The 113435-nt window shown below is 36.4% G+C and carries 105 protein-coding genes (1 of these 105 cut by a window edge); 67 read left to right on the top strand and 38 right to left on the bottom strand.

Annotation, left to right across the window (positions count from 1 at the left end; all coding sequences use genetic code 11):
- Positions 1–201 precede the first annotated feature (201 nt).
- Positions 202–618, top strand: a complete 417-nt coding sequence (locus tag CGC57_RS12815) for an acyl-CoA thioesterase (RefSeq protein ID WP_088594151.1) — start codon at positions 202–204, stop codon at positions 616–618.
- 67 nt (positions 619–685) lie between these two features.
- Here the strand turns inward: CGC57_RS12815 and CGC57_RS12810 are convergent, their stop codons facing one another.
- Together CGC57_RS12810 and CGC57_RS12805 are read right to left on the bottom strand one after the other, a co-directional pair.
- Complete coding sequence (locus CGC57_RS12810) at positions 686–1513, bottom strand: purine-nucleoside phosphorylase (protein ID WP_002678823.1); 828 nt, start codon at positions 1511–1513, stop codon at positions 686–688.
- A gap of 73 nt (positions 1514–1586) precedes the next feature.
- Entirely contained in the window at positions 1587–2402 is an 816-nt protein-coding gene (locus CGC57_RS12805; protein ID WP_095899428.1) for a M48 family metallopeptidase, read from the bottom strand.
- 180 nt (positions 2403–2582) lie between these two features.
- On the opposite strand from CGC57_RS12805, the gene pyrG reads away from it, so the two are divergent.
- The 17 genes from pyrG (at position 2583) to rsmA (ending at position 23656) form a co-directional block, all read left to right on the top strand.
- Positions 2583–4202: a CTP synthase gene (gene pyrG, locus CGC57_RS12800; RefSeq protein ID WP_095899427.1), complete on the top strand. Its 1620-nt coding sequence runs from the start codon at positions 2583–2585 to the stop codon at positions 4200–4202.
- A 21-nt stretch (positions 4203–4223) separates the two neighbouring features.
- Positions 4224–6053: a membrane protein insertase YidC gene (yidC, locus tag CGC57_RS12795; RefSeq protein ID WP_095899426.1), complete on the top strand. Its 1830-nt coding sequence runs from the start codon at positions 4224–4226 to the stop codon at positions 6051–6053.
- A gap of 133 nt (positions 6054–6186) precedes the next feature.
- On the top strand, positions 6187–6651 hold the full coding sequence (locus CGC57_RS12790; RefSeq protein ID WP_095899425.1) for an HYC_CC_PP family protein: 465 nt from the start codon (positions 6187–6189) through the stop codon (positions 6649–6651).
- 71 nt (positions 6652–6722) lie between these two features.
- A complete protein-coding gene (locus CGC57_RS12785; RefSeq protein ID WP_095899424.1) occupies positions 6723–8978 on the top strand; it encodes a TonB-dependent receptor in 2256 nt (751 codons plus the stop codon).
- Between the two features lies 1 nt (position 8979).
- Complete coding sequence (locus CGC57_RS12780; RefSeq protein ID WP_002678700.1) at positions 8980–9330, top strand: heavy-metal-associated domain-containing protein; 351 nt, start codon at positions 8980–8982, stop codon at positions 9328–9330.
- A 177-nt stretch (positions 9331–9507) separates the two neighbouring features.
- The gene (locus CGC57_RS12775; protein WP_095899423.1) at positions 9508–10047 is read left to right on the top strand and encodes a DUF4136 domain-containing protein; all 540 of its coding nucleotides are present in this window, start codon (positions 9508–9510) and stop codon (positions 10045–10047) included.
- A gap of 78 nt (positions 10048–10125) precedes the next feature.
- The gene (locus CGC57_RS12770; RefSeq protein ID WP_095899422.1) at positions 10126–10962 is read left to right on the top strand and encodes a leucine-rich repeat protein; all 837 of its coding nucleotides are present in this window, start codon (positions 10126–10128) and stop codon (positions 10960–10962) included.
- Between the two features lie 199 nt (positions 10963–11161).
- Positions 11162–12916: a 30S ribosomal protein S1 gene (rpsA, locus tag CGC57_RS12765; protein ID WP_002678834.1), complete on the top strand. Its 1755-nt coding sequence runs from the start codon at positions 11162–11164 to the stop codon at positions 12914–12916.
- 165 nt (positions 12917–13081) lie between these two features.
- Positions 13082–14011 (top strand): ABC transporter ATP-binding protein, encoded by a 930-nt coding sequence (locus CGC57_RS12760; protein ID WP_095899421.1) that lies wholly within the window; start codon positions 13082–13084, stop codon positions 14009–14011.
- 23 nt (positions 14012–14034) lie between these two features.
- Entirely contained in the window at positions 14035–15309 is a 1275-nt protein-coding gene (locus CGC57_RS12755; RefSeq protein ID WP_095899420.1) for an ABC transporter permease, read from the top strand.
- Between the two features lies 1 nt (position 15310).
- Positions 15311–17416 carry a polyphosphate kinase 1 gene (ppk1, locus tag CGC57_RS12750; protein WP_095899419.1) on the top strand — a complete coding sequence of 702 codons (2106 nt, stop codon included), beginning with the start codon at positions 15311–15313 and terminating at the stop codon, positions 17414–17416.
- A complete protein-coding gene (menD, locus tag CGC57_RS12745; protein WP_095899418.1) occupies positions 17417–19090 on the top strand; it encodes a 2-succinyl-5-enolpyruvyl-6-hydroxy-3-cyclohexene-1-carboxylic-acid synthase in 1674 nt (557 codons plus the stop codon).
- A gap of 39 nt (positions 19091–19129) precedes the next feature.
- Positions 19130–19477 carry a DUF2853 family protein gene (locus CGC57_RS12740; RefSeq protein WP_095899417.1) on the top strand — a complete coding sequence of 116 codons (348 nt, stop codon included), beginning with the start codon at positions 19130–19132 and terminating at the stop codon, positions 19475–19477.
- A 59-nt stretch (positions 19478–19536) separates the two neighbouring features.
- On the top strand, positions 19537–20571 hold the full coding sequence (locus CGC57_RS12735) for a DUF445 domain-containing protein (protein ID WP_095899416.1): 1035 nt from the start codon (positions 19537–19539) through the stop codon (positions 20569–20571).
- Between the two features lie 88 nt (positions 20572–20659).
- The gene (gene tgt, locus CGC57_RS12730) at positions 20660–21790 is read left to right on the top strand and encodes a tRNA guanosine(34) transglycosylase Tgt (RefSeq protein ID WP_095899415.1); all 1131 of its coding nucleotides are present in this window, start codon (positions 20660–20662) and stop codon (positions 21788–21790) included.
- Between the two features lie 11 nt (positions 21791–21801).
- Entirely contained in the window at positions 21802–22878 is a 1077-nt protein-coding gene (locus CGC57_RS12725; RefSeq protein WP_095899523.1) for an LptF/LptG family permease, read from the top strand.
- Between the two features lie 4 nt (positions 22879–22882).
- Positions 22883–23656: a 16S rRNA (adenine(1518)-N(6)/adenine(1519)-N(6))-dimethyltransferase RsmA gene (rsmA, locus tag CGC57_RS12720; RefSeq protein WP_095899414.1), complete on the top strand. Its 774-nt coding sequence runs from the start codon at positions 22883–22885 to the stop codon at positions 23654–23656.
- A 4-nt stretch (positions 23657–23660) separates the two neighbouring features.
- Here the strand turns inward: rsmA and CGC57_RS12715 are convergent, their stop codons facing one another.
- On the bottom strand, positions 23661–24404 hold the full coding sequence (locus tag CGC57_RS12715; RefSeq protein WP_095899413.1) for a shikimate dehydrogenase family protein: 744 nt from the start codon (positions 24402–24404) through the stop codon (positions 23661–23663).
- A 94-nt stretch (positions 24405–24498) separates the two neighbouring features.
- On the opposite strand from CGC57_RS12715, the gene CGC57_RS12710 reads away from it, so the two are divergent.
- From CGC57_RS12710 to CGC57_RS12700, 3 genes are all read left to right on the top strand, one after another.
- Positions 24499–25671 carry an AIR synthase related protein gene (locus CGC57_RS12710; RefSeq protein ID WP_095899412.1) on the top strand — a complete coding sequence of 391 codons (1173 nt, stop codon included), beginning with the start codon at positions 24499–24501 and terminating at the stop codon, positions 25669–25671.
- 58 nt (positions 25672–25729) lie between these two features.
- A complete protein-coding gene (locus CGC57_RS12705) occupies positions 25730–26818 on the top strand; it encodes a hypothetical protein (RefSeq protein ID WP_095899411.1) in 1089 nt (362 codons plus the stop codon).
- Positions 26819–26929: 111 nt separating this feature from the next.
- Complete coding sequence (locus CGC57_RS12700) at positions 26930–28285, top strand: peptidylprolyl isomerase (RefSeq protein WP_095899522.1); 1356 nt, start codon at positions 26930–26932, stop codon at positions 28283–28285.
- 105 nt (positions 28286–28390) lie between these two features.
- On the opposite strand, the gene CGC57_RS12695 is transcribed toward CGC57_RS12700, so the two are convergent.
- From CGC57_RS12695 to CGC57_RS12650, 10 genes are all read right to left on the bottom strand, one after another.
- Positions 28391–30109: an alpha-amylase family glycosyl hydrolase gene (locus CGC57_RS12695; protein WP_095899410.1), complete on the bottom strand. Its 1719-nt coding sequence runs from the start codon at positions 30107–30109 to the stop codon at positions 28391–28393.
- Positions 30106–30330, bottom strand: a complete 225-nt coding sequence (locus tag CGC57_RS12690; protein ID WP_095899521.1) for a hypothetical protein — start codon at positions 30328–30330, stop codon at positions 30106–30108. The genes CGC57_RS12695 and CGC57_RS12690 overlap by 4 nt, the downstream gene beginning before the upstream one ends.
- Positions 30331–30401: 71 nt before the next feature.
- Positions 30402–31509 (bottom strand): peptide chain release factor 2 gene (gene prfB, locus CGC57_RS12685; RefSeq protein WP_095899409.1). Its coding sequence is split into 2 segments (ribosomal slippage): positions 30402–31448 and positions 31450–31509, totalling 1107 coding nucleotides; the frame shifts between segments, so codons are not numbered across the junction.
- Positions 31510–31571: 62 nt separating this feature from the next.
- A complete protein-coding gene (frr, locus tag CGC57_RS12680) occupies positions 31572–32126 on the bottom strand; it encodes a ribosome recycling factor (RefSeq protein ID WP_002678917.1) in 555 nt (184 codons plus the stop codon).
- A gap of 11 nt (positions 32127–32137) precedes the next feature.
- Entirely contained in the window at positions 32138–32371 is a 234-nt protein-coding gene (locus tag CGC57_RS13085) for a hypothetical protein (protein ID WP_095899408.1), read from the bottom strand.
- Positions 32371–32574 carry a hypothetical protein gene (locus tag CGC57_RS12670; RefSeq protein WP_095899407.1) on the bottom strand — a complete coding sequence of 68 codons (204 nt, stop codon included), beginning with the start codon at positions 32572–32574 and terminating at the stop codon, positions 32371–32373. Before CGC57_RS12670 ends, CGC57_RS13085 begins: the two co-directional genes overlap by 1 nt.
- A 6-nt stretch (positions 32575–32580) precedes the next feature.
- Positions 32581–33288: a UMP kinase gene (gene pyrH, locus CGC57_RS12665; protein ID WP_009413604.1), complete on the bottom strand. Its 708-nt coding sequence runs from the start codon at positions 33286–33288 to the stop codon at positions 32581–32583.
- Positions 33289–33438: 150 nt separating this feature from the next.
- Positions 33439–34008, bottom strand: a complete 570-nt coding sequence (locus CGC57_RS12660; protein WP_095899406.1) for a 5-formyltetrahydrofolate cyclo-ligase — start codon at positions 34006–34008, stop codon at positions 33439–33441.
- A complete protein-coding gene (locus tag CGC57_RS12655; protein WP_095899405.1) occupies positions 34005–34862 on the bottom strand; it encodes a GH25 family lysozyme in 858 nt (285 codons plus the stop codon). The genes CGC57_RS12660 and CGC57_RS12655 overlap by 4 nt, the downstream gene beginning before the upstream one ends.
- Before the next feature lie 20 nt (positions 34863–34882).
- A complete protein-coding gene (locus tag CGC57_RS12650; protein ID WP_095899404.1) occupies positions 34883–35692 on the bottom strand; it encodes a M48 family metallopeptidase in 810 nt (269 codons plus the stop codon).
- A 124-nt stretch (positions 35693–35816) separates the two neighbouring features.
- Here CGC57_RS12650 and udk point away from each other — a divergent pair, with 124 nt between their 5' ends.
- On the top strand, positions 35817–36431 hold the full coding sequence (gene udk / locus CGC57_RS12645) for a uridine kinase (protein WP_095899403.1): 615 nt from the start codon (positions 35817–35819) through the stop codon (positions 36429–36431).
- The gene (locus tag CGC57_RS12640) at positions 36431–36739 is read left to right on the top strand and encodes a septum formation inhibitor (RefSeq protein ID WP_095899402.1); all 309 of its coding nucleotides are present in this window, start codon (positions 36431–36433) and stop codon (positions 36737–36739) included. Before udk ends, CGC57_RS12640 begins: the two co-directional genes overlap by 1 nt.
- Positions 36740–36749: 10 nt before the next feature.
- Here CGC57_RS12640 and CGC57_RS12635 read toward each other — a convergent pair whose 3' ends face one another.
- Positions 36750–37496 carry a biotin--[acetyl-CoA-carboxylase] ligase gene (locus CGC57_RS12635; RefSeq protein WP_095899401.1) on the bottom strand — a complete coding sequence of 249 codons (747 nt, stop codon included), beginning with the start codon at positions 37494–37496 and terminating at the stop codon, positions 36750–36752.
- Positions 37497–37591: 95 nt separating this feature from the next.
- Between CGC57_RS12635 and CGC57_RS12630 the strand changes: the two genes are divergently transcribed.
- From CGC57_RS12630 to CGC57_RS12605, 6 genes are all read left to right on the top strand, one after another.
- Positions 37592–38365: an alpha/beta fold hydrolase gene (locus CGC57_RS12630; RefSeq protein ID WP_095899400.1), complete on the top strand. Its 774-nt coding sequence runs from the start codon at positions 37592–37594 to the stop codon at positions 38363–38365.
- Positions 38362–39057: a peptidylprolyl isomerase gene (locus CGC57_RS12625; protein WP_095899399.1), complete on the top strand. Its 696-nt coding sequence runs from the start codon at positions 38362–38364 to the stop codon at positions 39055–39057. The genes CGC57_RS12630 and CGC57_RS12625 overlap by 4 nt, the downstream gene beginning before the upstream one ends.
- A gap of 4 nt (positions 39058–39061) precedes the next feature.
- A complete protein-coding gene (lpxB, locus tag CGC57_RS12620) occupies positions 39062–40168 on the top strand; it encodes a lipid-A-disaccharide synthase (protein ID WP_095899398.1) in 1107 nt (368 codons plus the stop codon).
- 2 nt (positions 40169–40170) lie between these two features.
- A complete protein-coding gene (locus CGC57_RS12615) occupies positions 40171–40968 on the top strand; it encodes a rhomboid family intramembrane serine protease (RefSeq protein ID WP_095899397.1) in 798 nt (265 codons plus the stop codon).
- A 138-nt stretch (positions 40969–41106) separates the two neighbouring features.
- Complete coding sequence (locus CGC57_RS12610) at positions 41107–42513, top strand: TlpA family protein disulfide reductase (protein ID WP_095899396.1); 1407 nt, start codon at positions 41107–41109, stop codon at positions 42511–42513.
- Positions 42514–42517: 4 nt separating this feature from the next.
- Positions 42518–43039, top strand: coding sequence for a DUF7935 family protein (locus tag CGC57_RS12605; RefSeq protein WP_095899395.1), 522 nt, complete (start codon positions 42518–42520; stop codon positions 43037–43039).
- A gap of 62 nt (positions 43040–43101) precedes the next feature.
- On the opposite strand, the gene miaA is transcribed toward CGC57_RS12605, so the two are convergent.
- From miaA to CGC57_RS12585, 4 genes are read right to left on the bottom strand one after another with little or no spacing between them, the layout of a single operon-like run.
- Entirely contained in the window at positions 43102–44013 is a 912-nt protein-coding gene (gene miaA / locus CGC57_RS12600; protein ID WP_095899394.1) for a tRNA (adenosine(37)-N6)-dimethylallyltransferase MiaA, read from the bottom strand.
- The gene (locus CGC57_RS12595; RefSeq protein ID WP_095899393.1) at positions 43997–44842 is read right to left on the bottom strand and encodes an ion transporter; all 846 of its coding nucleotides are present in this window, start codon (positions 44840–44842) and stop codon (positions 43997–43999) included. The genes miaA and CGC57_RS12595 overlap by 17 nt, the downstream gene beginning before the upstream one ends.
- Before the next feature lie 4 nt (positions 44843–44846).
- Positions 44847–45503 (bottom strand): alpha/beta hydrolase, encoded by a 657-nt coding sequence (locus CGC57_RS12590; protein ID WP_095899392.1) that lies wholly within the window; start codon positions 45501–45503, stop codon positions 44847–44849.
- Positions 45504–45532: 29 nt separating this feature from the next.
- A complete protein-coding gene (locus tag CGC57_RS12585; RefSeq protein ID WP_095899391.1) occupies positions 45533–46780 on the bottom strand; it encodes a dihydroorotase in 1248 nt (415 codons plus the stop codon).
- 198 nt (positions 46781–46978) lie between these two features.
- Here CGC57_RS12585 and purE point away from each other — a divergent pair, with 198 nt between their 5' ends.
- The 13 genes from purE (at position 46979) to CGC57_RS12520 (ending at position 61664) form a co-directional block, all read left to right on the top strand.
- Positions 46979–47464 (top strand): 5-(carboxyamino)imidazole ribonucleotide mutase, encoded by a 486-nt coding sequence (gene purE / locus CGC57_RS12580; RefSeq protein WP_002678800.1) that lies wholly within the window; start codon positions 46979–46981, stop codon positions 47462–47464.
- Positions 47457–49004 carry a glutamine-hydrolyzing GMP synthase gene (gene guaA / locus CGC57_RS12575; protein WP_095899390.1) on the top strand — a complete coding sequence of 516 codons (1548 nt, stop codon included), beginning with the start codon at positions 47457–47459 and terminating at the stop codon, positions 49002–49004. The genes purE and guaA overlap by 8 nt, the downstream gene beginning before the upstream one ends.
- Positions 49005–49048: 44 nt before the next feature.
- Positions 49049–50977, top strand: a complete 1929-nt coding sequence (locus tag CGC57_RS12570; RefSeq protein ID WP_095899389.1) for a LysM peptidoglycan-binding domain-containing protein — start codon at positions 49049–49051, stop codon at positions 50975–50977.
- Entirely contained in the window at positions 50977–51642 is a 666-nt protein-coding gene (gene ung / locus CGC57_RS12565) for a uracil-DNA glycosylase (RefSeq protein ID WP_095899388.1), read from the top strand. The genes CGC57_RS12570 and ung overlap by 1 nt, the downstream gene beginning before the upstream one ends.
- Before the next feature lie 55 nt (positions 51643–51697).
- Positions 51698–52147, top strand: a complete 450-nt coding sequence (locus tag CGC57_RS12560; RefSeq protein WP_095899387.1) for an SMI1/KNR4 family protein — start codon at positions 51698–51700, stop codon at positions 52145–52147.
- 44 nt (positions 52148–52191) lie between these two features.
- A complete protein-coding gene (locus tag CGC57_RS12555; RefSeq protein ID WP_095899386.1) occupies positions 52192–52803 on the top strand; it encodes a hypothetical protein in 612 nt (203 codons plus the stop codon).
- Positions 52804–52814: 11 nt separating this feature from the next.
- On the top strand, positions 52815–54425 hold the full coding sequence (locus tag CGC57_RS12550; RefSeq protein ID WP_095899385.1) for a hypothetical protein: 1611 nt from the start codon (positions 52815–52817) through the stop codon (positions 54423–54425).
- Between the two features lie 3 nt (positions 54426–54428).
- Positions 54429–54608: a serine hydroxymethyltransferase gene (locus tag CGC57_RS12545; protein WP_095899384.1), complete on the top strand. Its 180-nt coding sequence runs from the start codon at positions 54429–54431 to the stop codon at positions 54606–54608.
- A 7-nt stretch (positions 54609–54615) separates the two neighbouring features.
- A complete protein-coding gene (locus CGC57_RS12540; RefSeq protein WP_095899383.1) occupies positions 54616–55527 on the top strand; it encodes a YihY/virulence factor BrkB family protein in 912 nt (303 codons plus the stop codon).
- Positions 55527–57977 (top strand): replication restart helicase PriA, encoded by a 2451-nt coding sequence (gene priA, locus CGC57_RS12535; RefSeq protein ID WP_095899382.1) that lies wholly within the window; start codon positions 55527–55529, stop codon positions 57975–57977. The genes CGC57_RS12540 and priA overlap by 1 nt, the downstream gene beginning before the upstream one ends.
- A gap of 86 nt (positions 57978–58063) precedes the next feature.
- The gene (locus CGC57_RS12530) at positions 58064–59809 is read left to right on the top strand and encodes an ABC transporter ATP-binding protein (protein WP_095899381.1); all 1746 of its coding nucleotides are present in this window, start codon (positions 58064–58066) and stop codon (positions 59807–59809) included.
- Positions 59810–59829: 20 nt separating this feature from the next.
- Positions 59830–60897, top strand: coding sequence for a chorismate-binding protein (locus CGC57_RS12525; RefSeq protein WP_095899380.1), 1068 nt, complete (start codon positions 59830–59832; stop codon positions 60895–60897).
- Between the two features lie 35 nt (positions 60898–60932).
- Positions 60933–61664, top strand: a complete 732-nt coding sequence (locus tag CGC57_RS12520) for a DUF4369 domain-containing protein (RefSeq protein WP_095899379.1) — start codon at positions 60933–60935, stop codon at positions 61662–61664.
- On the opposite strand, the gene CGC57_RS12515 is transcribed toward CGC57_RS12520, so the two are convergent.
- Complete coding sequence (locus tag CGC57_RS12515) at positions 61661–62617, bottom strand: acyltransferase family protein (RefSeq protein ID WP_095899378.1); 957 nt, start codon at positions 62615–62617, stop codon at positions 61661–61663. The two genes, CGC57_RS12520 and CGC57_RS12515, sit on opposite strands and share 4 nt — an antisense overlap.
- 247 nt (positions 62618–62864) lie before the next feature.
- Between CGC57_RS12515 and secDF the strand changes: the two genes are divergently transcribed.
- Positions 62865–65858: a protein translocase subunit SecDF gene (gene secDF, locus CGC57_RS12510; RefSeq protein WP_095899377.1), complete on the top strand. Its 2994-nt coding sequence runs from the start codon at positions 62865–62867 to the stop codon at positions 65856–65858.
- A gap of 59 nt (positions 65859–65917) precedes the next feature.
- Here the strand turns inward: secDF and CGC57_RS12505 are convergent, their stop codons facing one another.
- From CGC57_RS12505 to CGC57_RS12495, 3 genes are read right to left on the bottom strand one after another with little or no spacing between them, the layout of a single operon-like run.
- Complete coding sequence (locus CGC57_RS12505) at positions 65918–67327, bottom strand: CCA tRNA nucleotidyltransferase (protein ID WP_002678784.1); 1410 nt, start codon at positions 67325–67327, stop codon at positions 65918–65920.
- A complete protein-coding gene (gene kdsA / locus CGC57_RS12500; RefSeq protein WP_002678840.1) occupies positions 67327–68118 on the bottom strand; it encodes a 3-deoxy-8-phosphooctulonate synthase in 792 nt (263 codons plus the stop codon). The genes CGC57_RS12505 and kdsA overlap by 1 nt, the downstream gene beginning before the upstream one ends.
- A gap of 5 nt (positions 68119–68123) precedes the next feature.
- Positions 68124–68789, bottom strand: a complete 666-nt coding sequence (locus CGC57_RS12495) for a MarC family protein (RefSeq protein WP_095899376.1) — start codon at positions 68787–68789, stop codon at positions 68124–68126.
- A 115-nt stretch (positions 68790–68904) separates the two neighbouring features.
- Between CGC57_RS12495 and CGC57_RS12490 the strand changes: the two genes are divergently transcribed.
- Positions 68905–70767 (top strand): ABC-F family ATP-binding cassette domain-containing protein, encoded by a 1863-nt coding sequence (locus CGC57_RS12490; RefSeq protein WP_095899375.1) that lies wholly within the window; start codon positions 68905–68907, stop codon positions 70765–70767.
- Here CGC57_RS12490 and CGC57_RS12485 read toward each other — a convergent pair whose 3' ends face one another.
- Positions 70768–71886 carry a formimidoylglutamase gene (locus CGC57_RS12485; protein ID WP_095899374.1) on the bottom strand — a complete coding sequence of 373 codons (1119 nt, stop codon included), beginning with the start codon at positions 71884–71886 and terminating at the stop codon, positions 70768–70770. It abuts the gene before it with no gap.
- Between the two features lie 157 nt (positions 71887–72043).
- On the opposite strand from CGC57_RS12485, the gene CGC57_RS12480 reads away from it, so the two are divergent.
- The 8 genes from CGC57_RS12480 to CGC57_RS12445 all read left to right on the top strand — a co-directional run bounded on the left by CGC57_RS12480 (position 72044) and on the right by CGC57_RS12445 (position 78206).
- Positions 72044–72769 (top strand): YqjF family protein, encoded by a 726-nt coding sequence (locus CGC57_RS12480; RefSeq protein ID WP_095899373.1) that lies wholly within the window; start codon positions 72044–72046, stop codon positions 72767–72769.
- 31 nt (positions 72770–72800) lie between these two features.
- Positions 72801–73763 carry a 2-hydroxyacid dehydrogenase gene (locus tag CGC57_RS12475; protein WP_095899372.1) on the top strand — a complete coding sequence of 321 codons (963 nt, stop codon included), beginning with the start codon at positions 72801–72803 and terminating at the stop codon, positions 73761–73763.
- A 22-nt stretch (positions 73764–73785) separates the two neighbouring features.
- The gene (locus CGC57_RS12470) at positions 73786–74601 is read left to right on the top strand and encodes a 5'-nucleotidase, lipoprotein e(P4) family (RefSeq protein WP_095899371.1); all 816 of its coding nucleotides are present in this window, start codon (positions 73786–73788) and stop codon (positions 74599–74601) included.
- Between the two features lie 24 nt (positions 74602–74625).
- Complete coding sequence (locus tag CGC57_RS12465; RefSeq protein WP_002678832.1) at positions 74626–74859, top strand: hypothetical protein; 234 nt, start codon at positions 74626–74628, stop codon at positions 74857–74859.
- Positions 74860–75070: 211 nt separating this feature from the next.
- Positions 75071–75805: a bifunctional demethylmenaquinone methyltransferase/2-methoxy-6-polyprenyl-1,4-benzoquinol methylase UbiE gene (gene ubiE / locus CGC57_RS12460; protein WP_002678659.1), complete on the top strand. Its 735-nt coding sequence runs from the start codon at positions 75071–75073 to the stop codon at positions 75803–75805.
- 16 nt (positions 75806–75821) lie between these two features.
- Positions 75822–76544: a type IX secretion/gliding motility protein PorT/SprT gene (gene porT / locus CGC57_RS12455; protein WP_095899370.1), complete on the top strand. Its 723-nt coding sequence runs from the start codon at positions 75822–75824 to the stop codon at positions 76542–76544.
- Position 76545: 1 nt separating this feature from the next.
- Entirely contained in the window at positions 76546–77151 is a 606-nt protein-coding gene (locus CGC57_RS12450) for a DUF2911 domain-containing protein (RefSeq protein ID WP_172458412.1), read from the top strand.
- Between the two features lie 2 nt (positions 77152–77153).
- Entirely contained in the window at positions 77154–78206 is a 1053-nt protein-coding gene (locus tag CGC57_RS12445) for a DUF3810 domain-containing protein (RefSeq protein ID WP_095899369.1), read from the top strand.
- 89 nt (positions 78207–78295) lie between these two features.
- Here CGC57_RS12445 and CGC57_RS12440 read toward each other — a convergent pair whose 3' ends face one another.
- On the bottom strand, positions 78296–78592 hold the full coding sequence (locus CGC57_RS12440; protein WP_095899368.1) for a thioredoxin family protein: 297 nt from the start codon (positions 78590–78592) through the stop codon (positions 78296–78298).
- A gap of 136 nt (positions 78593–78728) precedes the next feature.
- On the opposite strand from CGC57_RS12440, the gene ffh reads away from it, so the two are divergent.
- Genes ffh through CGC57_RS12395 form a run of 9 tightly spaced genes read left to right on the top strand, consistent with a single transcriptional unit; the run spans position 78729 to position 86622 of the window.
- A complete protein-coding gene (ffh, locus tag CGC57_RS12435; RefSeq protein WP_095899367.1) occupies positions 78729–80057 on the top strand; it encodes a signal recognition particle protein in 1329 nt (442 codons plus the stop codon).
- 15 nt (positions 80058–80072) lie between these two features.
- Positions 80073–80528: a DUF2750 domain-containing protein gene (locus CGC57_RS12430; protein ID WP_095899366.1), complete on the top strand. Its 456-nt coding sequence runs from the start codon at positions 80073–80075 to the stop codon at positions 80526–80528.
- A gap of 21 nt (positions 80529–80549) precedes the next feature.
- Entirely contained in the window at positions 80550–81428 is an 879-nt protein-coding gene (gene folD, locus CGC57_RS12425) for a bifunctional methylenetetrahydrofolate dehydrogenase/methenyltetrahydrofolate cyclohydrolase FolD (protein ID WP_095899365.1), read from the top strand.
- A gap of 35 nt (positions 81429–81463) precedes the next feature.
- A complete protein-coding gene (locus CGC57_RS12420; protein ID WP_002678827.1) occupies positions 81464–81790 on the top strand; it encodes a YtxH domain-containing protein in 327 nt (108 codons plus the stop codon).
- Between the two features lie 6 nt (positions 81791–81796).
- Entirely contained in the window at positions 81797–82165 is a 369-nt protein-coding gene (locus CGC57_RS12415) for a phage holin family protein (protein WP_095899364.1), read from the top strand.
- Positions 82152–82394: a DUF6327 family protein gene (locus CGC57_RS12410; RefSeq protein ID WP_095899363.1), complete on the top strand. Its 243-nt coding sequence runs from the start codon at positions 82152–82154 to the stop codon at positions 82392–82394. Before CGC57_RS12415 ends, CGC57_RS12410 begins: the two co-directional genes overlap by 14 nt.
- A 14-nt stretch (positions 82395–82408) precedes the next feature.
- Complete coding sequence (gene rodA, locus CGC57_RS12405; protein ID WP_095899362.1) at positions 82409–83698, top strand: rod shape-determining protein RodA; 1290 nt, start codon at positions 82409–82411, stop codon at positions 83696–83698.
- 19 nt (positions 83699–83717) lie between these two features.
- On the top strand, positions 83718–85451 hold the full coding sequence (locus CGC57_RS12400; protein WP_095899361.1) for a MutS-related protein: 1734 nt from the start codon (positions 83718–83720) through the stop codon (positions 85449–85451).
- 25 nt (positions 85452–85476) lie between these two features.
- Positions 85477–86622 (top strand): MFS transporter, encoded by a 1146-nt coding sequence (locus CGC57_RS12395; RefSeq protein WP_095899360.1) that lies wholly within the window; start codon positions 85477–85479, stop codon positions 86620–86622.
- Here CGC57_RS12395 and CGC57_RS12390 read toward each other — a convergent pair.
- From CGC57_RS12390 to CGC57_RS12380, 3 genes are all read right to left on the bottom strand, one after another.
- Positions 86575–87369 carry a lysophospholipid acyltransferase family protein gene (locus CGC57_RS12390; protein WP_095899359.1) on the bottom strand — a complete coding sequence of 265 codons (795 nt, stop codon included), beginning with the start codon at positions 87367–87369 and terminating at the stop codon, positions 86575–86577. The two genes, CGC57_RS12395 and CGC57_RS12390, sit on opposite strands and share 48 nt — an antisense overlap.
- A gap of 68 nt (positions 87370–87437) precedes the next feature.
- Complete coding sequence (locus CGC57_RS12385; RefSeq protein WP_095899358.1) at positions 87438–87956, bottom strand: inorganic diphosphatase; 519 nt, start codon at positions 87954–87956, stop codon at positions 87438–87440.
- 84 nt (positions 87957–88040) lie between these two features.
- Positions 88041–88961 (bottom strand): hypothetical protein, encoded by a 921-nt coding sequence (locus CGC57_RS12380; RefSeq protein WP_095899357.1) that lies wholly within the window; start codon positions 88959–88961, stop codon positions 88041–88043.
- A gap of 104 nt (positions 88962–89065) precedes the next feature.
- Here CGC57_RS12380 and CGC57_RS12375 point away from each other — a divergent pair, with 104 nt between their 5' ends.
- Positions 89066–90250, top strand: coding sequence for a glutathione binding-like protein (locus CGC57_RS12375; RefSeq protein ID WP_095899356.1), 1185 nt, complete (start codon positions 89066–89068; stop codon positions 90248–90250).
- Positions 90247–91158: a phosphatase domain-containing protein gene (locus CGC57_RS12370; protein ID WP_002678817.1), complete on the top strand. Its 912-nt coding sequence runs from the start codon at positions 90247–90249 to the stop codon at positions 91156–91158. Before CGC57_RS12375 ends, CGC57_RS12370 begins: the two co-directional genes overlap by 4 nt.
- A gap of 440 nt (positions 91159–91598) precedes the next feature.
- On the opposite strand, the gene lipB is transcribed toward CGC57_RS12370, so the two are convergent.
- From lipB to CGC57_RS12315, 10 genes are all read right to left on the bottom strand, one after another.
- On the bottom strand, positions 91599–92297 hold the full coding sequence (gene lipB, locus CGC57_RS12365; RefSeq protein ID WP_095899355.1) for a lipoyl(octanoyl) transferase LipB: 699 nt from the start codon (positions 92295–92297) through the stop codon (positions 91599–91601).
- Complete coding sequence (gene ypfJ, locus CGC57_RS12360; protein ID WP_095899354.1) at positions 92275–93150, bottom strand: KPN_02809 family neutral zinc metallopeptidase; 876 nt, start codon at positions 93148–93150, stop codon at positions 92275–92277. The genes lipB and ypfJ overlap by 23 nt, the downstream gene beginning before the upstream one ends.
- A gap of 446 nt (positions 93151–93596) precedes the next feature.
- Entirely contained in the window at positions 93597–94070 is a 474-nt protein-coding gene (gene rlmH / locus CGC57_RS12355; protein ID WP_002678660.1) for a 23S rRNA (pseudouridine(1915)-N(3))-methyltransferase RlmH, read from the bottom strand.
- A 29-nt stretch (positions 94071–94099) separates the two neighbouring features.
- A complete protein-coding gene (locus tag CGC57_RS12350) occupies positions 94100–94564 on the bottom strand; it encodes a macro domain-containing protein (protein WP_002678880.1) in 465 nt (154 codons plus the stop codon).
- 408 nt (positions 94565–94972) lie between these two features.
- On the bottom strand, positions 94973–96388 hold the full coding sequence (locus CGC57_RS12340; protein WP_095899352.1) for a trypsin-like peptidase domain-containing protein: 1416 nt from the start codon (positions 96386–96388) through the stop codon (positions 94973–94975).
- Positions 96389–96553: 165 nt separating this feature from the next.
- Complete coding sequence (gene pckA / locus CGC57_RS12335; protein ID WP_002678871.1) at positions 96554–98137, bottom strand: phosphoenolpyruvate carboxykinase (ATP); 1584 nt, start codon at positions 98135–98137, stop codon at positions 96554–96556.
- Positions 98138–98276: 139 nt separating this feature from the next.
- Complete coding sequence (locus tag CGC57_RS12330) at positions 98277–99626, bottom strand: DUF4302 domain-containing protein (protein ID WP_002678813.1); 1350 nt, start codon at positions 99624–99626, stop codon at positions 98277–98279.
- Positions 99627–99633: 7 nt separating this feature from the next.
- Positions 99634–100731, bottom strand: coding sequence for a substrate import-associated zinc metallohydrolase lipoprotein (locus CGC57_RS12325; protein ID WP_002678729.1), 1098 nt, complete (start codon positions 100729–100731; stop codon positions 99634–99636).
- A 14-nt stretch (positions 100732–100745) separates the two neighbouring features.
- Positions 100746–102362 carry a RagB/SusD family nutrient uptake outer membrane protein gene (locus CGC57_RS12320; RefSeq protein ID WP_002678803.1) on the bottom strand — a complete coding sequence of 539 codons (1617 nt, stop codon included), beginning with the start codon at positions 102360–102362 and terminating at the stop codon, positions 100746–100748.
- A gap of 18 nt (positions 102363–102380) precedes the next feature.
- Positions 102381–105311, bottom strand: a complete 2931-nt coding sequence (locus CGC57_RS12315; protein WP_095899351.1) for a SusC/RagA family TonB-linked outer membrane protein — start codon at positions 105309–105311, stop codon at positions 102381–102383.
- 298 nt (positions 105312–105609) lie between these two features.
- Here CGC57_RS12315 and CGC57_RS12310 point away from each other — a divergent pair, with 298 nt between their 5' ends.
- The gene (locus CGC57_RS12310) at positions 105610–109494 is read left to right on the top strand and encodes a response regulator (protein WP_095899350.1); all 3885 of its coding nucleotides are present in this window, start codon (positions 105610–105612) and stop codon (positions 109492–109494) included.
- Positions 109495–109585: 91 nt separating this feature from the next.
- Positions 109586–111514, top strand: coding sequence for a leucine-rich repeat protein (locus tag CGC57_RS12305; protein WP_095899349.1), 1929 nt, complete (start codon positions 109586–109588; stop codon positions 111512–111514).
- Between the two features lie 51 nt (positions 111515–111565).
- Here CGC57_RS12305 and CGC57_RS12300 read toward each other — a convergent pair whose 3' ends face one another.
- Positions 111566–112327, bottom strand: coding sequence for an ABC transporter ATP-binding protein (locus CGC57_RS12300; RefSeq protein ID WP_095899348.1), 762 nt, complete (start codon positions 112325–112327; stop codon positions 111566–111568).
- A 113-nt stretch (positions 112328–112440) separates the two neighbouring features.
- Here CGC57_RS12300 and CGC57_RS12295 point away from each other — a divergent pair, with 113 nt between their 5' ends.
- A complete protein-coding gene (locus CGC57_RS12295) occupies positions 112441–112950 on the top strand; it encodes a GNAT family N-acetyltransferase (RefSeq protein ID WP_095899347.1) in 510 nt (169 codons plus the stop codon).
- Positions 112947–113435, top strand: the 5' portion of a protein-coding gene (locus CGC57_RS12290) for a TrmH family RNA methyltransferase (RefSeq protein WP_095899346.1). 174 nt of this gene lie beyond the right edge of the window; only the first 489 of its 663 coding nucleotides appear in the window; its start codon is at positions 112947–112949; its stop codon lies beyond the right edge, outside the window. Before CGC57_RS12295 ends, CGC57_RS12290 begins: the two co-directional genes overlap by 4 nt.

Below are 113435 nucleotides of genomic sequence, written 5' to 3'. Positions count from 1 at the left end.
TTTTTAGGGTGCTACTTTTTAGCTAAAAATTTGATTATTAGATTTTTTTACTAATTTTGCCGGTGATAAAACTGTTCTTTTTTCAGTCAGCAAAATTGTGAATAATTTTTGAATAAAAAAAATATTTAACATTTGTTTTTCTGAATTTATTTTATAAGGGAACGATGTTAATCTTTTGTTAATGTTTATATCTATCTAATTATGAAAGAATTATATTTTGATTATGTACTGCGCACACGCTATGCAGAAACCGACCAAATGGGGGTGGTGTACTATGGTAATTATCCTCAATACCTCGAATTAGGAAGAGTAGAGTGGTTGCGCTCTATTGGTTTTACCTATAAAGCAATGGAAGAAGAAGGTGTTATGATGCCTGTGGTTTCTTTGCAAATTCAATATAAAAAACCAGCCCTATATGATGAGTTGATTACAATTCGCACCAAACTAAAAGAATTACCCTCTACAAAAATTGAGTTTGATTATGAGATTCTTAATGAAAGAGGAGAGTTACTTTCCACAGCTAACACTATATTAGTATTTGTAGATGCAAAAACTTTTAGACCAGTGCGCTGTCCTGAAAAGGTATTAAAACTGATTGAAGAGAAGATGAGTAATTAGTCACTAATAATGAATCGTTAGTCGTTAGTATCTCATTACTAACGACTAACGACTAAAAAGCTAAAGACTATCTGTAGTTTTTAATGAGATTTTTCACTAAAAGAATTACATTAGGCATTGCTATATTAGCTGCATTGAGTACTTCTTCGTGTGATACATCTGGTGAAATTTCTGGACCTCCTAAATCCGTGATAACTGAAAGGGCACACACCTCCATATTTTGATGACGTGCTACAATCACTTCAGGTACAGTACTCATCCCTACGGCATCACCTCCTAAAATACGCACCATACCATATTCGGCTGGCGTTTCAAACGAAGGTCCTTGCAACCCTACATACACACCTTTTTGAAGTTTGATATTGTGCTCTTTAGCTATTTTTTCTAATTCAGCTATCATAGCGTGATTATAGGGTTTGCTCATATCGGGAAAACGCACCCCAAACTGGTCTAAGTTCTTACCTCGCAAAGGGTGTTCTGGAAACATATTGATATGATCGCGAATCACCATTACATCTCCTATAGAAAAATTAGGATTCACTCCTCCCGAAGCATTAGAAACGATGAGACGTTTAATTCCTAATTGTGCAAACACACGTATCGGAAAAGTTACCTCTTGCATTGTATAGCCTTCATAGTAGTGCACACGCCCTGCCATCATCAGTACATAACGGTTTTCTATTTTACCATAGATAAGTTTGCCTTTGTGTCCGGCTACAGTCGATTTAGGAAAATTAGGAATATTGTTGTATTTAATTTCCGAAATAACTTCCACTTCATCTTCTAATTTATGAAGTCCAGACCCTAAAATAATAGCAAACTCCGGAGTGTGTTCTGTAATGTACGACTGTATGATGCGAGCCGTCTCGTTAATTTTGTCGTAAATTTGTTGCATATTTCTTTATTTTTTGTCGATTTTGTAGATTGTCTGCCTTTGGAGGAATGGGAACAATTAATAAATTTACTAATTATTGAAAATTAGTAACACCAAATTTAGCCGCTTCTGCTCTTGCTTTAGGTACTAGGGCTGTAAGATTTTTAATCCGTGAATCATCAGAAGGGTGTGTACTAAGTAACGAACTAGTTGATTTACCTCCTTTTAATGCTGCCATACGTTTCCATAACTCAGGAGCTTCAGAAGGATCATAGCCCGCAATTGCCATAATTTGAATACCTATAGCATCAGCCTCTGTTTCATTAGAACGGCTGAAAGGCAACATCACTCCTAAATTAGAACCTAAGCCATAAGCCAGCATAAACTGGTCAGTATAAGCGGCATATTTGCTGCTTTGTAAAGCTATAGAACCTGCTATAGCTCCTATCTGCTGCAAGGTACTTGCACTCATACGTTGTGCACCGTGATCAGCTAAAGCGTGTGCAACCTCGTGTCCCATAACCACAGCTAAACCTGCTTCGGTTTTTGTTACAGGTAAAATCCCTGTATAAACTACAATCTTGCCCCCTGGCATACACCAAGCGTTTACTTCAGGACTATCTACTAAGTTGTACTCCCAGCGATAATCATCTAAATAACCTTGATAACCATTGGTGTCAAGCCATAATTTGGCTGCTTTGGCTATACGTTCGCCCACTCGCTTTACCATAGCAGCATCATTAGTTCCTTTCAACACCTTATTTGAATTTAAAAAGGTAGAATATTGACTAAATGCCATTGGAAAAACTTTGCTATTAGGCATAAAGTTAAGGGTACTCTTCCCTGTAAAAGGGTTCGTTTTACAAGAAGAGATCATTAAAAGTAATGTGATTAAAATTAATTTCTTCATAAAAATTTATTTGAGGGCAAAGATAATAAATAATTAATAACTGACAATCATCAATTAACATTATTTAACAAATTATGAATTATTCAATTCTCTATCCCTATCTCCTAATCCCTAATTTTTGTCCATTGTTACTTGTTAATTGTTAATTAATTCGTACCTTTGCGCGCAAATTAAATAGAAATGGCAAATACCAAATATATATTTGTGACAGGAGGGGTAACCTCTTCTTTGGGAAAAGGCATCATTGCAGCTTCACTTGCCAAACTCTTGCAAGCTCGTGGCTATAGGGTAACCATACAAAAGTTCGACCCTTATATTAATGTTGACCCTGGTACTCTTAACCCTTATGAACACGGCGAGTGTTTTGTAACTGAAGACGGAGCCGAAACTGACCTCGACTTAGGTCATTACGAACGGTTCCTAAACGTACACACCTCTCAAGCAAACAATGTAACTACTGGACGCATTTACCAAAGTGTAATTGAAAAAGAACGCCGTGGTGAGTTCTTAGGCAAAACAGTACAAGTAATTCCTCACATTACCAACGAAATTAAAGAACGTATCCAGATACTTGGCAAAACGGGTGAGTATGATATTGTGATTACAGAAATTGGAGGCACAGTGGGTGATATAGAATCTTTGCCTTATATAGAGTCTGTACGTCAACTTTTATGGGATTTAGGAGAGCATAATGGTATCGTGATACATCTCACTTTAGTACCTTACCTCGCTGCTGCAGGTGAACTCAAAACTAAACCTACGCAACACAGTGTAAAAACCTTGATGGAAAGTGGAATCCAAGCCGATATATTAGTTTGTCGTACTGAGCACGAACTCTCCGATGACCTTCGTTATAAGTTAGCGCTCTTCTGTAATGTAAAACGTGAGGCTGTAATCCAATCTATTGATGTACCTACAATCTATGATGTACCTAATGTAATGCTCTTAGAAGGATTGGATAAAGTGGCACTCAAGAAGTTAGACCTCCCTTGTAAAAACGACCCCGACCTCACCCAATGGAACACTTTTTTGCAACGTTACAAGAACCCTAAACACCGCGTGAAAATAGGTTTAGTAGGTAAATATGTAGAATTGCAAGATGCTTATAAATCTATTTTAGAAGCTTTTATACACGCTGGAGCTGCTAACGAAGTGCGTGTAGATGTAGAGAGTATTCATTCCGAACATCTCAACGAAGAGAATATTGAAGCTAAATTAGGTCATTTAGATGCTGTACTCGTCGCTCCCGGTTTTGGCGGTCGTGGTATTGAAGGTAAAATAAAAGCTATTGAGTATGTACGCAAGCATAACATTCCTTTCTTAGGTATTTGTCTTGGAATGCAAATGGCAGTTATTGAATTTGCACGTCACGTAGCAGGACTTAAAGACGCTAACTCTACCGAAATGAATGAACAAACACCTTACCCCGTGATTAGTTTGATGGAAAGTCAAAAAGAAATTACTCACAAAGGTGGTACTATGCGCTTGGGTGCTTGGGATTGTGAACTCACCAAAGGTAGCAAAATATACGAAGCCTATGGTAAAAAAGATATTTCTGAACGCCATCGTCACCGCTATGAATTTAATAACAACTACAAAGAACAACTTGAGAAAGCTGGCTTACAATGCTCTGGTATCAATCCCGACACAGGTTTAGTGGAGGTAGTAGAATTACCTAATCATCCTTGGTTTGTAGGGGTACAATACCACCCTGAATATAAAAGTACTGTTGCCAACCCACACCCACTATTTGTAGCTTTTGTAAAAGCCGCTTTGAACAATAAACTTAAAAAGAACTAAACAACAGATAAAAACAATTATATGGACGAAAGAAAATTCGATGTAAAGAGTATTATAGGTTTTGCCTTAATCTTTGTACTCTTAATGTGGTTTATGAACAATAATAAACCTTCTCAAGAAGAATTAGCCAAGCGCAAAGCTCAACAAGAACAACAAGCTAATAAAACTGCTGCCAATACTCAAAATAATACTTCTACTGTTCAACCTACTGATTTAGGAAACTTTGCCTATTCAACTACCTTACCTTCAGCTAAAAATGAGGTAACTGTATTAGAAAATAAAGACCTTAAACTCACTATCAGTAACCGCGGTGGACAGCTTAAAGAAGTGTTACTCAAAGAATTCAAAACCTATGATTCTTTGCCTGTTTATTTAGTAAAAGATTGGAATGCTACTTTTAGTCTTAACTTTACTACTGCTCAGGACAAAAAATTAAACACCAAAGATTTGTATTTTGAGCCTACCCTAAGTGAAAACAATGGTAGCCAAGTGCTTTCTATGAAGCTTAAAACTTCCGAAAATACTTATTTAGAATATGTATACACCTTGCCTAAAGAGGGATATATGCTCGACTTAGTAGTGCGTTCTCAAGGTTTAGCTGGAGCTGTAAACACTTCTAAACCTATGAACATCGATTGGAAATTGCAAGCTCGCCGTATGGAGAAAAGTGTAACCTATGAAAACCGTTACACTCAAGCTGCTATACAATATGAAGGTGACCGTATCAATCGTATGAGCCAAGCTGGTAACGACGAACAAAAAGAAGAAAAAGTTAGTTGGGTAGCTTATAAACAACACTTGTTTACTTCAGTTCTTATCTCCGACAATCCGTTTGAGAAAGGAAATTTCATTTCTCACAATATTGCTATGAATGAAGGAAAAGAAGTAAAATACACTAAAAACTTCCTTACTTCTTTACCTATACAAGCTAAAAGTGGAGAATTGAGTGAATCATTACACTTCTATTTCGGACCCAGTGATTACAACGTTCTCAAACAATATAACGATAAATACGAACTTACTGAACTCATTCCATTAGGTTGGGGTATCTTTGGTTGGTTGAACAAATGGCTATTCATTCCTCTTTACAATTTCCTTGCTGATTATTTTTCTGTAGGATTGGTAATTATCTTGATGACCTTTATCGTACGTATATTGCTATCGCCTATCGTTTATAAATCGTATGTTTCTCAAGCTAAAATGAAGGTATTACGTCCTGAAATTGACGAAATCAACAAAAAATATGATGAGCCTATGAAACGCCAACAAGAAACTATGGCTCTGTATAGCAAAGCAGGAGTAAATCCACTCAGTGGTTGTATCCCAGCCCTCTTACAATTGCCTGTGTTCTTAGCGCTCTTCAACTTCTTCCCTACCGAATTTGGATTGAGGCAAAAAAGTTTCTTATGGGCTCATGATTTGTCATCTTACGACGCTATTTTCGAACTCCCTTTCTCTATACCTTTCTATGGTAGTCATGTGAGTTTATTCCCTTTGTTAGCTTCTATCGCTATATTAATTTATTCATTGATGACTATGGCTCAAACTGTACAGCCTCAACAACCTGGTGTGCCTAATATGAAGTTCCTCATCTATCTATCTCCTATAATGATGTTGTTCTTCTTCAACAACTACGCCAGCGGACTCAGTTTGTACTATTTTATATCTAACTTATTGACTATAGGTATTATGTTAGCTATCAAGTATTGGATTATAGACGAGAAGAAGATTCACGCTCAAATACAAGAAAACAAGAAAAAACCTAAAAAAGAAAGTAAATTCCAAGCTAAAATGCGTGAGATGATGGAACAAGCTGAAGCGCAACGCAAAGCTCAACAAAATAAACGTTAGCCTATAGATTTAACAACTAAAAAACGAATACACTTTGCCAAAGTTCTCTATTGCTATTGCACTACGATCTTTGGCAAAGTTTTTATATAAAACTATATAATGGTATAGTTTTTGCTGCTAATGTTTTCAAACTATGAAAAGAAAATTTATCAACATATTATTATCTACACTCATCTTGTTCTCTAATTCAGGATGGGCTATTTCTTTTCATTATTGTCAAGACCACTTATCGTCAGTTTCTTTAGAATATATCACTTCTTCTGTAGATGAAGAAGTAAGTGATTGTGCTGATATGGACTCTTGTTGTGCTTCTGAGGACGACGATAGTGATGAGAGTAAAACAGAATCTTCACATAAAAAATGCTGTGACAATACAGCTATATCATCTTCTATTTCTGATAGTACTTCAGTAGTAAAAGCGTTGGAACTGCAACTACAATCTTTTGTAGTAAGTTCTTTGGTTTTTCCTACTTTGGAAGTGGTAAGTATTCCTCAGACTGTAAAGAAAGCCATCACGAGAGATTTCTTTACGCAGTTGAATGCGCCACCTCTTTATGAATTATACTGCCAGAGGGTGTTTTATTCAGGTAAGAGATAAGAGGTAAGAAATATACCTCTGTTTTCCAATCCTTAAATTCTAATTTCTAAACTGAATAAAACAAGACAATAATGTACAAAAAATATATCTTTTTAATAGGGCTGTTGTTGCCCTTGTCTGTCTTTGCTCAACATTTTAGCAAAGGGAAAGTGGTAGACGAAAACAACGCACCTCTTATAGGGGCAGATGTGTATTGGGAGGGTACTGAAATAGGTGTATCTACTGATAATGAAGGAGCTTTCACGCTGAAACGCACAGATGCTTCTAATACTTTGGCAGTAAGCTATATTGGTTATAAAAAGAAAACTGTAAAAGTAAGCGGTAATGCGTCTTTACATATTCAATTGGAACCAGAAGCGACTTTGGAAGAGGTGGTAGTAAGCCAGAAGCGTGCTAACACGATGAAATCGCAATGGCAAGTAGCTGATGTGCACACAATGAGTAGTGGGGAATTACTGAAAGCAGCTTGTTGCAACCTATCGGAGAGTTTTTCTACTAACCCATCAATTGATGTGAACTTCTCGGATGCTGTTACGGGTAACAAACAGATAAAGATGCTGGGGTTAACCAGTCCGTACATACTAATGGCAGAAGAGAATATCCCTACAATGCGGGGCGCTTCGCAAGCCTACGGACTCTCATTTGTACCAGGTACGTGGATTGAGAGCATCCAGATAACCAAAGGAGCAGGGAGTGTGATTAATGGGTATGAGAGTATTTCGGGGCAAATCAACTATGAGATAGAAAAGCCTATCAGTAGTCGTCCTTTCTTCTTAAACTTGTATGCTTCAGAAGATAATCGTTATGAACTCAATGCTCATACCAATCAAAAATTATCTGATAAGTGGGCGACTACTCTTTTTGCACATGGCAATGTACGCCAGCAGAAAGCCGACCACAATCACGATGGTTTTATAGATAACCCCATAGGTAATCAAATCAACTTGTTGAATCGTTGGCAGTATGCGAATGCAGAAAAAGGGTGGGTAGGTTTTTTGAATCTCCACTATATGAAAGATGAGCGCCAAGCAGGAGAGTTGCGTTTTAATCGGCTAACGGACAAAGGAACTACCAATGCATGGGGCAGTGAAGTAAACTCCGAGCGCTTTAGTGCATCTAATAAAATAGGGTATGTATTTCCTGACACACCTTATAAGAGTATAGGGTTGCAGAACTCTTTTCAGTCGCATCGTCAAGATTCTTATTTTGGGTTGAACCGCTATGATATACAGCAAAAGAGTTGGTATGGTAATTTGATATACAATTCTATCATCACCGATACCAAACACAAATTTGCCACAGGACTCAATGGAACTTATGACGATTATAATGAGGTGCTCACTACTTCGGCTCTTGCGGGAGATTTCTCACGTGTAGATCGCTCCATAGGTGCTTTCTTTGAATACACTTACGACAATTTGAGTAACTTCAGTTTTGTGGCAGGAGTACGCGCTGATAGTCATAATCATTTAGGAAACTTCATTACGCCACGTTTACACTTGCGTTATAATCCTTGGAAACAAGCGACTTTCAGAGTATCGGCAGGGCGAGGCAAACGCGCTGCTAATGTGATAGCAGAGAACCAACAACTCTTGGCATCTGCACGTCAGCTTGCCATTATAGGAGGTGATGGAGGCAAGCTCTATGGTTTGAATCCCGAAATTGCTTGGAACTACGGAGTGAGCTTTTTGCAAGCGTTTAAAGTATTCGGTAAAAGTGCAGAGTTTTCAGTAGATTTCTACCGCACAGATTTTGATAATCAAGTAGTAGTAGATTTGGATAACTCACCCCAACAAGCCTTGTTTTACAACCTCAATGGGAATAGTTTTGCGAACTCTCTACAAGCGGAATTTAGTATTACTCCTGCCAAAGGGTTGGACTTCAAGGCTGCCTATAAGTATTATGATGTGCAAACGCAGTTTACTAAAGGACAAATGGAGAAGACCCTTACCCCAAAGCATCGCTGGTTTGCCAATGTAGCTTACGAGACTCCTGAGCGCCACGAGAACAAGAATTCTCAATGGAAGTTTGATGTAACCTTCAACTGGTTAGGAGAACAACGCTTGCCTACAACCGCTACGAACCCTATAGCCTATAGGTTAGACGATTATACGCCATCATTTGCTACACTCAATGCTCAAATCACCAAAGTATTTTCTAAGACATTTGAGGTATATATAGGAGGTGAAAACATCACCAATTATAAACAAGAGAATGGTATTTTGGCAGCCAACAATCCTTTTGGCGCATATTTTGATAGTACAATGCAGTACGCTCCTGCCTTTGGACAGATGTATTATGCAGGATTAAGATTTAAATTATTATAAAATGAAAACACGTATTTTATTATGGATAGCTTTGAGTTTTTTTGGACTCACTATCGCAAGTGCACAACAAGCACCTAACAAAAGTAAAAAAGTAGAGTTTGCTGTAGGAGGCAACTGTGAACAGTGTAAGGCGCGTATAGAAAAAGCGGCTTATAGCGTAAAGGGCGTAAAGAGTGCTAATTGGAATATCAAGAGTGGCAATATGACTCTTATTTTTGACGAACGCAAATGTAGCGAAAGCGATGTGCAGAAAGCTATTGCCAAAGTAGGACACGACGCTGGTAAAGAACGTGCTGACGATGAAGTGTACAAAAACTTACACCACTGCTGTTTATACGAAAGATTACCTTAAAATATGGGTAGTTTAAAAAGTTTTTTTTAAAGTATGATTGCGGTATACTGATAATCAGATGCTTTTAATGATGTTGTAGAGGGGATTTATAAATCGCTCCTACAACATCACTTTTTAAGGTAGTCTCATTTCGGTATAGATTTTGCTGTTAAGAAAGAAACACTAAATCACAACAAAATGAAAAAGATAACTATTCTACTAATGTTAGCAGTAGCTTTGGGCCTTAGTTCTTGTGCGAGCATTTATGTAGCTACTGATTATGATCGTCAAGCCGATTTTTCGGCGATGAAATCTTTTGCTTTTTTTAAGGAAGGTATTGATAAAGTACAAATATCCTACTTGGATAAGAAACGTATTTTGCGAGCTATAGAGCAAAATCTTACTGCTAAAGGGCTAACACTTTCTGAAACCCCTGATTTTTTAGTAAACATATTCACTCGAGATCGGGAGAATGTAGATGTGTATGACAACAGTCCGTATTACTGGGGCTGGGGAATGGGTTGGGGTCCTTTTTGGGGAGGAGCTACTTATAATGTAAGCCGAAATACAGAGGGCACTCTTTACATTGAGATTATAGATGCGAAGAAGCGTGAATTGGTATGGCAAGGAAAAGGCACGGGGTATTTGCCACAATCGATGGATAAGAAGGAAGAAGCTATCAAAAATTTTGTAAGTAAGATATTGGAGAAATATCCGCCTTCAGCAGATAAAAAATAACAATCACTAACTTTGTCAGAGTCTAATGACCCCGACAAAGTTTTTATTTTTCATATAGTAATTCGTAATTTGTAACCTATGTTTAAAAAACCTTTTTCTTTCGATGGACGTATTAGGCGTACTGAATTTGGAATCTCTTTTATTATTTGCTACATAGCACATATCTGTTTAGTAGGATTAATGGACTTAAATGGCTATATCTTCTGTATCCCTTTTTTCTTTTTTTTCTTTGCTCAAGCAGCTAAACGTAGTCATGATATGGATAAAAGTGGATGGTTTACTTTGATACCTTTATACAATCCATTTTTTTTGTTATTCATAGAAGGAACCATAGGTGCCAATAAATACGGAAAAGATCCTAAGTATCGAATTACAGATATTTTATTTCGTAACTCTTCTGATCTCCTAACTACTATAACAGTTTCTCTAAAACAAAAAAATCCAATTATAAGGACTGAAAATATTGATAAAAAATACCTACTCAGCGAGGATGGAAAAATTTTACTGAAGTGGTTAGATACTCAAGTTACCGCTATAGATATGCAAGCTGATCCTGATCTTAGAAATGTTACAACTATAGGTCGAGATGCCTTCTACAATTGTAATAAACTCAGTAATATAATCTTCACAGGGCAACTCACTACCATACAAAAAGCTGCCTTTGAAGATTGCGAAAAATTACAACATCTTAGCTTCCCAAGCCAAGTAAATTTTATAGGTGAATTTCTCTTTGGAAGAAATTGCATTGAAACTATTAATATTGAAAGTGAAATACCTCCACGCTTGGAAGGTAATTTTTCATACAATGACGAAAAACTACAAGCTATCTATGTAACTACAAGTGATATAAGTTTATATCGTAATAACGAAAGCTGGAAAAAATACGCACACCTCATTAGAATAAAAAAACACTGATTTTCAGCTATATATTTTTCTACATAGAAATATTTTTACAAAAACTTTTGGCTATTCAGAAGATTATCACTACATTTGCCAAAATTTTAGGGAAAATAGAGTATTTATTTTATTTATTAAGTTTAACTCTTTCCTATAGCAATCCCTTTTATATAATACTCTAATTGCTATCAGGAAATACAAATTTTATCATCAGCAAATGGCTGAAAACACTCAAAATCCAGAAGAATTTTTACAAAACTTTAACTGGGAAAAATACCAAGAAGGTATTGACAGCGTACAAGAAGACCAATTAAAAAACTTCGAAGAATTGGTTAAAAACAATTTCGTTGACACTCAAGACAATGAAGTAGTAGAAGGTGTTGTAACTCGTATTACCGACAGAGAGGCAATTATCGACATCAACGCTAAATCTGAAGGTGTTATCTCTCTCAACGAGTTCCGCTACAACCCTAACCTCAAAGTAGGTGACAAAGTAGAAGTACTTATTGATATCCGCGAGGACAAAAACGGTCAGTTAGTACTTTCTCACCGCAAAGCACGTACGCTTAAGGCTTGGGATAGAATCAATTTAGCACACGAAAACGGCGAAATCGTAAACGGTTTCGTAAAAAGCCGTACCAAAGGTGGTATGATTGTAGATGTATTTGGCATCGAAGCATTCCTCCCTGGTTCACAAATCGATGTGAAACCTATCCGTGATTACGAGCAATTCGTAAACAAAACAATGGAATTCAAGATTGTGAAAGTAAATCACGAGTTCAAAAACGTAGTGGTTTCTCACAAAGCGCTCATCGAAGCAGATATCGAAGAACAAAAGAAAGAAATCATCAGCCAACTCGAAAAAGGTCAAGTACTCGAAGGTGTTGTGAAAAACATCACTTCTTATGGCGTATTTGTAGACCTTGGTGGCGTAGATGGATTGATTCACATCACCGACCTTTCTTGGGCTCGTATCAACCACCCAAGCGAAGTGGTTTCTGTAGATCAAAAATTGAACGTAGTTATCCTCGATTTCGACGACAACAAATCTCGTATCCAATTAGGCTTGAAACAGCTTAGCAAACATCCTTGGGATGCTTTAGCCGACGATCTTAAAGTGGGTGATAAAGTAAAAGGTAAAGTTGTTGTTATTGCCGATTATGGTGCTTTTGTAGAAATCGCTGATGGCGTTGAAGGTCTTATCCACGTTTCTGAAATGTCTTGGAGTACTCACTTGCGTTCTGCTCAAGATTTCGTAAAACTTGGTGACGAAGTAGAGGCTGTTATCTTAACTCTTGATCGCAACGAGCGCAAAATGTCTTTGGGTATCAAACAACTTACCCCAGACCCTTGGATCAACATCACTGAAAAATATCCAGTAGGTTCTAAACATACAGGTACTGTTCGTAACTTCACTAACTTTGGTGTATTCGTAGAACTCGAAGAAGGTATCGATGGTCTTATCCACATCACCGACCTTTCTTGGACTAAGAAAATCAAACACCCATCAGAATTCGTAAACTCTGGTGATAAGATTGAAGTAGTAGTACTCGAATTGGATGCTGAAGGTCACAAATTGTCATTAGGACACAAACAAACTACTCCCAACCCTTGGGACAAATACGAAGCTGAATTTGCCGTAGGTACTGTACACACAGGAACCATTTCTAAAATGGTAGACAAAGGTGCTACTGTTCCTTTCAACGACGATATCTTAGCATTTGTTCCTTCACGTCACTTAGAAAAAGAAGACGGAAAAAAATTAGGTAAAGGAGACACTGCTGAGTTCAAAGTAATTGAGTTCAACAAAGAATTTAAACGTGTGGTAGCTTCTCATACTGCTATCTTCAAAGAAGAAGAAGAAAAAATAGCTAAAGAAGCTGCTGTAAGCACCAATTCATCTACTGTTGAAAAATCAACCCTTGGAGACCTTGAAGTATTACAAGAGTTGAAAGACAAGATGGAAAAATAGAAGTAATTTAGTTTTTTTCATAATTTTTTGTTTTAATGAGGAAAAGTCGTTGCTGGGAAGTGACGACTTTTTTTATTACCTATACTTGCTTTTCTTTTTGAATTATTTTATCTTTGCCCTCTGAAAACTAATCATTAATCATTTTATCACGAACCGTTTATCAAAATGCTTAGAATAGAAAATATCAGTAAACAATATGGCGACTACACCGCACTCAACAATGTGTCGCTACACATCCCTAAAGGCAGCATCTTTGGCTTGCTCGGTCCTAATGGGGCAGGGAAAACTTCTCTTATACGTATCATCAACCAAATTGTACTGCCCGATGCAGGACAAGTTTTTTTTGACGGTGAACCTTTGCAACCCAAGCATACAGCTCAAATAGGCTATTTGCCTGAAGAACGGGGTTTGTACAAATCGATGAAAGTAGGTGAACAAGCTTTATATTTAGCACAATTAAAAGGCTTGAGTAAAGCTGAAGCTAACGAACGACTTAAATTTTGGTTTAACCGCCTTGATATCGGCGATTGGTGGAACAAAAAAGTACAAGAGCTCTCCAAAGGTATGGCTCAAAAAATACAGTTTTTAGTAACCGTACTTCATAACCCTAAACTATTGATATTCGATGAACCTTTTAGTGGTTTCGACCCCATCAATGCGAATGTTATCAAGGATGAAATTCTCTACTTGCGCGACCAAGGCGCTACCATTATCTTCTCTACTCACCGAATGGAATCGGTAGAGGAACTGTGTGACCATATTGCACTCATCAATAAATCACGTAAAATATTAGACGGTAAACTTATTGATATCAAACGCGCTTATAAAAACAATTCTTACGAAGTAGGTTTAAAATTGCCTGAAGACCAGAAACCTGCTCTCTTAAACGAACTGAAAATGCATTTTGAACTAAGTGAAGCGCATTTCAAAACATTGTACGATGAATTAAAACTGCATATCAAGCAAAAAGAGGGACAAACCGCTAACGATTTGTTGCAATACCTAACAACCCGTGCCGAGGTAACTCATTTTGTAGAGGCTATCCCTACCGTTGATGAGATTTTTATCTCAACCATTAATAAATTGTCAAACTAAAAACTGCCCGTGAGGCTCATATTATGAAACATTTAGGAATTATTATTCAAAGAGAATACTTAAATAAAATACGTAATAGGTCATTTGTGATAATGACGTTCGTAAGTCCACTTATATTCGTTTTGTTTGCTTTTATCATTGGCTTTTTAAGTGATATGAACCGAAAGAGCAAGGCTAAGGATATTGTGATTGTAGATGAAAGCGGACTCTATGCTAATACTTTTGAGAATACCGAGACAACCCAGTTTCAATATCTCAATAATATTTCACTCAAAGATGCCAAAGCTAATGTATTAGAAAAAGGTCAATATGGATTGTTATACATTCCCACTAAAGGTGACCAAAATATTGCTTTCTATAGTGAAGAATCCCCCTCCTTATCACTTACTAATGAGATGACAGCTGCAATAGAACGCACTCTTTTCCAACATAATCTCACTCAAAAAGGAATTGATAAAAAGGAAATAGACGCAGCTAAAGCTCATATTGATATCGAGTTACAGAATTTCACGGGGGAAAAGAGCTCTGAGTTCGATAGCCTGATGAAAATAAGCATTGGAGGAATTGCTGGTTATCTAATTTTTATGTTTATCATCATCTATGGCAATATGATTATGCGCAGCGTAATAGAGGAAAAAACCAATCGAATTATAGAAATTATCATCTCATCTGTCAAACCTTTTGAACTGATGTTAGGAAAGATTTTAGGTACTTCGTTAGCGGGCATCACTCAATTTGTAATATGGGTTGTTATAGGAGGGATATTGTTAGCATTAGCTCCTTCTTTTTTTGATGTAAATACTTCTACACAAGCAGTACAAGGAGCAGGTAACTTATCGGATATCAATAATATAGTAAATTCTTTATATCATTTCCCTTTTGCCGAAACCTTCGTAGTCTTCCTCTTGTTTTTCATAGGAGGCTACTTGCTATATAGTTCACTTTATGCAATGATTGGCGCAATGGTTGATAACGAAACCGATACTCAGCAGTTTATGATGCCGATATTAATCCCTTTAATATTAGGCTTCTATGTAGGAATGTTCTCTGTAATCGAAGAGCCTCACGGCACCATTTCAGTAGTATTTTCGTACATTCCCTTCACTTCACCCATAGTAATGTTAATGCGCATACCGTTTGGGGTAGCGTGGTGGGAAGTAGCAATCTCTCTTGTTATTCTGTATCTTTCTTTCTTCGGAATCATCAAATTGGCAGCCAAAATATACCGCATTGGTATCTTGATGTATGGTAAAAAACCTACTTATAAAGAACTGTGGAAATGGCTTAAAATGAAATAAAATGAAAACAGAAAATCAATATATCAACCGCGAATTGAGTTGGCTCAAATTCAATGCACGCGTACTTCAGGAGGCAGCCGATGAACGCGTGCCTCTATTGGAACGCTTGCGCTTCGCGGGTATTTTTTCTAACAACTTAGATGAGTTTTTCAAAGTGCGTTACGCTACAGTGAAACGCGTTGCAATGAATGAAACTTCCGACAAAGAATTGGGAGTACACGCTAAAGAACTTTTAGAAGAAATTACTAAAGAGGTAATTCTTCTACAAGATCAAAGTTTGAAAATCATTGCCTCTATCACCAAAGAATTGGAGAAAGAACAGATTTTTATAGTAGATGAAAAGACCTTGTTACCCGAGCACGAAGCTTTTGTAAATACATATTTCTATAATAAAGTGCGCCCTGCTCTCTTTACTATTATCCTCAACGATTTGGAAATGTTTCCTCAACTGAAAGATGACGTAGCGTATTTAGCTGTTAAAATGACACTAAAGGAAGAGGACGAAAAAGCATCAGGTATAGAAAAGTTCTTTTCATCACGTGTTTACAAAGAAAAAATACAATATGCTCTGATTGAGTTACCTACTACCCTCGACCGCTTTATAGAGCTACCTCAGATAGGTGACAAACACTATATCATTATGCTGGATGATGTAATTCGTTTCTGTTTACATAAAATATTCAACATCTTCAATTACGAATCGCTTACAGCTAATATGATAAAAATCACCCGTGATGCCGAATTGGACATTGATGATGATTTGAGCAAAAGTTTTATCGAAAAAATATCTACCAGTGTGGAAGATCGGCGCAAAGGGGAACCTGTGCGTTTTGTATACGACAAAATGATTGATAAGGATACCTTGCAATTCTTATTCGAGAAAATGGGAATTGTAAAAACGGATAGTGTAATACCTGGAGGACGTTACCACAACCGCCGTGATTTTATGAGCTTTCCCAGCTTAGGTCGTAAGGATTTAACCTATCCTCCCATACAATCTCTACCTGTACAAGGACTTACTTCCGATGAGAGTTTATTAAAAAAAATTGCTGAAAAGGACTATTTGCAATATACTCCTTACCATACTTTTTCTAACATTATATGGTTTTTGAGAGAAGCTGCTCTTGACCCCAAAGTGAAGTCGGTAAAAATAACCATTTATCGTTTGGCAAAAAACTCGCAAGTTGTCAATTCACTCATCAATGCGGTGAAAAACGGCAAACAAGTAACTGTACAGATAGAGTTACAAGCACGCTTTGATGAGGAATCAAATATACGATATGCTGAACAACTAAAAGCAGAAGGTGTAAAGCTCATTTTTGGCGTACGCGGACTCAAAGTGCATAGTAAAATATGCGTAATTGAACGCAAAGAAGGTAAAGAACTAAAACGTTATGGTTTTATCAGTACGGGTAACTTCAACGAAAGTACAGCTAAAATCTATACTGATTACACACTGTTTACTGCAAATCAAGAGATTCTCAAAGAGGTAAACAAAGTGTTCAACTTCTTTGATACCAACTATAATGTGCAAAAATTCAAGCATCTAATAGTCTCTCCTCACTATACAAAAAAGCAACTTAAACATCTGATAGACGAGGAAATCAAGAATGCTAAAGCGGGTAAAGAGGCGTATATCAAGCTAAAGATGAACAATATCACCAGCTACAAGATGATTGATAAACTATATGAAGCCAGCCGTGCAGGAGTAAAAATACAAATGATTGTACGCGGCATTTGTTGCTTAGTACCTGGTATTGAAGGAATGAGTGAGAATATTGAGGTAATCAGTATCGTCGATAAGTTCTTAGAACACCCACGTTTGTTTATCTTTGGCAATGGAGGTACCCCTAAAGTATACATCTCCTCAGCCGACTGGATGACGCGCAACATTTCTTTCAGAGTAGAAGTAGGTTGCCCTATTTACGATAAAACCATACAGCAAGAGTTGATAGATACCTTTGAAATAAGTTGGGCTGATAATGTAAAGGCGCGTATCATCAACAAAGCGCAAGACAATACTTATCGTCCTCACACCACTCCTGCCTTGCGCTCTCAAGTAGCCCTATATGAGTATTATCAGCATAAAAACAAGCTCACTGAATAGATGAAAAGACCACAAATTAAACTAGCTCAACACGTAATAGAAGCCTGTAAAGCCAAACAAATAAAACACATTGTCATCTCTCCAGGGTCGCGTAATGCCCCTCTAACCATTGGTTTTGCCAATGATCCTTATTTTAACTGTTATAGTATTGTAGATGAGCGTTGCGCCGCTTTCTTTGCCTTAGGTATTGCTCAACAACGGCGTGAGCCTGTGGCTGTAGTATGTACTTCAGGCTCTGCTTTACTCAATTACTACCCTGCTTTTTCAGAGGCTTTTTACAGTAATATCCCTTTGGTAGTTATCTCTGCCGACCGCCCATCAAGTAAAATAGATATAGGCGACGGACAAACCATACGTCAGGTGAATGTACTAGCAAACCACAGTGCCTACAATGCCAATCTATCAGATGAAACGCATAGTGATAAAAGCAACTTTTATGAACTAAACAGAGCGTTGAATACAGCTATAGAGGAGCAATTACCAGTGCATATCAACGTGCCTTTTGAAGAACCCTTATACCTCACTACCGAAGAACAGTATCCTTTTGAGAACATCGTTGCAGAAATCAAAAATCCTATTGTTAATGAGGATAAAGCTACTAATTTCGTGAAACATTGGAACTCTTCGGCTAAAAAAATGGTATTAGTAGGGGTATTAACACCCAATAGTGTAGAATCTCAATATATTGAATGGCTTGCCAAAGACCCCTCCGTAGTGGTACTCACTGAAACTACATCGAACTTGCACCATTCGCATTTTATTCCTTATATCGATAAATTGCTAACTTATACCGAAAAAGACCCTACTCTAAAAGAAGCCTTACGCCCTGATCTGTTACTTACTTTTGGTGGTCTGGTAGTTTCCAAAAAGATAAAACAGTTCTTGCGTTCTTATCAACCTGCCTATCACTATAATGTAGATTTACACAAAGATTATAATTCATATTTCTGTTTAACTGCTCATTTTAAAGCAGGTATCAATACTTTTCTGAAAGAGGTTACCCCTAAATTAATGAGTGTATCTTCTAACTATCAACAACAGTGGTTAAAGGTGAAAAACGAGATACAACAAACTCATTTAGAGTATATCAATCAAACCCCTTTCTCCGATTTAAAAGTGTATTCTGAAGTATTTAAGAACATCCCTAATGATTATATTGTGCAGATAAGCAATAGTTCAGCTATCAGATATGCTCAATTGATAAAAGCACACCCTTCTTGGAAAGTGTTTTGCAACCGTGGTACAAGTGGTATTGATGGTAGTATGAGCACAGCTATTGGGGCTGCTGTTGGGAGTGCATCGCCTACCGTTTTTATCACGGGTGATTTAAGTTTTTTCTACGATAGTAATGCTCTTTGGAACAAATATATTCCACAAAACTTCAGAGTGATTCTCCTTAACAATCAAGGAGGAGGTATCTTTAGAATACTACCAGGTGATAAAACCGATTCTAACTTTGAATATTTTTTTGAGACACCTCACAAACTCACAGCTGAGCATTTTTGTAAAATGTACAACATAAATTATCAGTCAGCTACTAATCTTACTGATTTACAGAGAAAAATAGGTGAATTTTACGAAAAATCCGACGTACCAAAGCTATTAGAAGTACATACACCACGAAAAATAAATGATAAAGTTTTGTTAAAATATTTTGAGTTTATAAAAAAATAACTACTTTTACCGCATTAATAATTTTAAATATAAAAAATTATGAGTAAACGTGATGATTTAATCGCTGTGTACACCCAAGATTTAAAAGAAAAATGTGGTGAAAAGAACCCAGATGTAGAGTTCTTAACAAAAGTAACGGTAGGTTTAGGACCTTGTATTTACAACAATGATGCTTCTAAAGTATCTGGCTCTGACCAAACTGAATTAGACCGTGTAAAACAAAACTTCCTAATCAAAAAATTAGGCTTAAAAGATGGTCCTGAGTTAGACAAGGCTATTGATGTTGTACTCGAAAAATACGGCAAATCTAACAAAAGCAAGTACCGTGCAGTTGTGTATTATCTGTTGGCTAAACACTTCAAAAAAGAAAGCGTTTACAACAAATAAAAATCAAAAAAGGCTGTTCATCCATTGAGCAGCCTTTTTTATCAGATAACAAGTAATAAATGGAGAATAAAAAAAGAAAACTACAACACCACAAGAATATAGCTACAGGACTCTTTGTTTTGATGCTCGTCATTTATATAGTAATGTTGATAGCTCATAAAAAAGCTCCTGAACTCACTTTTATAGGTTATATAAAGGCTTTTTCTGAAGCTGCTATGGTAGGAGCACTTGCCGATTGGTTTGCAGTTACAGCTCTCTTTCACAAGCCTTTAGGATTAAACATTCCTCATACTAACCTCATTGAGGAACGAAAAAATGATATAGGTGAAAACTTAGGTGATTTTGTAGTGGAAAACTTTTTGAAACCTAAACAAATACGTCCTTATATTACCAATATTAAAATCTCTACCTTTATAATAGAACAACTTTCAAAAGAAAGTACACTAACTAAGATTAAATCTTTTGTAAAGGACATTCCTCTCAATAAAAAAGTAAGTGAAGCTCTGATTTCCTTTTTAGATGAGAATAAACACCAAGAATTTCTCCAACAATTTTTTGAAAAAATAGCCACATATCTCTTTGAAAATGAGGAACTCATACATCAAGAAATCAAAGAACAGTTTTCTTCTCTTACTCCTTCATTTGTAAAAAACAAAGTTGCTAAAAAAGTTGCCAATGGACTTTACTTATTAGCTTTAAAAACTTCACAAGATAAAACTCACCCTATCAGGGCTGAAATCACAGCACAATTATATGAATTTGCTGAAAAACTCAATGCCCCTGAAGGAGAATTACAACTTACAAAACTCTTGCAAAAAGGAGTTGAACAACTTACTGATGAACTGCAACACAACACTGTTTTACAACACCAAATAGACATTTGGGCACAGAAAACTGCCTATCAATTTGTGCTAAAAAACAAAGAGGAAGTCGGAAAACTCATCAGTCATACGGTAGAGAATTGGGAAGGACGTGAATTGAGCGAAAAACTTGAATTAGAAGTAGGTAAAGACCTCCAATTTATCCGTATCAATGGGACTTTGGTAGGTGGTTTAGTCGGTTTGGCTATTTACGCCATCACTCAATTATTCTAAAAGATAATATACTAACTAATTTGCTAATTCTGCTAATTTGTTAATTTGCAAATTCTTCCCTACCTTTGCGCCCGAAAATATTTCAACTATGGAATTTGAATTACTAAAAACAGATGAACATACTAAAGCACGTGCTGGAAAGATTACTACCAGCCACGGCGTGATTGAAACCCCCATTTTTATGCCCGTGGGAACGGTGGGAAGCGTGAAAGGAGTACACCAACGCGAACTGAAAAACGATATTAATGCCGATATCATCTTGGGGAACACCTATCACCTCTATTTACGACCTCAAACCTCCATTTTAGAAAAAGCAGGAGGCTTACATAAGTTTATTAATTGGGATAGAAACATACTTACCGATAGCGGTGGTTATCAAGTATATTCATTGGCTGCCAACCGAAAGATAAAAGAAGAAGGTGTGAAATTTAAAAGTCATATTGATGGCTCTTTTCACTTCTTTTCACCTGAAAGTGTAATGGAAATAGAACGCAGTATAGGTGCTGATATTATGATGGCTTTTGATGAATGTACACCTTACCCTTGTGAATACAGTTATGCAAAACGTTCAATGCATCTCACACATAGGTGGCTTGATAGATGCATTGCTCACCTCGAAAAAGTACCTCCTAAATACGGTTATCATCAAAGTTTATTCCCGATAGTACAAGGGTCAGTCTACAAAGACCTTCGTACACAGTCTGCCGAATATATTGCAAGCAAAAATGCTGATGGAAACGCTATTGGAGGACTATCAGTAGGCGAACCGGTAGAACAAATGTATGAAATGACTGAACTTGTATGTGATATTCTCCCCAAAGACAAACCTCGATACCTTATGGGAGTGGGAACCCCCATTAATATATTGGAAAATATTGCTTTGGGAGTGGATATGATGGATTGTGTAATGCCTACGCGTAATGCTCGCAACGGAATGCTCTTTACGGCAAAAGGAATTATCAATATTAAAAACAAAAAATGGGAAGATGATTTCTCTCCTATAGACCCTGATGGTCATACTTATGTAGATACCTATTACACAAAAGCCTATTTGCGCCATTTATTTGCTGCCAATGAATTTCTTGGCAAACAAATTGCTTCTATTCATAATCTTGGTTTCTATTTATGGCTCGTGAGAGAAGCTCGCCGACAAATTATAGCGGGTACTTTCCTTCAGTGGAAAACCAAAATGGTTACCGATATGTCAAATCGTTTATAAAAAATAAAAAAATGAAAATACTCGACTGGTACATCTTAAAACGCTACCTTCTTACTTTCTTTATGATGATAGTCCTCTTTATTCCTATTGGAATTATTGTAGATCTATCTGAAAAAGTAGATAAGATGATACAAAGAAAAGCACCAATGAACGAAATATTGTGGTATTACCTCAGTTTTATTGTTTATTTTGCCAATATTTTATTCCCTATCTTATTATTTCTCTCTATCATTTGGTTTACATCAAAGTTAGCTAATAATACAGAAATTATTGCTATCCAGAGCTCAGGTGTATCGTATATGCGCTTTTTGCGTCCATATATCGTGGGTGCGAGCATCATTTCTGTGATAGTGTTCTTTATGGGAATGTTTATTGTACCAGCTGCTAGTACTGTATATAACGACTTTTGGAATAAGTACATACGCTCTTCAAAGGTGGAAAGTGTTTCAGACCTCTACAATCAGTTTTCTGATAATGATTATTTATATGTAAGTTCATTTAATTACCAAGAACAAAAAGGATATAACTTTTCAGTAGAACATTTTGATGGTATTAAGATGAAGGAAAAAATAAATGCCGAAACAATTCAGTGGATAGATAGTACAAAAACTTACAGACTTACCAATTATTCCAAAAGAAAAATAGGTGAAGGTGATGATATATTAGTGAAACGTGACCAGTTAGACACTATATTCAATTTCAAACCCGATGACCTAATGCCGATGGAATATACAGCAGAAAACAAGAACTTGTTTGAACTGAATAAGTTCATTGAACGCGAAAAGATGAAAGGTTCTCCCAATTTAAATATGTATCTATTAGTAAAATATCGTCGTTGGGGTGCTATAAGTACAGCCTTTATTCTTACACTTATCGGTGTAGCTGTTTCATCAGTAAAAAAACGCGGAGGAATGGGAATCAACCTAATGGTAGGAGTTGTTGTAGGATTTAGTTTTGTATTCTTCGACCGTGTATTTGGAACCCTTGCCCAAACCTCAGGAGGACTCTCTCCTCTAATGGCTGTCGTCTTACCTAACCTTATTTTCCTTACCTTAGCTATTTTGTTACTCCGAAAAGTAAGAAGTTAGATTTATGGAATTAGTAAAAGCAAAAAAACATTTAGGGCAACATTTCTTAAAGGATTTAAACATCGCTCAAAAAATAGCTGATACACTATCACTAAAAGGTTATAATAAAGTGATAGAAATAGGCGCAGGAATGGGGGTACTCACTCAATTTTTACTCAAAAAAGATGTTGATGTACACATCGTTGAAATTGATAAGGAATCAGTAGCTTATTTAGAAACTCATTATCCCGAACTCAAAGGAAAAATCATTGCCGATGATTTCTTGAAATACAATATAGATGATTATATAGGGGAGCCCTTCGCTATTATTGGTAATTTCCCATACAATATTTCTACTCAAATTGTTTTTAAATTGCTTGAATTGCGAGAATATGTTCCTGAGTTTAGTGGAATGTTTCAAAAAGAAGTAGCTGAACGTATATGCGAGCGCGAAGGCAGTAAAACGTATGGTATCTTATCAGTTTTAGTACAGGCTTTTTATGAAACGAGCTATTTATTCACAGTTTCTGAGAGTGTTTTTAATCCTCCGCCCAAAGTAAAGAGTGGTGTAATACGATTAGTACGCAAAGCTGACTTCCATTTAGATTGTGATGAAAGATTATTCTTTACCGTAGTGAAAACGGCTTTCAATCAACGGCGAAAAACCCTTCGCAATAGCCTAAAATCACTGCTTATAGATGAGAATTTAAAACAAGACTCTATATTTGATAAACGCCCTGAACAATTGCCTTGGCAAGATTTTGTGCGTATTACTAAAGTAATAAGTGAGCAACATTAATTTGTTAGCTCACTATTTTTTGCCAAATCTCCCACGATTTTTCAGCTTGTAACACTAACATCTGCAAACCATTACAAATGGTAGCCCCTCGCTGTTTCCCTTTTTGTAAAAAAGTAGTTTCTACGGGATTATAGATGAGATCATAGAGCAAGTGTTGTGGAGTGATATATTCATAAGGAATTGGAGGACAATCTGTAATATTTGGAAAAGTTCCTAAGGGAGTACAATTTACAATCAAAGTATACTTTTGAAAAAGTTCAGGGGTGAGTTCATCATAAGCTAACTGACCTTCTTTAGGAGTACGGGATACAAATTGAGCTCTAATTCTTAATTGCTTAAGAGCGTACGCTACAGCACTTGAAGCCCCTCCTGTACCCAATATAAGAGCAAAAGTGTGATGGGGTTGTAAGAGCGGACGTAATGATTCTCGAAAGCCATAACAATCAGTATTGTAGCCTATAAGTCCTTTAGGTGTTACTTGTATGGTATTTACAGCTCCTATATCATAAGCAGTAGGATCTATCGCTATTAGGAACTTGATAATATCACGCTTATAAGGAATGGTTACATTCATTCCTCTTAAATTAGGTGTAGCACGCAATAAATCTGTCAGTTCATCAATATTTTGGATATCAAAATTCACATACTGACTGTTTTTCACATCTTCGCGTTTAAATTTTTCGGTAAAATAATTTCTTGAAAAAGAATAATCTATATTCTTACCTACTAATGCATATATGTTGTTCATTTCTTTTTTTGGCAAAGATAAGGATAATTAATTAATTTGCCAATTTGCTAATTGACAAATTATTCTTACCTTTGCCTCTCAAAATTAAACTATAATGGAAGTAAGTAAACGCTATGCACAACGTGGAGTTTCGGCTGCGAAAGACGAAGTGCATAAAGCTATCAAAAATATCAATAAAGGATTGTTCCCTAGAGCTTTCTGCAAAATAGTCCCCGATTATCTTACGGGTGATGACCAATATTGCCTTGTAATGCACGCTGATGGAGCAGGTACTAAGTCGGCTTTGGCTTATATGTATTGGAAAACTACGGGCGATCTAAGTGTTTGGAAAGGAATTGCTCAAGATGCCCTCATAATGAACATAGATGATTTATTGTGTGTTGGAGCAGTAGATAACATTATGCTTTCTTCTACTATAGGGCGTAACAAAAACCTCATTCCTGCAGAAGTTATTTCAGCAATTATCAATGGTACTGAAGAACTTATCAATGAATTGGCTAACTTTGGGGTACATATTCACTCTACAGGAGGTGAAACTGCCGATGTAGGTGATTTAGTCCGTACTATCATTGTCGATTCCACTGTAACAGCACGTATGAAACGTAGTAAAGTGATTGATAATGCAAACATCAAAGCAGGCAATGTAATTGTAGGATTGGCTTCTTATGGGCAAGCTACTTATGAAACTTCTTATAATGGCGGTATGGGTAGCAACGGACTTACCTCAGCTCGACACGATGTTTTCAACAAATCATTAGCAAATCAATTCCCTGAAAGTTTTGATCCCTCAGTTCCTGAAGAGCTCGTATATGCAGGAACTAAACACCTCACTGATAGTGTTGTAGGTTCTCCTATAGACGCGGGGAAACTCGTCCTCTCTCCTACCCGCACCTACGCACCTATTATCAAAAAGATATTAGAAAAATACAACAATACCCAAATATGTGGAATGGTACATTGTAGTGGAGGAGCACAAACTAAAATATTGCATTTTATAGATAACTTGCATATTGTTAAAAACAATCTCTTCCCCGTTCCTCCTCTCTTTCAACTTATTCAAGAAGAATCTAAAACCGATTGGAAGGAAATGTACCAAGTATTTAACTGTGGTCATCGTATGGAACTCTATGTACCTGAAGCTATTGCCGAGGATTTGATAGCTATCTCACAGTCATTTGGCGTACCTGCTCAAGTAATAGGATATGTAGAGGCTTCTGATAAAAAATGTCTAACTATAAAAAGCGAATACGGTACTTTTGAATACTAAATTAAACATACAAACCGATATACGATGGGCATTTGCTTATTTTGCCATAGTTGTGTGCTTGGGTATCTTTATGCGCTCAGTACAAGTAGCCGACTATCCTTTTGTATTCAATTATCGGAATATTGTGCATACCCATTCTCATTTAGCGCTTTTAGGATTTGTATATGTACTACTTTCAGCTATTTTAGCGCGAACTTTCATTCCTTTCAACACTCAACTACACAAACGCTACCGATGGCTGTTCTACATTACCCAATTCTCAGTATTAGGTATGCTCTGTAGCTTCCCTTTTCAAGGATATGGAGCCATTTCTATCAGTTTTTCATCAGTATTTATCATTTGTACTTACTTCTTTGCGAGATTCTTTATAAAATATGCTACTTCCCCTTTTGTAAAGATGGGCATCTTTTATCTTATTCTATCAAGTTTAGGAATATGGTTTATGCCTGTAACTATTGTAAAGTTTGGTAAATTTTCTGAAATGTATATGTGTTCCATTGCTTTCTTTTTGCACTTTCAATACAATGGATGGATGCTCAGTAGCCTAATGGGACTTTTTGTAAAAAAATATGGTTGGGATATACAATACCCTCAACTTATCAAGCGCATATTTATTCTATTTCAAGCGGGAATTATAGGGTCACTTTTTATCTCGTGGGTAGGCTATTTTAGTTATCCTATCTACTATATCGTTGGGGGAGTTTCTGTGCTTATTTGGCTTACTTCTGTAATAATGATATTGCGCCTATACCTAAAAACTCAACCTAAGAGCTTTTTAGCAACAGTTTTTATCTGTTTTTTTATTGCCAAAGTAGCAATGATGTTCACTGGTGCTTTCCCCGTGCTTACCCCCTATTTATTTAAAAACATCGACCTACTAATTAGTTATTTGCACTTCAATTTTCTAGGAATTGTAACCATAGGTCTCTTGCTGTTTTTAGAAGAAGTATATAAAGTAAATCGTTGGCTTATTTATCTATTTCTCTTTTGTTTTATCACCACCGAAGGATTAATCGTCTATAAGGGATTTTCAGTTATTGGAAACTACCCTATTTTTAGCAATTTTTATGAGTATTTATGGTTATTCACTGCTCCTTTTTATTTCCCTGCAATAGGGTGGCTCATCGGTAGTTTTAAAATAAAATAACGTAGAATGTTTCGTTTTTCCAATATAAATACTACTTTTGCAAATTAGTTAGTGCAATTAGGCACATCTTTTGATATGATAATAGAACGTTTAAAGTTAATAACAAAGTTTATGAATAAAACAAAAATTTGGTCAGTTCTTGTAATGTTGTTGTTTACCACTCCATTTTTTGCCCAAAACAACGAGCGTAAAAAGGTAGATGGCGTGGCAGCTGTAGTAGGTGATTATCTAATTTTGGAATCAGATATAGACAAGGCGTATATTGATTTGCAACAACAAGAAGTAGATACCCGTGAAATCAACCGTTGCCAGATGTTAGGCAAACTGATGGAGGATAAACTCTATGCTCACCAAGCTGTGCAAGATAGTGTGAAGCTCACCGATAGCGAAGTACGCGACCAAGTGAACCAACGTATTGAGTTTTTAACTGCTCAATTAGGTGGTGATATCAAAAAACTATTACAGTTCTACAAAAAAGATGACGAACAATCTATGCGTGACGAACTTTTCAACCTTTTGAAGGTGAGTATGCTCGCTCAGCGTATGAAACAACAAATTATTAAAGATGTAGAAGTAACTCCTGAAGAAATACGCACCTTCTTCAATGCTATACCAGCCGATGAGCGTCCGCATTTTGGTACTGAATTAGAAATAGCTCAAATTGTGGTAAACCCAGTTGCCCCTAAGAGTTCAGTACAAAAAGTAATAGATCAACTCAATGATATTAAAAAGGATGTAGAAGAAAATGGTATGAGTTTTTCTACCAAAGCCATTCTCTACTCTCAAGACCGTGCTACTGGCGGACAAGTCCTTACTTTCAATCGTAATTCTGCTTTCGATAAAGCTTTTAAAGATGTAGCTTTTACTTTGCAAGAAGGCGAAATATCTAAACCTTTTGAGTCAAGTTTCGGTTGGCATATTATTCAAATGGACAAGATTCGTGGTAAAGAAGTAAGTGTACGCCACATTTTATTAATGCCTGATATCCCTGAGGAAGCTCTCAACGAAGCTAAAGAAAAAATATCCAAAATTCGTGAACGCATCATTAACAAAGAACTCACTTTTGATGAGGCTGCACGTAATTTCTCTGATGAAAAAGAAACTCGTAACGATGGCGGTCAGCTTATCAACCCTGAAGATCTTTCTACTCGTTTTGAACTTACCCGTATAGAGCCTACTCTTTACGCACGTATTTCAGACCTAAAAGATAATGAGGTGTCAGTTCCTTTTCTAGATGAAGACAGAACTGGTAAAAAGACTTATAAGATTTACCAAATTACAAATCGTATTGATGAACACCAAGCCGATTTTGTAAAGGATTACGTAAAAATACAAGATTTAGCCCTCAAAGAAAAACAGTTAAAAACTATCAACAAGTGGATGAAAGAACACATTGAAAAGACTTACATTTCAGTAAATGGAGAATATAAAAATTGTAAGTTTGAAAATAATTGGCTGAAGAAATAATTTCCCCTTACTTTAATGGGAAAATATCTAAAAAAAATAAAAAGTGAGAAACAAAACTATCATAAGTTTTATTTCTCACTTTTTATTACCAATATAAATACTTTATCAAGAAATTCTAAACACTAAAGACTCCAAAGGGGCTATATCTACTCGCAATCTTCCTTTGCCATTTTCTATATATAGGGTAGTTTGCTTTTCGTAGTAAAGAGCATCGCTAAGGGTATATGTACCGTCATTCAAGAACCAACTGCCTAACAAATAGGCTGGCAATTGCAAGTCAAAACCATAATTTTCGTGTTCACTAAAATTGCATACTATCACCCATTGTTCTTCTTCATTCCCTCTCGCAAAACTATACACTTTGTCGTTGTAATAAACGGTGTGCTCTCGATTATATTGATGCAAATCAATATAAGCTCCATTGACCTTTAAATTGAGTAATCGCTGATAGAAATCACGTAATGCTCGCTCTGAATTACTAAGCTGACCTCCGTCATATTGTTTGTTGTTCACCCACCGTTGATGAGCAGGAACTCCTATATAATCAAAAATAGAAGTACGCGACGGACTGCCAAAACCTGCCCATTCTGCCGCTCTCTCTCCCACCTCCTGACCAAAATACACCATCACCGGTGACTCGCCAATGAGGGTAGAAACTACCATTGCAGGTTTAGCCTTTTCGGCATAGCCCGCAAATTCTGGTGAGGCTATACGTTGCTCATCGTGGTTTTCTAAGAAATGTAACATACGGTCTGAAATATCAGAAAGCTCACGTTGTATGGGGACAATGGCATCAGTGCTATGTTCGTGTGCTACAATATTGCGCAAAGTGTCATACAATTGCACTTTGTCGTACAAGTAATCCATCTTCCCTAAGTGCAAGTAAGAGCGATATTCATTGGGGTTATATACCTCAGCCAGCAGAAAAGCCTCTGGGTTATGATATTTAATAGCCGAATTGAGATAACTCCAAAACTCCACAGGTACCATTTCAGCCATATCATAACGGAATCCATCTACACCTTTCTCAAGCCAATACAAAGCAATATCTTTGAACTTTTGCCAAGTATTAGGCACAGTTTTGTCTTGCCAAAAATGGTAATGCACTTCTGTATCTTCACTCTCAAAACCTATAGGTAGTTCTGGAAAATCCTTAATACCATCAGGGCGTACCCCATAGTTGAGCTTTACGGTTTCATACCAATCATTGCGATCGGGCTGAGAAGCACGTGCCCTATTACCTGTCCATTTAGCAGGAAACTCGTGATATTCGCCATAAATACCTTCAGGTAGTTTAAAAGCCTCATTGGGGTTGTAATAGAAATTGTTATTTACTGCATAAGTTACCGAAATATCATCATCTTCTCCAAAACCTCTTATTCCCTCAGGTTTAGCAATACTCTCATAACGGCGTGCCACGTGATTAGGCACTATATCCATAATCACTTTCAGTCCGCACTGGTGCGTACGTGCTATAAGGGCTTCCCATTCCTCCAAACGTTGTGCGGGATTGTCAGCAAGGTCTGGGTTTACAGTGTAATAATCTTTTATGGCATAAGGAGAGCCCGCACGTCCTTTTACTACCGCCGGAAAGTCATTACTGATACCATAAGCTGTATAATCAGTAGTGAGTGCGTGATGTAATACTCCTGTAAACCATATATGTGTAGCTCCTAACTTTTTTATTTCTAATAGAGCCTTCTCAGTAAAATCCGAGAACTTACCCACTCCATTTTCATCTTTAGTGCCCCACGCTTTATTGGTAGTATTAGTATTCCCAAAAAGTCTCGTTAGCACTTGGTAAACTACTATTTTGTTATTCATTTTAAACTGTTTTTAGCTTCTTCTAATAACTTAATAAATACATTGTAATCAACTTTATGAGTTATCATATCCTTATTAATTAGCTTGATAGTAGGTATTTCAACAAAGAAATTACCATTATCATCATAACTAACTAATGCTATATATTTATCATCTATATAAATCTCAGCTACTAAATTGTCATAATTACAATCACTACATATTAGTATTTCTTTCTTCATAAAAATAAAATACTTTGCCAAAGGTTTAATAGCTATTGTGCTACAACCTTTGGCAAAGTTTATACTAATCATTAATCAGTATCGCCCGTGCGACTTGTGCCCATAAGCATTAAGTAGGCTTTAAGAAATTCGTCGAGTTCGCCGTTCATTACGCTATCTACATCAGTAGATTCGTAATTAGTGCGTACATCCTTCACGAGTTTATAGGGGTGCATTACATAGTTGCGTATTTGCGAACCCCACTCTATCTTCATCTTGCCTGCCTCTATCTCATCGCGTTTAGCCTGACGCTTTTTGAGTTCTATCTCATACAACTGCGATTTGAGCAATTGCAACGCCTTGTTTTTATTATCAAGCTGACTGCGGGTCTCGGAGTTCTCAATAATAATTCCCGTAGGGTGGTGACGTAAGCGCACTGCTGTCTCTACTTTGTTTACATTCTGCCCGCCTGCTCCACTCGAGCGCATTGTCTCAAAGGTAATATCCGCAGGGTTGATTTCTATTTCAATAGTATCATCTGCCAGCGGGTATACATATACCGAGGCAAATGAGGTATGGCGTTTAGCGTTGCTATCAAAAGGTGAGATGCGCACCAAGCGATGTACACCATTCTCTCCTTTGAGATAACCAAAAGCATATTCACCTTCAATTTCAATAGTAACTGTTTTAATACCTGCTACATCACCTTCTTGGAAGTTGAGCGTCTTTACCTTATACTTTTGGTTGTTGCACCACATTGTGTACATTCGCAAGAGCATTGAAGCCCAGTCGCAACTTTCAGTTCCGCCTGCTCCTGCAGTAATTTGCAGTACAGCACTCATCGCATCGCCTTCATCAGAGAGCATATTGCGAAATTCCAATGCCTCAATAGCGTGTAGGGCTTGTGCGTATTGCTGGTCTACCTCGTCAGCAGTAGCTTCACCTTCTTTAAAGAAGTCAAGTAATACCTCCACATCCGAGGTAAGACTTTCAGCTTCCTCATAATCTTCTACCCATTTCTTTTGAGTGCGAAGTTCACGCATCACCTTTTCAGCCTCTTTGGTATTATCCCAAAAATCAGGTGCAAAAGTCTTCTCTTCTTCGTTACTTATTTCAATACGTTTGGCATCTATGTCAAAGATACCTCCTTAACGCACCCAGGCGATTCACTAAATCCTTAACTTGTTCGTTATTTGTCATTTCTTATTACTTATTATATTACTATACCCTATCCTCTCTTACCTCTTATCTCTTACCTAAACCTAAACTTTTAGTATCTCAGCTTCTTTTGCAGCTAATACTTCCTCTACCTTTTTGATGTATTTATCGGTGAGTTTTTGTACGCGTTCTTCGGCATCTTTCTTGATATCGTCAGAAGTTTCTACTTTTTTGATTTCCTTATTAGCATCTTGTCGAGCATTGCGCACACTGATTTTAGCATCTTCGCCTTCACCTTTAGCTTGTTTTACAAGTTCACGACGACGTTCTTCGGTAAGTGGTGGAACAGTGATAATCACCATTTCGCCATTGTTCATTGGGTTAAAGCCTAAGTTAGCTATCTGGATAGCTTTCTCAATAGGTTGAATCATTTTCTTTTCCCAAGGCTGAATAGAAATGGTACGCGAGTCAGGAGCTGACACGTTAGCTACCTGACTAAGAGGGGTTTGCGCTCCATAATAGTCTACCATTACGCTACTTACCATTTGCGGACTAGCCTTACCTGCGCGAATATTGCCCAAAGCCTTGTCCAAGTGTTGCAACGCCTCTTGCATCGCCTCGTTTGTAGTGTCTAAGATAATATTAATTTCTTCGTTCATTGTATATTGTTTTATTTATTAGTATTAGTTTTATTAGATAATAACTTTTTAATTTTCATTTGTAGATTATTGTTCTTCTTATGAAAGAAGAAAATACCTACAATCAATAAAATTGTCAATAATGGTTGTATAATCACAAACAAATAGATATTCACTGCTTCATAAGTAGTTTCAAAAGAATCTGCTAATAAATGCAAGCCTTCTACTGCAAGGTCAAAATATCTATGTAATAGATTTTGCTCCATTAGTAGTGTGATTCTAATTGTTTAATAAAGCGCTTTTTCTCTCTGTATTGTACGTGTTTAACTACAAAAAGTACCAAAAGAGCTATATCTACCATAGGCATTAGAAAAATAAAGACAATAGCATTCACTTCTTTATAGGTAAACCCTGTAAAATTTGCCAATGATTGCATTACTTCACAACACCAATTAAACAATGCTTCCATTAACCATTAATCATTAACTACGGTTCCTACATTTTCCCCTGCTACTACTTTAGCGAGATTGCCTTTTTTGTTCATATCAAATACAATAATAGGCAAATGGTTCTCTTGGCTAAGAGTAAAAGCCGTCATATCCATTACTTTAAGGTTTTTATCAATACACTCATTAAAAGAGATATGGTCAAACTTCACTGCCTTAGGGTCTTTCTCGGGGTCGGCAGTATAGATACCATCTACGCGAGTCCCTTTGAGGATTACATCAGCATTGATTTCAATAGCACGAAGTACAGCTGCCGAGTCAGTTGTAAAGTAAGGATTACCAGTTCCTGCCCCGAAAATAACTACACGTCCTTTCTCTAAGTGGCGTACAGCACGACGCTTGATAAAAGGCTCAGCAATAGCTTCCATCTTAATAGCTGTTTGCAAACGGGTGAAGATACCTTCATCTTCCAATGCACTTTGTAGAGCGAGCGAGTTGATAACAGTCGCAAGCATTCCCATATAGTCGCCTTGCACTCTGTCCATACCATTGCTGGCACCTGCTACACCACGAAAAATATTCCCGCCACCAATCACGATAGCTACTTCTACTCCTTGTTTTACTACCTCTTTTATCTCGGTAGCGTATTCTTTTAATCGAGCAGGGTCAATACCGTACTGGCGACTCCCCATAAGGGCTTCCCCGCTGAGTTTAAGTAAAATTCTTTTATATTTCATTTCAATTGATAATTGACTTAATTCACTAATTTTGAGGGCAAAAATAAAGAAAATAAGAGTATTACACAAATTATTTAGAGGATTTATAGAACACTTTGTCAAAGACTTAGAGCTTTAACAAAGCTTCTATAAGTCGAAAACAACTGATAATCATTTAATTGTTATAATTTTTTCTGGGGTTACTATATGTGTAAGACGAACATCAGTAGAGAGAGAAATAGACGAAAAATTCTCTTCAGGTAAAAAAAATGAAAGCCCTATTTTAAGGGTTTCTGGACGACATTCTGCTAAAAATCGGTCATAGTAGCCTCCTCCGTAACCTATACGATTACCATAGAGGTCATAAGCGAGAAGAGGAACAAATACTACTTCTATTTTATGTGCAGAAATAGCAATTCCATCTTTAGGTTCTGGCACTCCCCAATTATTCGTCTGTAAAAGAGTATCTTTGGTAAATGGTATAGAAGTAAGAGTTCGCTTTTCAGAGTTCATTTTTGGTACCACTACTTGTTTGTTTTTCTGGTAAAGAAGTTGTAGAATAGGAGTTGTATCAACCTCATTGAGTTCTTCAATAGATAGGAATAGGTGATAACAATTATACCCCCATATATCGCATATTGAAAGTTGCTGAGCAATTTGTAGGCTCATCATTTCTCGCTCAGTTACCGATAAGGCTGTGCGTTTTTGTTTGTAGAGTTGCCGTAATTCTTTCTTGGTCATTTAATTAAAAGGGATTGTATTTCGGTAATGTCTCCATTGAAAACATTGAAGTCTATCTTCACTTTAGCCCCTGCGGTAATGCCATTTTCAGTAAATTGCCACATCTTCCAAGTAAATACCGAGGTAGGCACTGACACATTGTTGTAATTAGCTACCCAAAGAGGATAACTCTTAAAAGTAGGGTACAAATAATCTTCGTAAAAACTTATATAGGTATAAAGTATAGGTTTGCGTTTATAGCGTTTTTCAACGAGGTCTAACCACGTTTGTATATCTTTAAGGAACTGTTCTTTTGTTTTTTTCTTAGGCAATTGTTCTACATCTAATATAGGCAGGAAATCACCCTTTTCAAGTGTAGTGTTTTTGAGGTAAGATTGAGCTTGTAATATAGGATCTTCATCGGGACGATAGTAGTGATAAGCCCCTCGTATCAGTTGATGTTTTTTAGCTTCCTTCCAAAAGTGAATGAAGTTTTTATCGGTAGTTTCGTTGCCCATTGTCGCTCTAAAAATAGTAAATTGCAAGGGGTAACGAACTGTTTTGTTTTTGATGTAAAGACTATCCCATTGTATTTCATCGCGTTCCTGATAGTGAGAAAGGTCAATACCGAATACTTTGTCGTAATACAAACTCACTATGCGTTCAATACGCGCACTCTCATAAGTAGAATTCATTTTGCGAGAAGTGAGTTTATTGAGAATTTTTTGATAAAGGGCTGGATAATAGTTTCTAATATAAAAAGCACCTCCTATCCCCAATAACAAAAGACACGCTAAAAATACACTTATGTATTTGAAAGCGTTAGACTTGTTTCTTCTGAGGGTACGAGGTGCTTTTCTTTGTTTTTTTCTCATTTATATGATAGAGAGATTATTTATTTTATAGGAGTTTTGGGTAGAGTTACCTCTCCTGGGTCTTTCCAAAGACCATCTTTAATAGCACGTTTTTTAGCAGCTTCAGCACGTTTTTCGCTATCGGGGTGAGAACTCATCATTTTTTGGAATTTGCTTTGAGTATCACCACCTGAAAGTAATGCCATTTTTTTAAAAGCAGTGTAAACAGCTACTACATCGTAACCGTGTTTTTTCATAAAGTTATAAGCGTATTCATCAGCTTGTGACTCTTGTTTTTTACTATGTTTAGCTTCAAGCATAGCATTAGCCATCTCTCCAAGTTCGGTGTCGCTCAAGGCTCTTACTGCTCCTGAAGCTGCTCCTGCAGCATCTTGAGCTGCTGCACGCATATAAGCTGATTTAATAGCATCTTTAGTATCTTCATTTTTCACGTGACCTATTTCATGACCAATGATTGCTAAAAGTTCATCATCAGTCATCAAATCCATCAATGAAGAGAACACACGCACACTGCCATCAGCACAAGCAAAAGCGTTGATATCAATCACGTGATACACTTTGTAATTAAGCTCTAAACCATCTTCACTCTTGTGCTTACCAAAAAGGCGATTCAAACGTTTGGTATAAGGACTTTTACTATCGGTTACTGGATTGTGTTTATCCATCCATTCTACCGATTCTTTTGAAAGTTTTTTAGCATCTTCATTGCTAAAAGCAAGTGCTTGAGCTCCTTTAGAAACGGCACTTGCAGCTTTTCCTAAATTGATTTTCTGAGCTTGGCAGAAGCCAAATACTCCTACGCATAACGCAGTTAAGATAATTTTTTTCATCGAAAAATTCTTTTTAATTAATGCGACAAATGTAATACTTTTTTTATACACTACAAAATGTTTCTTATTTTTTTATTTTTTTAATCCCCTCTTTTTTACTAATTTTGCCCCAAAATTTTTAAAAATGCTTATCATAGGAATTACAGGCGGTACTGGTTGTGGTAAAACTACCGTTGTTAATCAAATAATTAAAGAACTTTCTGGTGAAGAAGTAACTGTTATATCACAAGATTCTTACTATAAAGACTTGAGTCATTTATCGTTTGCCGATCGCACTAAAATAAATTTCGATCACCCAAATTCTATAGATTTTGAATTACTAAAAGAACATCTTTTAGCTCTTAAAGAAGGCAAATCAATAGAAAGTCCTACCTATTCATTCGTAGAACACAACCGCACTCCCGAAACTGTTTTGGTAAAACCTACAAAAGTGGTGATTGTAGAGGGCATTCTCATTTTCTCCCACCCTGATATTCGCCAATTATTTGATATTAAAATTTTTGTTCATGCCGACTCCGATGAGCGACTTATCCGCCGTATCAAACGCGACATTACTGAACGTGGTAGAGATGTGAGCGAAGTACTTAACCGCTACCAAACGACCCTTAAACCTATGCACCTCGAATTTATAGAACCTGCTAAAGAATTTGCCGATATCATTATCCCTAACAATCGTCGCAATACTGTAGCTATAGAAATCCTCAAAACTCTTGTTCACAATCGTATTTTTCAACAATAATGAAAAAAAAAGCTAATTTTTCGTCTATTTTCAAAGGATATAAAAAATATCTTGTCATAGGAGGGGTATTTACTATCTATATGCTCTTTTTTGACAATGCTTCCTTTTTGGTACATAGAAATATGAACACTGAATTAGATAAACTCACTCGACAAAAACAATTCTTGCAAAAAGAAATTGAAAAAGACAAAAAAGAATTAGAGGCTCTCTATACTGATGAAGGTAAAGAAAAATTAGGACGTGAAGTGTATTATTTAAAACATGACGATGAAGAAGTTTTTATCATTGAATACGATACCATTAATTAGGTGTTAAAAATTAGTACAATAGTTCTATCTGTTTGAGAGAAAAATTTTTAATTGTCTCTTCACTTACTACTATCAATTCTCCTATAGATGTAACTCCTTTTATAATTCCCATAAAATGTATTCCTTCAGACGACCTAAAAGTAGATACTTTTTCTAAACGAAACAAATAATTTCTGTATACATTATATATCTCCTCAAAGGAAAAATTCTCTATTACAGTTAATTCTCTTTCTAGATTATTAATAATGCGCTTCATTAGCTGTTCCATATCCAAATTCTTCTTGATAATATTCTTCAACGAAGAAGCTTTAGGCAACCCTTCAAACTCTATTTGATTCACATTCAACCCTATACCTATGACACTTTTAGCTATTTGTTGCCCTTGTAATACATTTTCTATCAGTATCCCTCCTACTTTTTTATTATTAATTAAAATATCATTAGGCCATTTGATGTAGAGCTCTTCAGTGAGTGAGTGTTCTCTTAAAACATCTTCTACTGCCCTCACCACAGCTATAGCAACCGACATATTTAGCAAAAAAGCCTGCTGTAGCAACAGCTTTTTAGGGATAAAAAGTATACTAAAAGTAAGATTTTGATAAGGTTCTGTTTGCCATTTTGCCCCATACTGTCCTACACCTGCTGTTTGTTGAGGTGTCCATATAGTGAGAAAGTTAGGTAATGAAGTTTCAGAATGTACAAGCTCTTTAAGATAGCGATTTGTAGAATCTATAGTTTTTAATTTGATAATATTCATAGCGCAAAAGTATAAATAATTTGTCAATTTATCAATTTGTTTATTAACAAATTAAAAAAATATTACTACTTTTGTCCTCTCTATAATTTTTTAAAATGAAAACACCTATTTCTTACTATACTTTACAAGGTAATCTCTCTAACAAAACACTTGTATTTCTTCATGGTTTCTTAGAAGATAGCACTGTATGGAATGCACTTTCTAAATCGCTTTCTGATACTTATAAAATATTATGTATAGACCTTTTAGGACACGGAAAAACCCCTACTATTGCCCCCATACACACTATGGAAATGATGGCTGATGAAGTAAAAGCTGTTTTAAACTATGAGAACATTACTCAATGCACTTTAGTAGGACACTCTATGGGAGGTTACGTAGCACTTGCTTTTGTAGAGCGTTTTCCAAAAAATGTTGAAGGTTTAGTATTGCTCAACTCTACTCCCCTACCCGACTCTGACGAGAAAAAAGCGAATCGTGATCGTGTATTGAAAGTTATTGAAAAAGAAAAAGAACTATTTGTACGTACAGCTGTTACTAATTTGTTTAGCGAAAAAAACCGCACTACAATGACAGTTGCTCTACAACAACTCATCAATATTGGTGTCACAACACCTAATGAGGGGATTGTAGCCGCTTCTTTAGGAATGAAAGAGCGTCCCGATCGCACTTTTGTACTCCAACATCTTTCAGCTAAAAAACTCTTTATCTTAGGAAAAGAAGATGCTTTAATTCCTTACCAAAAAATGACAGCTTTAGGTGAATCTATAGGAATGCAAAGTGCTGTATTAGAGGGGGGGCATCTGGTATATATTGAAAACGAAGCAGCTACCATAGAGGTGTTGCGTAATTTTATGAAACAAATATGAGAAAATGCTTATTATTGATAGGCTTATTGACTGTAGCTTGTAACGAGCCTTCACCTAAAACAACTACTACACAAAGTAGTACAACAACTTCAAAAGACACTACAACAACTGTTGCAGAAGAAAAGATAGCTACTGTAGAAACACTCACTACTGATAATGTAATCCCCTTTCTCAATCAATATGAGAAAGAAAACAAAGAGCGTTTTGTACGAATCATTACCGATTATGGAAATATTGATATTGAATTGTTTAATGAAACTCCCTACCATCGTGCTAACTTTATCTTTCTCACCAAGCAAAAATATTTTGACGGCACTGTTTTTCACCGAGTGGTAAAAAATTTTGTCATACAAGGAGGCAATTCCGAAACTTGGGAAATAAGTCGTCGGAGAGCTACCATAGGGTCTTATTTATTACCTCCAGATACCAAAAAAGGTTTCAAACACCATCGCGGTATTGTTTCTATGCCTAGTAGCAACATCGACAATCCACATCAATTCGCTTCACCCTATGAGTTTTTTATCGTAGTACAAAAACCTGGTGCATATCATTTAGATGGCAACTATACAGCTTTTGGTAAAGTAATAGCAGGTATGGACGTGGTAGATAAAATCAACCAAGTTCCCACTGAAGGCAGAGATAATTGGCCTACTAAAGACATCAAAATGAAAGTAATAATCCTTAATAAATAAATAAATGAAATACTATATTATCGCTGGAGAAGCATCGGGTGACTTGCACGCTGCTAACCTAATGAAAGCCCTTTTAGCTAAAGATCCTCAGGCAAACTTTCGATTTTGGGGAGGCGATCGTATGCAAGCAGTGGGAGGCACCCTCGTAAAACACTACAAAGATCTAGCCTTTATGGGTTTTTTAGAGGTATTACTCAACTTACGTACTATCCTCAAAAATATTAGTTTTTGTAAGAAAGACATCTCTGAATTTAAACCCGACATACTCATTTTAGTAGATTATCCTGGGTTCAATATGCGTATCGCCAAATGGGCTAAGCAGCAAGGTATTCCTACTCATTACTACATATCCCCCCAAATATGGGCGTGGAAGGAAAACCGTATCAAAGCTATCAAACGTGATATAGATGCTATGTACGTAATTTTGCCTTTTGAAAAGGAATTCTACGAAAAGAAACATCAATACCGCGTACATTTTGTGGGGCATCCTCTTCTTGATGCTATTGCTCAACGACAAGAAGTAGATGAGGCTATTTTTAAAGCTGAAAACGGTTTAGACCATCGTCCTATTATAGCCTTACTCCCTGGCAGTAGAAAACAAGAAATTGCTAAAATGTTAAAGATAATGCTCTCCATAGTAGATGATTATCACCAATACCAATTTGTAATTGCAGGTGCTCCTTCTATTGACTATCACTTTTACCGACGTTTCATCAAAGAGGAAAACGTACATTTTGTAAGCGGAAAAACCTACGATTTATTGTCAATTTCGTATGCTGCTTTGGTAACCAGTGGTACAGCTACCCTCGAAACAGCCTTATTAAATATCCCCGAAGTAGTATGTTACAAAGGAAATTGGATTTCTTATCACATCGCTAAACGTATTATCAAACTAAAATATATCTCATTAGTGAATCTCATTATGGATAAACCAGTTGTAACTGAACTCATTCAAGGAGATCTTACTAAAAAGAACCTCAAAATAGAATTAGATAAACTCTCTACCTATCGTCACCGGTATGAAGTTTTTAAAGATTATGTACTACTCAGAGAAAAATTAGGAGGTGAAGGAGCAAGTGAAAAAACTGCTACACTCATACTAAAACAATAGCAATGAAGTTTTTATTACAAAAATTTAATCCAGCTAATAAAGTGATTGTATTCACAGTAATAGTTTTTAGCATTACCCAAGGTTTAGTATATGGAGGAGTATTACTTCAGTCGCAACTAAACCAATGGTTATGTGTACCTCAACAACTACCCTTGTTCTTAGAACGACCTTGGACATTATTTACTTATGCTTTCTATCACATAAGTATAGAACATCTCTTTTGGAACATGCTTTTCCTCTTTTTCTCAGGGCATATTTTTTTCCGGCTTTTTAAAACAAAAATCTTTATAAACACTTATTTTTTTAGTCTAATAGGTGGAGGTATTGCCTTTTTATTATGGGGGTACATCACTCCAGAAATAGCTAGCTACAATGCCTTACTAGGTGCTTCAGCAGCTGTTATAGGTCTTTTATTCTTCGTGGTTACTATTTTTCCATCCTATAAAATATACGTTTTCACTTTTAGAATACAATTACTATATTTTCTTCTTGCTCTTATATTATTTGATTGTATAGATATTTCTACAAATATCGGAGGAAAAATAGCTCATTTTGGAGGAATTTTAAGCGGACTACTAATAGGTTTCATTTATAAATATTTCTTTTTATACAAAAAAAAGCCCCATATTGTTTCGCCTCCCACTATTACAGAACCGCAAACACCTCATTTATCTGAAAATCAGAAAATAAAACAACATCAGATACAAAAATTATTTAATAAGATAAGTACTAGCGGCTACGATAGTCTTACTGATGAAGAAAAAAAATACCTCTTTCAAGCTACTAAAGAAAATGAGTAATCGTATGTTAAAAAAAGATGTAAAAAGTTAATTAATGTTAATATTTCACATTGACTATTTATTTAACATGCATTTAACTTTTTAGATTAGATAGTTTTTGTACTTTTGCATCCAATAGTTGAATGTTTTTTTTGATTTATGAAGATGAGAAGAGTTTTATTATTAACCTTAATTATTGCCTTGACAGGCTGTAAAAAACAACATACAAATAGTACTTTTTTTACAGGTTTTTTTCCAAACTCTAAGGACTCATTAGTGATTTTATACGCTAATGATATTGCTATTGATACCACTTTCCTTAACAAAGATAAGAATTTTACTTTCTCTTTAAATATTAAAGAAAGTAAACTGTATAATTTTGAAATAGGAGGTAAATATCAATATATTTATTTAGAACCTTTGGATAGTTTAGTAGTATATGCCAATATTTTACGTTTCGAGGAGAGTATTTCCTTTTCAGGAAAGGGGGCTGCTATCAATAACTTTTTGCTCTCACAGCTAAACAACATTGATATCCAAAGTGACGAGTTAAAAAAATATCATTCCCTCCCTCCTATAGCATATAAAGAAAAAATTGATTCTATTTTGATGATAAAGAAAAGGGAATGTGATAATTTTATAAAAAACCATCCTTATCTCTCTGATAAAGCTAAAAATATAGCCTTAGTGAGCAGTATGTTTCCTCTCTACAAAGAGATTGAAATATATCCATTTATATATCAAGATAAGAATAAAAATCTTATAAACCACCTTTTACCCTCTGAATTCTACAACTATAGAAAACAAATTGACTATAACAACTCTTTTTTAGAGTATTACCGACCTTATTACAGCTATATGGTAATGTATGTGAACAACTTAGCCTTTACAAAGTACACTCACAACAATAGTACTTTAGTAGATGTAAACCGAGAGTTAGGTTTTCACTTAGAAAAAATTAAAATCATTGATAGCTTATTTGATAAAGGAAGTCTGAGAGATAATCTATACCGAAATGCAGCTTATGCTTATATCTTTAATATCCAAGAACATGCACAATATCAAGATTATTTTGATAAATTTGCAAAGTATAATAAAGATAATGAACATAAAGCCGAATTAGACAAAGTATTCAAAAATGTAATTGCTTTGCAGGCTGGACAAATCCCTCCCGATTTCGATTTAATAGACACCAAAGGCACTCTCACTAAGTTTTCTGAAATACAAAAACCTGAAGTAACTATATACTACTTTTGGTCAGTAAACCAAAGGGAACTCTCTAACTTGATTTTTGATAGGATTGCCCAACTTAAAAGTCTATTCCCTAATGTAAAGTTTGTGGGTATTGATATAGGGCAAGATAAAACTCAATGGCGCAAAAGAATTTCTGAAAATCAATGGACAGACCAATACCATTCTACCAACTTTATGGATTTGTCACAGAAATTCCTTATCAACAATATCAACAAATCAGTAATTATAGATAAAAATGGGCGTATTATATCAGCTTTTGAAGATATATTCAGCCCTAACTTAGAAAAAATTTTATTGTATAAAGCATCTTAAACTTATGTCTGACCAAATTGTCAATTTCATTATGTATTGTATTCCTGCTCTTATTGTAGGAGTAATCTCTTTCTATTTCTTTAGAATGCACATTCAAAACGAGGACAAAAAACGTTTCTTTTTACTACAAAAGGAAAATCAAAAGTACACCTTACCTATTCGCTTGCAAGCTTATGAGCGTATGACACTTTTCTTAGAACGTATTACTCCACAACAACTCTTTTTGCGCGTTCCTCCTCACAATTTTTCTAAACAAGAGTATGAAATACTTCTCATCAATTCTATAGATGAAGAATTTGAACATAATTTGGCTCAACAAATATATTTAAGCAATCAATTATGGCAAATCATCAGAACGGCAAAAATAGCCACTATACACATGATTAGAAAAGCTGCTCACAACGATGAACTAAAAGATTCACAAGCAATGGTAGAATCCGTATTCAAAGAATTTGCCGAAAAAGCTACTCCTTCAGCTAATGCCCTAAGTCACTTAAAAGAAGAAGTAAAACAATTTTTAAGATAGATTGTAACATTACTAAATATTATATAAATTAGCCAAAGTTTTGAACTTTGGCTAATTTATTTTCACATATCAAGCAACTGACATATAGATAATTTATCTAATTGATTTATTTCAAACCAATTAATATCTTTATTTTTATGAAACCAAGTGTATTGACGTTTAGCAAAACGACGAGTATTTTTCTTTATTTCTTCAATTGCAAAATCTAAAGAAGTTTTTCCTTCAAAAAAGTTAAATAATTCTCTATAGCCCACTGTTTGTAAAGCATTGAGTTTCTTATGAGGAAAAAGTGTTTGAGCCTCTATCAGTAATCCATTTTCAAGCATTAGCTCTACCCGCTCGTTAATGCGATTATATACAACTTCACGTTCGGCAGTAAGTCCAATGGTGATATTTGTAAAATCTCTAAGAGTTTCCTTTTTGTTTAAGAAAGATGAATAAGGCTTACCTGAAGCTATACACACTTCTAAAGCACGCATCATTCGCTGAGGATTTTGGACATCTATTTGGGTATATTGTATGGGGTCTAAATCTTTGAGTCTTGTTTGCAGATAAGTAATACCTTGTTTTTGATAAAGTTCATTCAATTCATTCCTAATCTCAGGGGAAACTTCAGGAAAATCATCTAAACCATAAACTACAGTATCGGCGTAAAGTCCGCTCCCTCCCACCATTATTACTACATTATGTTGCTTGAAAAGTTCTTTAAGCAAAGTAATAGCATCACGCTCGAAATCACCTACTGAATAGGTGTCGAATATTGATTTGTGTTGGATAAAGTGATGTTTCACTTGGGCTAATTCTTCAGAAGAAGGGACAGCAGTACCTATACTCATTTCTTTGAAGAACTGACGAGAATCGCAAGATATAATCTCTGTGCCAAAATGCAAAGCTAAATCTATCGCTAAACTCGTTTTTCCTATAGCTGTAGGTCCTACTACTGTTAGAAGTATTTTTTTATTTTTTTTCTGCATCTGTTATAGGTTCATTCAAGGGAGAGCCACATTGGTTACAATAGTTTGCTTCTACAGGGTTTTGAAAATGGCAGTGCTTACAGAGTCGTCGTTGATTTTTCTTTTTTGTGTATTCGGCAGTAACTATACCTGTAGGTACTGCAATAATACCATACCCCAAAATCATTATAAAGGAAGCTAACATTTGTCCTAAAGTAGTTGCAGGAGCTATATCACCATAGCCAACTGTAGTCATTGTAACAATACACCAATAAATACTGCGAGGAATACTTGTGAAACCATTTTCGCGCCCTTCTATCACATACATCAGTGAACCCAAAAGTACACATATCACTGATACAAAATAAATAAAGATGATAATTTTATTCCTGCTGGTGCGCAGTGCCATCTTGAGTTCTTCACCTTGATTCATAAAACTCACCAAATCTAAAATCCGAAAAATTCTAAGTAAACGCAAAGCACGTGTTACCGATATGGCTTTAGCTCCTTGTACAATAAACGATAGATACATAGGTAATATGGAAATCAAATCAATAATACCATAAAGACTCAAAATATAGCGATAAGGTTTTTTGTTAGTAATAATCCTTAAAACATACTCCATAGAGAAGAAAATAGTAATGACCCATTCCATAAACACAAGCAAACCGTGCAAGTGTTCATTTACACCTTGCACTGTCTCAAGCATTACCATTATCACACTGATGACAATCAACGCCAATAATACTAAGTCAAACAACTTTCCTAAAGGTGTATTAGTGCCATAGATAATGATATAGGCTTTCTGCTTGAAAAGCTCATATTTAGTTTTAAGCATTTTTTTATACATAGCATTACTCGATAAGCCAATTGCGGAAAGAATAGAAGTTTTGTGGGGACACAGTATGTCCTACTGGAAATTCTTCATACTTGTATTTTATACCAAGATTCTTTAAAAATTCGGGAGTTTGGCGCGCCCATTCTACTGGAATCACTTGGTCGCTTGCTCCGTGTGAAACATAAAAACGAGTAGCTGAGTGATTTTCACGTGTATAACCTTCTTTTAAAATTTCTTTATTCACATACCCACTAAGGGCAACCACATTACGTATTTTTTTAGGATATGAAAGAGCTATTGCCATACTGAGAATACTTCCTTGACTAAACCCTAACAATGTGATATTCTTGTTGTCCAAATCATATAACTTGCAAAGTTCTTCTATACACTGTATAATAAGGTCGCGTGAAGCTATTGCTTGAGCATTATCACTAAAGCTATCTTGTTCAGCATCAAAATTAATCATATACCAAGCATAGCCAAAGGTTGCCAAATGATAAGGTGCTCTAAAAGAGATAATCATATATTCAGCAGGTAGAGCATCAGCAAAAGAAAAAAGATCTTCTTCATTGCTACCGTATCCGTGTAACATAAAGATTACAGGCGGACGCTTAGTTCTCACTTGAGGTTCTCTAACAATATATTCTAATGGGATTTTTTTGTTGTTACTCATTTTAATTATAAGTTTTCTTTTTGTAGTTTCTAATTCAACACCAACTGATTACGAGCTATTACTCCTATAACTTTCCCTTTCACTGTCTCTCCTATAAAGGCACTGTTTTTAGAAGCCGACAAAATATCATTTATTGTAAAAACTGAAGAACTTTCGGGAGTAAATAAAGTCATATCAGCAGAAGTTCCTTCAGTAATAGGTGTAGAAGGAATGCCAAAACGTTTGCGAGCTGAAGTAAGTAATTGTATAGCTTGTTCTATAGAAGTGTATTGGGTAAGAATACCAAAGGCATTCTCTAAACCTATTGTACCAAAAGCTGCCCAGTCAAACTCTTTAAATTTCAATTCTATATCTAATGGATTATGGTCGGAAGTAACGAAGTCTATAACTCCCTCGTTCAATGCCTCTCTAAGTGCTTGTACATTAGCTGTATCACGTAAAGGAGGTAATACTTTGTAGTTAGTATTAAAATTCTCTAACACTTCATCTGTAAAATGTAAGTTATGTATTGCTACACTACAACTTACATCTAATCCTTTAGCTTTGGCTTCTCTAATTAAGGCAACCGATTTTGATGTAGAAATTGTTGGGATATGCAATTTACCCCCTGCATATTCTAATACAGCCAAATCACGTGCAACAATAAGTTCTTCAGCCAAAGCAGGAATTCCTTTCAGTCCCAAACGAGTAGCTTCAATATGTTCATTCACCACTCCTTTACCCATAATTTTAGTATCATTAGGAAAAGAAATTACAATACCTCCAAAAGGTTGGGTGTATTGTAAGGCTATTTTTAACAAATTACTGTTGTTAATAGTTTTTTTATAATCACCAAAAGCCACTGCTCCTCCATTTTTCATATCAAAAAGCTCAGCAAGATACTCACCTTTGCTCTCTATGGTAAGTGCACCAATAGGATGAGCTGTTGCAGCACAATGGGCTGTCTTATTCTTTATATATACTACCCCCGACTGACTATCTACTGCAGGATGTGTGAGTGGATTGATTAACAAATGAGTAAAACCACTTTTCTCTGCTGTACGCATCCCATTAGCTAAAGTTTCTCTTTCTTCAAACCCTGGTTCTCCAAAACAAACACTACTATCTGTCCATCCTTGTGAAACATAAATATTTTCTAATACTTGTATTTCATTAGTAAGAGGAATAGATTCACTAACTTGCTGAATAACACCTCCCGAGATAAGAATATCTCTAACTTTATTGTGATAGGCACTTTCTGAATCAATAATCCGTGCTGATTTTAATAAAATATCCATAGTCGCTTTTTAGGCTTTCATAAATTTTATGGGCAAAGGTACAAATTAATTAACAATTAACAATCAACAATTAACAATTTTAACAATTAAATTTAGATGAACTATCTAACTCATCATAGTTTAATATGTAACTTGCTAATTGACAAATTTGCTAATTGACAAATTATTCGTATCTTTGCCCGAAAAAAATATAAATATATGAAAGTAGCTGTGGTAATGGGAAGCAAAAGTGATTTACCCGTAATGCAAGACGCTATTGATGTTCTCAAAAACTTTGGCATTACAACAGTTGTAGATATTGTATCAGCACATCGCACCCCCGAAAAACTGATGAATTTCAGCACAAATGCTCATAAAAATGGCATTCAGGTAATTATTGCAGGAGCAGGAGGTGCAGCTCACTTGCCTGGTATGGTTGCCGCTATGTCGCCACTACCTGTAATAGGGGTACCTGTAAAGAGTAGTAACTCTATTGATGGTTGGGATTCTATCCTTTCTATTTTGCAAATGCCAAATGGAGTACCCGTCGCTACTGTAGCTTTGAATGCTGCTAAAAATGCTGGCTTATTAGCTGTACAAATATTAGCTAGTGCCAATACTGTACTTTTACAAAAAATGATTGATTACAAAGAAAGTTTGAAACAAGCAGTGCTCACTGCTGCCGCAACCCTTAACGATGAATAACAACACTTTTCAAGGCTCACGCCTTTTATTATTAGATTTTGGGTCACAATACACTCAGCTTATCGCTCGTCGAGTACGTGAATTAAATGTGTATTGCGAAATGCACCCTTATAACCATTTACCCGAGAATTTAAATGATTTCTCAGCTGTAATACTATCTGGTTCTCCCTATTCAGTGCGAAGTGCAGAAGCTTTACACCCCAACTTATCAGCATTGAAAGGTAAAATGCCACTTTTAGCAGTATGTTATGGAGCCCAGTATTTAGCTCACTTTGGTGGTGGTGAAGTAGCACCTTCTAACATACGAGAATACGGTCGTGCTCACCTCACTTATATCAAACCTGAAGAACCTCTTTTTGAAGGAATTGCTGAAGGAAGTGTAGTATGGATGAGTCATAGTGATACTATCAAACAATTACCCACTGGCGCAGTCTGTTTAGCAAGTACTCCTGATGTAACAAACGCTGCTTATCGCATAGAAGGTGAAGAAACTTATGCTATACAGTTTCACCCCGAAGTAACTCACTCTGTTGATGGTACGAAGTTATTAGCTAACTTTCTTTTCAAAATAGCTAAACTCACTCCTAATTGGACTTCTAGCAATTTTGTAGAAATGACAGTTGCCCAACTGAAAACTCAAATAGGTAATGAAAAAGTTATTTTAGGTTTATCAGGAGGGGTCGACTCAACAGTAGCTGCTGTGTTACTTAATAAAGCCATAGGCAAACAATTACATTGTATATTCGTAAATAACGGACTTTTACGTAAGAATGAATTTGAAAGTGTTCTAAAACAATACGAAGGAATGGGATTAAACGTAAAGGGAGTAGATGCTTCAACTCGTTTTCTCTCTGCCTTAGCAGGCAAAACTGACCCTGAAGAAAAACGTAAAACTATTGGGCGTGTTTTTATTGAAGTATTTGATGATGAAGCACACAAAATCACTGATGCTCAATGGTTAGCGCAAGGTACTATTTATCCCGATGTTATTGAATCATTATCAGTAAAAGGTCCTTCAGCAACTATAAAATCTCATCATAATGTAGGTGGATTGCCCGATTATATGAAACTAAAGGTAGTAGAGCCTTTGCGTATGCTCTTCAAAGACGAAGTACGTCGTGTAGGTCGTAGTTTAGGCATCAGCGATGAGCTCTTAGGACGACACCCTTTCCCAGGTCCTGGATTAGCCATCCGTATTTTAGGTGATATCACTGCCGAAAAAGTAGCCATTTTACAAGAAGTAGATGCTATATTTATCAATGCACTAAAAGAACATAATCTTTACAACAAAGTATGGCAAGCAGGAGCTATCTTATTGCCTATCAATAGCGTAGGGGTAATGGGTGATGAACGCACTTATGAACGTGTGGTAGCCTTACGTGCTGTAGAAAGTGTAGATGGTATGACTGCCGATTGGGTAGATTTACCTTATAAATTCCTCCAAAAAGTATCTAATGATATCATCAATAAAGTAAAAGGTGTAAACCGCGTTGTGTACGACATCAGCAGCAAACCACCCGCCACTATAGAATGGGAATAAATAATTAATAGTTAAACAATTTAATAATTAAATCATAAGCCATTATGAAACGATTTTTAACACTAACCGCCTTACTATGTATTACCTTAAGTTTTGCTCAACAAAAGCATACTGCTAGTAATTATGAAAGTATTGAAAGCATTGCTAAAATTTATCGCTTTTCGCCTGCCGATATTCTCAAACTCAACCCTGGAGTAAAAGAAGGTATCCAGAAAGGTGTAACCATCAATATCCCTACCAGCAAGGTAAAGCATTATAGTACTCAACGTCCAGTAGGCTTTACCTCTCATTTGGTAAAATCAGGAGAAACTTTCTTCGGTCTTTCACAGAAATATAATATTTCTATAGACGATTTGAAACGCTATAACTTAGACCTTTACACTCGTGAGTTACAAGAGAATGAACGTATCACTATCCCTCTTTTCAACAAAACAAACGATATGGTACAAAAAGGAGTACAAGGGCAAAAACGCTATGTGGTAAAACCTCAGGAAACTTTGTGGAAAATTGCTAAAAACCACAATGTAAGCGTCGAAGAATTGGAACGTATCAACAAAAAAGAAAAAGGTTTTAACGCTAATAATCTAAAAGAAGGTCAAGAGATATGGGTACCTGCTTCAGCTGTAGGTAGTTCTGAGCCTGAAGTTCCTACTCGTCCTACTACCAATAAAGAATTAGTACTTTATCTTATAGAAAAAGGGGAAGGATTTTACAGTTTAGAACGCAAATTTGGTTTATCACAATCTGATATTGTAAAACTCAACCCTACGATGAAAGATGGTCTAAAAAATGATGCCCAAATATGGATTCCTAAAGAGAATTATGATCGCTATAAAAACACAGCTTTTACTAGTACCCCTAATTACGATTTTGAAAACTCTAACAACACATTGCGCTCAGCTTCATCTCCTAACAACGTAAAGGAAATTAGCTATATCTTGCCTTTCAAAGTAGCTGACATAGGAGCTACAAACAAAGCTGCCGCTCTAAAAGCACGCCTTACTGATAATAAAATCACACCTGTTGCTACTGATTTTTATTCTGGCGCGCTCATCGCTTTGGATTCTCTCCAAAAAATGGGATACAAGTTCAAAGTAAATGTTTATGATAGTGAAGGTGACATCAAAAAGATTACTTCTAATGCTGGCGTACAAAACTCACAAGTGGTAATAGGTCCCTTTACTACCAAATCCTTTAATACTGTAGCCGAACTAATTACAAACAACAAAACGGCGGTATTAGCTCCCTTAGCAAACAAGAACATTGTGTTAAATCCTAATGTATATCAAACCTTACCTTCTGATGAAGTTCAACAAGCTCAGATGATTAACTACCTCAACAAGAATTATTCTGATGAGAATATGATTATCTTAGCTGATAGTAAAAACACAGGTTTACGAGACAAATTAGAACGTGCATTTCCTAACGCCAAAGTAGTAACAGAAATGTCAGCAAATGGATTTGCTAATGCATTGAACTACAGCAAAGAAAATGTAGTATTGTTACAATCTAACGATATAGGTTATGTATCATTAGCGGTACGCTTATTGCACAACGCTTTGAAAGTGAGGAAAAACAATACCTTCCCTAAAATTATATTAGCAACAGTAGAAAGAGGCAATGTGTTTGATTCAAGTAGTTTGTCTAACAATCAACTTTCTGATCTACACTTCACCTACCCTACTGTAAACAAATACTCTAATGGTAGTGATAGTTTTTCAGTTCGCTATCAAAAAACTTATGGTATTTTGCCTAATAAATATGCTATTCGTGGCTTCGATCTCACTATGGATGCTGTGTTACGTTTAGGTGTATCAGGTAATTTAAATAGTACTAACACTCGCATAGGTGAAACCTCATTCTTAGAAAACAAGTTTGCTTACCTAAAAAACTCTTACAAAGGAGGAGGTTATGAAAACCAAGGCGTTTACATTGTTCAGTATGACAATATGGAAATCAAAGAAGTAAAATAATGAACGTACAAATAGACTCAAGTTGGAAAGCGGTATTAGAAGAAGAATTTAACAAGCCTTATTTTACCAAACTCACCGAATATGTAAAACAACAATATGCCGAAAATATATGTTATCCCAAAGGAAAGCAAATATTTTCGGCTTTCAACCACTGTCCGCTAAACAAGGTAAAAGTAGTAATTATAGGGCAAGATCCTTATCATGGTGAGGGGCAAGCAAATGGTTTGTGCTTTTCAGTACATGATGGCATAGCGCACCCTCCTTCTCTTGTAAATATTTTTAGAGAAATAACACAAGATTTAGGAGTCCCCTACCCCATCAGTGGTAATTTAGAACGTTGGGCATCGCAAGGAGTCTTGCTACTCAACGCAACCCTCACAGTAAGAGCCAACGAAGCAGGTAGTCACCAAAATCAAGGTTGGGAAACATTCACTGATGCTGTTATTAAAGCTGTTTCAACACATTGTAATAATGTAGTATTTATGTTATGGGGAAGCTATGCTAAAAAGAAAGCTAACCTTATTGATAGTTCCAAACACTGCATACTCACTTCTGGTCATCCTTCACCTTTGAGTGCTAATAGAGGGCATTGGTTTGGTAACAAACATTTTAGCAAAACTAATGCCTATCTTACATCTGTAGGTAAAGAAACCATAAACTGGTAATTAGATAGTGTTAAAAGATAAGATAAGATATAATAAGGCAATAATATTATAGAAAATGATACAATCCATCATCGAAAAATATAAAGACAGAATAGCTGTAGGAACTAAAGATTTCATAAATATAACTTGGATTGAACAAACGGAAAAGAAATTAGGTTTTCCCTTGCCTGATAGTTATAAAGAAATGTTGTTAAACTATGAATTTATCACTATTTGTGGAGTTGATTTTAAAACTATTGCGCCACCTGAATATCAAGAGGATGCTGATATTGATATTTATTATACTTATCTAATAAATTTGCAAAATAATCTATTTCAAAAAGATGAATTGGCTTTCTTAGAGATGGACGAAGAAGCCTATTTTTTTAAAATAGAAGAAGCTGGTCGAGCTAATGAATATCCTATTTACATTCGAGATTATATGATAAATGAAGATCATCTATATGCCAATAACTTTCAAGAATTTTTAGAACATTTTTTTAGTATAATACTGGGGAATGACTAAAAATATATGAATAAAAAAAGTAACTAAATCTAATTGTATCAAATATGAAGCCATTACAACTAAGTGATTTTACAGTAGATCCTGAAAATGAAAATGTACATTACGCTACATTTTCAAATGAAGGTTTTATAATAGAAGTAGAACTTGTACACGAAAACTGGGATTTTAATAAAGTCTTTGAGTTATGTACTTCTGTATTTGAAAATTTTGATCAATTAGATAATAAAGCAAAGTCTTTTTTAGCAACTATTCAAGTAAAGATTATTAATGAACAAGAGGAATTAAAAAAGAACAATTTAGTTGTTATTGAAGAAGATTTCAAAGAGTTAATGACTATAGCGAAGATTGAAATTTATGATCAAAAAATAGAATTAGATTATATTGTTTCTGTTGAAAATTTCCTCATAGGTGCAGCAATGCTTGCTGAAAATGGCTTGGACAATCCTAAGTTTACGTATGTATTAATAGAAAGTGAAATAGAGGATATTGACGAAAATGGAAATAAAACATTTAAAATTATAGATAAGAAATTCTATAGATTAACAGAAGAAAAATCAGAAAATTCTGCTTCCTCCTCTAACAATTTTTTGCAAGTATATAACGATAAAAACTTTTTTGAACGAATAGTTTCATTCTTCAAAGGATTATTCAAATAGATATAATTACTATGCAGTACCAAATAAAAACCGTCAAGGAAATCAAACATCTCATTCCAAACGATAGCGAATATGCTGGTTATAGCCAGTTCTACTCTTATGCTCATACTTTTTATGAAAATAGGTATGTAGTAGTAGTGCAAGGTGATTGGCATCCTAAAAGTACTGTAAATTTAGACGATATCAGCACACACTTCCCTGATTATCATTATCAAGAACTAGATGTCCCTGCTTTTATCCTCGTACAAGGTAATGTTGTAGTGAGTAACCTCTTCAATCAGCGTAATGAAGGGGCGTGTGGGCTTATTGTTTTGGGTAACCTATCAGCTGAAAATATAGCAGTTAGCGGACAGGAACTATATGTACAAGGCAATCTTTTTGTAGAAGGCTTCTTTTGGGGGGACACAGCTATCGGGAAACTCACCGTAAAAAAAGCATTAGATATTCGAGTATTTATAGAAACTGAATATGTTTATCCCCTTGAACGTTTTGAAACTGCCGATGAGGTAACAGTAAGTTATTGGCTCAAAAAAGATGATCCTGATAGATTTAAGAAAAATCATTTATTAAAATCATTACTTCCTAAAACCTTCCTCTACACTAAAAAAGAGGTTGAGGAAGAGAAAATAGAACTGTGGAATTGGTCGGCTTGGTTAAAACGCAATAAACTTTTTGAAGCCTTAGAAAAAGGAAGTGCAATTCTTTATGAAGAAGAGCAAATTGAGGAAAAGATTTTAAACAATGATGGTTTTACTTTCTTATTTAAGAGTACCGATATCAATTTAGAAAACTTACAACGTTTCATTAACCCCGAAGATTTTGCCCTACTTGAAAACAATGATGATGAAACGGGAAGATATTATGAATATTGGGAAGGAGAAATCTTCTATCGCATTACACTTTCTAAAATAAATCCTGCTATAGGAGGCGTATATTTCTATTGCAACGAACGAGTTTTCTATTTATTTACTGATGGTGAAAAGTTACATATCTCTTGGCAACCTAATGAGGCATCACCTTTTGTATACTTAGAAGCTCATAAAAACCCTCGTGAATATTATTTCGTACAAGAGTGCTGGCAATACTTCCAGCGTAGGTATAGTGAAGTAGTGCATTATGTAAGACTTTTTAGAGATAATGTAACAGTAGAACGTTATAACCAGCTGCTTTCACTCCCTGAAGTACAAAAATATTACAGTGATTATACTGATGTTGATGCTGTGCTTTATATAGGGCGATATGGTTTTCAGTTCCGAAAAGCTGAAGGTAATACTCCTTCACGAATGACGATTACTAAAGAATATTGGGACGATAAGTTATGCGATTACCAGTTTGTTTTTTATCATTATGAGCCAAACAAAGAAGGTACTGCTATCAACCTATTTACACAAGATGGCAATGGTTATGAATTTAGCACTTATAAAGTAGATGCTCAACATAGCAAATTCTACAAATTAGCAACTGCTATATTCAAACGAGCTGAAAGAGTACTCCTCACCGATGAATTCCTCACTGAAAGAGAAGCATCTGCACGTGAAATGGATGAGATAAGAAAACCTAAATCTATATTCAAACGCTTAGCAGAGAATATAGGTGCTTTTTTCAGCAGACGACGAAAATAAAATATGAGTTTCAACTTTAATCAATATATAGGTTTTCTACTTTTTGTAGTCATTTTCCTAATAGGTTTTTGGCTATTGTGCTTTTTGTGTTCGGTACTCCCTTATTGGTTGATAGGAGTAATAAAAGAGCAATTCAAAGAACGAAAATCTACTAAAAATATAGATTCCTCCTCTCAAAACTAAACTACTGATGACATTGAAAGAAAGAATACAAAACCTCCCTATCATCAAGCAATTCGTCGGATTTCTAAAAAAAATACGTTTAGCTAAGAATGCTTTTTCTTTATATGATTTGCTTGAGTTATATATTGTAGGGATTATGAAAGGTACTCTCACATATCGCGCGAGTGCCATTTCATACAGCTTCTTTTTAGCTATATTTCCTTTTTTATTGTTTATCTTAAACCTCATTCCATATATTCCCATTGATGATTTTCAAGTAGATTTTTGGGGCTTTATTGATGATATGCTACCCCCTGGTACTCACGATTTCTTTTCTGATATCTTTTTTGATATTGCCGAAAAAAAACGAGGAGGATTGTTATCATCTGTATTTTTCCTATCCATTTTCTTGATGACCAATGGTATTATGGCTATCTTTGGTGGATTTGAATTTTCGTACCACCGACAAATCACACGCACCTATGTCAAACAATATCTTTATGCTCTAATGGTTGCTATCATCTTGTCATTATTAGTGTTGTTTGCAGTAGTTACCTTCATTTACTACGAAATATATTTAGTTCCTTACCTTGATAAAATCAATTTTATCACCGATTACGAAACGCTTCTCAAAATATCAAAAATTGTATTTGTCGCCTTGATCACCTACTTTGGTACAGGTGTATTATTCTATTTTGGTACAGTAGAAGGCAAAGAAAGTAAATTCTTTTCAGCAGGCTCTCTCCTTACGGTGTTACTTTTTGGTTTAACCACTTATTTATTTGGTATTTATATCGAAAACTTCTCACAATATAACCAGTTGTATGGGTCTATTGGAGCACTGCTTATTTTCTTGTTGTATATTTGGATTAATGCCAATATTCTCTTATTAGGATTTGAACTAAATGCTTCTCTTTTAAAACTTAAAAAACACGACTAATGTACTTTGTAGAAGTCATATTACCACTTCCACTTCCTAAATTGTACACTTATCGTATCAACGAGGATGAAGCGCATTTCTTGCAAATGGGAATGCGTGTAGCTGTTTCGTTTGGTAAATCAAAAGTATATACAGCTTTAGTTCATAAAGTGCATACCAATGAACCTACTTATGAAACTAAAGATATTGAATATATTCTAGACGAAACTCCCATCGTTACCCCTGAGCAAATTACTCATTGGCAGTGGATTGCCGATTATTATATGTGTACTTTAGGTGAAGTGATAAAATCGGCTTTACCATCAGCTTTTTTGCTAGAAAGTGAAACTATTATCGAAATTGCTGAAAAAGACCTCAATTCCAATTTATTTAGCGATGATGAATTTCAGGTGTATGAAGCACTACACTACAAAACAGCATTAAAAGGAAGTGAAGTGAGCAAAATCATTTCTAAAAAGAAGACTTTAAAGGTCATAAAGAGTTTGGTAGAAAAAGGTGCTGCTCGTATTTCAGAAAGAATTTTTGAAAAATATGTGCCAAAGCTCGTGAAATTCATACGTTTAGCGGAAGACTACCAATCTCAAGAAGGTTTGCAAAAAGCTTTAGAACTGTTAAAAACAGAAAAACAAAAGAAGTTGATAATGGCTTACTTCAATTATATCAATAGAGAGGTTTTACCTTTAAAAGTTGAAAATCTATTAGAAGAAGCTAAGGTTTCAAATGCGGTACTCAAATCGGTGGTAGAAAAAGGTATTTTAGAAATATATTACCTGCAAAAAGATCGTGTAAGTTTTGCTGATAGTGAGGTTTTAGCAAAAAAAACACTCAATAATATACAAAACGAAGCACTATATCAAGTTCAACAACAGTTTCAAACTAAAAATACGGTACTTTTACAAGGTGTCACAGCTTCTGGAAAAACTGAAATCTACATCGAACTTATCGACCAATACCTAAAGGAAGGCAAACAAGTGCTTTACTTGCTCCCCGAAATCGCCTTAACAATTCATCTTATCAATCGATTGAAAAAATACTTTGGTAAAAATCTATCAGTATATCATTCTAAATACAATACTAACGAGCGCGTAGAGGTTTGGAACAATGTGCTGAACAATTGTTCGAAAGCACAATTAGTAGTAGGGGTACGTTCTTCTGTATATCTGCCTTTCAAAAATTTAGGATTAGTGGTAATTGATGAGGAACACGATAGTTCTTATCGCCAGTTCGACCCTGCTCCTCGCTTGCAAGCGCGTGATAGTGCCATTATGCTAGCTAACCTCTTCAAAGCAAAAACTTTATTAGGTACAGCAACTCCCTCAATAGAAAGTATGCACAACGTAAAAGTAGGTAAATATGGCTTTGTCTATCTATCAAAACGTTACGCTAATTTCCTCCCCCCTATCATCGAACTTATCGACATCAAGGACAAGCAACATCGCAAACGTATGAATGGCCATTTTTCTGATATCCTTATTGAAGAAATGACCAATACTTTATCACAAGGAAAACAAGTGCTTTTGTTCCAAAACAGAAGAGGTTATGCGCCTATTGTACAGTGTATGCATTGCGGCACAGTCCCTCAATGCCCACATTGCGATGTGAGCCTCACTTTCCACCATAGTAGCAATCAGTTGCGATGTCATTATTGTGGCTATGCGATACCAATGCCCAAAACTTGCATTGCTTGTGGAAGTGTAGATTTAAAAACAAAAGGTTTTGGCACTGAACAGATTAGTAAAGAATTAGAAATACTTTTTCCTCAAGTAGCTATCGACCGAATGGATCAAGATACTACCAATGGCAAATACGGATATGAAAAAATATTAGCCAAATTTGAACAGCAAGAAACCCAAATATTGGTAGGTACTCAAATGATTTCTAAAGGATTAGATTTTGAAAATATAGGTTTAGTAGGGGTGATGAATGCTGATGCTCTCATTCATTCCCCCGACTATCGAGCTTATGAACGTAGTTTTCAGTTATTATTACAAGTCTCAGGACGTGCAGGGAGAAGTGCCCTACAGGGAAAGGTAATGATACAAACCTACAATCCTCAACACCCTGTAATTCAGCAAGTATTACAAAATGATTTCAAGGGGATGTATCAAAGTCAAATAGAGGAACGCCAATCTTTCTCGTATCCTCCATTTGTACAAATGATTAAAATAACACTGAAACACACAAACTTCAATCGTACAAACGAAGGTGCTGAATGGTTTGCTAATGCTCTTAAAGAAGCTTTTGCTTCCAAAAAAGGAATAGAAATTTTAGGTCCTGAGTTTCCCTTAATTTCACGCATCAGGAACGAATATATGAAAGATGTTTTAGTGAAGGTAAAACCTTCTGAACTTTCTATACATCATACTAAAGAACAAATCAAACGTATTGAAACCAGTTTTCAGTCTATTAGTAATTTTCGTGCTATAAGAGTTAGTTATTTGATTGATTAATTTTTAGTTTGCTAATTTGCTAATCAACAAATTGGCTAATTGACAAATTATTCTTACTTTTGCACTCTGATTGAGAATTTAAGCCAATGGCACATCTAAAACATATACGTAAATATTTTTTTAAATATAAATACCACTTACTACTTGGGATACTCATTACTATAGTATCACGCGTGTTTTCTCTCTTTATGCCGCGATATGTAAAAAACTCTATCGCAGCCATTGAGGACTTTGCTAAATCTACTAACAAAGATGCCTCTCAAATGACTTCCTTACTTATTGAATACGCGCTTATTATCATCGGTACAACTATCATATCGGCAGTGCTAATGTTCTTTATGCGTCAGCTTATCATCAATGTATCTCGTTACATCGAATACGATATGAAAAACGAGATATTTAAAAAATACGAACAGTTATCACTTAGCTTCTACAAACGCAACCGAGTAGGTGACCTAATGAACCGTATCAGCGAGGACGTATCAAAAGTGCGTATGTACGCAGGTCCTGCTATTATGTATAGTGTACAAACTATTACGCTTTTTGCTTGCGTAATTCCGCTAATGTTTATCATCTCTCCCAAACTTACTATCTACACCCTTATCCCATTGCCTATTCTCTCTTTGCTTATCTACAAAATGAGCAAAAAGATTAATATCGAAACGATGAAGGTACAAGCCTATCTATCCGACCTTTCTACTTTCTCGCAAGAAACTTTCTCGGGTATTGGAGTGATAAAATCTTATAATAATGAGGCAGCTACAGATGCGCAATTGGCAGTACTTGCCGAAGACGGTCGTCAGAAAAACATCAAGCTCGCTAAGATACAAGCTTTCTTTATCCCTACAATGATACTAATGATAGGATTGAGCCTTATCTTTGTAATCTTTATTGGGGGAAAGCTCTATTACACTGGTGAAATACAATCTATTGGAGTAATTGTAGAGTTCAGTATTTACGTGATGATGCTCACTTGGCCTGTAGCTACAGTAGGCTGGGTAAGTTCTATTGTGCAACAAGCGGAAGCCTCTCAAAAGCGCATCAACGAGTTTCTTTCCGAAGTGCCTCAGATACGCAATCAGGTAGGAGAACTTACGCCTATTAAAGGAGATATTACATTTGATAAAGTATCTTTCCGTTATGAAGATACGGGAATAGAAGCTCTTAAAGACGTATCTTTCCACATAGAAGCAGGACAAACAGTAGCCGTTATAGGTAAAACTGGTAGTGGTAAGACTACACTGTTAGACCTCATTGCACGTATATACGATGCTAATCAGGGTGAAATACTGATAGAAGGTAAACCTGTAAGAGAATTAAATCTACACAGCTTGCGCAAGGCTATTTCGGTAGTGCCACAAGAGAACTTTTTGTTTTCGGACACTATTCGCAACAATCTGCGCTTTGGCAATAAAAATGCTACTGAAGAACAAATAATAGAAGCCTGCCAAAAAGCCGTAGTGCATAATAATATTATAGAGTTTACAAACCAATACGACTCGGTGCTTGGAGAGCGCGGGGTATCACTCAGTGGCGGGCAACGCCAACGAGTAGCCATCGCAAGAGCTTTGCTCAAAGAAGCCGAAATTTATTTGTTAGACGATTGTTTATCAGCCGTAGATACCGATACCGAAGAGAAGATTTTAACTAATTTGCGCGATACCTTAAAAGGCAAAACCGTAATTATAGTGAGTCATCGTGTGTCTATCACTAAATACGCCGATAAAATACTGATGCTCGACAAAGGAAAATTAGTAGAACAAGGTACCAAAGACGAACTTTTAGCTCAAAATGGTGTCTTTAAAGCCTTTTACGATACCCAAACCATATAAGCTATTGTGCAATTTAACTTATGAGAATAGAAACTGAAGATTATATTTCATTTGAAGAACTTCTAAAACAAGTACAGCACAAATATGCTGAACACTTACCTTTTGTGTGCTACAAACCTCCACATCACACTTCAGTAATATTGTTGGAACAAGAAGATGATACACTTCATTTTTTCAATGTGGGTAAAGAAGAACAAGAGGGATTTGTTTTCGCTCCTTTCGATACTAACGAACCTGCTGTTATCATCACTCCTAACAAATTTACCATAAGCCATTTACCTACACAATCAATTGTAGAAAATACTAATATTGATATTTTAGAAGATACCAAAACCGAAAAACAAAAGCATATAGATTTAGTAACCAAAGCTATTAATGAAATACATCAAGGAACTTTTGAAAAAGTAGTACTTTCGCGCAAAATAACTATCAAAGAAATGGTAAATCCATTTAAGAGCTTTACCAATATGGTAACACGATACCCTTCAGCATTCTGCTATTTGTTTTATCACCCTAAAGTGGGAACTTGGCTTGCTGCTACTCCCGAAACACTTTTTCAAAGTAATGGTAGCAATTTTCAAACAATGGCATTAGCAGGAACACAACCTTTCAAAGAAGGTGAGATTCATTGGCTTTCTAAAGAAAAAGAAGAACAGCAAATAGTTACTGATACCATTGTACAACAGTTACAAGGATATGCTGAAAAATTTGAAGTTTCAGCCCCCAAAACCGTACAAGCTGGAAAAGTAATGCACTTATGCACTATAATCAAAGGAAAAATAAAAGAAAATAAAGCTTTTGAAATAATCCAACGCCTCCACCCTACCCCTGCTGTCTGTGGCTACCCTACTGATAAAGCTCATAAATTTATTATAGAAAATGAACTTTATAATAGACAATATTACACAGGTTATTGTGGATGGGTATCTAATAATAACCAAGCGCTCTATGTAAATCTACGCTGTATGCAAATCACTGCCAACGAAACCTCTTTATATGTAGGAGGTGGCATTACCAAAGATTCCATACCCGAAAAAGAATACGAGGAAACACAGAACAAAGCTCAAACAATGATAACAATTCTGTAACATCACACTTTTTAATAACTAAAAACTAAATTATAATGAAGAGATTAGTAATGGCAATGTCGGCACTATTGATGATAGTAGCTTGTGAGAAGGACGACAAAAACACGATGATTGTAGAAGGCAATATCGAAGGGTTAAAAATGGGAACTATCTATTTACAACAATATGTAAATGATAAACTTACCAATATCGACTCAGTAGTAGCCAATGGTGATGGTAAATTTACTTTCAAACGACATTTAGAAAGTCCTGAAGTTTTTTACATCTACCTCGATTTGAAGAAACAAGCTGGCACTGACCTCGGTGACCGCTTGATGTTTTTTGGTGAACCTACCACTATCAACATCAATAGCGCTTATGATATGTTTGAGGTAAGAGCCAATATCAGTGGCTCTCAATCACAAAAGGAATACAATGAATACCTACACACTATGCGACAATTTGGGATGCGTAATGCTCAACTACTTGAACAACAAGTAAATGCTTTCAAAGCTGGCAAAACTTCCTTAGTCGATTCACTAAACGTTGCTTCCGAGAAGAATAACTTCCGTCGCCACCTTTTTGTGTTAAATTACGCCCTCTCTCACCCCAATTCTTATGTAACTCCTTATGTAGTATTAGCCGATGCTCCTAATACCCGTGTAAAATATTTAGATTCTATCTACGGGAAACTGAACAAAGATGTCGCTAATTCTAAATACGGTAAAGAGTTCAAAACTTATATAGAAATAGCTCGAAAAGCTGAAAATGAGAGTATTAAAAATTAAAATCTACCATAAAGTATTCTCCTCAACCATTTCACTCGCTGTATGAGACGTTGTATAATATCACAGGCGATGACAGCTAAAACCGTAAAAATCACTACGTTCAAATAGAAGTTATCGCCTATATACTCTTTGATATAGGCTACCAAAAAACGCATATAGTAATGAGTGACATATATTTCTAATGAAATACTTCCTAAATACTTCAAACATTGTGTTGCTTTATTTTCTGAATAACAAATCCCTTCCCATAGAACATAAGAAGCTGCAATACCCGTAAGTGCCAAAGCATACAAACGAAGAGAATCGAGTATATAATGAGATTTATCAACTGAAAAAAACAATAAAAGTGGAAAGATCACAAATCCTGCCCAGCCTATAGGGCGCAAAATTTTTAAGGCTTGAGATTTATATTTATGGGTAGCATAACCTAATGAAAAATAGATAAAATACCAGCACAATTGAGGTAAACCATAGAAGATAGGTTGTGCCCCTGTGGCACGATGCAAAAATACAAGAATACTCCATAAACCTATCATTACCCATATTTCGCGGTATTTGTTGATTTTCAAAGCAAGATAAAGCAAAGCACACTCCCAGAAAAGCAACCATAAGAACCACATTCCTCGTGTAGGTTCATAAATAAGCCTACAAAGATTTTCCCATAATTCTATTTCATTAAAAATATATTCGTGATAGATAGCTGAAATTAAGAACCATACAAAAAAAGGAATTACTAATACTTGAAAGCGTTTGCTGAGATTCAACTCACCTCGTGCATTAAAGTTCACATAGCCTGAAAGAAACATAAATAAAGGCATATGAAAAGCGTAAATAGTTACATAAAAGGGATTTGTACGGTCATCACCTGAAAACCATTGCGAAGCGTGTCCCATCACTACCAATATGATAGTAAAACCTTTGAGCACATCAATAAGAGGATTGCGTTCTTTCATACCTATTTCTTTATAGGAGCAAAAATACTTTCTTTTTTTTAATTAGCAAAAATACTTTCTGTTTAAAGCTTTCTTCTTTCTTAATAAAAACACTTTAAACTATTGATTTTTAATAATTAAAACTCTTTTCCTCCTTTTATACAAACAAAAAATGTTATCTTTTTTTTTAAGAATATTTTTGTAATCCCCACAAAATATGTATTTTTGCCGTTTGAAGAAGTAAAACAAGTAAATTATCAATTAAAAAATGCAAAACAAAGGACTTGTAAAACTATTTGCCATATTGTTTGGATTGATATGTATTTATCAACTTTCATTCACCTATGTGGCAGGTAGAGTAGAAGATGAAGCCAAAGCTTTTGCTGAGGCTAAAGTGCCTAATACTCAAGCTGACTATATTGCTAAACGCGAGGCTATAGAAGCTAAGTATTTGGACGATAAAATGGGACAAGAGGTCTACAACCTCGGAATTGCAAAATTCACTCTCTCCGAAGTGAAGGAAAAAGAATTAAACCGTGGTCTCGACCTTAAAGGCGGTATCAACGTAATTCTGCAAATCTCCGTAAAAGACATCTTAAAAGGTCTTGCTGACAACTCTAAAGACCCTATTTTCAACAAATCATTAGCCGAAGCCGATGAACAGCTCCGTAAAACTGACAAAACCTACTTGGATTTGTTCTTCGAGGCTTACGCTAAAAATGGTGGTAAGTTAGCCTCCCCTGATGTGTTCGCTAATAAAACTCTCAGCGACCAAATCAACTTCCAAATGAGTGATAGTGAAGTACGTCCTATCATCAGAAAACGTGTAGATGAGTCTATCGTATCTGCTTTTGAAGTATTGCGCAAACGTATTGATAAATTTGGCGTTTCTCAACCTAACATCCAACGCCTTGGAAACTCTGGTCGTATCCTTGTAGAACTCCCAGGTGCTAAAGATATCACTCGTGTACAAGCTCTTTTACAAAGTACTGCTCAACTTGAGTTCTGGGAAACTTATAAAAACACTGATGTATTCCCTTACTTACAAGCCCTCAATGAGCAACTTAAATCTACTGCTAAAACCACAGATAAAGTAAAAGATACTCTTGCTGCAGCTACTCAATCTGGCAGTAGTGCTATCGATTCTCTACTTACTGATGTAAAAAAGGATTCTGTTCCAGCTCAAAAAACAGATGGTGCAAATCCATTGTTTGATTTGTTCAAATCTGCTCCTAACTACGAATCTCCTGTTCTTTTTGCAGTAAGTTTGAAAGATACTGCCCAAGTAAACAGCTATCTCAACTCATCTGAAGCAAAACGATTGATTCCTGCTTCATTACAATACGTACGTTTTGCTTGGGGTAAACCCGATAAGAAAACTTCTCTTATCGAACTTTATGCCCTTAGAGGTAACCGTGATAACACTCCTCCTCTTACAGGAAATGTGGTAACTCAGGCTGAACAAACTTATGACGTGCGCAACCAACCTGCTGTATCTATGCAAATGGATGGCAAAGGAGCACGTATTTGGGAAGCTCTTACAGGTAAAGCCTTCTCTCAAAACACCAATATTGCTATTGTACTTGATAACATCGTCTATTCAGCCCCAGGAGTAACTACAGGTGCTATTTCAGGAGGTCGTTCTGAAATTACTGGACATTTTACTTTGAATGAAGCTGTTGACCTTGCTAACGTACTTCGTGCTGGTAAATTACCTGCAAGTGCCGATATCGTACAATCTGAAATTGTAGGACCTTCTTTAGGTCAAGAAGCTATTGATAGTGGTATGAACTCTTTCCTTATCGCTACTATCTTCATCTTTGCTTGGATGATATTCTATTATGGTCGTGCAGGTGTTTATGCCGATCTTGCTCTCGTATTTAATATTCTCCTCATATTTGGAGTATTAGCAAGTATTGGTGCAGTACTCACCTTGCCTGGTATTGCAGGTATCGTGCTTACCATTGGTATGGCAGTCGACTCTAACGTGCTGATATTCGAGCGGTCTAAAGAGGAATTACGCAAAGGTAAAAACATCAACCAAGCAGTAGTCGATGGTTTCAAACACGCCTTATCATCTATCTTAGACTCTAACATTACTACAGCACTTACTGCTCTTATTTTGTTGTTCTTTGGTAGTGGTCCTATCCAAGGTTTTGCTACTACCTTGCTTATTGGTATTGCAACTACTTTGTTCTCCGCTATCTTCATCACTCGCTTGTTTATCGACTATAGCGTTGAGAAAAAACATCCCTTTACTTTCAGCACCCCTATTACCAAAAATTGGTTCAGTAATATCAATCTTAACTTTATTGGTAAACGCAAAATAGGATATGCTTTCTCTATTATCTTATCAGTAATAGGTATCATCTCTCTCTTTACTCGCGGTCTCGACCAAGGTATTGACTTTGTGGGGGGTAGAACTTACCAAATTCGTTTTGAACACGAAGTAAATCCTACTCAAATAGCCGATGCACTCAAACTTACTTTAGGAAATGTAGAAGTGAAAACTTTCGGTGCTCCTAACCAAGTGAAAATCTCTACCAAATACAAAGTTCAAGAAGAAAGTACTGAGGTAGATAACGAAGTACAACAACTCTTGTTCAAAGGATTACAAAAATTCTTACCTGAAGGCACATCATTTGATAGCTTTGCCAAAGCTACCTCTACTGATAAGATTGGTATTATGCAATCTATGAAAGTAGGACCTACTATTGCTGAAGATATCAAGAGCAGTGCATTCTGGTCTGTTATTGGATCTCTTATCGTAATTGGTCTATACATCTTATTCCGCTTCCGCAAATGGCAGTTCTCTATGGGTGCGATTGTATCTTCAGCACACGATGTGCTAATGGTACTCGGTATCTACTCGCTTACTTATAGCATTATGCCATTCAATATGGAAATCGACCAAGCCTTTATTGCAGCTATCCTTACTGTAGTAGGTTATTCACTGAACGATACTGTGATTATCTACGACCGTATTAGGGAAGTAATGCGTGAGCCTCATTGGTCAAGAGAAAAAATCAATCACGCTCTCAATACTACCCTCAGCCGTACTTTGAACACATCATTCACTACTTTGGCAGTACTCGTTACTATCTTTATCTTTGGTGGTGAAACCTTGCGTGGCTTTATGTTCGCAATGATTATCGGGGTTTTCATCGGTACTTACTCTTCTATATTTGTAGCAGCTCCTCTCATTTACGATACTGTAAAAGATGAAGCTGACCACACTAAAGAAGAAGAACATAAAAAGTAATACCTAATTACTAAATATAAAAAAGGCTGTCCAAATTATTTCGGACAGCCTTTTTAATTTTATATCAATTTCATCTTCTTTGCTTTCTCCATCATAAAAGTTTTAGCAGCTTCGTACTCATTGGGGATTTTACCTTCTAAAATCGCTTCTTTTATCGCTTCTTTTAGTACCCCTACAGGTCGTGATGGAGGTAAATTGAAGGTTTTCATTATTTCTTCACCACTCACTGGTGGTTGAAAATTTCTAATGTGGTCTTTTTCCTCTACCTCCACTACTTTCTGACGTACTATTTGAAAATTGTCGTGATATTTTTTAAACTTTTTAGGATTTTTAGTAGTGATATCAGCTTCACAGAGGGTCATCAAATCTTCAAATTCTTCTCCTGCGTCAAATACTAAACGCCGTACTGCCGAATCAGTTACAATATCTTCTGCAATAATGATAGGGCGCGAACTCATTTTCACAATTTTTTGTACATATTTCATCTTATCATTCAGTGGCATTCGCAAGCGTTTAAAAAGGTGATACACCATCTTGCTTCCCACAAATTCGTGTCCGTGAAATGTCCAGCCAATCTTCTTGTCAAAACGTTTAGTAGGAGCTTTACCTATGTCGTGCAATAATGCCGCCCATCGCAGCCATAAGTTATCGGTATGTTCTGAAATATTATCTACCACTTCTAAAGTATGCCAAAAATTATCTTTATGGCGTTGTCCGTCTTGTTCTTGTACTCCTTGCAGTGCAATAAGTTCAGGAAGGATATAATGCAATAAACCTGTTTCATATAGCAATTTCAGTCCTATAGAAGGTTTAGGTGATGCTAATATTTTATTCAGTTCTTCTACAATACGTTCATTAGAAATAATTTTCAATCGTTCCTTATTATCAGTAATAGCTTTTAGAGATTGTTCTTCTATCTCAAAATTCAGCTGAGTAGCAAACCTTATTGCACGCATCATACGCAATGGATCATCTGAATAGGTAATATCTGGATTTAAAGGCGTACGAATGAGTTTCCGTTCTAAGTCTCCTAAGCCGTCAAAAGGGTCAATAAGGTCACCAAAAGTATCTTTGTTCAGTGAAAAAGCCATTGCATTGATAGTAAAATCACGGCGGTTTTGGTCATCTTGCAGTGTGCCACTCTCTACATAAGGTTTGCGAGAGTTTGATTCATAACTCTCACGGCGTGCTCCTACAAACTCTATATCTAATCCATCGGCTTTAATCATCGCTGTACCAAAGTTTTTGAATATAGATACCTTAGGATTATTAGGCAATTGTTCAGCTACTTTTTCAGCTAATGAAATACCACTACCAATAGACACTATATCAATGTCTTTAGGGAGTTTTTTCTTTAGTAAATAATCGCGTACAAACCCTCCAATCACGTAACTTTCAAGCGGTATTTCAGCTGAAATATTACTGATAAGTTCAAATATAGGATTAGAGAGTGCTTCAGTATAGTTCATTAAAATTCGTTAATTGTTTTGCGAATGGCAACCAAACGCGTTAAAAGTCCTTCAAGGAGGTCAAGATGTAGCATATTAGCCCCATCGCTTTTAGCATTAGCAGGGTCAAAATGAGTTTCAATAAATAGCCCATCAGCATTGTTCACTATGGCTGCACGAGCAATGGTTTCAATCATATCGGGGCGACCTCCTGTTACCCCAGTAGTTTGGTTAGGTTGTTGTAACGAATGTGTTACATCCATCACAACAGGAGCAAATTGGCGCATTGTAGGAATACCTCTAAAATCTACTATCAAATCCTGATAGCCAAACATCGTTCCACGATCGGTAATCAAAGCTTTTTTATTACCACTATCAAATACCTTTTGGACAGCAAATTGCATACTTTCAGGGCTCATAAACTGACCTTTTTTTAGATTTACTACTTTACCAGTTTCAGCTGCTGCCACCACTAAATCGGTTTGACGTACCAAAAAAGCTGGTATTTGCAGTACATCTACATACTCAGCTGCCATTACTGCATCACTTACCTGATGAATATCAGTAACTGTAGGCACACCAAAAGTTTGCCCTACTTTTTGGAGTATTTTCAGTGCTTTTTCATCGCCTATACCTGTGAACGAATCTACACGACTGCGATTGGCTTTCTTAAAACTCCCCTTAAAAGTATAAGGAATATTTAGTTTTTGAGTGATATTCACTATACGTTCAGCGATTTTCATCGCCATATCTTCTCCTTCTATGGCACAAGGTCCTGCTAAGAGAAAAAAATTATCTGCTTTATTTAACATTTTATTTAGGTGTTAGGGGTTAAGAAAAATGTTTTGTCATCATTAGTGGGAATTTTAGGCAAGTTGAGTTTTTCCTCAACTGGAGCTGTATGTTTTGAAAAGAACATCTCTTTGATATTAGCTGTAAAGAGGTTTACAGCAATAGCTAAAAGAATAACCCCAAAAAGGTTGTGAAGTACAGTAATACCTTGCTTGCCTAAGAATTTTTCTATTCGTTCCGACGATTTAAGTACTATATAAACGATAACCATATTGATAATTATCGCTACAATAATATTCTCTACATAGAATTTTGCTCTGAGTGAAAGCACTGTTGTAAGTGCACCCGCTCCTGCTACCATAGGAAATGCTAATGGCACAATAGAGGCACTTTCGGGGGTTGTACCTTTGTAAAGGGTAATGCCTAATATCATCTCTAAGGCAAGAAAAAAAAGAATAAACGCTCCAGCTACAGCAAAAGCTTCAACGGTTACTCCAAATAAGTTTAACAATTGTTTGCCAAGAAATAGAAACACTACCAACAAGCCTCCCGCAACAATAGCTGTTTTCTCAGATTGTATACGTCCCGCTTTTTTGCGTAGATTGATAATAATTGGCACACTCCCAATGATATCTACCACCGCAAAGAGTACCATAGTAGCGGAGATAATCTCCTTTATATCAAAATTCATAACTTAAAAAATTTGCGCAAAAGTACAAATTAATTAGCAAATTAACAAATTGACAATTGGCTATTTAATAAATTATTGTTACTTTTGCCCCCACTCTCACCTCTTAATTTCTAAAATGAACTTACTATCTGTAGAAAACATATCTAAAGCCTTTGGCGAACGCATAATTCTTGAAAACATCTCTTTTGGTATCAATAAAGACCAAAAAATAGCCTTTATAGCCAAAAATGGCACCGGAAAAACTACTCTTCTCAACATTATCGCTGGGAAAGATCTCCCCGATAGTGGTCAAGTAGTGTTCCGCAAAGGGATACACATTGGGTTTCTTTCTCAAAATCCTTATTTTAATGAAGATTTGACAATAGAAGAAACTATTTTTGCTACTGATAATCCTATTTTGCGCCTTATCCAAGAATATGAACACGCCTTGCAGTACCCCGAAAATGAAGATGCTTACCAAAAAGCATTTGAACAAATGGAACGCCATAACGCGTGGGATTTTGAAACACAATACAAACAAATCCTCTCGCGTCTTAAATTAGATAATCTTCAGCTGAAAGTAAAAAGCCTCTCTGGCGGACAAAAAAAGCGCCTTGCCTTAGCCAATGTACTCATCAGTAAACCCGATTTATTGATATTAGATGAACCTACTAACCATCTTGATTTAGAGATGATAGAATGGCTCGAACAGTATTTCGCTAAAGAGAACCTTACCCTTTTCATCGTTACTCACGACCGTTATTTCTTAGAACGTGTCTGCAACGAAATATTAGAATTAGACAACGGCGAACTCTTCAGTTATAAAGGAAACTATTCCTATTTCTTAGAGAAGAAAGAACAACGACTTGCACAAGAACAAGCCTCTGTAGAGAAAGCTAAAAACCTATATGTAAAAGAACTCGACTGGATGCGCCGTCAGCCCAAAGCGCGTACTACCAAATCTAAATCGCGCATAGACGACTTTTATAAAATTAAAGAAGCTGCTCACAAAAGACGCAAAGAGCATTTCGTGCAATTGGAAATCAATATGGAACGCTTGGGAAGCAAGACTGTAGAATTTCATAACGTGTGCAAGGCTTTCGATGAGCTTTGCATACTTGATAAGTTCAGCTACAATTTCTTACGAGGAGAACGAGTAGGCATTATAGGCAAAAACGGCACTGGAAAGTCTACATTCTTAAACCTTCTTACAGGAACGATCACCCCCGATAGTGGTAAAATAGTAGTAGGTGATACTATCAAATTTGGCTACTATACTCAGGAGGGTATAGAGGTATTACAAGGGCAAAAAGTAATAGAGGTAATACAAAAATACGGCGACTATATCCCTTTGCTCAAAGGGCGTACCCTCTCGGCAGGACAACTCTTAGAGCGCTTTCTCTTCGACCGTAAAAAACAGTATGATTATGTCGAAAAACTCAGCGGAGGTGAGCTCAAACGCTTATATCTCTGCACTGTGCTTATACAAAATCCTAATTTTCTAATCCTCGACGAGCCTACAAACGACCTCGACATTGTTACCCTAAATGTCTTAGAAGACTTTTTGTTAGACTACCCTGGTTGCTTGGTAGTAGTCTCTCACGACCGCTATTTTATGGATAAAATTGTAGATCACCTTTTTGTTTTCAGAGGCAATGGCGAAGTAGAAGATTTTCCTGGTAATTACACTGATTATCGTGTATATGAAGAGAGTACTCCACCGGTAGATGAATCTCCTAAAAAAGAAACTACTAAAAATACTTGGCGTAAGGACGGAATGAAAGGTTTATCATTTAATGAACAGAAAGAATACAACCGTTTAGAAAAAGAAATTGCCCAATTAGAAGAGCAAAAAGCAAGTATTGAAGCAGCTTTTAGTGAAGGAACACTTAGCAATGATGAAATACAAAACCAATCAATTGCCCTACAGCAAACGCTTACTGCTATAGAGGAAAAAACAGAACGTTGGTTTGAATTAACTGAAAAATTAGAACAATAATTAAACCGATTTGCGATAAGTACGCCACCAACGTTCAGGAACAATACCGCGAATAGCTTCTTCATAATCTTGTGGTAAACAAGGCACAAGCCCTGAAGGTACGTGATTTTGAGGAGAAGAATATTTGTCGCCTCCTGGTTTCATCCACCAACGTTCAGTTTGGGTACTTTTGAAAAACTCTATTTGTATATCGTCTATGGGTACAATATATTTAGTGTAATTCTCATCGTTGATTACTGGCAATTCCTTAATGCGGAAGGTAAAACCTTCATAAAAATACCAAACCATTTCTGCGAGTAATTGGGCTGCCAAATCGGTATTGGGAATATCAAAAATACCTGCTACTTGCACATTACTACTAATACCTGCATAACGCGCAATAGCACATATTTCTCTGCTATTAAATCCATTTACATTACCCACAGCCATCATATCCTTTGCTTGTACTGAAGTCATATCCACACTCACTATATCAGCATCGCGCATAGCTGGCTCTATAATCTTCAAATCATTCACTATATTACCTAAACGATGTACCTCAAAACACATTTTCTCAAGCAAATCTAACTCCTCTTGGGCTACATAATACGATTGATAACCTAAATTTGTAAAATCTAATAGATTTACAGGCGGTTCTGAAATGAGTTTACTCATATACGAACTCTCTACAAACAACTCTTCTGTATTGCCAAAATCAAATTTAGAATCCACACACACAAGGTTTACCATTTGTTCAAGGCTATCAAAAGCGCGATAGAGTGAATAGGTAAAATCTTGTGAACCTCCTAACACTATAGGAATGACCCCTTCTTTAATCAAATCAGCTACAATCTCTTTGATAGCAAAATGTGTATCTTCTTCTGTAGCTTCTAAGGGCAAGTTTCCTAAATCTGCAATACCAAAATTCCAATTGCCCATAAAAAGTGAATACAAATGCTGACGAAAACGGTAAAACGACTGCCCCATCGTTTCTATACAAAAGAATGCTATTTTTATATCTGTAAGATCTGGCAATCCTAAAGATGGAAGGTGTTTTTGTAGTTGAAAACCTACTTGTTGTGGTTTGTAATCATCTAAGGTAAAAGACTCATCTATAGGTTGTAAATAGGATAATGACATAATTCTTTTATTATTAGACGGCAAAGGTAGGAGATAATTAGCAAATTAGCAAATTTGTGAATTAGTAAATTATTTGTATTTTCTCACTTGTAGTTTATAATTATTTTGTACTTTTGCCGAACAAATAAGACGATTATTAGGTTTTAGACATTTAGTTATGAATGATATCACAACTATATTCAACGATGTATCACACCGTCCTTGGGAGATTCCTAAAGGTAACCTCGCTTATTATCAAGAGTGGAACGATGCTCTATTCCTGCATTTTAGAGTAGATGAAAAAAACTTACGAGAATTAGTTCCTGCAGAGATAGAACTTGATACCTTTCAAGGAAAAACCTATGTATCAGTAGTTTGTTTTCGTATGGAACAGATACGCCCTATCCATCTACCAGCAGTAGGTTTTCTCTCAAATTTCTACGAGATAAATGTGCGTACCTATGTAAAGAAAGGAGATAAAGCAGGCGTATATTTCTTGAATATAGAAGCTGAGAAAGCTTTTTCAGCTTGGGTAGCACGCACTTTATCGGGACTTCCTTACGAGAAATCAATAATCAAACGTACCAACAGAGGCTATACAAATGCTAACTCTCAAAAGAATTTCCATTTAGATGTAGGTTTTAACATCTCCTCACGTATAGAAGACAAAACTCCTTTTGACTTGTGGCTTACTGAGCGTTATTGTTTATACTTAAAGCATAATAATAACCTCTACCGCTATCAAATTCATCATAGAGAATGGCAACTGAACTCTGTAAAACTTTACAATGTGGATATGGTCTATCAGTTAGGAGCTATAGAACTTTCATCTAATAATTTAGTAGCTGTCCATTATTCAAGAGAACTCCCTGTTGTATCTTGGAAACGAGAAAAAATCTTATAAAATTGTATTAGCTAATATTTAATTAAAAAAAATGAAAATATTACATATAGATAAAAATCACCCCTTGATGCTTTCTCAACTCTCAGCACAAGGTTTTGAAAATTATGAGGACTACACTAGCTCTAAAGAAATTATAGAATCTAAAATCGCTGATTATGATGGAATTATCATCCGCAGTCGTTTTCCTATAGATAAAACTTTTTTAGACAAAGCTACTCGATTGAAATTCATAGGCAGAGTAGGTGCTGGTCTTGAAAATATAGATTGTAATTATGCCGAAAGCAAAGGAATTACTCTCATTGCTGCTCCTGAAGGCAACCGCAATGCTGTAGGAGAACACGCTCTTGGTATGCTTTTAGCTCTTTTGAACAAGTTTAAAAAAGCTAACAACGAAATTAAAAATGGTAAATGGTTGCGTGAGGAAAACCGTGGTTGGGAACTCGATGGGAAGACTGTTGGCATCATAGGCTATGGCAATATGGGTAAGAGTTTTGCTAAAAAATTAAGAGGTTTCGACTGCAATGTAATTTGTTACGACATTCTTCCCGATAAAGGCGATGAGAATGCTAAGCAAGTAACTTTGGTAGATTTTTTCCGTCAAGCCGATATAGTGAGCTTGCACACCCCTCAAACTCCTCAAACTGAAAAAATGATTAATGCAGCGTTTATCAATAGTTTTGCCAAAAATTTCTGGTTCCTAAATACTGCTCGTGGCAAGAGTGTTGTTACTAATGATTTGGTGCACGCTCTGCAAAATGGCAAAGTGTTGGGAGCTGGTTTAGATGTATTAGAATACGAAAAAGCGTCTTTTGAAGATTTCTTTAGCGATGGTCAAATGCCTGAATCTTTTAAATATCTATTAGAGGCTGATAATGTGATTCTCACCCCTCACATCGCAGGCTGGACACTTGAAAGCAAAGAAAAACTCGCACAAATAATAGTAGACAAAATAATCGACCAATTTGCTTGGCGAATTGGCTTATTTGAAAATTAACAAATCGACAAATTAAATAAAAATGAAAAAAAATTATTTACTCATTGGGGTAGCCGCTTTATTACTTAGTTGCAACGCTACCAAAAACACCACTACAACACAAACTACTTCTGGCGAAAGTGCCCTAATTGCTAATGGCAAATTATGGTCATCTTATTTCCAACAAAATGCCGCCGAATACGAAGCCTTATGCTTGCAAGCCTTCAATGTTGCTCAACTGCGATTAGATGAGGCTCTTGCTAAAAAAGGAGATAAACCTTTGGCTATTGTTACCGATATAGACGAAACCTTTTTAGACAACTCTCCTTTTGAAGCCTATTGTGCCAAACAAGGGATTAGCTATTCACAAAAAGCGTGGGAAGAATGGACTGTATTGGGCGAAGCTAAACCTCTAACAGGTGCTTTAGAATTTTTCAAATATGCTGATAGCAAAGGAGTAGCCATTTTTTATGTGACTAACCGTCTTGAAAAAGAACGTGAAGGCACTGCTAAAAACCTAAAAAGATACAACTTCCCTTTACCTTCTGATAACAACCTTATTTTGCGTTCTGCAGAAAAAAGTAAAGAAAATCGCCGATTGCAAATCGCCAAAGATTACGACATCGTACTCTTGATGGGTGATAACCTTTCCGATTTTTCTAAAGATTTTGATGGAGGTACTCCTCAACAACGTTCTGAAGCAGTCCACAACAATAAAACAGAGTTTGGAAAGCGTTTCATAGTACTACCTAACTACTCTTATGGCGATTGGGAAGGCGCTGCATACAATCATAAATATAATATGCCTGCTGCTGAAAAAGAAGCAATTATCAAAAATAATACAAAGGCTTTTAAATAAAGATCTCCTAACAAGTAACACATAGTGGAAAAAGAGTTTATCATTCCTAAAAGAGAAGTAACTTCTATTGATATAAATGAAGTGAATAAATTGTTGGAAGGACACTCGTATTTTGAGCTTTTAACAGAAGCTCCTACGACCACCTACCAAGCTCAGCTTTTTGACTCCGAAGGTATGGGTACATCACTGATGTTCAGGATAGTACTAAGAGAAGATTTTACTTCTTATATCGGTATTCAGATGTTGGGTGCAGGTTAACAACCTAAAGATGATGAGTGGCGGGCAAAATTTTTCGGACTTTTGCCTAATAAAGATACAATCGAAAAAGAAATAGCCAACGAGATACTTGTTCTTCTACGTAAGATTTACAAGTTAGGAGCTGAGAAGAAAATAGAAAAATCAGTTTAATTGCTCATTGTTACTTGCTAATTAATAATTAATTACTATTTTTGCCAAAAATTAAGCATATATGTCTGAAAATACCGTTACGCCCTACCAAGGATCAACAGATGGAAAAAAACAACAAGTAACCCAAATGTTCAATACTATCTCGGAAACTTATGATGGTTTGAATCGTGTAATTTCTTGGGGGTCAGACGTAAAATGGCGTAAATTCGTCGTCCAAAAAGTAGCTGAAATCAATCCTTCTACAGTATTAGATGTCGCTACAGGTACAGGTGATTTAGCTATTGCGCTTACAACTATACCTGAGGTAAAAATTACGGGGTTAGACATCTCTGAAGGAATGCTTGCGGTAGGACGTGAAAAGATTGCTAAAAAACAACTTTCAAACCGCATAAACTTGGTACAAGGTGACAGCGAAGAATTACCTTTTGCTGATGCAACTTTTGATGCCGTAACTGTTGGCTTTGGAGTACGCAATTTCGAGGATTTAGAAAAAGGGCTTTCTGAAATATTTAGAGTGCTAAAACCTAATGGAAGATTAGTAGTTTTAGAAACTTCTATACCCGAGAAATTCCCTTTCAAACAAGGATACTATTGTTATACCAATTACATAATGCCTCTTATTGGTAAACTCTTTTCTAAAGACCGTTCAGCCTACCGATACCTATCTAACTCGGCAATTCATTTCCCTTATGGAAAAAAATTCCAACAAATATTAGATAAAGTAGGTTATCAACAAACTAAATATTACCCTAAAACCTTAGGAGGGGTTGCCACCATCTATATTGCTAATAAATAGAATTTTTTAATAAATAATGAGTAAAATAAATTTTAAGAAAATCCTTTTATTTTTGTTCCTTTGTGTAGGTTTCGCCAATTTGTATGCACAATTCAAAGAACCTATGGTAAACTTGGAACACTTTGATGAAAAACGCTACCAATGGGGTTATTACTTTGGTGCTAATACCTTCGATTTCAAAATCGATTACAAAGATCTCAACTACAGAAATGCAAGTTTGCGAGAAATCCAAACCGACCGTAAAGTGGGGTTCAATGTAGGGCTTACTGGCTCTGCTCGCTTGATGAAGTACCTCGATTTGCGTATAGAACCAGGATTAGTATACAACAAACGTGTACTTATCTTCCCTGGTTTTTCTGATAGCAAAGATGCACTACGTGATGCTCAATCTACCTATATCTATATTCCTTTATTATTGAAATTCAGCGCAAAACGTTGGTATAACTTCAAACCTTATGTAACAGCAGGAGCTTCTGTAGTTTTCAACCTAAGTAGTAATGACAAACTTACTATCGATAACTCCGAAAAAACTTTCCGTGCTACTAAAAACGTATTTTTCTATGAAATGGGGATAGGTTTAGATATCTATACTCATTACTTTAGGGTATCCCCTTCCCTCAGAGCTTTGTTCTCTGTAAACAACGAATTAATCCCCGATAAAGACGCTAATAGTAAATGGACAGGTAATATCAACGGACTCAAAACACGTGGTTTCTTGTTAAATCTCAATTTTGAATAGTATGAAAAAAATCGTATTTCTTATAGGTATTTTAGCAAGTTGCATCTCTTATGCCCAGAACTTTAGCTACCCAATGGCGAGTCCGCGACAAGTAATTACTCAACAATTTTCAGTAAGTCAAGTAACGGTAGACTATGGTCGCCCTAGTGTGCGAGGTAGAAAGATTTTCGGTGAATTGGTTCCTTACGGAAAAGTATGGCGTGCAGGAGCTAATCAAGCTACGAGTATCAGCTTTTTACAACCTGTTAAAGTAGGTGGTAAACCAGTAAAAAAAGGAGATTATGCCATTTTCATAACTCCCGAACAACACCAATGGAAAATAGTACTGAACTACGATGCTGATGCTTGGGGTGCTTATAGTTATGACCCTAATGAAAACGCTATAGAGTTTACAGTTCCTGTAATACAAACTAAAGATTTACAAGAGTCCTTAGAATTTTCTTTTGAGAGTCTTTCTAATGAAAAACTGAACCTCATCATCCGTTGGGAATACACCAAAGTAGAAATCCCTATTGAGATAGATAAGAAAGAAATTATTGATAAAATTATTGAACAACTCAAAGAAGTAAAACAATTTGAGAGAGATTTAGAAGGTAAAGATAATTAGTAATGGAAAGAAAACAAGTGCAAAAATATGGTATATTAGCTATTTACATAGCAATCTGGCTCATTTTTCGCAGCTTCCCCTCTGTTACTGAACATATCTACAGTAAAGGTATCTACCCGTATATAGCTAAAGTGCTTCACTTTCTATTGGGGTGGATACCTTTCTCTGTAGGTGATATTTTGTACACTTTGGTTATTATTGGTTTAGTTATAACAGTGGTAAAACACTTCAAGAAACTATGGACAGAACCTCTAAATACCTTAGATAAAATATTCTCTAAAAGTGTGCGTATAGTCTTTGCTTTTTTCTTTTTATGGGGCTTCAACTATTTTAGAATACCTTTGGAGGACTCATTAAAAATTTCTAAACAATATAGCGAGGAACAACTACTTAAAGCTACCCAAATATGTATAAACAGAGCCAATGCTCTCCATTCACGATTAGCTCCTAATAATAGTACCAAAGTAGATTTTTGGCTTTCTCAAAAGGAAATATACCGCATTGCTACTGAAGGCTACCCACTAACAATACAAGGTATTAGTGATTTTAAAGCTATAAAAAGTGTAAAACCTTCTATTTATAGTACTTTACTCACCTATATGGGATATAGTGGATATTTAAATCCATTTACTAATGAAGCACAAGTGAATGGAAAGATGATAGGCTATAGTACTCCTATTACTGCTTGTCACGAAATAGCTCACCAAATAGGATATGCTGCTGAAGAAGAAGCTAATTACTTAGGCTATTTAGCTGCAAAAAAAACAAAAAATCCCTATTTTGATTATAGTGCTGAACTATTTGCCCTCCGTTATTTCCTAAACGAAGTAGCTGTAGTAGCCCCTATTGAGTATGAAGCACTTCACACACAAGTTCACAAAGGGATTTTTGAAAATTATAAAGAAGTACGTTTGTTTTGGAAACAATATGAAAACAAAGCCGAACCTGTTTTCAAAGCCAGTTATGATGCATTCTTAAAAGCAAATAAACAAAAGCAAGGTATCAATAGTTATGATTTAGTAATAGGATTACTAATACCGCATTATAACCATTAAGAAGAATTAGAGTTTAGGTATTAGCAAGACAATAGAAACTTTGCTAAAGTTTAAAACTTTAGCAAAGTTATTTTTTATATTCAATATTATTAAAGAAATTTATTGAGCTCCATTAGTAATACTTCACTATCTTGGAAGCCCTCAGCGCGCCAAATAAGGCTTAGTTTATTGAAAATAATAACTGTTGGCAAGGCACTTATCTTCAATGCCTTACTCAATTCAGCATTCTTGTTTACATCTATTTTCACTACCTTTACACGCTCTCTAAGTACCGAAGCAACTTCACGTAACACTGCGTTCATATGCAGTGAAACCTCTATACCTTCTGAGTAAAAACAAAGGAGTACTGGGGTATTTACATTGATGACATCACCAAATTTCTTCATAATTCTGTGTTTAATAATGCGACAAAAGTACAAAGTTTTTTTGAATTACAAACACATTTTATTTATTTTTTATCTCTTTACTTTTTAGTTTCCACTTTTTTTTCTACCTTTGCCCAAGTTTTTAAAACAGAAAAAAATGTTTGATAATTTAAGTGATAAATTAGAGAAAGCCCTTCATAATCTAAAGGGACATGGAAAAATTACTGAAATAAATGTAGCTGAAACGCTAAAAGAAGTACGTCGTGCTTTATTAGATGCGGATGTAAATTATAAGATAGCCAAAGATTTCACTAACAATGTAAAAGAAAAAGCCTTAGGTCAGCAGGTACTCACCACCTTACAACCTGGTCAGTTAATGGTGAAAATCGTAAAAGACGAACTCACCCAGCTAATGGGAGGCGATGCTGCAGGTATAAACCTATCAGGGAACCCTACTGTTATCCTAATGTCAGGATTACAAGGTTCTGGTAAAACTACTTTCTCAGGAAAATTAGCTAACTACCTCAAAAACAAGAAAAATAAAAAACCTTTGCTCGTTGCTTGCGATGTCTATCGTCCTGCTGCGATTGACCAATTACATATCGTTGGTGAACAAGTAGGGGTACCCGTATTCTCCGATAAAGGCAACAGCAACCCCGTAGATATTGCTCAAAAAGGGGTGCAGTACGCTAAAGAAAACCACTTAAATGTAGTGATAGTAGATACCGCTGGTCGATTAGCCGTTGATGAGCAAATGATGACCGAAATATCTAATATTCACAAAGCTCTCAACCCACAAGAAACCCTTTTTGTAGTTGATGCAATGACGGGACAAGACGCCGTGAATACCGCCAAAGCATTCAATGATGTACTCAACTTCGATGGGGTTATCCTCACCAAACTCGATGGTGACACCCGCGGTGGGGCAGCGATTACTATCAAATCAGTAGTAAATAAACCTATCAAATTTGTAGGTACAGGTGAAAAAATGGACGCTATTGATGTGTTCTATCCTGAACGTATGGCCGACCGTATCCTCGGAATGGGGGACGTTGTATCATTAGTAGAACGCGCTCAAGAACAGTTTGATGAGGAACAAGCACGCAAATTGCAAAAGAAAATTGCTAAAAACCAATTTGGTTTCGACGACTTCCTCGAACAAATTCAACAAATCAAACGTATGGGTAGTATGAAAGACCTCCTAGGTATGCTCCCTGGTGTTGGTAAAGCTGTAAAAGACCTCGACATCAAAGACGATGCCTTCAAACACATCGAAGCTATTATACACTCAATGACTCCAAAAGAGCGTAGTACTCCTGCTATTATAGATTTAAGCCGCAAAAAACGCATTGCTAAAGGTAGTGGTCGTGATATTCAAGAAGTAAACCAGCTGATGAAACAGTTTGAGCAAATGAGTAAAATGATGAAAATGATGCAAGGCGGTGGTGGTAGAAAAATGATGCAGATGATGCAAGGTATGAGATAATAAATTAATACAAATATGTTAAAGAAATTCATTGAAACCATAGTAAAGAATAAAAAAGTGTTCTACTTAGAGGTAGACGAATCCTTTGCAATGTGTGGCTCACAAGCTTTCTATATTGAAGAAAGCAAAGAGGCTATTCCTGTAGCTCTCTTTTGGGAAGATGAAAAACAAGCTGCCGCTTGTAAAGCCGACGAATGGGCTAAAGGAATCGTAAAATCTGCTACTTTAGAAGAGTTTATCGAAATTTGCTTTGGAATGCAAGTAGAAACAATGGCTATTGGTATTGGTTTTAATGCCGATTTATCAGGGGGAGAAGAACTTGTACCTGTTGATTTAGTAAAAGCATTGGTAGACGAAATTGACAGAACCAAAACAGCCGTTACTTTTAGCGACTCATTCGAATCATTAGCCCAAGTAAAACAACTCTTAAATCAAATAGAGCTCGATATCACCGATGAAGAAGCTCTCTAACCTCTAAAAACACAACCCTTAATGACTATCTTAGACGGAAAAAAAACTTCTGAAGCTCTCAAACAAGAAATCGCTGAGGAGGTAAAACAACTTAAAGACCAAGGTAAAAAAGTACCTCATTTAGCAGCTGTATTAGTAGGCGACGATGGTGCAAGCCTCACTTATGTAGGTAGTAAAGTAAAGGCTTGTGAGCAAGTCGGTTTTGCTTCTACTTTAGTAAAACTTCCCGCTGATATTAGTGAAGAAAAATTACTACAAGAAATTGCAAAGCTAAACACCAATCCTGAAATTGATGGTTATATTGTGCAATTACCTCTGCCTAAACACATCAATGAGCAGAAAATACTTTTAGCCATCGACCCTACAAAAGATGTAGATGGTTTTCATCCTGCTAACTTCGGCAGAATGGCATTGGATATGGAGGCTTTCATTCCCGCTACTCCCTTTGGTATTATGGAATTGCTAAAACGCTACAAAGTGCCTACCCAAGGCAAACACGTAGTAGTAGTAGGGCGTTCACACATTGTAGGTCGTCCTATTAGTATATTACTCAGCCAAAAAGGAGCACAAGGCAATGCAACAGTTACCCTCACCCACAGTCATACGCCTAACCTCGCTGACCTCACCCGTCAAGCCGATATTGTGGTGATGGCATTGGGTATCCCAGAATTTCTAAAAGGCGATATGGTAAAAGAAGGCGTAACCGTGATTGATGTAGGAATTACACGCCTAAAAGACGATATCAGCCCTAAAGGATATCGTATAGTAGGCGATGTAGCTTTCGATGAAGTAAAAGAAAAAGCGAGCTACATTACTCCTGTTCCTGGTGGCGTAGGACCTATGACCATAGCAATGCTACTGAAAAACACACTATTAGCTTACAAATGGTATAGAAATTGATACTTTAAAGAATAAACATTTAAATTTAGAATATTATGGCAAAAACAGCAAATGTATTATTAGGTTTGGCAGCAGGTACTGCCATTGGAGTAGGATTAGGCATTCTTTTCGCTCCCGACAAAGGAAAAAACACTCGCGAAAAAATTAAAGACTCTGTGAGTGATAAAGCTGATAAACTGAAAGAACAGCTTGAACGTTTAACCGATAGTGTAAAAGAAAAATCAGCTGAGTTTAAAGGTTCTTTAGAAGATAAAGTAGAATCTTTACTTTCTAAATCAAGCTACAAAGCTGAAGATGTGATTACTTTCTTAGAAAAAAAATTAGCTGCTTTAAAAGAAGCTAACGCTAAACTACAGAAATAAACACTTATGTCTATCCATTCTATCAAAGAATCTTTTGAGGAAGTTCCTACAAAAGCAAATTCCGCCCTCAATTCGCAAATCGCTTACTATAAATTATTTATTTTTAGATTTATAGGTAAATCATCCTATGGTCTCATTACTTTCTTTATAGTTGCTTTTGCGAGTTTGTTGGTATTGTTCTTCTTGTCCTTTGCTACAGCCTATGCTATAGGCGAAGCATTGGGTAGCAATGCCTTAGGATTTGTTATTGTAGGAGCTTTCTATATATTGATTGCTGTAATAGTATTGGCTTTCCGAAAAAAACTTATTGAGAAGCCCCTATTAGAAAAACTCTCCGAAATCTATTTTAAAGCTGAACCTGATGACGAAGAATAAAACCTATCATTCTTTTGAAGAAATTGATAACGACCTCAAAATACTACGTTTAGAAAAGGAAATAGACCGTTTGTCTCTCACCCAACAAGTATCGACAGCTGCTAAGAGTCTCACTCTTGGAAATCTACTTGCTAATACTTGGTTCTCTTTCTTGACCAACGAAAAAAGATGGCTTAACTTAGCTATTGAATACGCCTTGTTTTTCCTTTTTCGTAAAAAACTCAAATAATCTTATAACTATCAATGAAACATAGCCTTATAAAGAATCTCGATTGGATTTCGGTAATATTGTATTTATTATTAGTAATGTGCGGGTGGATTGCTATTTTCTCCACTACTTATAGTGACCTAAATGTTACTTCCATTTTCGACATCAATCAGTTTTATGGAAAACAGATGCTTTTTATAGGGCTCAGCTTCTTACTGATTACTTTTATTTTGGCTTTAGACCCCAAAATATACTCTAATTTTTCAGTACTCTTCTATCTCATTGCTATTGTTTTATTAGCGGGGTTATTTATTTTTGGTAAAGAGACCAATGGCGCCAAAGCGTGGTATGCTATAGGCTCTATCACGGTGCAACCCAGTGAATTTGCTAAAGTAGCTACAGCACTTGCTTTTTCTCGCTATGTAAGTGATATTCACACCGATATTCGGCGTACTCCCGATCTCTTACGCGCTATTGCTATCATTTGCGTACCTGCGTTTCTCATTTTGTTACAACCCGATGTAGGGAGTTTATTAGTATTCTTCTCATTAGCATTTGCACTCTTCCGTGAAGGAATGCCTTCAGCCCTACTCTTCTACCTCTTTTTATCAGGGGTAGTGTTTATCTCTTCGCTGAAATTTGGTACTACTTTCACCGTTTTAGCCTCTATTATCAGTATTGGAGCTTATGGATTTTGGCATAAAAAGAAAACTAACAGAATTCCTTTTCAGAATATTTTTATACTCTCATTATTGTGCTTGCTAACAGCTTTCGCTACTCACCCCGTGTATGACAATGTACTGAAACAGCACCATCGCAATCGTCTAAACTTGTGGTTACGCCTTGAAACCGACCCTCAAAAAATTGCAGCTATGAAGCGTGATTTTGCTTATAATACCAATATGGCAGAATCGGCGATTACCTCTGGAGGTGCTTTAGGAAAAGGATTCTTGGAAGGCACGCGTACCAAAGGAAGTTTTATCCCTGAACAACACACCGATTATATTTTCACCACCATAGGCGAAGAATGGGGATTTGTTGGTACAGCTACTGTAGTAATACTATTCACCTTCTTACTCTTACGACTCATAGTATTAGCCGAACGACAGAAATCTAAGTTCAATAGGGTTTATGGCTATTGTGTAATCTCAATTCTCTTTGTACACTTCTGTATCAATATAGGTATGGTAATTAGTTTGATACCTACCATTGGTATTCCGTTGCCTTTCTTTAGCTATGGGGGGTCTGGACTTTGGGCATTTACTATTTTGCTCTTTATCTTCTTACGATTAGATGCTAACCGCTTGAATGATTGGATTCGATAATAATTACGAATGACAAAAAATGACAAACTCATATAAAGAAAAACTTACAGAAGCCACAACACAATACCAAAAACTCAACAAGCAATACAACCAAATGGGGTTGCTGCGATTGGTTGCTATGTTACTGATTATTGGCTTGGTATACCAACTCATCAAAGCCCCCTCTATACTGATGGGGCTCTTTTGTATATTGGCTATTATCGTCTTCTTTTTATTGATTGTAAAACATAAAAAGATAAGTGCTCTTCGCACTATTGCTAAAACCAAAATACGCCTCAATGAGCAGGAAATTGCTTTTTTAGAACAACATATTTTCTTCACTGATAATGGTAGTGCTTTCCAGCAAGAAAATCACCCTTACGCTTATGATTTAGATATTTTAGGTGAACGCTCGCTTTATCATTACCTCAATCGCACACATACTTTCTTGGGGAGAAAGCTATTAGCAGAACGCCTCCTCTCCCCTACCCCTGAGCGTATTCTCGATACTCAAAAACAAATACAAGCCCTTACCCCCGACCTCACTTGGCGACAAACCTTTACTGCTTATGCCCAACAAATAGACGATAGTGAGGAGTTCTATACCAAACTGAGTGCGTGGGCAAAAGCCCCTATTAAACTATTGAGTAATACAATGCGTTATACACTTATAGCCTTACCTATACTGCTTGTTGTATGTCTGTTAATAGGTTATGGTTGGGATAACGAACTGCTAAAAACTATAGGAAAACTATTGCTCACTGTCAATTTAGTAATTTTCTTTAGTTTTATAGGCAAAATAGCTAAGGAAAAATTAGGATTTGAGCGGACTTATACAATGCTTTATGCTTTTAGAGAGTGTATTGCTCAAGTAGAAGCGCGTTTTCCCGAAAGAAACCAGCAAGCAAGCGCTAAAATAGCCCAACTTTCGCGTTTGTTAGACGATTTAGACAGCGTAGGCAATATATTAGTATCTATACCTCTCAACGCATTTTCTTTCTATCACATACATCGTTACCAACAGCTTTTGCAATGGAAAGCTCGTTATGCAGCCCATATAGAAGAGTGGTTGCAATCGGTGGGGGAGATTGAAGTGTTATGTAGTTTTGCTAATTTTAGCTATAATCACCCCGATTTTGTATATCCTACTCTTAATAATAAGTACGAAATAGCTTTTGAGGCGATAGGACACCCTCTTATTCCTTCAGAACAGCGCATTACTAACGATATTATCCTCAATGAGCAGGCTTTTATACTGCTCACAGGCTCTAATATGTCGGGGAAGAGTACTTTTTTGCGTACTTTAGGAGTGAATATGTTGCTCACTTTGGTAGGTTTGCCCGTTTGTGCGCGTAAAGCCAATGTACACCCTTTGCGATTGCTCGTTTCTATGCGTCTCGCCGATTCTCTCAGCGATGGCAAATCATATTTCTTTGCCGAAATCAACTGTATACAGCAAATTGTAAAAACTTTAGAAAGCGAACGTTGCTTTGTACTCTTAGACGAAGTATTGCGCGGCACCAATTCTGAAGATAAACAGCAAGGCACTATCAAAATTGTAGAACGCTTGCTCTCTTTACAGGCTTTAGGGGTACTTGCCACTCACGATATAGAAGTGTGTAACCTCAGCGAACAATATCCGCAGCAATTGCAGAATAAGTGTTTTGAATCAATCATTGAAAATGGGGAACTCACTTTTGATTACAAACTGAGAGATGGGGTGTGCAAAAACAAAAACGCTACCTTCTTGATGAAGAAATTAGGCATTATATAAAGAAATTACTAAAAAAAGAAAACTTATGATTAAAAAACTGTGGCCTCTTGCTATAGGAGGTTTAGCTTTAGGAGCTACCGAGTTCCTAATAATGGGATTATTACGTGTAATAGGCGAAGATATGCATTTAGAAGATGCTATCACAGGGCGGCTTATTTCGGCTTACGCTATAGGTGTAGTTGTAGGTGCTCCAACACTCATCGCTTTGGCTGCCTCATACAATCCTAAGAAGATACTATTGTTTTTTATGTTTCTCTTCACGCTCTTCAACGGGCTTTCAGCTTTTTCACCTAATTATACTACTTTGCTTTTAGCGCGTTTCTTTTCGGGGTTACCCCACGGTGCATTCTTTGGGGTAGGTGCTATTGTAGCCAAGCAGTTAGCCCCTAAAGGTAAAGAAGCTTTTGCCATTTCAATTATGTTTGCAGGGCTTACTGTCGCCAATTTGATAATGGTACCTTTGCTTACTTACATAGGAGCGTGGATAGGCTGGCGAACAGCGATGGGCTGTGTATCGTCGTTAGGATTACTTACAATGCTATCGATATTCTTTTTCTTACCCAATATAGAAAACAAAAGAGACCTTGGTATCAAACGCGAAGTACGTTTATTTTTCAATCCAAGGTCATTATTAGTTTTAGGTATTACTGCTTTAGGTTGTGGCGGACTTTTTGCGTGGTTCAGCTATATACAACCCTTGATGATAGAGACAGCACATATCAACCCTGATATGAAATCGGTGGTGATGATAGTTGCGGGTGCGGGAATGGTGGTAGGCAACCTCTTAGGAGGCTGGATTACTGACCGACTATCGCCTATCAAAGCGACTATTTACATCTCGTTGATGCTCATCAGTGTATTGCTATTGGTCTTCTTTTTCTCACATATTCAGCCTATAGCGTGGGTGCTTACATTTGTATGTGGAGCAATGTCGATGTCATTAGGTTCTCCGTTGAATATGCTCATTTTCCGCTGCGCACCTCAATCAGAAATGATGGGAGCCGCTTTTATGCAAGCGGGATTCAACACTGCTAATTCTATTGGAGCTTATGTAGGAGGATTGCCACTGCTCTATGGGTTCAGCACCAATTACCCATCGCTTATGGGGGCAGGATTGGCAAGTTTAGGGTTGCTCTTGACCTTCTACCTTTGGCGTATTCTCAGATTCTAATTTTTTTACTTTGAGAAATGATTCGTGTTGTTCGATAGCCATTTCAATTTGAACTACAATTTCTTCAACTGTATCATTTTCATAATCTATCTGCAAAGGGGGTTTGATAATCATTGATTGTTGAACCCCTTTCTTTTTGATATTGATCCCTTTTTTATCAAACGAACGGCGGAAACCATCAATTACAATGGGCACTACCACGGGTTTGTATTGCTTGATAAGGTGTGCCGTACCTTTGCGGATAGGCTTCCAAGGCGATGTAGTACCTTGCGGAAAGGTAATCACCCAGCCATCGGCAAGAGCAATTCCTATATTCTCTACATCTACTTGGCGTACTTCACGATGTACTTCTTTCCCTTTTTCACGCCACGTTCTATTGACAGGAATAGCCCCCGCATACCCTAATATTTTGGGCAATATCCCTGATTTCATTGTTTCGGAGGCTGCCACATAATAAATATTAAGTTTGGGATTCCACAAATAGCCTATATTATCTAAGGTATTTTTACGTCCTTTCAAACTGGCGTTGAATACGTGATACATAGCTGTTACATCGGCGAAATACGTTTGGTGATTAGAAATGAACATCACATTTTGTGGAGGCAATTCACGAATGATATCCGAGCCTTCAATCTTCAGTTGATTGAAACCATCATACCTGCTATGGGTAATGAGTCCAAAAACGCGAATGAGCCATTTCTTTACGAAAAGGGTATGTCCGAAAGGGTCTTGTTTGAATAAAGGCATTGGTCAATTTATTGATTAGGTAATGAGGCAATGAGTTGATGTACAAATCAACTCATTGCCTCATTAGTTTAGTTTATTGAAAAATTTTTTCCACTATTGACATAGCGTTCTTTACATTCGTGATAAATTTTCACTGCTTCGTTTAGGTCACCCCAACCGTTGATCGCTACTTTCTTCTTTTCTAAATCTTTATATACGCTAAAGAAGTGTTCGATTTCTTTGATAAGGTGGGGGTTCAAATCGCTAAGGTCGTTCATTTTATTCCATATTGGGTCGGAAACGGGTACGCAAATCACCTTTTCATCAGGACCTTTTTCATCAGCCATGTGGAATACTCCTATAGGTTTAACTTCCATTACACAGCCAGGGAAAGTAGGTTCGGTTACTAATACGAGCACGTCTAACGGGTCGGAATCTAAAGCTAAGGTTTCGGGCACAAAGCCATAATCGGCAGGATACATCATTGATGAAAAAATCATACGATCGTAACGCACTTTGCGCAACTCAAAATCATACTCGTATTTATTGCGACTCCCCTTGGGAATTTCGATGAGTACATCAAAAGATAGTGATTTGTTTTCTGACATTTCTTTTTTATTCAATTAGTGTTTAGGGGGGCAAAAATAGTAAAAAAAGTGATATATACCCCACAAACCCTATTTTTTTTTGCTTTATAGTCTATTCGGTTTGCTATTGAGATTTGTAAAGTTTATTTTGCCTTTTTCATTTATAAGTTCTTGTCCTGCAGATAATTTTCCATACCAAAGACCATCAGACACATACCAATTAAGCGTTTTTAAACTTCTATTCGGTTCTCCTAAGAGGTGAGAGTAATAAGTGGAATAGCTATCAAACAAAGTGTTTCCGTTTTCAAATTCTTCTTTATAAAGAGCTAAGACATCGGTTATAGACATTGGTGTATTGAGGGTTACACTTCCAAAAGTAGGTGTTTTAAGGGTAATTTTGTTTATTCGCGTATTGTCGTCTGACGAAAGGCTTTCCCAAAAAGTAAAGACATCAGTTTGTGGAGCGAGTTCTGGTTTAAACAGATACAGCACAGGCGTTCCCTTGTAAATAGGCAAAGGGTAATCTTTGAGCATTTTGTTTATATTCACAGGTTCTTTACGGCTGATGAGAGGTTTTCTATTAAGTTCAGGCAGAGCATAATAGCGTACTTTTTGAGCTCCTACCACGGCATATTCTAAGGTAGTAGTAGAAGTGTTTTTTATCACGAGATAATCACTTCCTTTAGGCTGATAATCATAATAAGGTTCATTGTAGAGATGCCACCTATCTCTACCATTAGATTCGTATATACTGTCGTACTTTGCCATTACTTTCTCTCCTCCTATCACAAAAGGAGTAGTTTTGCGCTCGGTTATCACAGTATTTTCTTTATTTCCAGCGATATAAACCGAATAACTCACCTCAACTTCAGCAGGAGTGCCATCGATAGTATTTACAATGAGATAGTTGTGTTGTAACAGAGCACGTTTATGTTCTGTATAAACCTCATCTTCTTTAATACAATCAACCTGAAAGCTAAAAATAATTGCTGTAAAAATGAATAATCTTTTGAAATAGGTTTTCATCGTTTTTCTTATTGTGTGACTACAAAAGTAGTATATTCTGTTTGATTAAGCAAATTATTTGTGTAATTGTGTGTGTTTTGTTATCTTTGCCACAAATTTAAGCGATGGAAGATAAAACACTTATAAAAAAACGTATTGATTGGTTTTGCAAGAACAAAATCAATGCTTTTTCGCCTACAATTTCACCAGCTCCTAAATCGGTGGGGCGCAATGAAATTGAAAGTCTTTATGAGGGCTTGCGATGGTTCTTTGACAGAGACATCAAAGAGATTTTAATACAGAAGAAATATATGGGTTCTTATTGTGATATTTACTTGCATAAGAACTTAGAAGATAGTTATTTAGTAAGCCGAAATGGTTATAAAATCAATCATTTAGATCGTTCACAATGGGTGTCAGCGCTCGCTCAGTTACACGCTAAGTTCAGCTGGGAGAACACAACTATTCGCATTATCCAATCGGAATTGATGCCGTGGTCGGCTTTAGGTAAAGGACTTATTACCAATGAGTTTTCGGCTTATTACATCTCTCATCAAATACATTGCGACTACTTGCAACAGAGCGACTTATATGAAAAAATAAACGCTATCAAGCAAAAACCTGAATACCTCGCTTTTGTGGCTGACGCTAAAGTATTTTCGGGCAAGGAACTGAAAGATAAATACCCTACCCACATCATTCGTCAGTACCAATCGATACGCGATATGAAGCTACTCGATTTGCCTCATTATGAGAAGAATATTGCTCTGTTTAAAAGACAATTAGATATCTTTGGCAAAGACGCAACTGTTTACTTCAAACCTTTTAACATTTTAAAGGAAATCTACGATGATGGGACTGAACATTTTGTGAATGACAACCTCAGTTTTGCACGTATTAACAGTGATGAATTTTTGCACTACACTTTTACGGATACCGCTGACTTTGAAGCCAAATACCCCGAAATACGCGCTTGGGTAGACCGAATGAACGCCAATGACGAAGAGGGGGTAGTTATCAAGCCTCGTAAGGCTTTTATGCAAGGCATACCGCCTGCTTTCAAAGTGCGCAACAACGATTACCTCACACTCATTTACGGGGTGGATTTTCAAGACCGATTAGAAGAACAAATCGCTAAACGCAATATAAAAGGTAAGCTGAAATGTTCTATCAACGATTGGGCTATCAATGCCAAGCTTTTGCAAACGCCTTATAATGAGATTCACGAAGAGAATTACGAATTTAAAAACTTAGTACTCGACCGCATTTTAGGGGAAGAGGTAGAAAATCAATTAGACAGCAGACTATGAGTAAACTTCTTATATTGGTGGGTGCCCCGGGGTCGGGTAAATCTACCTTTGCACGTTATTTTTTACGTACCGAAGACAATTGGATACGCGTGAATCGCGATGACTTTCGCTTGATGCAGTTTGGTGATTCGCTAATGATTCCGTTCTATGAAGAGCGCATTAGCAAAATGGTAGAAGCCTCGGTGCTCACCTTGCTAAAAAGTGATACCAATGTGATTATCGATGCTACAAACACATCGCTGCGCACCATTCAGGATATGATTCACACTTATACTGAATACGCTGATATCAGTTTTAAAGTATTTGATTTACCTGTAGACGAATTAGTAAAACGCTGTGATAAACGCTATGAAGAAACGGGAAAATTCATATCTAAAAGTGTGGTAGAGAGAAATGTAGCTAATCTAAAGCACACTCTCGAAAAATTTGATTTTGCTCCTATTCCTCGTAAAGTACAAGTGGCAACTACCAGCTATGCTACTCAAGATAAGAACTTACCTAAGGCTGTGATTTGCGATTTAGATGGTACACTTTCCTTGCTCAATGGTCGTGATCCTTACAACGCGGCAACTTGTGATAACGATTTGCTGAACGAACCTGTAGCTGCTGCATTGAAAATGGCTAAGCAACAAGGGTACCAAGTGATTTTGCTCTCGGGGCGCGAAGATAAATTCCGCGAACCTACAATGCGTTTTCTCGATAAACACCAAATAGGTTACGACTTACTGCTGATGCGCACCTCTAACGATTTCCGCAAAGATAACATCATAAAAAGGGAACTTTTTGAAGGTGAAATACAAGGAAAATACTTTGTAGAATTTCTTTTAGATGACCGCAACCAAGTGGTAGATATGTGGCGCAAGGATTTGCATTTACCTTGCTTCCAAGTGAATTACGGGGATTTTTAAGTTGATTGTTGTTTTGGGAGAATTGCAGGGATTATTTTAGAGAATTGTAGAAAAACTCGGAGAATCGCAGGTTTTTTGGACAAAGCGAACGAGACGGAGATGGACTGATGTACCGTTTTGCATTTTAAAGCCTACCCCCGTTGAAGGTGTTCTAAAAGTTTTATTTAAGTAGGCGTTTGCAAAACGCCCTTACATAACATACTTCAAAATTATTGATAATCAGATTATTTTAGAGAATTGCAGAGAAACTCAGAGAATCGCAGGGATTTTGGACAAGATTAGACAAGGCGGACGAGGTAGACGGGTCGGAGAAGGGCTAATGTCCGTTTTGCGTTTTAGAGCTTACCCCCGTTCCCCCTTCCGAAGGAAGGGGGCAATCCGCAAAAGCTACCTTTTTGATGAGAAAACATCTTCTACATTTAAGTTATTAAGGTAACTTTTTATATCAATTCAGCTTCAAACATTTCTTTGAAATGCTTTAGGATATGCGATTTTACTTCGGCTATATCGACTTTATCTTTGGCTAATTCTACATTTAGTGAGGTTACTGCCTTACCGCGAATTCCACAAGGGATAATATTATCAAAATATCCTAAATCAGTATTTACATTTAGGGCAAATCCGTGCATCGTTACCCAACGGGAACAGCGGACACCCATTGCACAAATTTTGCGAGCAAAAGGAGTTCCTACATCTAGCCAAACGCCTGTTTCACCTTCACTGCGCTCTGCTTTGAGACCATACTCGGCAAGAGTGCGAATGATCACTTCTTCTAAAAAGCGGAGGTACTTGTGGATATCAGTAAAAAAGTTATCTAAATCTAAAATAGGATAGCCTACAATTTGACCAGGACCGTGATAGGTGATATCCCCTCCCCTATTAATTTTATAGAAAGTAGCTCCTTTTTTCTTTAATCCTTCTTCATCAATAAGCAAATTCTCTATATGTCCGCTTTTACCCAAGGTATAGACGTGAGGGTGCTCTACAAAGAGAAAATAATTATCGGTAGGTAAGAGAGTGTTATTAGCTCGGTTATTTATTTTCTGATCGACAATTTTTTGAAAGAGGTTTTCTTGGTAGTCCCAAGTTTCTTTATAGTCTTTATTGCCTAAATCTCTAACGATTACTTGTTTGTTCATAAATAGTTTGAATATTACCCTGACGGATGTCGCCAGTATTATAGCCTTTGGTAAACCAATATTTTCGTTGTTCAGAAGTACCGTGAGTAAAGGAATCGGGGACTACGTGTCCTTGCATACGTTTTTGTATAGCATCATCACCTACAGCATTTGCGGCACTAAGTGCTTCGTCGATATCATCGGTATCCAAATATTTTTGATTATGGTGCGCCCAAACCCCTGCATAGAAATCGGCTTGCAACTCTTGAGCTACTGACCATTTATTGGCAGCAGCCTTGGAGAGCCCTTGTTGTTTTTGGCGTACTTGCTGAGAGATACCCAAGAGCGTTTGAATATGATGCCCCACCTCGTGAGCCATCACGTAAGCGATGGCAAAGTCGCCGCCTTTAGCTCCGAATCGAGATTTGAGTTCTTCAAAAAAGTCCATATCCATATAGAGCTTTTGGTCGGCAGGACAATAAAAAGGACCTACAGCTGCCGTAGCATTACCGCAACCGGTGCTGACATTTTCGGTGAAGAGTACTAAGGTAGTTTTTTTATAGGTACCTAATCCATTTTGAGAGAATACTTTTTCCCAAACATCTTCGGTATCAGCGAGTACTGTGGCAGTAAATTCGCCTATTTTTTTCTGTTCGGCAGTGAGTTCTACACGTTCTACTGCTTGTTGTGTTTGGTTACCACCTGCTACTTGGTTTACAACAGAGGCTACTTGTTGTCCTGTTTCGCCACCAAATAGTTGCAATAATACAACGATGATACCGACGATACCACCGCCAGCGATAAGTCCGCCTTTGCCGCGCATACCACGGCGATCGTCAACATTGCTACTTTGACGTCTTCCTTCCCATTTCATAGTTTTTTCTTATTTTGAGTTTTCGGGGGCAAATGTAGTAATAATTTGTGAATTTGCCAATTTGCGGGGGAGAATTGTGAGGCATTTGCATTTAAAAGCCTACCCCCGTTCCCCTTCCGAGAGGAAGGGGGGCAATCCGCAAAAGTGACTTAAAAAATATCTAATATTTCCTACTATTTTTTGTAGTTTGATAATAAAGTATAAACCTATTATCTTAAATACAAATGTCGTGGAAGAATTGTGGGGGGACGAGCCGCACGGGCAAGAAACTTTAGTAAAGTGTAGTGATGAGGGGGGAGGGAGAGACTTAGAGAATCTCGGAGAATCGCTGGGGATTTAGACGAGTTAGACAAGTCGGATGAGTTGGACAAGTCGGACGAGTTGGACGAGTCAGACAGGTCAGACGAGTCGGATGGAAGAAGGAGTGTTGTTTTGAGAAATTTAGATTACTGATGATGATAGGGTTCGTTTTTGAGAATTGTAAAAGCACGGTAGAGTTGTTCTACAAAAAATAGGCGTATCATTTGGTGTGAAAATGTGAGTTTGGATAGCGAGAGCTTACCATTAGCACGGTCGTATACTTCTTTTGAAAAACCATAAGGTCCGCCAATCACAAAAGTGAGCTGCTTGATACCGGCATTCATTTTCTTTTGCAATTCATCGGCAAAAGCTACTGAAGTAAACTCTTTGCCACGTTCGTCTAAGAGTATCAAATGATGAGAAGAGGCTATATTACTGAGAATCAGTTCGCCTTCTTTTGTTTTTTGTTGTTCTTCTGATAGTGATTTGCTATTCTTAATATCAGGCAAAAGTTGCAATTCAAAATTGATGTAGTACGAAAGTCGCTTTTCGTAGGTGGTGATGAGCTCTTGTAAGGCTGAATTATCGGTTTTTCCTACTGCTATAAGTTTGATATTCATCGGTTAAGTGAAAAGTGAATAGTGAAAAATTATAAGTCGCAGACAAATACTTCTATATTTTTTTCTAAAAGGGTTTCATTGATAATAGCTTCGATTTTATCCCAAGTACCTCCTGCTAATCCGCAACCTATGCGGGGCATTTGTACTTTGGCATTGTTTTCAAGAGCAAAATTGGCTACTTGTTGTAAGGCTTTTTTCACTGCTTCATAACGAATGGGGGGATTGCCGTTCTCATCTTTATATATTTTATGTTGCCCAATGAGATTAGCAACCCATATATCACTTTCTACTTTTACAAACTGCACTGCACCCAAAGCGAAACCTTCGCCTTGTTTATACCATTGTTTATATTGCTTTTCAGGTGTTTTCCAGCGTTTGGAAAGTGCTAACACAAAACCTTTACCCCAAGCACCTATATCATTACAAATATGGGTGATGATAATGTTACCTTCGGTTTGTGGTGCCGTAGCATCGGCTTTTAAATAGTGTATCATTGTTGATTTTTTTTATTATTATGAGATTTGAGAGAGTTGGAAAATCTTGGAGGGACTTGGAGGGCTTGGAGAGACTTGGAGAGACTTGGAGGGGCTTGGAAAATCTCGGAGGAACTCGGAGGAACTCGGACGAGGCTGACAAGTCGGACGAAGCGGACAAGGCAGACGAGGCGGACAAGTTGGACGAGGCTGACGAGCTGGAGGAGGGGTAATTATATGAGGATGTCCGAAAAGTTCTATTTGTAAGGGTATTTGTAAAACACTCTTATTCAAAAGGCTCTAAAAGTGATTGATTATCAAGATAATCAACTTTGGCAAAGGTACGATCCATACGAGCAAGAAACTTTGGCAAAGATAGGGATGCAAATACGATTTTGAGACTTTTCGGACAACTTCATTGAATATTTATTAGAAGAAGAATCTTTCTTTTTCTCCTCTTTCGTTTAGGAATTCTAACGAGTTGCGATTACGTGAAGAAAGATTAGACATTATATTTTTCAATTCATCTACATCTTTAATGGTTTTTCCATTCACTGAAAGCAACACTTTTCCTACTATATTGATATTGTTGTACTCATAGAACTGACCTGCAGCGGTAACCTTTACTCCGCTTTTAGTTTTAAAACGTTTTTGGTCGGCTTCTGAAAGGTTTTTCACTTCCAAACCTAAGGATTGTATTACATAAGTAGTGTTTTTCTTGAGAGTAATATTAGCAGTACGTTCTTTACCTTCTCGTACATAAATTACTTTTAGCATATCACCAGGACGTTTGGAAGCGATGTGACCACTAAGATCAGAGTATTTATGTATCTTCACGTTGTCAATTTGCTTGATGATGTCACCTTTTTTAAGTCCAGCACTACCAGCTCCTGACTCATCGTCTACTGAATCTACATAGAATCCTTCTGTTTCTTTTACATTGAGTTTCTTAGCTACTTCGGAGTCTAATGCTTGTCCACGTACACCCATCACCCCACGTTGTACATTCCCGTACTCTATCAGGTCTTCCACCACTTTCTTAGCGATATTACTAGGCACTGCAAACGAGTAGCCCATATATACCCCTGTAGTAGATGAGATTGCAGTATTGATACCAATAAGATCACCATTGAGATTTACCAAAGCTCCGCCGCTATTCCCCATATTTACCACAGCATCAGTTTGTATAAAAGATTCTATTTTATCGCTACCAAGTTCACTGATGTTACGTGCTTTTGCACTAATAATTCCCGCGGTAACGGTAGAATTTAAGTTAAAAGGATTCCCTACCGCAAGCACCCATTCTCCTACTTGAGTATTATCGGAGTCGGCAAAAGTAAGAAAAGGTAGTTTTTCATCGGCTTCTATTTTCAGTAAGGCAATATCCGAAGAAGCATCTGTGCCTATAAGCTTAGCAGTATAAGTTTTATTGTTGTTAAGGGTAACCTCCAAAGTAGTAGCATTCGCAATCACGTGATTATTGGTAACTATATAACCATCAGGGGTAATGATAACCCCAGAACCGGTACCTACTTGGGTTTGCTCACCTCCGCCATTACCATAAAAGAGATCGAAGATAGAAGTTACGCCTCCCTGTGATTTTACAGTGTTCTTTACGTGCACAACACTATTTACCGTTTTGTTAGCTGCTTCCACAAAGTTGGTTTCACCTGCTACTGTTCTTTGAGGAGTAGTGTGATTCGTTTGTACCAAAGCAGGACGCGAGAGCAAATCAAGTGCCTCTTGTTTAGCGTCGTGTTTATCTATAAAGAGTTTATACCCTCCTAAGGTCATAGCTCCACCAAGGAAGGCAGTAGCTATCATTGTTACATAATTTTTCATCATATTCTTTGTTTTACTAATTTGTTTTTATATCATAAAATGATTAGGCAACAACTATGCCAAAGTTAGGGACAGGTTTCAGGTATTAGGTATCAGGAAATAAGAGATAGAAAAAGGCTGCTCCCGATGGGAAGCAGCCTTTTTCAAACTATGTCCTTTAAAGTTAAATTACAATTTAGGAGCACCAGCGAGGACGTCAGCACTTGCACCTTCAGCGAATTTTTTATCTTTGAAGTTTTGTACAAATGATTCAGCCAATTCTTTGAGTTTAGCGCTGAATTGAGCTTTGTCGTCCCAAGTGTTTTCTGAGTTCAAGATGCTTTGATCTGAAACACCTTCGCAAGATTGAGGTACTTTGAAACCGAAGATAGGTAATTCTTTGTACTCAACGTTGTTAAGTTTGCCAGTAAGAGCCGCAGTGATAAGAGCGCGGGTATCTTTCAAGCTGCATCTTTTCATTTTACCGTTGTAACCAGTGTTTACCAACCATACGTTTACGCCAGTTTCTTTGATTTTTTCAGCCAAACGTTTTCCATATTCAGCTGGGTGAAGAGGCATAAAGGCTGCTCCGAAGCAAGCAGAGAAAGTTTTTTGAGGAGTAGTGATACCTACCTCAGTACCAGCAACTTTAGAAGTATAACCAGAAACGAATTGGTAAGCAGCTTGTTCAGGAGTCAATTTAGAGATTGGAGGCAATACACCATAAGCATCAAAAGTAAGGAAGAAGATGTTTTTAGGGTTATGACCTATTGAACCTGGTTGGATATTAGCGATGTGATAGATAGGATAAGAAACACGAGTGTTTTCAGTGATATCAGTGCGAGCAAAATCAACAACACCTTTATCATCCATAATTACGTTCTCGAGGATAGCACCTTTTTTGATAGCGGCGAAGATTTCAGGTTCTTTTTCAGCGGTAAGGTCTACTACTTTAGCGTAGCAACCACCTTCGAAGTTGAATACGGTATTTTCAGGAGTCCAACCGTGTTCGTCATCACCGATAAGGTGGCGGTTAGGGTCAGCAGAAAGGGTAGTTTTACCAGTACCAGAAAGACCGAAGAAGATAGCAGTATCGCCGTCTTTACCAACGTTAGCAGAACAGTGCATTGGCATAGTGTTGCGGAACACAGGCAATTCAAAGTTCATAGCAGAGAAAATACCTTTTTTAATTTCGCCGGTATAACCAGTACCACCGATTAGGGCGATTTTTTTAGTAAAGTTAAGGATTGCGAAGTTAGCTTGACGAGTGCCATCTACAGCTGGGTCAGCTTTGAAACCAGGAGCATTAACAACTAACCAATCTTCATTGAAAGAAGCGAGTTCGCTATCTTCTACACGTAAGAACATATTGAAGGCGAAAAGGTTGCTCCAAGGAAGTTCAGTAATAGTACGGATATTGGTGCGGTATTTAGGGTCGGCGCAAACATAGCCATCGTGAACGTAAATTTCTTTACTTGAAAGATAAGCTACTACTTTTTCGTATAGTTTATCGAATTTTTCAGGTTCGAAAGGGATGTTGATGTTACCCCACCATACGCGATCTTTGGTGATATCATCTTTTACGATGAAGCGGTCTTTAGGAGAACGACCAGTAAACTCACCTGTGTTGATAGCGATAGCTCCAGAAGATGCTTCAACACCTAATTTTTTGTCCAAAGTTTCTTGGTGAAGTTCGTCAGCAGACAATTGGTAACGAACATTAGCGTTTTTAATTCCGTATTTATCAACGGAAAGTGTTTTTGGTTTACTCATAATGTCTTAAATTTTTTATTTAAAATTCTATAATTTACTAACTTATGTTTTTTGAGTTTTAGACAAGGTAAAAGTTCCTCTGAAAAACGCTGCAAATGTACGCATAAAAATTGTAATAAAAAAATATTTTTAACATTTTTTAAGGGGTATATACTAAAAACCAAATATCAGGGTCTTTCACGCTTATTAGATATGTGTAATTAGCGTTATAAACTGATTTTTTATAAGGACCTAACTTAGCTAAGTCTAAAAATAATCGTTCTGCTTCTCTGTAGTAGTAAAGACTATTTTTGTAAGTGCTATCACCTTCATTAGGCATATCTTTTATAAGAATTTCAACTTGTTCTTCATTAGCATTATTAGCAACGCCTACAAAGTCCATTTCATAGTATACACTACTTGTATTATCAAGATTATTTTTTTCAGCTACGTAAGCGTGCATTCCTGCTGTTTGTTGTTGATCATTCCCCATTATATTTACTAACCTGATATAATTCAGTAGGGTGTGGGTTTTGTTTTTTGATTGTTCTACTGCTCTCTTAGCCTTGTTGAAAATATCCATTATTTTTTCAGAAGCGTTATATGTATCAAAAGTTACATATAAAGCATTACTACTGATAGTGATAGGAGAGTTCACAAAGTTAGTGGTTATGTTTCCATCAGTGGTTACTAAGGCAGTTTTACCTTGATTAAAATAAAATTCATCAAAGGTTACCCCATTAATGTTTATAGGTTCATACAATTTAATACCTTTTTCAGTAATGATGAAAGCTGATTGTACATATTTTTGATTGTTGTCATATATAAAAGTGAGCTGCCTATAACTAGGAAATAATTTAAGGGTTACCTCAGTGCCTCCTACATTTATAGGAGAAAGACCTTTGTACTGAAGAGTAGTGCTATTATCACGTATTTTATTCAAATAGGTTTCTCTATCACCTGTGAATTTTTTCAAGGTCATAATATTGTTAGAGGTACGACCTCGCAAAGTAAAGGTATCATTTTCGTACTTTAGAACTATAAAGTCGGTTTCACCTCCACGAGCATTAGGAAATGACGATGAGACAAATCGGAAATGATGCAATACACTATTAAAAGTATCAAAACTAATAGTAGGACCTTCAGTTATGTCATACGAAAAGTATGAAGTTTCTTCATCATTAGTATAACTTGCTTCTGATGAAGCTGTTACTTGACCATCTTTCAGCTTTATCAAAAAATTGTAGCCTCCTATACTTCTGTGGGCTTTTGGAAAATCTTTATCGGTAGCAAAGACCTCTGGTTGATAGGGATATACCCAATAACCTACACGGTATTGCTCAGGATAGTAAGTCAGCAGCCAATAGCTATCATTTTCTAAAGTCTTTTTGTAACTATTGAGTGAGTTTACAGTACGCTCTGAAGCCTTTTGCTCAAAAGTCTCTTCCTCTTTATAATTACAGCTTACAAAGATGAGAAATGAGAGTGATAAGAATATATATTTTTTCATTGTTGTATTAACGTGTTAATCGGGTGAAATCTTTTCTTTGTACGGGTACGCCATCAAAGGTCTTACCTGCTACGTAAGGATATCTGCTACGTATTTCGGCACGTAGTTCATCAAGATTGATATTCCATTCGTCTTGTAGGTATTTTTTCATTATGGCTATTTTTTGTTCTATTTTCTGTTTGCCTGTATATGTTTCAGTAGGTCTTATTTTTCTATCTGCTTTTTTCAGTACCTCTTCCCATACACTAGTTGATTCATAAGGCGTATAATCTTCTGAAATGAGATTACCATAGTTGCTGAATTTAGCTTTCCAAGCGGTATATAAAGCATCGTTAAAACCATCGCCATTAGTATCTAAACTACTATCGGTAGTAGCACAATTGCAATCCAAAGTAGCGTTGTAGTAGACTATGTAACGTGCTAATAGTTCTACAAAATCCTCATCGTGGTCAAAACTTGAATACGCAGTTATAAAGCCTGCTCTTAGATAGTTCTTAGTATTTAAGTTCCACTCGTTTACCCAGCGATCGTTCTTGTAATCACTTGCAGATATTTTTTCATAATCGGTAGTATATAACTTTGCTTGATGCCAAGTATGAGCATTCTCGTGGTAGAGGGTAGCCAAGATATTGTCGTTCAACCAATAGATATTATTAGGCTCTAAGTGGTTTATATCAGTTAGGTGTATTTTTATACCTGCCGCAGCAAGTCCTACTAACTTAGTACCTGTAGGGTTAAATGCAGGCTCCCCTATTAGAATAAGAGTATTGAATGAATGCTCTTTCATAAAAGGTTTAGAGGTAAGCTTTACATAAGGTTCTATAAATAGATAGTTGAACACATTAGCAAACTCTATTGCTTTGTTGTATTTAGTAGGTGTGTAAGTATAAATTCTACTGATTTCTCGTTCCAAAAAACGGTATAATATCTGTATGTTATACGGTTTAGCAAAAGTCTCATCTAAATACTTGTCCAAATCATTTTGTAGATTCAAACTTTGGCTCTCTTCTCCATTGCGAATAATAACACTCTCATCAGCAAGTTTGTCATCATTATCACAGCCTAAAAATGATAAGGCTAAAAATATGTATAGTATTTTTTTCATAGTTTATATTTTTGTTATCTTGGGTTTGCTTGCATTCCTTTGCCTATTACTGCATCGGGCAGCTGAATTGTTCTTCGCAAATCATTAGCAGGTAATACTGCTTTCACAGTAGCATCATTACGATTTGAGTTGTCGTTCTGATAACGGGCTACTTCTATATTATAGCGGCGTACATCTTGCCAACGCAAACCTTCTCCTAAAGTAAGTACACGTCGACACTGTAGTACATAGTGCAATAGAGGCTCTTGTACTCCATCGCTACTGATAGTAAATGAAGGACTAAGATGCTTTTTTTGAGTAGCTCCATTTACCGTACTTTCTGAGTAGGCTATACCATTATAAAAATCTACGATTTCGGCTTTCGTTACTGTATTGCTGCTAGTATAACCATTGATAGTGGTTTGCTGAATAAATTTAGAGGTAAACATATTCAAGTCGGTTATGGCACTATCATACTGCCCTAAAAGCACTTTGGCTTCAGCCCTCACCAATAAGGTTTCATCAGTAGTAAAAGGTATCATTATTGTACGAGTACTATTGTCTTTGAATGTGGGGAACTTGCCATAGATTACTGCATCACGTCTGTTATCAAACACATCAAAAGGAGTGAACCAGTAGAATTCATAGCCGTAGTTAGGTTTGCCTGAATTACCTTGTTTATCCCATAGATTAGTAGTTGCTAATGTCTCACCTGCTATACGATGATTGTGAATAAATCGTCTAGCGTTAGAGGTTGAAAAATACGATGTTGAAATCACTGAAATAACTGGATGCAACATTAAGTTGGCTGTCTCATCTTCACGGGTATAATAAATAGCAAATTTCTCTATATCAGTACCTCCAGTTTTGGTAGCATCTCTAAAATCTTGCCAATTACGCAACATATTTTTAGTAGTATTGTTATTAGTAGTAAGCACTACATTAGCAGCATCTAAGGCTTTTTGCCATTGTTGATAATACAGATAGAAACGTGCAGCAAAAGCATAGGCCGCTTTCTTGTTGAAGTGATACTTAGGCATCTCATAACTGCTATCATCTATCAAGGGCAGACCCGCAGTTAGGTCGGCATCTATTTGTGCATATACTTGAGCTACTGTTCCTCTACTATATCTACCATCTAATTCTGTTTCAGGAACTAACATATAAGGAATACCTAAATCAGTAGCACTTGTAGTGGGATTATAGGGGTTAGAAAAAAGATTAACTAACGAAAAGTGTGCATAAGCTCTTGCTACTAAGGCTTCCCCTTTACTAGCTTTAGTAGCTTCGGGGTTACCCATTTTTTCAATTGCTTCCAAAGCGGTATTTGCATGATTGATAGCCTTATAGTGGCTTGTCCAAATATTCTGAAGTCCATCGGAGTCAGAGTATTCTTGTATACGTTGCCAATAAGCAGATTCTTGGCTTAAGAAATTCGAATAGGATATTATTGTACCTATATCAGCTATATTATCTGACGACAATTCACTTACTACTGCTGTACTAGCAGTAGGATATGCATTTGTAACTACCCTTCTTACTTTTTCGGGAGTATCAATACGCACTTGGTTATCGGGTAGCTCATCAAGTAATGAATTACAAGCAGTAAGTGTTAGTATTAAGACAGCTATTAATATATATGTTTTTTTCATTTCTTTTGTATTTAAAAATTAAAGTCCTACTCGTAAGGTAAAAATAAGTCGTTTAGCAGCGATAGGCGAATAACCATTAGCTAAATAGTCGGGATCATCGCCATTTAGTTTTTTATCGGCGTAAAGCAAGGCAAGATTAGTACCTTGTAGCTTCATACTGAGTTGGCGTAATTTATTTCTCTTTAGAAAATCTCTATCAAAAGTGTAGCCTATAGAAATTTCTTTCAATCTTATATTATCGCCCTTAGCTATACGAACATTAGAGTAATCATAAGTATTATAAGCCTGTATGATGTTGTTATACCCACCGTAAAGGTCATACATATAAGTAGTGTAGAGTACAGGTATATTAGTACGATGCTCATCACCAGGATACTGCCAACGATTGTTTAGTTCACGAGGTGCTACCCAAAAGTCGTTGTACGAATTTGTAAGTTTACGCAAACGTACCACATTACCATAAGAATAAGTAAACACAACACCTAATGAAATCCCTTTATAGGTAAAATAGTTGCTAAAACTACCTTTATCGGTAGGAATGAGTGTACCTGAATATTCTAAGAAATCTACATTGCGATTGTCAAAACGGATTCCACTTACTGTGCTATTGCCATTAGCATCTAAGAATGTGGGCAATCCTTTATCATTCAATCCATTGAAAGGCACTGAAAAAATAGAACGGAGTGGATAACCTTCTTTGGCAAATCCTCCTACTGATTTAGAACTACTTGAGTAACCTATCATATTGCGTACAGTAGGATTGGTTAGCAGTTTGGTTATCTCATTTTTAGAACGTGAGTAGATGAATGAGGTTTTCCAACTAAAATCTTTGGTTTTGAAATTAGTAGTTTCTAATCCGAGTTCTACTCCGTGTATACGTAACTCTGCCATATTTCCCTTCTTGGTAATAGTACCCCCTACCCCTTGTGTTACGATGTTACCTATCAAATCATAACTTCTGCGATTAAACCATTCAGCTGATATATTAATACGATTGTTAAACAATCCAAACTGAGTACCTAGGTTTAACTCTTGGTTTTTTTCATAGGTAAGGTCATGATTAGCATTATCCACTATGTTCAATCCAATTTCGCGTTTAGAAGAGTTGCGCCAAGGCATATTAGTGTAAATTTGAGAGAGTGAATTGCTCACTGATGGTGAAATAGCTGTTACCCCAAAAGAGGCTTTGAACGATAAATGAGAAAGAGGTTTTAGCTTATCAAAGAATTTTTCATTAGTTACATTCCAATTCACCCCTACGTTCCAAGTAGGCATCCAGCGTATATAGCGCGATTCAGCAAACTTGTTAGAAGCATCATAACGCAAAGTTCCATTTATAGTATAACGATTACCGAAAGTATAGCTACCATTAGTGAAGAATGCTTGATAGTTATTTGTTGTATTGTAGATACTATAGTAAGTACTATTTTCCTCTTGTAGTTTTTTAAAAAACAAATAGGTATAATAGCTATAATTACCAGAACTAAATAGTACTCCATAGTTTTGGTTTTTATCATCGGTACTTTTGTAGTTATCCATTTCTGCTCCAGCATATAGCGATACATTATGAAGTCCTCCTTTAAAACTATCATTATAACGCAATGTTGCACGGAAGTGGTTACTGGTAATAGTACGATCTCTTCGCTCACGTATTCCTCCTTCAGGTAATACTACACTAGGTAGGTCGTAAGGGTCATTAGGATCATCATAGAGTCTAGGATTATAGCTACGTACTAATGAGTTAGGCATTGCTCTATACGATAGTGCGTAGTTTGAGTTTTCTTTATATTCTGTATTTTGTTGATTAGTATAATATCTAATAGCCCCCATCATTGTAGCTTCTACTTTTTTAGTAATCTTGTAGGTAAGTTCTGTTTGTAGTCTGAGGTTGGCTATATTGATATTTTTATAAGCGTTATCTATTTCGTTGAAAATATTGTAAGGAGCAAAATCATTTACGTAATACTCCTTAGAGTCCATACTACGTGAGTGTGTTACAGCATAGTCATAGATATCTTGCTTAGGGGTAGTTTGTTTTTGATAGGAAAGATCTGAAATAACATTAAGTTTAAACTTAGGAGATAAATTATAATTGGCATTTAGGTTTCCTGAATACTGACTAAGTTTGTCTCCTTTTGTCCATCCTGGGTCGAACAATGCACTTAAAGAAGCGTAATATGTTGATTTCTCTGTTCCTGAAGAAAAAGAAAGAGTGTGGTTCTGCATTATACTAGTTTGAAATAGTTTGTTGAACCAATTTGTATTTCTGCGTTCAGCAGCTTGTAGATAAGCTGTACGCCCTGCTTCAGTATTAGGTACTACCGAATTACCATTGCGGTCTAATACATAAAACAAATCGTACATTCGCCCTATGACTCCTTTATTTTCAGTAATTGATTGGTTTTCGGACTTAAAGTGCCCACCTCTTATGAGTTCTTGTATCACCGACATTTGGTCTTGCGAGTTCATAATATTATACTCCCCATAAGTAGGTATAAATCGAAAGGTAGATTCATTAGTATAAGTAATACTACTACCACCCGTAGTACCTCGTTTAGTGGTAATCGCCACCACACCGCCTATAGCACGCTGTCCATAGATAGCTGTAGCCGAAGCATCTTTAAGCACTTTAAAGCTCTCTATACTTTCGGCAGTAAGCCCTGGTATAGCTGCAGCAATAAGCATTTTAGCATCTTCTGACACAAGATCCTCAGGTTTGAGATCTATTGAACCTTCTAACACTACTCCATTGAGCACCCATAGAGGCTTCGTACTACCTGATATAGAAGTAGCCCCTCGAGTATTAGTATTCATAGGAGCTTGTGCTGTAGTAGTAGTCTGAGTAGTGGTTTGAGTAGTAGTAGCTGTTCGTGTTTGGGCAGCAGCCCATTGAGCTAGAAGTACAAAAATGCACAACAGCAAGAGTGTTTTTAAATTTAGTACCTTCATATTAACTTTTTGTGGTATGAGGTCGCAAATATACGACATCAAACGAAACCATGCAAATATTTTAAATAAAAATAACCTAACACCCAAAATTTTATTTTTCTCAAAAGCTGTTAATAGTATAGATATTAGAAGAAATGAACTTAAGTTTGCTCTACTTTCGTTGTAGAATTAAATAGAAAGTTTTAATCTTTTAGAGAATATTATTAAAAAAACAAAAGAACAATGACAGGTAAGACCTACTAAATTGCAAATTAACAAATTATTACTACCTTTGCACTCCAAATAAATGAAGATGATAATGAAAATACTACCAGTTTCTTTTCTTTTAATATTAAGTTTCTTTTTTTTATTAGTGGGACATAGTCAAAACCCCACTACTGAATACTATTTTAAACGTATTTCTATAGAACACGGTTTGTCACAATCAGGAGTTACTACTATGGTACGCGACCATAAAGGACTTTTATGGATAGGAACAAGGCAGGGTATTAATAGAGTAGATAGAAACCACCTAAAAAAATATATGGATGACTATATTTTCCAGCTCTTAGAAGATACGCAGCAAAATCTTTGGGCTATTACCCCTAAAGGTGTATTGCGCTACAACCCAGATGAAGATACTTTCCTACCTATTATTAACCAGCAACTATTCTCTATCTGTATGACCAAAAAAGGTGTATATTTTGGAGGTTATGCGGCTATCTATCAATATGACTACACTTCTAAAAAAATTGAACGTTTACCTCTACGCAAAGACACTCTTGCTAAGGATAAAGAATGTCTTATCACACACCTACTTCCTATAGATGATGATACTGTTTTAGTTGGCACTGAAAGTGATGGCTTATATCTTTATTCTTTTAAAAATGAATTTCTAAAAGCTTTTATCACCGAAAATGCCAGTCCGTTAAGCAGCCTTTACTACGATAGTAAACGTAAAGAAGTTTTATTTTCAGTTTTTCAAAAAGGACTTTTTCGCTACCACCTCTCAGGAGAATTTATAGGACATTATCACACTCAAAATAGTTCCCTGCCTAATGATATTATTTTAGATATCAAACCTTATAAAAATAATATATGGCTTGCTACCGATGGTGGAGGGGTATCAGTATTCAATCTTGCTAACCAACGTTTCTTCAACATACAACATAGTGCAGGTAATGTGCATTCTATCCCTGTAAACTCTATCACTGTTCTCTATGAAGATCCTAATCATAATATGTGGGCAGGGACTGTACGTGATGGTATTTTCCTTTTTAAAGAAACCTATATCAAAACCTATACTGACAGTGCTTTAGGTAGTAATAACGGACTCTCTGAACGAGCAGTAATCAGCCTTTATGAAGCGCCTAATGGCACACTATGGATAGGTACAGACGGCGGAGGAATTAATGCTTTCAACCCTCAAAAAGAACAATTCACCCATCATCTAAACACTTATACTGATAAGGTATCATCTATCACCTACTTTTCGCCTAACGAACTTTTAATATCTCTCTACAGCAAAGGGCTTTTTGTATACCACACTATCACTCGTAAGTACACCCCTTTTCTGCTTCGTGATGAAACCACTAACCAGCAAGAATGTCACACTGGCTTTACTCCTTTTGTATACCGAATTAGCGATGATCTAATACTTATCACTGCTAAAAATACCTATCTCTATCGACTAAGTAACAAGCAGTTTACTAAAATATCTTTTGCCCCAAATGTCGCTCCTAAAATAGCTCTACAATTAAAAGCAGAAGTAGGTAACACTCTCTATCTTAGCAAAGGCAACACTCTTTACCAAATGGATGTACAGCATCCTGACCTAATTTTTTTTCTTAGTTTAGAGAATGAGTGTAACATCAGTGCGGTGTGTTATGATAGCACTCAAAATACCTTTTGGATTGCAACTGATAAGGGGCTTTTTAGCTATACCTTATCCAATAAAAAACTTGTGAATGTAGCCACCGAAAACCTTTTTAGGCAAATCAGCTATATGCAATTAGATGATGCACAACGCTTATGGATAAACGCTAGCAATGTACTCTTTTCTTACCATATCCCCGACAAAAAAATAATGATATGGGATGATAATGATGGTTTTCTACCTAACGATGTACTTACAGGTTATGTACAGACTAAAGCTTCTCCTTACATCTATATGGCAGGAGTGGGAGGATTAGCAAAAATCAACAAAGCCATACGTTCTGGAGAAAACACTCCTCCTCTACTCTTTTTGCAAAACATTGAATTAAACGGCAAAATATATAGCACACACAACTTTCCAAAGGAAATACCTCCTTATTTCAATTCGCTAAAAATAAATGTAGGACTTAATGAAAAAGATATGTTTCGCCGATTACTCTTCCGTTTCAAAATCAAGAACAAAGAGCAAACCTCTATTATTGAAACTTATGACAACCGTCTTGATATCTCACTACTCTCAGTAGGAAAATACCAAGTAGCAGTAGCTTGTATGACTCAAAATGGATCGTGGACTCCCGATACACCTTTGCTTTCTTTTGAAGTATTACCTGTATGGTATCAACGGACTTGGTTTTTTGTAAGTGTGGGTTTGTTGCTGTTAGCTATCACAGCAGGAGTAATATGGGGCTATCTGCGCCGCAAAAAGCAACAACTGAAATGGCAAATTGCTCTTCATCAGCAAGAGTTGAATGAAGATAAGATTCAGTTTCTCACGAATGTAAGCCACGAACTACGTACCCCTCTGACACTTATCTATGCTCCCTTGAAACGACTGTTGAGTGATAGCAATACCTCCACTCTTCCTCCTACCCAAAAAACACAATTAGAAGGAGCTTTTAGACAAGCCAATACAATGAAAAACATCATCAATTGGATATTAGACTACAATCGCTCTACCTCATTAGAAAATACACTTTCTAAAACCTATACAGACCTTAATCATCTTATCACTGATTGTAGTAAGGATTTTGAACAAGAATTTGAAAGCAAACATATACAATTAGACCTACAATTAGACAAAAACTTACCACCTATAGCTATTGACACAGCTAAAATACGCGTAGTGCTCTCTAATTTACTTATGAATGCCGTAAAATTTAGCAATGAAGGAGCCACTATAAGACTACGCAGCACTCATACTTCCGAAATAGTACGTTTTCAAGTAGAAAATACAGGTATCGGACTTCAAAACATAGATCCCAACAAGCTCTTTAGTCGTTTTCAGCAAGGGAAACACCAGCAAGGTGGCAGTGGTATAGGTCTTGCTTATTGTAAAGAATTAGTAGAAAAACACGACGGAAAAATAGGAGCTTATGATGAAGGAAATCAAACTATTTTCTATGTAGAATTACCTTATACTAATAGCAATAATGTATTAGAGAAATTTGACAACGAAGAAACAGATACCCAAGTACCCGAAAAAACTGCTGTGAGTGTGAGTGATATGAGTCAATACAGTATACTTTTAGTAGATGACAACACTGATTTCCTCAACTATCTTTATAGTGAAGTACGTCCGTTGTTTAAGAATGTGCTTAAAGCGGTGAATGGAGAAGAAGCTCTATTGCTTTTAAAAACTCACCAACCCGACCTTATCATAAGCGATGTGATGATGCCTATAATGAATGGATATCAGTTGTGTAAAGAAGTAAAAGAACAGCTCAACATCAGTCATATACCAATAATATTACTTACTGCTAAGAGTGATGGTGAGAGTCAGAAAATAGGTTATAAATTAGGTGCTGATGCTTATCTTTCTAAGCCTTTTGACATTGACTTATTGCTATCAGTGATAGGTAATTTGCTTAAACAGAAAGAACTCATCAAGCAACGATACGAAAAAGAAGTGCTCCTCCCCTCGCCTGCCCTCACTACCATTAGTAATGCTGACGAACAATTTATAATGAAACTCAACCAGCTCATCAAAAAACGCTACAACGAAATTGACCTTGATGCTAATAATATAGCTGAAGCAATGGCGATGAGTCGTGCCAGCTTGTACAACAAAATGAAACAAATTACAGGTTTAGGTATTGCCGAGTATTTAAATAAGTACCGTATAGAAGTAGCTTGTCAACTCCTCAAAACTACCGATTTATCTATCAGTGATATCGCTACTGATATAGGTTTCAACTCATCTAAATATTTCAGCACTGCTTTTAAGCTAGCTACTGGGTTAAGCCCAAGAGAGTACAGAAATAACAAATAAAAAAATCACTATGGCACATTTTTTGATGATAGTAATAAATTTGTTTTTTAACATTTATTAATAATTCAAGATTATTATCATTCTAACATTTATGAAAAAGATTGTTTTTTTAACAATGTTTATAAGTTTTAGTCTTACAGCCGTACAATGTACTAAAACTATAGAAGAACGTATTGTAGAGCGTGAGCGTACTAATACTATCCTCTCAGGCGCTACAGTCCCTACTGCTACTATAGGTAGTGTAGGCGATTACTATATAGATCTTACTTCCGTAAACCTATACGGACCTAAAACTGCTGAAGGCTGGGGAACCCCCGTAAGTCTTAGAGGGTTACAAGGAGAAAAAGGATCTAATGGTCAAGATGCTCCTATTCCACATATCGGAAATGATGGTTATTGGTATATAGGCAATACTAAAACTACTGTAAAAGCTCAAGGAACTAATGGTACTAATGGCATTACTCCTACTATCTCTGAAGATGGTTATTGGATAGTAAATGGTCAAAAAACTAATGTAAAAGCCAAAGGTGATGATGGTCAAAATGGTACTAATGGTCAAAATGGCACAACTCCCACTATCTCTATTGATAATAATGGTTATTGGGTAATCAATGGCATAAAAACTGATGTTAAAGCCAAAGGTGAAAAAGGAGACAAAGGTAATGACGGGCAAAATGGCACAACTCCCTCTATTTCTATTGATAATAACGGTTATTGGGTAATCAATGGCATAAAAACTGATGTTAAAGCCAAAGGCGAAAAAGGAGATAAAGGTAATGACGGGCAAAACGGCTCTAACGGTAAAGATGGGACTACCCCTATCATCTCTATTGATAATAATGGTTATTGGATAATCAATGGTACAAAAACTGATATTAAAGCCAAAGGTGAAAAAGGAGATAAAGGTGAGAACGGCACTAATGGTAAAGATGGTACGACTCCTACCATTACAATTGATAATAATGGTTATTGGGTAATCAATGGCACAAAAACTGATGTTAAAGCCAAAGGTGAAAAAGGAGATAAAGGCGAGAATGGAACTAATGGTAAAGATGGTACAACTCCTATTATTACAATTGATAATGATGGCTACTGGGTAATCAATGGCATAAAATCAAACACTAAAGCTAAAGGTGAAAAAGGTAATGACGGTCAAAATGGAGCTGATGCACCTAAACCAAACATCAAAAATGGCTATTGGTATATAGGAACTGAAAATACAGGAGTAAAAGTTCAAGGAGATCAAGGCGAAAGAGGACTCCCTGGTAAAGACGGCTCTAAAATATATGCAGGCCAAGGTAATCCGCCTGTTAATACTGGTAGAGAAGGCGATTACTACATTGATACCGAAGCTAAAATATTCTATGGACCTAAAACCAATACTGGCTGGCCTTCTACTGGTATATCTCTCTCTGCACAACAAATAATCACTACCGATTATGAGCTTAGCCCTGACGGCAAAACACTTCTAAAATGGAAAAATTCCAATACTCATTTTATTGATATGAACGCTGACCCTAAGTTAAAAGATGTTGAAAATATAGCTGAATTAGCTTTTAATGGAGAGCAAGTGTCATATGAATTGAGAACTTTTGTCATTGGAAACAAAGTGAAAAGTATAGGAGCTAAGGCTTTCAATGGATGTTTTAGATTAACAACTGTTGAAGCTGATGAAAATAAAACTACACAGATTACAGAAATAAAGGAACAAACTTTTGCTAATTGTAATCATTTGCAAAATATAGATATTCCTTCAAGTGTTACTACTATCGGTAAAAGAGCTTTTATAGGTTGTTATAAACTTACAACTGTTATACTCCCTGAAAAAGTAAATAAAATAGAAGATCAGGCCTTTATGCAATGTAAGAATTTGCACACTCTAATTGCACATAACCCTACTGCTTTTAGTATAAATAAAAAGGCATTTATTCAAACACACTTACGTAATATTTATGTACCCTCTCAAAAAGTAGATAGTTATAAAGCACTAAATATAGATTACAAAGATATTATCAAATAGAATTGAAAATAAAAAAGCTACCAAATGGTAGCTTTTTTTATTACCTATTACTCACATACCCAGCTGTGAGCCCTCACTGGCTTTATTTGTTACCTGAATAAACGCTTCTTCTAAATTAAATGCTTGTACTTCTTTGATAAGGTTTTCAGGAGTATCTTCTTTTATCAACTGCCCCTCACTCAATATCCCTATGCGGTCGCAAAAATCCTGCGCCTCCTGTAAATGGTGTGAAGTATACAATACCGACATTCCTCTTGCATTCAACTCTTTTAAATAATCAATGATTATGTTTTTAGATTGTACATCTACCCCTACAGTAGGTTCGTCCAAAAAAAGCACTTCGGGCGTATGTAGTATCCCCGCTACTAAGTTAATACGGCGTTTCATTCCTCCTGAAAAATGAGCAATCTTCTTATCGGCTACAGCTGATAAAGCAACACGCTCAAGAGCTTCATCTGTTTTTGCTTTTAGCTCCTTCCCTTTGAGTCCATATAGGCTCCCAAAGTAATGTAAATTCTCTCTTGCGGTAAGTGTGGGGTATAATGCATATTCTTGCGGCACAACGCCTATTTTATATCTTAAAGAGGGGTCTTTATAGGTAAGTCCTGCAATAGTAAAACTCCCCATTGTAGGCTTAATACTTCCAAAAAGTATTGACATTAGGGTCGTTTTCCCTGCCCCATTAGGTCCTAAAATACCGTAAACTTCTCCTTTCCTCACCTCAAATGATACATCATTCAAGGCAAGAACTGTAGATTCTTTATATTGTTTGCTGAGGTGTTGTACCTCAATTGCATTGGGGGTTGTATTCATAACATAAAAAACTTAAAAGCGGGGCAAGTTAGCGAAAATTTGTCAATGAGCAAAGTTTTTTCTATTTTTGCCCTCTGTTACCTACCTACTATCACCTGATTACCTAATTGAATATGACCCAAAAAATACAACTCAAAGTAGCAACCCCAGCCGATGCTTCTGCCATTTGGGCAATCTTATCCGCTGCTATCCAGCGTCGCAAAACCGAAGGTAGCAATCAGTGGCAAGATGGTTACCCTAATGAACAAGTAATAGCGAACGATATTGCCAAAGGTTATGGCTATGTACTTGTAGAAGATGACGAAATAGTAGGTTATTGTGCCTTGCTTATCAACGATGAACCCGAATATGCCCGTATCAAAGGCAAATGGCTCACCTCTGGCGATTTTGTAGTTTTTCATAGGGTGGCTATTGCACCTAATCATTTAGGAAGAGGTTTAGCAAAAATACTATTGCAACAAATAGAACAATTCACTTGCGATAATGGCATTCACTCTCTGCGCGCTGATACCAATTTTGACAATACCCCTATGTTACACCTCTTTGAGAAATTAGGTTATCAGTATTGTAGTGAAGTTACTTTCAGAGGAAGTTCCCGTAAAGCTTTTGAAAAAATATTATGAACAAAAAACTACTTTCTTACTTAGAACGATTTATTACTGAAGAGCGCAAAGAGCGTTTTTTAGAGATTATAGCACAGCGCACCAATCACTTTACGGTAGCGATGGAAGATGTATTCCAAATGCACAACACTAGTGCTGTTGTGCGTACCTGCGAAGTATTTGGCGTGCAGCAAGCACATAGCATTGAAGGTCGCTTCGGTAAACGCCTTGATGCCAAAATAGCAATGGGAGCTCAAAAATGGGTAGATGTATTTCGTTATAACGACACTCAAAGTTGTATTGATAGCCTTCGCGCACAAGGTTACCAAATAGTAGCAACTACCCCGCATAAAGACGCCTATTTTCTCAACGATTTTGATATCACTAAAAAAAGTGCTTTCTTCTTTGGCACTGAAAAAGAAGGTCTCTCAGCACAAGTACTTTCACAAGCCGATACTTTTTTAAAAATACCAATGGTCGGATTTACCGAAAGTTTAAACATCTCA

This window comes from Capnocytophaga sputigena (assembly GCF_002302495.1).
Lineage (GTDB): Bacteria > Bacteroidota > Bacteroidia > Flavobacteriales > Flavobacteriaceae > Capnocytophaga > Capnocytophaga sputigena.
This window is presented reverse-complemented; position numbering and strand designations above follow the sequence as displayed.

What these genes read in the sequence shown, in the direction of transcription:
- CGC57_RS12815 (WP_088594151.1), top strand. Translation starts at nt 202, where the DNA reads ATGAAAGAATTATATTTTGATTATGTACTGCGCACACGCTATGCAGAA.
- CGC57_RS12810 (WP_002678823.1), bottom strand. Translation starts at nt 1,513, where the DNA reads ATGCAACAAATTTACGACAAAATTAACGAGACGGCTCGCATCATACAG.
- CGC57_RS12805 (WP_095899428.1), bottom strand. Translation starts at nt 2,402, where the DNA reads ATGAAGAAATTAATTTTAATCACATTACTTTTAATGATCTCTTCTTGT.
- pyrG (WP_095899427.1), top strand. Translation starts at nt 2,583, where the DNA reads ATGGCAAATACCAAATATATATTTGTGACAGGAGGGGTAACCTCTTCT.
- yidC (WP_095899426.1), top strand. Translation starts at nt 4,224, where the DNA reads ATGGACGAAAGAAAATTCGATGTAAAGAGTATTATAGGTTTTGCCTTA.
- CGC57_RS12790 (WP_095899425.1), top strand. Translation starts at nt 6,187, where the DNA reads ATGAAAAGAAAATTTATCAACATATTATTATCTACACTCATCTTGTTC.
- CGC57_RS12785 (WP_095899424.1), top strand. Translation starts at nt 6,723, where the DNA reads ATGTACAAAAAATATATCTTTTTAATAGGGCTGTTGTTGCCCTTGTCT.
- CGC57_RS12780 (WP_002678700.1), top strand. Translation starts at nt 8,980, where the DNA reads ATGAAAACACGTATTTTATTATGGATAGCTTTGAGTTTTTTTGGACTC.
- CGC57_RS12775 (WP_095899423.1), top strand. Translation starts at nt 9,508, where the DNA reads ATGAAAAAGATAACTATTCTACTAATGTTAGCAGTAGCTTTGGGCCTT.
- CGC57_RS12770 (WP_095899422.1), top strand. Translation starts at nt 10,126, where the DNA reads ATGTTTAAAAAACCTTTTTCTTTCGATGGACGTATTAGGCGTACTGAA.
- rpsA (WP_002678834.1), top strand. Translation starts at nt 11,162, where the DNA reads ATGGCTGAAAACACTCAAAATCCAGAAGAATTTTTACAAAACTTTAAC.
- CGC57_RS12760 (WP_095899421.1), top strand. Translation starts at nt 13,082, where the DNA reads ATGCTTAGAATAGAAAATATCAGTAAACAATATGGCGACTACACCGCA.
- CGC57_RS12755 (WP_095899420.1), top strand. Translation starts at nt 14,035, where the DNA reads ATGAAACATTTAGGAATTATTATTCAAAGAGAATACTTAAATAAAATA.
- ppk1 (WP_095899419.1), top strand. Translation starts at nt 15,311, where the DNA reads ATGAAAACAGAAAATCAATATATCAACCGCGAATTGAGTTGGCTCAAA.
- menD (WP_095899418.1), top strand. Translation starts at nt 17,417, where the DNA reads ATGAAAAGACCACAAATTAAACTAGCTCAACACGTAATAGAAGCCTGT.
- CGC57_RS12740 (WP_095899417.1), top strand. Translation starts at nt 19,130, where the DNA reads ATGAGTAAACGTGATGATTTAATCGCTGTGTACACCCAAGATTTAAAA.
- CGC57_RS12735 (WP_095899416.1), top strand. Translation starts at nt 19,537, where the DNA reads ATGGAGAATAAAAAAAGAAAACTACAACACCACAAGAATATAGCTACA.
- tgt (WP_095899415.1), top strand. Translation starts at nt 20,660, where the DNA reads ATGGAATTTGAATTACTAAAAACAGATGAACATACTAAAGCACGTGCT.
- CGC57_RS12725 (WP_095899523.1), top strand. Translation starts at nt 21,802, where the DNA reads ATGAAAATACTCGACTGGTACATCTTAAAACGCTACCTTCTTACTTTC.
- rsmA (WP_095899414.1), top strand. Translation starts at nt 22,883, where the DNA reads ATGGAATTAGTAAAAGCAAAAAAACATTTAGGGCAACATTTCTTAAAG.
- CGC57_RS12715 (WP_095899413.1), bottom strand. Translation starts at nt 24,404, where the DNA reads ATGAACAACATATATGCATTAGTAGGTAAGAATATAGATTATTCTTTT.
- CGC57_RS12710 (WP_095899412.1), top strand. Translation starts at nt 24,499, where the DNA reads ATGGAAGTAAGTAAACGCTATGCACAACGTGGAGTTTCGGCTGCGAAA.
- CGC57_RS12700 (WP_095899522.1), top strand. Translation starts at nt 26,930, where the DNA reads ATGAATAAAACAAAAATTTGGTCAGTTCTTGTAATGTTGTTGTTTACC.
- CGC57_RS12695 (WP_095899410.1), bottom strand. Translation starts at nt 30,109, where the DNA reads ATGAATAACAAAATAGTAGTTTACCAAGTGCTAACGAGACTTTTTGGG.
- CGC57_RS12690 (WP_095899521.1), bottom strand. Translation starts at nt 30,330, where the DNA reads ATGAAGAAAGAAATACTAATATGTAGTGATTGTAATTATGACAATTTA.
- frr (WP_002678917.1), bottom strand. Translation starts at nt 32,126, where the DNA reads ATGAACGAAGAAATTAATATTATCTTAGACACTACAAACGAGGCGATG.
- CGC57_RS13085 (WP_095899408.1), bottom strand. Translation starts at nt 32,371, where the DNA reads ATGGAGCAAAATCTATTACATAGATATTTTGACCTTGCAGTAGAAGGC.
- CGC57_RS12670 (WP_095899407.1), bottom strand. Translation starts at nt 32,574, where the DNA reads ATGGAAGCATTGTTTAATTGGTGTTGTGAAGTAATGCAATCATTGGCA.
- pyrH (WP_009413604.1), bottom strand. Translation starts at nt 33,288, where the DNA reads ATGAAATATAAAAGAATTTTACTTAAACTCAGCGGGGAAGCCCTTATG.
- CGC57_RS12660 (WP_095899406.1), bottom strand. Translation starts at nt 34,008, where the DNA reads ATGACCAAGAAAGAATTACGGCAACTCTACAAACAAAAACGCACAGCC.
- CGC57_RS12655 (WP_095899405.1), bottom strand. Translation starts at nt 34,862, where the DNA reads ATGAGAAAAAAACAAAGAAAAGCACCTCGTACCCTCAGAAGAAACAAG.
- CGC57_RS12650 (WP_095899404.1), bottom strand. Translation starts at nt 35,692, where the DNA reads ATGAAAAAAATTATCTTAACTGCGTTATGCGTAGGAGTATTTGGCTTC.
- udk (WP_095899403.1), top strand. Translation starts at nt 35,817, where the DNA reads ATGCTTATCATAGGAATTACAGGCGGTACTGGTTGTGGTAAAACTACC.
- CGC57_RS12640 (WP_095899402.1), top strand. Translation starts at nt 36,431, where the DNA reads ATGAAAAAAAAAGCTAATTTTTCGTCTATTTTCAAAGGATATAAAAAA.
- CGC57_RS12635 (WP_095899401.1), bottom strand. Translation starts at nt 37,496, where the DNA reads ATGAATATTATCAAATTAAAAACTATAGATTCTACAAATCGCTATCTT.
- CGC57_RS12630 (WP_095899400.1), top strand. Translation starts at nt 37,592, where the DNA reads ATGAAAACACCTATTTCTTACTATACTTTACAAGGTAATCTCTCTAAC.
- CGC57_RS12625 (WP_095899399.1), top strand. Translation starts at nt 38,362, where the DNA reads ATGAGAAAATGCTTATTATTGATAGGCTTATTGACTGTAGCTTGTAAC.
- lpxB (WP_095899398.1), top strand. Translation starts at nt 39,062, where the DNA reads ATGAAATACTATATTATCGCTGGAGAAGCATCGGGTGACTTGCACGCT.
- CGC57_RS12615 (WP_095899397.1), top strand. Translation starts at nt 40,171, where the DNA reads ATGAAGTTTTTATTACAAAAATTTAATCCAGCTAATAAAGTGATTGTA.
- CGC57_RS12610 (WP_095899396.1), top strand. Translation starts at nt 41,107, where the DNA reads ATGAAGATGAGAAGAGTTTTATTATTAACCTTAATTATTGCCTTGACA.
- CGC57_RS12605 (WP_095899395.1), top strand. Translation starts at nt 42,518, where the DNA reads ATGTCTGACCAAATTGTCAATTTCATTATGTATTGTATTCCTGCTCTT.
- miaA (WP_095899394.1), bottom strand. Translation starts at nt 44,013, where the DNA reads ATGCAGAAAAAAAATAAAAAAATACTTCTAACAGTAGTAGGACCTACA.
- CGC57_RS12595 (WP_095899393.1), bottom strand. Translation starts at nt 44,842, where the DNA reads ATGTATAAAAAAATGCTTAAAACTAAATATGAGCTTTTCAAGCAGAAA.
- CGC57_RS12590 (WP_095899392.1), bottom strand. Translation starts at nt 45,503, where the DNA reads ATGAGTAACAACAAAAAAATCCCATTAGAATATATTGTTAGAGAACCT.
- CGC57_RS12585 (WP_095899391.1), bottom strand. Translation starts at nt 46,780, where the DNA reads ATGGATATTTTATTAAAATCAGCACGGATTATTGATTCAGAAAGTGCC.
- purE (WP_002678800.1), top strand. Translation starts at nt 46,979, where the DNA reads ATGAAAGTAGCTGTGGTAATGGGAAGCAAAAGTGATTTACCCGTAATG.
- guaA (WP_095899390.1), top strand. Translation starts at nt 47,457, where the DNA reads ATGAATAACAACACTTTTCAAGGCTCACGCCTTTTATTATTAGATTTT.
- CGC57_RS12570 (WP_095899389.1), top strand. Translation starts at nt 49,049, where the DNA reads ATGAAACGATTTTTAACACTAACCGCCTTACTATGTATTACCTTAAGT.
- ung (WP_095899388.1), top strand. Translation starts at nt 50,977, where the DNA reads ATGAACGTACAAATAGACTCAAGTTGGAAAGCGGTATTAGAAGAAGAA.
- CGC57_RS12560 (WP_095899387.1), top strand. Translation starts at nt 51,698, where the DNA reads ATGATACAATCCATCATCGAAAAATATAAAGACAGAATAGCTGTAGGA.
- CGC57_RS12555 (WP_095899386.1), top strand. Translation starts at nt 52,192, where the DNA reads ATGAAGCCATTACAACTAAGTGATTTTACAGTAGATCCTGAAAATGAA.
- CGC57_RS12550 (WP_095899385.1), top strand. Translation starts at nt 52,815, where the DNA reads ATGCAGTACCAAATAAAAACCGTCAAGGAAATCAAACATCTCATTCCA.
- CGC57_RS12545 (WP_095899384.1), top strand. Translation starts at nt 54,429, where the DNA reads ATGAGTTTCAACTTTAATCAATATATAGGTTTTCTACTTTTTGTAGTC.
- CGC57_RS12540 (WP_095899383.1), top strand. Translation starts at nt 54,616, where the DNA reads ATGACATTGAAAGAAAGAATACAAAACCTCCCTATCATCAAGCAATTC.
- priA (WP_095899382.1), top strand. Translation starts at nt 55,527, where the DNA reads ATGTACTTTGTAGAAGTCATATTACCACTTCCACTTCCTAAATTGTAC.
- CGC57_RS12530 (WP_095899381.1), top strand. Translation starts at nt 58,064, where the DNA reads ATGGCACATCTAAAACATATACGTAAATATTTTTTTAAATATAAATAC.
- CGC57_RS12525 (WP_095899380.1), top strand. Translation starts at nt 59,830, where the DNA reads ATGAGAATAGAAACTGAAGATTATATTTCATTTGAAGAACTTCTAAAA.
- CGC57_RS12520 (WP_095899379.1), top strand. Translation starts at nt 60,933, where the DNA reads ATGAAGAGATTAGTAATGGCAATGTCGGCACTATTGATGATAGTAGCT.
- CGC57_RS12515 (WP_095899378.1), bottom strand. Translation starts at nt 62,617, where the DNA reads ATGAAAGAACGCAATCCTCTTATTGATGTGCTCAAAGGTTTTACTATC.
- secDF (WP_095899377.1), top strand. Translation starts at nt 62,865, where the DNA reads ATGCAAAACAAAGGACTTGTAAAACTATTTGCCATATTGTTTGGATTG.
- CGC57_RS12505 (WP_002678784.1), bottom strand. Translation starts at nt 67,327, where the DNA reads ATGAACTATACTGAAGCACTCTCTAATCCTATATTTGAACTTATCAGT.
- kdsA (WP_002678840.1), bottom strand. Translation starts at nt 68,118, where the DNA reads ATGTTAAATAAAGCAGATAATTTTTTTCTCTTAGCAGGACCTTGTGCC.
- CGC57_RS12495 (WP_095899376.1), bottom strand. Translation starts at nt 68,789, where the DNA reads ATGAATTTTGATATAAAGGAGATTATCTCCGCTACTATGGTACTCTTT.
- CGC57_RS12490 (WP_095899375.1), top strand. Translation starts at nt 68,905, where the DNA reads ATGAACTTACTATCTGTAGAAAACATATCTAAAGCCTTTGGCGAACGC.
- CGC57_RS12485 (WP_095899374.1), bottom strand. Translation starts at nt 71,886, where the DNA reads ATGTCATTATCCTATTTACAACCTATAGATGAGTCTTTTACCTTAGAT.
- CGC57_RS12480 (WP_095899373.1), top strand. Translation starts at nt 72,044, where the DNA reads ATGAATGATATCACAACTATATTCAACGATGTATCACACCGTCCTTGG.
- CGC57_RS12475 (WP_095899372.1), top strand. Translation starts at nt 72,801, where the DNA reads ATGAAAATATTACATATAGATAAAAATCACCCCTTGATGCTTTCTCAA.
- CGC57_RS12470 (WP_095899371.1), top strand. Translation starts at nt 73,786, where the DNA reads ATGAAAAAAAATTATTTACTCATTGGGGTAGCCGCTTTATTACTTAGT.
- ubiE (WP_002678659.1), top strand. Translation starts at nt 75,071, where the DNA reads ATGTCTGAAAATACCGTTACGCCCTACCAAGGATCAACAGATGGAAAA.
- porT (WP_095899370.1), top strand. Translation starts at nt 75,822, where the DNA reads ATGAGTAAAATAAATTTTAAGAAAATCCTTTTATTTTTGTTCCTTTGT.
- CGC57_RS12450 (WP_172458412.1), top strand. Translation starts at nt 76,546, where the DNA reads ATGAAAAAAATCGTATTTCTTATAGGTATTTTAGCAAGTTGCATCTCT.
- CGC57_RS12445 (WP_095899369.1), top strand. Translation starts at nt 77,154, where the DNA reads ATGGAAAGAAAACAAGTGCAAAAATATGGTATATTAGCTATTTACATA.
- CGC57_RS12440 (WP_095899368.1), bottom strand. Translation starts at nt 78,592, where the DNA reads ATGAAGAAATTTGGTGATGTCATCAATGTAAATACCCCAGTACTCCTT.
- ffh (WP_095899367.1), top strand. Translation starts at nt 78,729, where the DNA reads ATGTTTGATAATTTAAGTGATAAATTAGAGAAAGCCCTTCATAATCTA.
- CGC57_RS12430 (WP_095899366.1), top strand. Translation starts at nt 80,073, where the DNA reads ATGTTAAAGAAATTCATTGAAACCATAGTAAAGAATAAAAAAGTGTTC.
- folD (WP_095899365.1), top strand. Translation starts at nt 80,550, where the DNA reads ATGACTATCTTAGACGGAAAAAAAACTTCTGAAGCTCTCAAACAAGAA.
- CGC57_RS12420 (WP_002678827.1), top strand. Translation starts at nt 81,464, where the DNA reads ATGGCAAAAACAGCAAATGTATTATTAGGTTTGGCAGCAGGTACTGCC.
- CGC57_RS12415 (WP_095899364.1), top strand. Translation starts at nt 81,797, where the DNA reads ATGTCTATCCATTCTATCAAAGAATCTTTTGAGGAAGTTCCTACAAAA.
- CGC57_RS12410 (WP_095899363.1), top strand. Translation starts at nt 82,152, where the DNA reads ATGACGAAGAATAAAACCTATCATTCTTTTGAAGAAATTGATAACGAC.
- rodA (WP_095899362.1), top strand. Translation starts at nt 82,409, where the DNA reads ATGAAACATAGCCTTATAAAGAATCTCGATTGGATTTCGGTAATATTG.
- CGC57_RS12400 (WP_095899361.1), top strand. Translation starts at nt 83,718, where the DNA reads ATGACAAACTCATATAAAGAAAAACTTACAGAAGCCACAACACAATAC.
- CGC57_RS12395 (WP_095899360.1), top strand. Translation starts at nt 85,477, where the DNA reads ATGATTAAAAAACTGTGGCCTCTTGCTATAGGAGGTTTAGCTTTAGGA.
- CGC57_RS12390 (WP_095899359.1), bottom strand. Translation starts at nt 87,369, where the DNA reads ATGCCTTTATTCAAACAAGACCCTTTCGGACATACCCTTTTCGTAAAG.
- CGC57_RS12385 (WP_095899358.1), bottom strand. Translation starts at nt 87,956, where the DNA reads ATGTCAGAAAACAAATCACTATCTTTTGATGTACTCATCGAAATTCCC.
- CGC57_RS12380 (WP_095899357.1), bottom strand. Translation starts at nt 88,961, where the DNA reads ATGAAAACCTATTTCAAAAGATTATTCATTTTTACAGCAATTATTTTT.
- CGC57_RS12375 (WP_095899356.1), top strand. Translation starts at nt 89,066, where the DNA reads ATGGAAGATAAAACACTTATAAAAAAACGTATTGATTGGTTTTGCAAG.
- CGC57_RS12370 (WP_002678817.1), top strand. Translation starts at nt 90,247, where the DNA reads ATGAGTAAACTTCTTATATTGGTGGGTGCCCCGGGGTCGGGTAAATCT.
- lipB (WP_095899355.1), bottom strand. Translation starts at nt 92,297, where the DNA reads ATGAACAAACAAGTAATCGTTAGAGATTTAGGCAATAAAGACTATAAA.
- ypfJ (WP_095899354.1), bottom strand. Translation starts at nt 93,150, where the DNA reads ATGAAATGGGAAGGAAGACGTCAAAGTAGCAATGTTGACGATCGCCGT.
- rlmH (WP_002678660.1), bottom strand. Translation starts at nt 94,070, where the DNA reads ATGAATATCAAACTTATAGCAGTAGGAAAAACCGATAATTCAGCCTTA.
- CGC57_RS12350 (WP_002678880.1), bottom strand. Translation starts at nt 94,564, where the DNA reads ATGATACACTATTTAAAAGCCGATGCTACGGCACCACAAACCGAAGGT.
- CGC57_RS12340 (WP_095899352.1), bottom strand. Translation starts at nt 96,388, where the DNA reads ATGATGAAAAATTATGTAACAATGATAGCTACTGCCTTCCTTGGTGGA.
- pckA (WP_002678871.1), bottom strand. Translation starts at nt 98,137, where the DNA reads ATGAGTAAACCAAAAACACTTTCCGTTGATAAATACGGAATTAAAAAC.
- CGC57_RS12330 (WP_002678813.1), bottom strand. Translation starts at nt 99,626, where the DNA reads ATGAAAAAATATATATTCTTATCACTCTCATTTCTCATCTTTGTAAGC.
- CGC57_RS12325 (WP_002678729.1), bottom strand. Translation starts at nt 100,731, where the DNA reads ATGAAAAAAATACTATACATATTTTTAGCCTTATCATTTTTAGGCTGT.
- CGC57_RS12320 (WP_002678803.1), bottom strand. Translation starts at nt 102,362, where the DNA reads ATGAAAAAAACATATATATTAATAGCTGTCTTAATACTAACACTTACT.
- CGC57_RS12315 (WP_095899351.1), bottom strand. Translation starts at nt 105,311, where the DNA reads ATGAAGGTACTAAATTTAAAAACACTCTTGCTGTTGTGCATTTTTGTA.
- CGC57_RS12310 (WP_095899350.1), top strand. Translation starts at nt 105,610, where the DNA reads ATGAAAATACTACCAGTTTCTTTTCTTTTAATATTAAGTTTCTTTTTT.
- CGC57_RS12305 (WP_095899349.1), top strand. Translation starts at nt 109,586, where the DNA reads ATGAAAAAGATTGTTTTTTTAACAATGTTTATAAGTTTTAGTCTTACA.
- CGC57_RS12300 (WP_095899348.1), bottom strand. Translation starts at nt 112,327, where the DNA reads ATGAATACAACCCCCAATGCAATTGAGGTACAACACCTCAGCAAACAA.
- CGC57_RS12295 (WP_095899347.1), top strand. Translation starts at nt 112,441, where the DNA reads ATGACCCAAAAAATACAACTCAAAGTAGCAACCCCAGCCGATGCTTCT.